Below are 113438 nucleotides of genomic sequence, written 5' to 3'. Positions count from 1 at the left end.
AGTACGTCACGACGCCGCTGCACGAGACGCTCCAAGAGCTCCTGGTGACCAACCAGTCCCCCGTGTACGTCGTGCACTTCACCCAGGCGTCCGCGCTGGAACGCGCCCAGGCGCTGACCAGCATCAACGTCTGCACGAAGGAAGAGAAGGACAAGATCAAGGAGCTGATCGGGCACTTCCGGTTCAGCTCCGGCTTCGGCAAGACGCTGCAGCGGTTGATCATGCACGGGATCGGTGTGCACCACGCCGGCATGCTGCCGAAGTACCGGCGGTTGGTCGAGCAGTTGGCGCAGGCCGGTCTGCTGAAGGTCATCTGCGGCACGGACACGCTCGGCGTCGGCATCAACGTGCCGATCCGCACGGTGGTGCTGACCGCGCTGAGCAAGTACGACGGACGCCGGCAGCGGATCCTGAAGGCGCGGGAGTTCCACCAGATCGCCGGCCGCGCAGGGCGGGCGGGGTACGACACTTCCGGCACCGTCGTCGTCGAGGCGCCGGATCACGTGATCGAGAACGTCCGGGCGATGTCGAAGGCCGGTGACGACCCGAAGAAGCAGCGCCGGGTGCAGAAGAAGAAGCCGCCGGAGGGGTTCGTCACCTGGGGCGAGGACACCTTCGACCGGCTGGTCGCGGCCGACCCCGAACCGCTGCAGTCGAAGATGCGGGTCAGCCACGCGATGCTGCTGAACGTGATCGCCCGCGACGGCGACGCTTTTGCGAGCATGCGGCATCTGCTGCAGGACAACCACGAGGACTCCCGGTCGCAGATCCGGCTGATCCGGCGGGCGATCCAGATCTACCGCACGCTGCTCACCGCGGGTGTGGTCGAGCGGCTGGACGAGCCCGACGAGTTCGGCCGGACGCTGCGGCTGACGGTCGACCTGCAGAAGGACTTCTCGCTGAACCAGCCGTTGTCCACCTTCGCGCTGGCTGCGCTCGACCTGCTGGACCCGGAAGAGCCGACGTACGCGCTGGACGTGGTGTCGGTGGTGGAGGCGACGCTGGAGGATCCGCGCGCGATCCTGATGGCGCAGCTGCACCACGCCAAGGGCGAGGCCGTGCAGGGGATGAAGGCCGACGGGATCGAGTACGAGGAGCGGATGGAGCTGCTCGAGGAGATCAGCTGGCCGAAGCCGCTGGAAGAGTTGCTCGAGGCAACGTTGGAGATCTACCGGCAGACCCATCCGTGGATCGCCGAGGCCGGGTTGTCGCCGAAGTCCGTCGTCCGGGACATGTTCGAGCGGGCGATGACGTTCGGCGAGTTCATCCAGTACTACGGCCTGGCGCGCTCCGAGGGCATCGTGCTGCGCTACCTCAGCGACGCGTTCAAGGCGCTGCGGCAGACCGTGCCGCCGGACAAGGCGAACGAGGACCTGACCGACCTGATCGAGTGGCTCGGCGAGGTCGTCCGGCAGACCGACTCCAGCCTGCTCGACGAGTGGGAGGAGCTGACCAACCCCGGCGACCCCGAGGTCGTCGTCGCGGTACCGCTCGGCCCGCGCCGGATCACCTTGAACAGCAGGGCTTTCCGGGTCCTGGTCCGCAACGCGATGTTCCGCCGGGTCGAGCTCGTCTCACTGCACCGCTGGGCCGAGCTGGGCCAGCTGGACACCGACTCCGGCTGGGACGCCGGCCGCTGGGCCGAAGCCGGTACGGCGTACTACGCCGAACACGACTCACTCCCCACCGGCCCCGCCGCCCGCGGCCCGGCCCTCTTCATGGTCGAGGAACACCCCGGCTACTGGGAGGTCCAGCAGATCATCGACGACCCCGAAGGCAACCACGACTGGCGCATCAACGCCACCATCGACCTGAAAGCCTCCGACGAAGCCGGCGACCTGGTCCTGGAAATGGTCTCCTTCAAGCCGCTGTAGCTAGAAGGAGTCGACCGTCAGACTGCTCTGGAGCTGATTGGTCGCCTGAGCGATCCGGTGACCGGTACCGGCGGGTGTGCGCTGCCCGCCGGGCCGGAGCTCCACCTTCAGCACGATGGTCTGCCACTCAGCCCAGGTGATGGCGCCACCACCCGTGGGCGTTGCCGGACAGATCAGCCCGGTGGCGGTGTCCACATTCATCTCGCTGGTGTCCAAAGCCGTCGCGGTCGGGCAACTCTTCCGAGCACCGGCCAGTTCGCTCTGTGCATCAACCACGTCGGTTACCCGGTGCGCGCTGATCGTCAGATAGGCATCGCCTTGCCCGACGTAGCGGCAGCTCACTGGCATCGCGGCAGAGGACAGGTCCTCGGTCGACTTGGGGGCTCCCCCAAGAGCGAGGTGGACCTGCTTGTCGGTGAGCAGATGGCAGGCGTCCGGCTTGCCGCCGGACGGCGGCGGTGCTGCTGTCGGCTTCAGGAGCGAGCAGCCTGCCAGGGCAGCCGTTGCGGCCAGCAGCACGGTCGCTTTGGCTACGGCCACTCGACGTCGACCTCGACGGCGGCTTCGTAGTCGACGCCGGGGACGTCGAAGCCGTAGAGGCGACGGATCTCCTCGTAGAACCAGACGGTGTCTGCCAGGTCTGCGATGTTTTCCTGGGTGACGGCGTTCCACTGCTGCTTCACGGCGGCTTGGACGTCGTCGGTGAGTTCCCAGCGGTCGAGGCGGATGCGGCCTTCGGGGTCGAGGTCGAGGGGCTTCTCGCCGGTCAGCTGGTCCCAGAGGGCGATCGACTGCTGGATGGGGGTTTGCAGGGCGTCGCCGAGGACTCGGTGGAGGAGGCTGACGTAGAGGCCGATGCCGGGGATGGCGGAGGAGGCCTGGGTGACGGCGGCGCCGTTGACCGACGTACGAGCTTCTACGCCGTCGCGCTGGCGCAACTCGCTTGCGGTCTCTTCCAGGTGGGCCTTGGCGGCGCCGATCGAGCCCTGGCGGTAGATCGGGCCGGTGAGCTCGGAGCCGATGTAGGTCAGGGCGACGGTGGTGAAGCCGTCCTTGAGCAACTTGCGGTCTTCCAGGGCGTCGACCCAGCGGGCCCAGTCCTCGCCGCCCATAACGGCGACGGTGGCGGCGACCTCGTCGTCGGTGGCGACCTCGATGTCGACCTCCTGCAGGACCGGCAGGCCCTCGTCGTACCCGAGGCTCTTGGTCTGCGCGGGCTGACCGATCGCCTTGATCGCCGACTGGTACGTCGTCTCGGTGCGCGGGTCGACCCGGCGCGGGGCAGCGACGCTGTAGATCAGGTAGTCGACTCCCCCGAACTTCTCCTGCAGCAGGTCGAGCACATCGCTCTTGGTGGTGTCGGCAAACGCGTCGGCGTTGACGAAGTGGAAGGTGCTGCCGACGCTCTCGGCGTACGCGGCGGTGGCGGCGGTCCGGTACCACCCCGCACTCCCCGTACGCCGGGCCGGCGCCTTCTCGAAGGAGATGCCGACCCCGTCGATCCCGTACCGCGCGAGCCCGGCGATCGTCGCCGCCAGCCCGTACCCCGAGCTGGAGCCGATCACGAGCGCGACCGGACGCCGCTCTGGCTTGCGTGCCTCGACCTGCTCGGTCAGCCCCTTGACGAGCTGCTCGCAGCCCACCGGGTGCGAGTCGAGAAAGAGGAATCCACGGCCGACGGGCTTGATCACGCGGTCAGTCATGCGACCGACCCTAAGGCATCTAGTTCCAGTAGAGCTCTGCGTCGTCCGGCTCCACAGTGACATCAGCGCCGAGGCGGCGCAGATTGCCCGCGAAGTCCGTGTAGCCGCGGTGCACATGGTGCGCGGCTGAGACCAATGTCTCGCCCTCCGCCGCCAGGCCCGCGATCACCAGCGCGGCACCCGCGCGGATGTCGCTGGCCACCACCGGAGCACCGGACAGCCGCGGCACACCCCGGACGACGGCGTGGTGGCCGTCGGTCTGGATCTGGGCGCCGAGCCGGGTCAGCTCCTGGGCGAAGGTGAAGCGGCCCTCGAAGAGGTTCTCGGTGACCATCGCGGCGCCGTCGCTGAGCGCGTTCATCGCGATCACGAACGCCTGCAGGTCGGTCGCGAACCCCGGGTAGGGCAGCGTGACGACGTCGACCGGCTTCGGCCGGTCGTTCATCACCACCCGGAAGCCCGGGTTCAGCACGGTGATCTGGGCGCCGGCCTTGTGCAGCTTGTCCAGCGGCAGCTCGAGGTGCTCGGCGTGACCGTTCGAGACGGTGATGTCGCCCTTGGTGATGGCGGCCGCGAACGCCCAGCTGCCGGCCACGATCCGGTCCGGCACGGTGACGTGGTCGACCGGCTTCAGCAGCCCGTCCACCCCGGTCACCTCGATCCGGGACGACCCGGCGCCCTCGATCTGGGCGCCCATCTCGACCAGCAACGCGGCGATGTCCTGGATCTCCGGCTCGCGGGCCGCGTTCTCGATCACCGTGGTGCCCTTGGCCAGCACCGCGGCCATCATGATCGTCTCGGTCGCGCCGACGCTCGGGAAGTCCAGCCAGACCTCGGCGCCGTGCAGCCCCTGCGGCGCCTCGGCGATCACGAAACCGTGCTCGATGTGCACCTTCGCGCCCATCGACTCCAGCCCGGCAACGTGCATGTTCAGCCCGCGGGAGCCGATGTTGTCACCACCCGGCAGCGCGACCTCCGCGCGGCCGCAGCGCCCGAGCAGCGGCCCGAGCACCGAGATCGAGGCGCGCAGCTTGCGCACCAGCTCGTAGTCGCACTGGTAGCCGATCTCCGCCGGTACGGCGATGGTCGCGCTCGCGCCGTCCGCGTCGACCGTCACCGAGCAACCCAACCGGTCCAGCAGTTGGGCCATGAAGGTGACGTCGAGAATGTCCGGCACCTGCCGCAACGTCGTCGTGCCCTCTGCCAGTAGTGCCGCTGCCATCAGCTTCAGCACGCTGTTCTTCGCGCCTGCCACCTCGACGCTGCCCTCGAGCCGTGCCTCACCTGCGATCCGAAACCGTTCCACCTGAGGAGGGTATCGGCTCGCCGTCGCAGCCTTGCGTAGAGTGCCGTGACATGGCTGTGAACTTGACGCGGATCTATACCCGGACCGGTGACGCCGGCGAGACCCGCCTGGGCGACATGAGCAAGGCCTCGAAGACCGATCCGCGGGTGGCGGCGTACGGCGACGTCGACGAGGCCAACTCCGCGATCGGCGTCGCGATCGCGGCCGGACACCTGAACAGCAACCTGGTGATGCTGCTGACCAGGATCCAGAACGACCTGTTCGACGTCGGCGCGGACCTGTGCAACCCGATCACGCCGGACCCGGAGTACCCGCCGCTGCGGATCACCCAGGACTACATCGACCGGCTCGAAGGCTGGTGCGACGAGTACAACAACCGCCTCACCAAGCTGCGCTCGTTCATCCTCCCGGGCGGTACGCCGGGTGCGGCCTACCTCAACGTCGCCCGCACCGTCACCCGCCGGGCCGAGCGAGCTGCCTGGGCCGCCGTCGAGTCCCACGGCCCCACGGTCAACCTGCTCGCCATCACCTACCTGAACCGGCTCTCCGACCTGCTGTTCATCCTCGGCCGGGTCGCCAACCTCTCCTCCGGCGGCGACGTCCTCTGGGTCCCCGGTGGAGACCGCGACCCTAAGTGATCCGCCAGCTCATCGGCATGGTGAGCACACCGGTCGGCGGGAGCCCCAGAGCCGCGTAGATGGTGCTGGTGAGCCCGTCAGCGCTCCAGGCCTTCGCTGTGGCCGCCAGGTCCTCAGTGGACTCCGGCGGGCGCAGGCGATCCAGCAGGTTCCGGTGCGGTGCCGCAGTGAGCGTGATGTTGTCCCGGTCGAGCCCGGCCCGGTCACAAGCGACCTGTACGGCGTGCTCGAAGCCACCCAACTCGTCGACCAGCTTGCGCTCGTGAGCGTCGGCGCCGGTCCAGACCCGACCGCGGGCCAGGGCCTCCAGGTCCGCCACCGGTAGACCGCGATCCAGAGCCGCCTTGCCGACGAAGTCGTCGTAGATGCGATCCAGCGTCTCTTCCAGGCGCTCCCACTGCTCAGTGGTGAACTCCTCCTGGGCGGAATACATCCGGGCGTTCTGCCCCTCGGAGACAGCCTGCTGGGTGATACCGAGCCGGCCGAGAGCATCGCGGACGACGCCCTTGCCGGAGAAGACGCCGATGGAGCCGGTGATGGTGCCTGGTTGCGCCACGATCACGTCGGCCGGCATGGCCACGAAGTACCCGCCGGATGCGGCGACGCTGCCCATGGAGGCGATCACTGGCCTGCCGGTGGCTCGCAGCCGCAGTACCTCGTGGCGGATGGCGTCAGAGGCGACGTACGAGCCGCCGGGGCTGTCGACGCGCAGTACGACGGCTTGAACCTTGTCGTCGTCGGCTACCGCCCGCAGAGCGGCTCCGATGGTGTCCGAGCCGGAGCCAGGGCCGCCGATCGGACCGCCGCCGGAGTTACGGCCGACGCTGATGCCTCCATTGACCCGGATGACGGCGACCACAGGCTTCTGCGGCCACGGGAGATTGGTACGGACCTCCTGGAGAGTCCTGGGACCGCGGCGGATGTAGCGCTCGGCCAGCAGCGGGGTGTTCTCCCCCAGCCGCTTGTCCAGCGCGTCGTACACGTCCGAGCGGTAGCCGAGCTGGTCGACCAGCCCCGCCTCGCGACCGGCCTCCGCCGATAGCGGCGCATCGTCGACGAGCCCACGCACCTTCGCGGGCTCCAGCCGACGGCGTACTGCGATGCCCTCGACGATCTGCTCGTACGCCGACTCGGCCAGCCGGGACGCCATCTCCCGGGCCGGGCCGGACATCTCCTTCTCGGTGAAGGTCTCGACCGCCGACTTGTACTCCCGGCGCTTGCCGAACTGCGGAATCACGCCTGCCTTGTCCAGCGCACCCTTGACGAAGGTCGCCTGGATGCTCACCCCGGTGATCGCCAGGTCACCCGACGGCTGCACCCAGATCTCGTCGAACGCCGTCGCCAGGTAGTACGGCACCGTGCCGCCGCCCACCTCGCCGAACGACTCGGTCCAGGCGACAGCGCCCTTCCCCGACGCCCGGAAGTCGGCCACGGCCTCCCGCAGGTCCTGCACCTGGGACAGTGACAGCCCGGTCCCGCCCAGATGAGCGACCAGCCCGACCACCTGGTCGTCCTTCGCGCCTTTGCGCAGCGCCCGCACCAGCTCGCGCATGGTCGGCAGGTGCCGCGCCCGGAAGGCGGCCAACGGCGACTCGGGCGAGGTCTCGAGGACCCCACGCGTCAGATCCAGTTCCAGCAGAATGCCCGTCATAGGTCGACTTTAGACAGACCGCTCAACTGAACAGACCGCGGATGTCGTCCGGGCTCAGGCCCGCGCCGAACGCGTTGCCCTCGTCCATCACGCTGGCGAACAGGGCCGCCTTACGCTCCTTGAGCTCCATCACCTTCTGCTCGATGGTGTCCTTCGCGATCAACCGGTAGACCATCACCGCGCGGTGCTGCCCGATCCGGTGGATCCGGTCCACCGCCTGCGCCTCGGTGGCCGGGTTCCACCACGGGTCGAGCAGGAAGCAGTAGTCCGCCTCGGTCAGGTTGAGGCCGACACCGCCGGCCTTGAGGCTGATCAGGAACAGCGGCGCGGCGCCGTCCTTGAACTTCTTCAGCACGGCCGGCCGGTCGCGGGTGCTGCCGTCGAGGTAGCAGTACTCGATGCCCTCCGCGTCCAGCCGCTGCCGGACCCGATCGAGGAAACCGGTGAACTGGCTGAAGACCAGCGCCCGGTGCCCACTGCCCAGGATGTCGGGGATCTGCTCCAGCAGGGCGTCGATCTTCGCGCTGGGCAGGCCGTCGTAGGCCTCGTCGACCAGCCCGGCGTGCAGGCTCAGCTGCCGCAGGATGGTGAGCGACCGGAAGATCGTGAACCGGTTCTTGTCGAAGTCCTCGACCAGGCCGAGGATCTTCTGCCGTTCGCGCTGCAGGTGGGTCTGGTAGACCTTGCGATGCCGAGGAGAGAGTTCCACCTCGATCACCTGCTCCAGCTTGGCCGGCAGGTCGGCGGCCACCTGCTCCTTGGTCCGGCGCTTGACCAGCGGCTTGATCCGGCGGCGCAGCTGGGTCAGCCGCTCGAAGTCGCCCTGCTTCTCGATCGGGCGGGCGTAGTACTGGTCGAAGTGGAGCGGGCTGGGGAACAACCCCGGTGAGGTGATCGACAGCAGCGACCAGAGCTCCATCAGGTTGTTCTCCATCGGCGTCCCGGTGATCGCCAGCTTGAACGGCGCGGGCAGCCGCCGGCAGCACTGGTAGACCTTGGACTGGTGGTTCTTGGTGACCTGGGCCTCGTCGAGCACCAGCCCGCCCCACGACCGGTCGGCGTACGCGTCGATGTCCAGCCGGAACAGCGTGTACGACGTGACCACCACGTCGGCGTCGCCGATCACCTCGGCGAGGGTCTGGTCGCGGCGGCGCAGGGTGTCGGCGATCGCCACCGTCTTGAGTCCCGGAGCGAACCGTCCCGCCTCGGCCGGCCAGTTCGACACCACGCTGGTGGGCGCGACGATCAGGAACGGCGCGATCCCGGGATCGGTCTCCTTGGCGTGCGCGATCAGCGCCAGGGTCTGCAGCGTCTTGCCGAGGCCCATGTCGTCGGCCAGGATCCCGCCGAGCCCGAACTTCCAGAGGTAGGCGAGCCAGCGGAAGCCCTCGACCTGGTACGGCCGCAGCGAGGCGTCGATCGTCGCCGGGACCTCGGTCTGGTCTGCGGTCTCGACGGATCGCAGCGCGGTCAGCTGTTGCTGCCAGGCGTCGGCTTGCTCGCCGACCACGCCGAGCGCCTCGAGTTCGTCCCAGAGGCCGACCTGGAAGCGGCTGATCTTCAGGCTCTCGGTGGGCAGGTCCTGGAGGGCTCTTGCCTCCTCGATCAGATTCCGCAGCGCCTGAAGCTCGGGCTTCTGCAGACTGAAGTAGGCACCGCTCGTCATCAGCACGGACGACTTGCCGGCCGTCAGCGCCCGGAACACGTTGACGAACGGGAGCCGCTGTCCTTCGACCCGGATGGTGATGCCGAGGTCGAACCAGTCCATCTCGCCGGCCTCGGCCGAGGTGGAGAGCTCGATGGTCAGCGAGTCGCCGACCTCGCGGTACTCCGCCGGCGTACCGGTCACTTCGACGTCGACCCGGGGCTCCGCGGCCAGTTGGGGCAGCAGTTCGGTGCTGAAGCGCACGGTGTCGAAGCCTGTGAGCGAGGAGGTCGGCTCGTCGCGCAGGTCGAGGCCGGCCAGGATCTCGCGTTCCTGCTCCAGATCGCGATAGACCTCGCCACCGGACTCCGGTCCCAGCGGCACCCGCAGCTGCGAGTCGTCGACCTGGTAGACCCAGCTCCAGCTGAGGTCCAGCGCGTGGTCGTCGCCGTAGGTGGCCTGCAGGCTCAGCTCCGGGCCGGAGATCGACGGTGGAGTGAACGACTCGTCGGACGAGATGACCGTGGCCACCTGCCGCAGCTTCGGGTAGTACTCCGCGCGGAAGCGGGCGCTGTCGGCCGTCGGGATCCGCAGCTCCTGCCCGGCCAAGGCGACCTGCTGAAGCTCCGGCGGGACCGGCCGGGTGAACTTGGCCAGCTTGAAGCGCAGGTCGTCGATCTCCGCGGAAGGCTTCAGCTCCGCTCGATCCATCCACACGACTCCGTGCCCCTCGGCGCCGATGAACTCGACCGGTACGACGTCCTGCGGGCCGTCGGCGATCCGGATGACCGGGCGGACCAGCAGGGACCGGGAGGCCTCGACGGTGGTGACGTCCAGGCAGAACTCGGCGACGCCGTACGGATCGAGATCGCCGGCCCGTTTCTTGCTGTAGACGAGCCGTACGCCGACGGCCAGCGCCTGGTCGAGCAGCGGCCAGAGTTGCCGGCTGTCGAAGGCGGACAGCTCGAGGGTCTTGTCGTCGCCGTACTGGCTCGATCTGCCTCTGCGCGAGGTGTACGACGCGTACAGCTCCTGCAGGGCCTGCGAGTGCGCCTTGACCAGTTCGCCGTACGGGTTGTCGAGGCCAGCCCAGGTCAGGTTGCCGCGGATCCAGCCGTTCTTGCCCTGTTTCATCACCCGGGCGATGAGCACCGGTTCGGCCGAGCCCGACCTGTGCCTGCTGGAGTACTGCGCTGGAATCACCAGGCTCAGCTCGATCGCGAGCGGCGCGGAGCCCGCTCGGTCGGCGACGCCAGGTGTCCCTCCACCGACCAGAGAGCTCAGCGAGGTCTCCCAGCCAGGCGCTCGGACGACCGGGGCAGCCGGCTCCGTGTCAGCAGCCGCCGTGACGACAGCCAGGTCCGACTCCTCAGCGGAGGAGAGAATGGCTTGCAAGGCCAGCGCGGCGACGTGCTTGCAGTCGAGGCCGACGGGGCAACTGCACTCACCGTCGAGATAGCTCGCTTGGCCGTCGTCGTCGAGCGAGACGAAGACAGCGACTTCGTACAGGCTCTCCAGCTGTCCGCGGACCCGGCCGCGCAGTGCGGTCGCCGCCGAGTCCCACCAGACCGAGCGGACCGCTCCGCTGTGGGTGTAGCCGAGGCCTCGGGCGTAGGCCGCCATCCCGACGGCGTTCTTGACCTCGAGGGCTGTCAGACCGGCCAGACTTACCGAAGGCACCCTTACAGATAGGTTTGGGTGCTGGGCGGCGCGGATTCCATCCAGGCCAGGACGCCGGTCAGGGCCTCCTCGGTCATCGCGAAGTGGACCGTGCGGTCCCTCAGCTCGGCATCGACGATGACGTGGCCGGCGTAGGTGACCAGCGGCTCGTTGCCCATCGGCCGGCGGGTGGTGACACCCTCGAGCTGCCGCCGGTTCACGATCAGCTTCGGCCACCAGGCCAGGCTGAAGACCCGGAACCACTGCAGGTCGTCGCCGACGTACCGCGCCAGGCCGAGGGCCCAGCCGCGGCCGTGATCCTTCTCAGCGAGTTGCAGGCTGCAATCGAACGTGCCGCCGTCCCTGGAGATCCAGCGACGACGGCACGCGAAAGCGATGATCAGCAGTACGGCAGCAAGGCAACAGACCCCGACCAATTCGAGGACTGTCCTCATAAGTTGCCAACCTCATTCCTGGCGCCCTCGCTGTGGTGACGCCATCCCCGAACCGTACCGACCGTAACTCTTTTCAATTATTGCAGGTGGGTTCAGGACGCCTTCTCGGCGGCCCTCACCCTGGCCTCGGCAAGCCGGACCTGCTCCTGCTCGTCCTCGCTGTCGGTCCCGGTCGACAGGGCCTGGTCGAGCGCCCGCTTCGCCTCTTCGAGGTCGATGTCGTGCCCCATCTCGGCGTTCTCCGCCAGGATCGAGACCCGGTTGTTCGCCACCGAGATGAAGCCGTCCGGCGCGGCGGCGACGAAGTACTCGTCGTCGAGCGTCCGCACCTGGACGGTGCCACCCTGCAGCAGACCCAGCAGCGGGGCATGGCCCGGGAGGATACCGATGTCGCCATCGGTGGTGCGGGCGATGACGATCTTCGCCTGCCCCTCCCAGACCACCCGCTCGGCCGCGACCAGCGCGACCTCGAGGTGACTGCCGGTGTCGTCGGCCATCAGAGTTCCTTCTGGAGCTCAGCCCAACGCCGCTCGACGTCGTCGAGCGAACCGACGTTGAAGAAGGCCTGCTCGGCGATGTGGTCGCACTCGCCCTCGGTGATCTTCTTGAACGACTCGATGGTGTCCTTCAGCGGCACCGTCGAACCCGGCGTGTTGGTGAACTTCTCCGCCATGTAGGTGTTCTGCGAGAGGAACTGCTCGATCCGGCGCGCGCGGGCGACGGTGATCTTGTCCTCTTCGGAGAGCTCGTCGACACCCAGGATGGCGATGATGTCCTGCAGTTCCTTGTTCTTCTGCAGGATCTGCTTCACCCGGACGGCCACGTCGTAGTGCTCCTGGCCGATGTACTGCGGGTCGAGGATCCGCGACGTGGAGGTCAGCGGGTCGACGGCCGGGTACAGACCACGCGAAGCGATCACGCGCGACAGCTCGGTGGTCGCGTCCAGGTGCGCGAAGGTGGTGGCCGGCGCCGGGTCGGTGTAGTCGTCGGCCGGCACGTAGATCGCCTGCATCGAGGTGATCGAGTGACCACGCGTCGAGGTGATCCGCTCCTGCAGAACACCCATCTCGTCGGCCAGGTTCGGCTGGTAACCCACCGCGGACGGCATCCGGCCGAGCAGCGTGGAGACCTCGGAACCGGCCTGGGTGAACCGGAAGATGTTGTCGATGAACAGCAGCACGTCCTGGCCGGCGACGTCGCGGAAGTACTCCGCCATCGTCAGCGCCGACAGCGCCACCCGCAGCCGGGTGCCCGGCGGCTCGTCCATCTGACCGAAGACCAGCGCGGTGTCCTTGAACACGCCCGCGTCTTCCATCTCGTGGATCAGGTCGTTGCCCTCACGGGTACGCTCACCGACCCCGGCGAACACCGAGGTGCCACCGAAGTTGTGGGCGATCCGGTAGATCATCTCCTGGATCATCACGGTCTTGCCGACACCCGCACCGCCGAACAGGCCGATCTTGCCGCCCTGCACGTACGGGGTGAGCAGGTCCAGCACCTTGATGCCGGTCTCCAGCATCTCGGTCTTGGACTCGAGCTGGTCGAAGGCCGGCGCCTTGCGGTGGATCGGCCAGCGCTCGGTGATCTCGAACTCGGACTCATCCTGGCTCAGGCACTTGCCCGTGACGGACCAGACCCGGCCCTTGGTGACGTCGCCGACCGGCACGGAGATGGCCGCACCGGTGTCGCGCACCTCGGTACCGCGGACCAGGCCGTCGGTGGGCTTCATCGAGATCGCCCGGACGATGTTGTCGCCGACGTGCAGCGCAACCTCGAGGGTGATCGTCGCGGTGACGTCGGCCAAGGTGATGTCCACCTCGAGCGCGTTGTAGATCTCGGGCATCGCGTCCGCGGGGAACTCGATGTCCACGACCGGGCCGATGACCCGGGCGACGCGACCAACGGCGCCTGCCGCGCCGCTGTTGTCTTTCTCGGTAACCGTGGCAGTCATCTCTCTCACTCGCTCCCGGCGTTGGCATCGGCCAGCGCGTTCGCGCCACCGACGATCTCGCTGATTTCCTGGGTAATGGCCGACTGCCGCACCTGGTTGTACTCGCGGGTCAGTCGTTCGATCAGATCCTGCGCGTTGTCCGTCGCGGACTTCATCGCCCGCTGCCGGCTGGCCAGCTCGGAGGCCGCCGCCTGCAGCATGCAGTAGTGGATCCGGCTCGCGACGTACTTCGGCAGCAGCCCGTCGAGCACGTCCTCGGCGGACGGCTCGAACTCGTACAGCGGCAGCACGTCCTCGGCGGCCGGCGCCTCCTCGCCCTCGACGACCTCCAACGGCAGCAGCCGGATGACGTCCGGGCGCTGGGTCAGCATCGACACGAACCGGGTGAAGACGATGTGGATCTCGTCCACGCCGCCCTCGTCGGTCGGGGTCAGGAAGGCCTCGATCAGCGCGTCGGCGATCTCCCGGGCCCGGGCGAACGACGGCGCGTCGGAGTCGCCGCTCCACTGCTGCGCGACCTCGCGCTGGCGGAACGTGTAGTACGCGATGCCCTTCCGTCCGCTCAGGAACGGCACGATCTCCTTCTCGTCCTCGCGGAGCAGCTGGTTCAGCCGCTCTCCTTCGCGAATCACGGACGAGGAGTACGCGCCGGCCTGGCCACGGTCGGAGGTGATCAGGAGCACCGCGGCCCGCCTGGGGTTCGGCTTCTCCGTGGTCAGCGGGTGGTCGACGTTCGAGAACGTCGCCACCGCCGACACTGCTCGGGTGAGCTCACGCGCGTACGGACCGGCCGCCTTGGCGCGTTGCTGCGCCTTGACGATCCGGGACGCCGCGATGAGCTCCATCGCACGGGTGAGCTTCTTGATCGTGGAGACGGAGCTCCGCCGATCCTTCAGCTCACGTTGGGTTGCGGGCATGGGCGATCAGCCCCGCTTCTGCTTGGTGATCTGCTCCTGCTCGACGTCCTCGGAGTCCATCGCCTTCGCCTCTTCCTTGCCGGCCAGCAGCTGGCCGTCGGAGGTCTGGAAGGTCGGCTTGAACTTCGCCAGCGCGTCGGTGACCGCGTCGGCCGACTCGTCCTCGAACTTGCCCGACTCGCGGACGGCGTCCAGCACGTTGCTCTCGCGGCGCAGGAACTCGAGGAACTCACGCTCGAACCGGAGTACGTCGTTGACCGGCACGTCGTCGAACTTGCCGGTGGTGCCGGCCCAGATCGAGACGGTCTGGTCCTCGACCGGGTACGGCGAGTACTGCGGCTGACGCAGCAGCTCGACCAGCCGCTGACCGCGGTCCAGCTGACGGCGCGAGGTGGCGTCGAGGTCGGAGGCGAACATCGCGAACGCCTCCATCGCGCGGAACTGCGCTAGGTCCAGCTTCAGCGTGCCGGAGACCTTCTTCATACCCTTGACCTGCGCGGCGCCGCCGACTCGCGACACCGAGATACCGACGTCGATGGCCGGCCGGATGTTCGCGTTGAACAGGTCCGACTGGAGGAAGATCTGGCCGTCGGTGATCGAGATGACGTTGGTCGGGATGAAGGCCGAGACGTCGTTGGCCTTGGTCTCGATCACCGGCAGGCCGGTCATCGAGCCCGCGCCGAGCTCGTCGCTCAGCTTCGCGCAGCGCTCGAGCAGGCGGCTGTGCAGGTAGAAGACGTCACCCGGGTAGGCCTCACGGCCCGGCGGGCGGCGCAGCAGCAGCGACATCGAGCGGTAGGCCTCGGCCTGCTTGGTCAGGTCGTCGAAGACGATCAGGACGTGCTTGCCCTGGTACATCCAGTGCTGACCGATGGCCGAGCCGGTGTACGGCGCGACGTACTTGAAGCCGGCCGCGTCGGACGCCGGGGAGGCGACGATGGTGGTGTACTCCATCGCGCCGGCCTCTTCGAGCGCGCCGCGGACGGCGGCGATCGTCGAGCCCTTCTGGCCGATCGCCACGTAGATGCAGCGAACCTGCTTCTTCGGGTCGCCGGACTCCCAGTTGGCCTTCTGGTTGATGATCGTGTCGATCGCGATCGCGGTCTTGCCGGTCTTGCGGTCGCCGATGATCAGCTGACGCTGGCCCCGGCCGACCGGGATCATCCCGTCGATCGCCTTGATACCGGTCTGCAGCGGCTCGCGGACCTCCTGGCGGTCCATCACGCCGGCCGCCTGCAGCTCCAGCGCGCGGGTGCCCTCGAGGCCGGTGATCTCACCGAGGCCGTCGATCGGCTTGCCCAGCGGGTCGACGACGCGACCCAGGTAACCCTCGCCGACCGGGACCGAGAGGACCGTGCCGGTCCGGCGGACCTGCTGGCCCTCCTCGATGCCACCGAACTCGCCGAGCACGACGACGCCGATGTTGCGGACGTCGAGGTTCAGTGCGATGCCCTGGGTGCCGTCCTCGAAGACGAGCAGCTCGTTCGTCATCACCGAGGGCAGACCCTCGACGTGCGCGATGCCGTCACCGGCGTCGATGACGGTACCGACCTCGTCGCGGGCCGCCTCGTCCGGCTCGTAGTTGCGGACGAACTGATCCAGGGCGTCCCGGATCTCCTCCGGCCTGATCGTGAGCTCAGCCATTATCTTCCGTCCCTGCTTCCTTGACCTTCTGGCCTGGTGATGGCTCTAGAGGCTTCGGTAACCAACACTGGCCACTAGCTCCGTAAATATTGTCGTTAGGGTCAGCCCGCGATGCGCCGTTGCGCCTCGTCGAGCCGGGCCGCGATGGTTCCGTCGATCACTTCGTCACCGATGTCCACCCGGACGCCGCCGACGACCTTGGGGTCGACGATCACGTTCAGCTGGATGTCGCGGCCGTACTGCCGGCCGAGCACCGCGGCGAGCCTGCCGCGCTCCGCCTCGGACAGATCGGCGGCCACCCGGACGGTCGCGATACTGGCGTTGCGCCGGGCCGCGGCAGCAACCTGGTAGGACCGCATCGAGCCCGCGAAGTTGCGGCCCCGGCCGTCCACCGCCCGCTCGGCCAGCCGCACGGTGGCGGGATCGGCCTTGCCCTGCAGCAGTCCGTGGATCAGTTCCTGCCGGGCCGCGATCGGGATGTTGCGGTCGCTGAGCTTGTCGTTCAGCTCCCGCTCGGCGGTCACCACCCGGTCGAGCCGGAACAGCTCGTCCTCCAGCTCGTCCAGCCGGCGCTGGCCGTCGGCGTACGCGACGTCGGCGTCGACGCTCAACTGGTCGAGCGCGTCGGCCAGGTCACGACCGCCGACCCACCGGCCGGCTACCGCGATGGCCAGCAACTCCGACGCCTGGGCGGAGATCTTGCCACTGAAGAGCTGGTCGGCCAGGTTGGTCTTGGTCGCCGACGGACGGGCCGGGTCGGTCAGAGCCCGCCGCAGCGAACCGTTGCTGTCCAGCAGCTTGGCGACCGAGAACAACTCGGCCCCCAGCTGCTCGGTGACGGCGACACCCGCCAGGGCCTCCTGGGCCCGGGCGAGTGACTCCCTCGATGCGCCGCGCATCAGCCGTCCGTTCCAACTGCCTGGCGAGCCGACTCCGACGCTTCCAGGTCCGCCAGGAAGCGCTCGACGGTGCGACGCTGACGCGCCTCGTCCTCGAGCGATTCGCCGACGATGCGACCGGCCAGCGTGGTCGCCATGGTGCCGACCTCGCTACGCAGCGAGGTGACGGCCTGGGCGCGCTCGGCGTCGATCTGGGTCCGGGCGTGCGTCACGATGCGCTCGGCCTCGGCGTTGGCCTGCTCGCGCATCTCCGCGATGATGAGCGCACCCTGCTCGCGCGCGTCCTCGCGGATCTTCGCAGCTTCCTGCCGGGCTTCGGCCAGCTGCGCGTTGTACTTGTCGAGCGCCGCCTTCGCCTCGGCCTGGGCCTGCTTGGCCTCGTTCATCCCGCCTTCGATCGCCGCGGTCCGATCGGCATAAGCCTTTTCGAACTTCGGTACGACGATCTTGGCGAAGGCGATGGCCAGCAGGATCAGGAAGACGAAGCCGAAGATGATCTCGGCGGTGTGCGGCAGCAGCGGGCTGGGCTCTTCTCCAGCGGCCTCGCTGAGCGGTAGCACGATCGTCAACATGTCTGAGTCCTGTCAGTCAAGGAGAAAGTGGGTCAGCTTGCCTTGAACACGAAGGCCAGAGCGATACCGATGATCGCCAGAACCTCGGTGACGCCGAAGCCGATCCAAGCGATCGACTGCAGCTTGCCCTGTGCCTCGGGCTGACGCGCGGTGCCGTTGATGACGGCGGCGAAGATCAGACCGACACCGACGCCCGGGCCGATCGCGGCGAGGCCATAGCCCAGAACTGCGATGTTGCCGGCAATCTCGAGTGCCATTTCAGTGTGTTCCTTTCGGTACGGATAGAGGAGCTATCCGGGTTTCCGTTGTTACGGGTCTGGTTACTGCGGGGTGGTGCTGATCAGTGCTCGTCGGCGATGGCGCTGCCGATGTACTGCGCCGTCAGGACGACGAAGATGTAGGCCTGGATGCACTGCACGAACAGCTCCAGCCCGGCGATCGCCAAGCCCATCAGGAAAGTCAGGATGCCGACGCCGCCCAGCGCGATGCTGCCGGACTCGAAGACCATGTACTCGCCGCCGAGCACGAACACCAGCAGCAGGATGTGGCCCGCGAACATGTTGGCGAACAACCGCAGGCTCAGCGAGATCGGCCGGACCAGGATGTTCGAGATGAACTCGATCGGGATCATCAGCGGCATCAGCCAGCCGGGAACGCCCGCGGGCATCGTCTGGTGCTTGAAGTAGCCCCAGAGTCCCTTGCGCTTGATCCCGACCGCGTTGTAGATGACCCAGCTCATGATCGCGGCCACGTACGCCCAGCCGATGTGGCTGAAGGTCGGGAACTGGATCAACGGGATCGAGGCGGCCACGTTGTTGAACAGGATGAAGAAGAACAGGCCGCACAGGTACGGCACGAACTTCATGAAGTCGTGGCTGCCGATCGCGTCCCGGGCGATCGAGTTGCGGACGAAGTTGTAACCGAGCTCGCCGGCGAACTGGAGCTTGCTCGGCACGATCGCGGCCTTCCGCGACGCGCCCCAGAAGAACCAGACGATCAGGACCACCGAGAGCGCGGCCACCAGGACCGGCTTGGTGAACCACTCGACGCCGTGAAAGATCGGAGTGGTATCGAAGCTTTGTGGACCGGGTGGGATGAACTCGGTCGAAACGCCGGCGCTCACCGGGTCTCCTCTCGCGTCGTGCTCAAGTCGTTCGCCATATGGCTGAGGGCAGGGCGGCTCTGGGCAAGGCGGTCAACAACGTCAGACCTGGCAGGGCTCAGGAACGCCCGTACCGGTAGTGCAGCATCAAGATCGTGAGGCCGGCACCGATGACGATGCCCACCGGAAGCAGAAACTGGGTGCCCAGCCAGCGATCCAACCCGAAGCCGATTCCCCCGTAGATGAGGACTCCGCCGATCAAGTAGGACAGGACCCGCCAGCCATCGCCGGAGTTGTTCGGCGTCGGCTTCGGATCCTGATGCTGGCTCATTGGCACCCGAAAGGTACCAGCCCGCGACACGCCGGGTCACATCGGCCTGAGCGGAGCGCCCAGTGCCGTTCACCACACCGGTGGTCACAGCTTGGAAACGGCTCTCCGGGGCTTCACGCAGGGTGCTCATGCGGAGACCTCCTTGTCGAGGTCGTAGATCGGCACCCGCAGTCGCGACCAGGCCCAGATCTCGCCGGCCATCCAGCCCATCACGACCACCAGCGCGCTGAGTCCGAGCGCGGTCAGGTTGACGTTGCGCTCCAGGGTCTCGGAGCTGAGCGCGAGGGCGAGCAGACCGCCGAAGACCGCGATCCGGCCGGTGTAGGACGACATCGCGACCGCGAGCTGCATGGTCGGGGAGGTGTGCCGGGACAGGTGCAGAGCGACCAGTCCGGCGCCGGAGAAGACGACCACCATCAGCAGACCGAGCAACGCGCCCCACAGGCCCTTGAGACCGGCCGCGACAGTCGCGACGGCGGCAGCGTTCACACCGACGACGACAGCGGCGACCAACGCGCCGCGCAACATCGCGAGCGCCGGGTGCTTGGTGGCTTGGCCGGCTTCTTTCGGGCTGCTTACTTGGGGAGCCATCTGGTGGTTCCGTCCTGCTGGCGACCGGGATTGTTGCCCGCGGTCGTCGGGTGGGCGGGGTCAGGGGTGAAGCTGTTGGTTGCTGGTGCTTGTGAAAACTAGCACAAAGTCTGTCGGCTCAGCAAAACGAGCGTCCCTGCCGCTGTACACGAACACCCTAGCGGTAGGCCAGAAGGCCAACTGGTCTGGTCCCCGTCAGGCCCGCTTCAGACCTTCGAGAGGGTCCCTCGACTGCGTCGGGGCAGGCCGGTGGTGAGCACGATGGCGGTGAGGGTGACGGCCAGCACCAGCAGGGCGGTCCACCACTTGAGCTGCAGGCCGAGGACCACCACGCCGAACGCGATCAGGAAGGTCCACAGGTACATCAGCAGGACCGCGCGGCGGTGCGAGTGGCCGCGTTGCATCAGCCGGTGGTGCAGGTGCAGCTTGTCGGCCGCGAACGGCGAGCGGCCGGCCTTGGTACGGCGTACGTAGGCCATCGTCAGGTCGAGCGCCGGGATCGCCAGCACCGCGATCGGCAGGATCAGCGGGAGCAGCGCGGGCAGCAGACTCGAGCCGCCGACCTCGTACGGGACGGCGTTGGGATCCATCTGGCCGGTCAGGCTGATCGTCGACGCGGCCAGCATCAACCCGATCAGCAGGGCACCGGAGTCCCCCATGAAAACCCTTGCTGGGAAGAAGTTGTGCGGCAGGAAGCCCAGACAGGCGCCGGCCAGCGCGACCGTGATCAGCGTCGAGGTGGTGGCCCGGTCGAGGTTCTGCTCGACATTCAGCAGGTACGAGTAGGTGAAGAAGGCGCCGGCCCCGATCGCGGTGACGCCGGCGGCGAGACCGTCCAGGCCGTCGACGAAGTTCACCGCGTTGGTGGAGACGAGCAGGATGCCTGCGGTCAGTACGGCGAGCTGGGCGGGCGGCGGCGAGAAGATGCCGCCGGGCAGCGGGAGCCAGTACAACTGGATGCCCTGGACAACCATCACGCCGACCGCCAGCACCTGGCCGGCCAGCTTGGTGATCGCGTCCAGTTCGTACAGGTCGTCGATCACGCCGACCGCGCAGATCACCACGCCGCCGACCAGGATCGCGCGGGCGTCGTGGGCGACCTGCAGGCTGTCGCCGAGGAACGGCAGGGTGGAGGCGACCGCGAAACCGGCGATCAGGCCGGCCAGGATCGAGACGCCGCCGAAGTACGGGATCGGGATCTTGTGCACGTCCCGGGTGCGGACCTTGGCGACGGCGCCGTAGCGCAGGGCGATCTGCCGGGCCACACCGGTCAGCAGGAAGGTCGTGGCCATCGCCACGAACAGGACCAGCAGATACTCGCGCACTAGTCCGCAGGCCTCACATCGGGCGCTTTGTCTTCTGCCTTCTCGTCTGCTGCTTTTTCGTCTGCTGCTTTTTCGGCTTCGAGCTGTTCTTCCGCGGCCGGCTCGTCGTCCGGCTCGTCGTCCGTGGTGGCCTCGGGGACGATCTCGCGGATCTGCTGCACCGACAGCGCGCCGATCCGGACGATGTGCGGGAAGTCGCCGGTCAGGTCGACGATCGTCGACGGCTCGCCGCCGTCCACCGCACCACCGTCGAGGTAGACGGCCACGGTGTCGAGCAGCTGCTCCTCGGCGTCGTACACGTCCAGCGCCGCCGGTTGGCCACTCAGGTTGGCCGAGCTGACCGCCAGCGGTCCGGTCCGGGACAGCAGTTCGCGGGTGTTCTCGTGGTCCGGCACCCGCAGCGCGACCGTGCCCTGGGTGTCCCCCAGGTCCCACATCAGCGATCCCTGCGCATGGCAGATCACCGTCAGCGGTCCGGGCCAGAACGCCTCGCACAGCTTCCGGCCGGCATCCGGTACGTCGGTCGCCAGCGCGTCCAGCGACTCGACCACCGAGATCAGCACCGGCGGCGGCATGTCGCGGCCCCGGCCCTTGGCGTCCAGTAGCCGTTGCACCGCGTCGGCCTTGAAGGCGTCCGCCGCGATCCCGTAGACCGTGTCGGTCGGCAGCACGACCAGGTCGCCCGCCTCGATCGCATCCACGGCCGCGCGGTAGGCCGGTGCCAGTTCGTCACCAGTGAAGTCAAAGCGCTCGCTCACGGGGTGCATCGTGCCACTCGCGGGGCTCCGGACTCCACTTGGGTTCACCCAGCGCATTCCTGACAGTCGATTGTCAGCTTCCCGGCACGGTACCGGCGGGCGTGCATAAGATCCCGGCCATGACTGTGACGCGTGAGTTCCTGGCCGGCCTGCCGAAGGCCGAACTGCATGTCCACCACGTCGGATCGGCCTCGCCGCGGATCGTCGCCGAGCTCGCCGCCCGGCACCCCGGCACCCGGGTGCCGACCGACGCCGCCGCGCTCGCGGAGTACTTCGTCTTCACCGACTTCGCCAAGTTCATCGAGATCTACCTGTCCGTGGTCGACCTGATCAGCACCCCCGAGGACGTCCGGCTGCTGACCTACGAGGTGGCCCGCGAGATGGCCGGCCAGAACATCCGGTACTCCGAGCTCACCGTCACGCCGTACACCTCGGTGCTGCGCGGGATCGCCCCGGAGGCGTTCTGCGAGGCGATCGAGGACGCCCGGACCGCGGCCGAGAAGGAGTTCGGCGTCGTACTGCGCTGGATCTTCGACATCCCCGGCGAGTCCGGCCTGCCCGCGGCCGCCGAGACGCTCAGGATCGCCACCGAGATCCGCCCCGACGGTCTGGTCGGCTTCGGCCTCGGCGGCCCGGAGATCGGCGTACCGCGCCCGCAGTTCGCCCCGTACTTCGACGCCGCCCGCGCCGCCGGCCTGCACAGCGTCCCGCACGCGGGTGAGACCACCGGCCCGGAGACCATCTGGGACTCGCTGCGCGTCCTCAAGGCCGAGCGGATCGGCCATGGCACCTCAGCCCTGCAGGACCCAGCCCTGGTCGACTACCTGCGCGAGCACCGGATCCCGCTCGAGGTCAGCCCGACCTCCAACCTCGCCACCCGCGTGGTCGCGTCGTACGACGAACACCCGCTCCGCGGCATGGTCGAGGCCGGCCTGGTGGTCACCATCAACTCCGACGACCCGCCGATGTTCGGCACCGACCTGGTCAGCGAGTACGCCGTCGCCGCCAACCTGCTCGACCTGGACAACCAGGGCGCGGCCGACCTGGCCCGCACCGCCGTCCAGGTCTCCTTCGCCGACGAGTCCACCAAGACCGCCCTGCTCACCGAGATCGACGAGTACGTCGCCAAGTCCTGACACAGCCTGACACGCCCCGGCGTGGGTTTGTCGGTGCAGCGTGGTTGTCTGGTGCGGTGCGTAAGACGGTTGTGGTGCTGACGAGCTTGCTCCTACTGGTGGCGGCGGGCTGCAGCGACGGCAAGGCCGATGCGGGGGCCACGCCGTCGCTCAAGGCGGTGCCGAAGCCGTCGGCGTCCAGCTCGGTGCCCACTCCCCCGGCTGACGGTGATCTGCCGCGGGGTGGGCGGCAGCTGTTCCCGAAGTACCAGCTGGTTGGGTACGTCGGGCTGCCGGGCTCGCCGGCGCTCGGGCCGCTCGACAAGGACCTGGATGCCAAGGCAGCCAAGCTGGAGGCGCTCTCCAAGTCCTATGCGGTCGGCCGGACGCCGCTGCCGGTGATGGAGCTCATCGTGGTAGTTGCGAACGGGCACGCGGGCAAGGACGGGAAGTACCGCAGCCGGATCTCCGACGAGAAGATCGAGAGCTATCTGAAGGTCGCGCGGGAGCACAAGATGCTGCTGCTGCTCGACGTTCAGCCTGGCCGGGCGAAGATTCTCGACGAGGTGAAGCGGCTGGAGCGGTGGCTGAAGGAGCCTGATGTCGGGCTCGCCTACGACCCGGAGTGGGCCGTGGGGCCGAATCAGGTGCCTGGCAAGGTGTTCGGGCACACCAGTGGCGCCGAGCTGGACAGCATCGCGGCGTACCTGGCGGGGCTGGTGAAGCAGAACGACCTGCCGGAGAAGGCGTTCGTCTTCCACCAACTGTCGGCGCGGATCGTCAGCAACGAGGCGGCGCTCAAGCAGCACCTGGGCGTGGTCGTGATCAAGTCGGTCGACGGCATCGGCAGCCGCAAGGCGAAGGAATCGACCTGGGGCAAGCTCACCCCGAAGCTGGCGACCGGCGTGCACGCGGGCTTCAAGCTCTTCTACCAGGAAGACACCCGGCACGGCCCGCTGATGACGCCGGCCCAGGTGATGGCGCTCAAGCCCCGGCCGGAGTTCGTCGTCTACGAGTGAGTCAGACCCGGCGGCCGGTGGCGAAGCGGTGCCGGCCGGCCAGGTCGAGCTGATCGCGGACCTCGGTGAACAGGCCGGTCGAGGCGAAGACAGCAGGCGCCGACTCCCCCTGGACATCGGCGTGCTCGCAGCCGAACCAGCCGCCGGGCTTCAGTAACCGGCCAGCTGTGGCGGCGACGACCTTGATCTCGTCCAGACCGTCATCGCCTGACCAAAGGGCCAGTGCAGGATCGTGGTCACGTACCTCGGCAGTGACGGATTCCCACGCGGTCAAAGGGATGTACGGCGGGTTGGAGATCACCGCATCGACCCGGCCGTCCAGTTCGGGCAGGCAGCCGTCGATGTCGCCCTCGTGCAGCGTGGCGCCGGTCCCGGCCAGGTTTTGCCGGGCCCAGACACACGCCTCGGCCGACAGCTCGACCGCGTGCACAGTGCTGTCGGGGCGCTCGGTGGCGACCGCTCCGGCGATCGCGCCGGACCCGCTGCACAGGTCGACCACCAGTGGGTTCTCGACGTCGGCGATCCGGTCCAGGATCCAGCCGACTAGCACCTCGGTCTCAGGGCGCGGGACGAACACCCCCGGTCCGACGACCAGGTCGCGGTAGCGGAAGGCCGCAGTACCGGTCAGGTGTTGCAGTGGCTCGCGCTGGGCCCGTCTGGCCAGCAGTGCAGCGTACTGTGCCTCCTGGTCGGCTGTGGGCTTCACCATGCCCAGCTGCATCCGGCGTACGCCGGTGACGTGGGCGAGCAGCTCAGCCGCGTCGTAGTCGGGTGATGCGACACCTGCCTCGGCCAGCTGGGCAGTGGCCTCGGAGAGGAGAGTGCGGACGCTCACTGGCCTTCGACGGCCTCTAGACGAGCGGTGAGGTCCGCGTCGGTCAGTGCCTGGATCACGGTGGCGAGGTCGCCGTTGAGCACCTGGTCCAGGTTGTGCGCCTTGTAGCCGACCCGGTGGTCGGAGAAGCGGTTCTCCGGGAAGTTGTAGGTGCGGACGCGCTCGGACCGGTCGACCGTGCGGATCTGCAGCCGGCGGGCGTCGGAGGCCTCCTGGTTGGCCGCCTCCTGGGCCGCTGCGAGCAGCCGGGAGCGCAGTACGCGCATGGCCTGCTCGCGGTTCTGCAGCTGGGACTTCTCGTTCTGCATCGAGACCACGATGCCGGTCGGGACGTGCGTGATCCGGACCGCCGAGTCGGTCGTGTTGACGCTCTGACCGCCCGGGCCGGACGAGCGGAAGACATCGATCCGCAGGTCGTTCTGGTCGATCTCGACGTCCACGTCCTCGGCCTCGGGCAGCACCAGGACGCCGGCCGCGCTGGTGTGGATCCGGCCCTGCGACTCGGTCACCGGCACCCGCTGGACCCGGTGCACGCCGCCCTCGAACTTCAGCTTCGCGTACGGCGCCTCGCCGGGTTCGGGCGTGCCCTTCGCCTTCACCGCGACGGTGATCGACTTGTAGCCGCCCAGGTCGGACTCGGCCGAGTCGAGCACCTCGGTCTTCCAGTTCTGCGACTCGGCGTACTTCAGGTACATCTTCAGCAGGTCGCCGGCGAACAGCGCGGACTCGTCGCCGCCCTCACCGGCCTTGATCTCGAGGATCGCGTCCTTGTCGTCGCTGGGGTCGCGCGGCACCAGCAGCACCTGCAGCTTCTCGGCCAGCTCCTCGCGGCGACGCTCGAGCTTGGTCGCCTCCTCGGCGAAGCTCGGGTCCTCGTGGGCCAGCTCCTTGGCCGCCTCGATGTCGTCGGCGGTCTGCAGCCACTCGGCATAGGTGCGGACCACCGGGGCCAGCGCGGCGTACCGCTTGCCGACCTGCCGGGCCACCGCCTGGTCGGAGTGCAGCTCGGGATCCGACATCCGCCGCTCGAGCTCGGCGTACTCCGCCTTCAGCGTCTGTACCGCTTCGAACATGTCCGCACTCCTCTCGGTCGCCAACAAGCACCGGCCCGCGCAAGGGGGGTGCGGGTGGCGAAGCCCCCGCTCGCGGCGAAGCCGCACAACATGGGAAAGCGAGGTGGCCTGCGCTGTCCGCAGGCACACCTCGCCCAGAGCTTTCGCAGCTACTTCTTCGCGTACCGCTTCTCGAAGCGGGCGACGCGGCCACCGGTGTCAAGGATCTTCTGCTTGCCGGTGTAGAACGGGTGGCACTGCGAGCAGACGTCGGAGTGGATGGAGCCACTCTCGGCGGTCGAGTGCGTCTCGAACGAGGCACCACAGGCACAGGTCACCTTGGTCGCCACATAGTTCGGGTGGATGTCGCTCTTCATGGGTCTCCTCAGGTAAGGCGCTCCGGGTCGTCCGCCAGGTGCGAACGTGAACCGGAACCAACAGACAAGTTTGCCATCACAGGCCCCAACCTGACGAATCGCCCCGGTATTCCGGGGCGATCCGCGGTCAGGCAGGCAGGTACCGCGTCAGCTGCCGTCGTCGGTACTGCGGCCGTTGCTGCCACCCGTGGACGGAGTGGTCTTGTTGACCTGGAGCAGGAACTCGATGTTCGACTTGCTCTCCTTGAGCTTGCCGATCAGCAGCTCCAGCGCCGCCTGGCCGTCCAGCGCGGACAGCACCCGGCGGAGCTTCCAGACCACCGCGGTCTCGTCCTTGGACATCAGCAGCTCTTCGCGGCGGGTACCGGAGGCGACCACGTCGATGGCCGGGAAGATCCGGCGGTCGGCGAACTCGCGGCGCAGCCGCAGCTCCATGTTGCCGGTGCCCTTGAACTCCTCGAAGATGACCTCGTCCATCTTGGAGCCGGTCTCGATCAGCGCCGTCGCCAGGATGGTCAGCGAGCCGCCGTCCTCGATGTTGCGGGCCGCGCCGAAGAACCGCTTCGGCGGGTACAGCGCCGAGGAGTCGACACCACCGGACAGGATCCGGCCGCTGGCCGGGGCCGCGATGTTGTACGCCCGGCCGAGGCGGGTGATCGAGTCGAGCAGGACGACCACGTCGTGACCGAGCTCGACCAGCCGCTTGGCCCGCTCGATCGCCAGCTCCGCGACCGTGGTGTGGTCGTCGGCCGGCCGGTCGAAGGTGGAGGCGATGACCTCGCCCTTGACCGTGCGCTGCATGTCGGTGACCTCTTCGGGCCGCTCGTCCACCAGCACCACCATCAGGTGCACTTCGGGGTTGTTCGTGGTGATCGCGTTCGCCAGCGCCTGCAGCACCATCGTCTTGCCGGCCTTCGGCGGCGAGACGATCAGGCCGCGCTGGCCCTTGCCGATCGGGCTGACGATGTCGACGATCCGGGTGGTCAGGATGCCCGGTTCGGTCTCCAGCCGGAGCCGCTCGGTCGCGTACAGCGGGGTCAGCTTGTTGAAGTCCTGCCGCTGCTTGGCGACCTCCGGGTCCGACCCGTTCACGGTGTCGATCCGGACCAGCGGGTTGAACTTCTCCTTGCGCTCGCCGTCCGACGGCTGCTTCACCGCGCCGGTGATCGCGTCACCCTTGCGCAGGCCGTAGCGCTTCACCATCGACAGCGCGACGTACACGTCGTTCGGGCCCGGCAGGTAGCCGCTGGTCCGGACGAACGCGTAGTTGTCGAGCACGTCGAGGATGCCCGCGGCCGGGACCAGGACGTCGTCCTCGCTGATCGTCGGCTCCGGCTCGAAGCGGTCGTTACGGCCGCGGCTGCGCTGGTTGTCCCGCGCGCCCCGGTCGTTGCGCTCGCCACCGCGGTCGTTGCGGTCGTTGCGCTCGTTCGTGGGGCGGTCGCCGGTACCGCGCTCACGGTCGCGACCCCGGCGGCGACGGCGACGGCCCTCGCCCTCCTCGCCCCGGTCGGCCTGGTTCTGCCGGTCGCGGTTGGCGTCGCGGGTGTTGTCGCGGCCGCCGTCCCGGTTGGCGTCCCGGTCGGCGCGGTTCTGGCCGCCGTCCCGGTTCTGCTGACCGTCGCGGCCGCTGTCCCGGTTGGTGTCGCGGTTGCCGTCACGCTGGCTGTCGCCACGGTTCTGCTGGCTGTCGCGAGCCTCGGCGTCGCGGGCCTGGCTGTCACGCGCGTCACGGGCCTGGCCATCACGAGCCTGGCTGTCACGGGCGTCGCGCCCCTGACCGTCACCGGCCTGGCCGTCCCGGGCGTCACGCGCCTGGCCGTCACGGGCCTGGCCGTCGCGGCTGTCGCGCTGGTTATCGCGGGCCTGGCTGTCCCGGCCGTCACGCTGGCTGTCGCGGCTACGGCTGCGAGTGCCGGCGCTCCGCTCGGCCCGGTTCTCGCCGCGGTCCGAGGTCTCGGTCGCGCTCTGGGCGGACTCGGCCGGGGCCGACTCACGAGCCTCCGGCGCCTGGACGGCGGCCTCGGCCGCCGCGCTGCCGTTCTGCGCCGTCGTGCTCTGCGCAGCAGTGTTCTGGGGCGCGGTGTCCGCGCTGGTCTGCGCCGGCTCCGCAACGTTCTGGGTGGCGGCGGCGCGGGTCCGGCGACTGCCGGTGCGCTGCGGCGCGTCCTGCGCGGGAGCCGCGGCCTTGGCGGCCGGTGCCTTGGCGGCCACGGGCTCCGCGGCGGCCTCGTCCAGGGTCGGCTGGCTCGACCGCGAACGGGAACCGCCCCCGGAGCCGCTGCTCGCCTGGTTGGCCTTGATCGCCTCGATCAGCTGGCCCTTGCGCAGCGCGCCGGTGCCCTTGATGCCAAGCGTCCCGGCGAGCTGCTTGAGCTCGGGGAGCAGCAAACCTTCGAGGCCGCCTCCGGTCTTGCGGCGCCGCGTCCCGGCCGTGGCCGACGCGTCGGTGCCCGGGGCCGAGGTACCGGCTCCGTCGGAGGCTTCAACAGTTTCTGTCACGTGAGGTCCTTCCCACACGGATGGACGATGTCCTGAAGGCTCATCGCCCGGAATCATCTCCCGCGACCGACGAAACGGCGACGCGGGGTATAGAGAGGCGGCTCTCGCTGAATCTGGGTTCCCCCGGAAATGTCCGGCGCAGGCGGCGCAAGTATTTCGCTGGGAGAGCGCCACGTACACCTGGGTGCCGGGACCTTGGCCCGATGCGGCGAGAGTTCGCCGATCACCTGGAGGGGATCGGGTGAGACCGAGACTAGCACCACAACGGGTCAGTCTGCTGCCTCAAGGTGCTCAACGCGTGTCCGCGACCGTTCATTCCCGCCCTCGGCGAGCAGTTGTTCTGCATCCGCCGACCAGACCTGTACGCCCAGTGGATCGATCCCGAGCTGGTAGCGATGCCACCCGTCAGGGGCCTCCGGCAAGAGGTCCGGCCCGTCGGACGGGCCGCCCAGCACCAGCACGGTCGGTCCCGCGCCGCTCACCACGGCGGCCAGACCACTCCCCCGCAGCTTGTGCACAAGGGCAAGGCTCTCCGGCATGGCCGGCTCGCGGTACTCCTGGTGCAGCCAGTCCTCGGTCGCCGTCATCAGCAACTCGGGCCGCGACGTCAACGCTGCAACGAGCAACGCGGCCCGCCCGGCGTTCGCCGCCGCATCCCCATGCGGTACTGCGCCGGGCAGCAACCCGCGAGCCTCTTTGGTCAGCACCCGGGTCGCCGGGACGTACGCGTCCACCGACATCTCGGCCACCGGCTCCAACCGGATCGCCCGGCCGGTCTCGCCTTCGGTCCACGCGATCGTGAAACCGCCCAGCGCGCTCGCGGCCACGTTGTCGGGGTGACCCTCGATCTCATTCGCCAACTCGACGACGTGCTCGCGATCGAGCGGCACCCCCGCCAGCCCGTACGCCGCTGCGATGCCGCCGACGATCGCGGCCGACGACGAACCCAGCCCGCGACCATGCGGAATCCTGTTCTCGCAGCGCAGCGTGAAGCCGGGCACCGAGGCACCCAGCGACTCCAGCCCGGCCCGGATCGAGCGCACCACCAGATGCGTCTCGTCCATCGCGACCTCGCCCTCGCCGGGCCCGGTCACCTCGACGGTGACCCCGGAACCACCGGGGGTCACCGTCAGTTCGTCGTACCGGGTCAGGGCCAGACCGAGCGCGTCGAAGCCGGGGCCCAGATTCGCGCTGGTGGCCGGGACCCGGACGCGGACCGGTCCACCCGTCGCCGGCGTCAACTCACACCAGCCCGGCGACGCGGGCCACCGCGTCGGTGTCGGCCGGGGTCACCGGCGACTCCGCGACAGTCGCGTAGGACAGAGCGGTGTCGATGTCCTTGAGGCCGTGACCCGTCACCGTGATCACGATGGTCGAGCCGCCGTCCAGCCGGCCCGCGGCCTTGGTGGCCAGCAGTCCGGCCACGCCGGCCGCCGAAGCGGGCTCGACGAAGACGCCTTCACGCGCCGCCAGATCGCGTTGCGCGGACAGGATCTGGTCGTCGCTGACGGCCTCGATCCGGCCGCCCGACTCGTCCCGCGCGGCCTCGGCCAGCGTCCAGGACGCCGGGTTGCCGACCCGGATCGCGGTCGCCTGGGTGTCCGGCTTCTCGACGATCCGCCCGGTCACCAGCGGCGCCGCGCCTTCGGCCTGGAAGCCCCACATCTGCGGGGATTTCGAGGAGATCCTGTCCTGCTCGTACTCCCGGTAGCCCTTCCAGTACGCCGCGATGTTGCCCGCGTTGCCGACCGGCAGCACGTGCAGGTCAGGGGCGTCGCCGAGCGCGTCGACGACCTCGAACGCCGCGGTCTTCTGGCCTTCCAGCCGGACCGGGTTGACCGAGTTCACCAGCGCGACCGGGTAGTGCTTGCCCAGCTCACGCACGATCCGCAGGCAGTCGTCGAAGCCGCCGTCGATCGAGACCAGTTTCGCGCCGTGCACGATCGCCTGGGCCAGCTTGCCCTTCGCGATCCGGCCGGCCGGGATCAGCACCAGTGGCAACATCCCCGCCCGGACGGCGTACGCCGCGGCCGAGGCCGAGGTGTTCCCGGTCGAGGCGCAGACGACGGCCTTGTCACCGGCCTGCGCGGCCAGCGAGATCGCCATCGTCATGCCCCGGTCCTTGAACGAACCGGTCGGGTTGTTGCCCTCGACCTTGAGCCAGACCTCGCAGCCGGTCTGCTCGCTCAGCCATTGGGCGGCCACCAGCGGCGTACCGCCTTCGCCGAGCGTGACCACCGGAGTGTCCGTCGAGACCGGCAGCCGGTCGCGGTATTCCTCGATCACGCCTCGCCACTGATGTGGCCGCTGCTGCGCCATTTTCTAGTCTCCTTCGACCCGCATCACACTGCTGACCTCACGGACGATGTCCATGTCGCGCAGGGCTTCCACGGTCGCGGAGAGTGCGGCGTCGGTGGCGGTATGGGTGACGACGACGAGCTGCGCCTCCCCGCCCCGGCCCTCCTGGCGGACGGTCTGGATCGACACGCCGTGCTCGGAGAACGCCTGGGCCACCGCCGCCAGCACGCCGGCCTTGTCGGCCACGTCCAGCGACACGTGATAGCGAGTCCGGGTCGCTCCCATCGGACGGGCGGCCCGCTGGGTGTACGACGACTCGCCGACCCCCGGCACGCCCTTGAGCCGGTTGCGCGCGGCGGATACCAGATCCCCGAGGACAGCGCTGGCCGTCGGGGCACCGCCGGCCCCCCGACCATAGAACATCAGCTGGCCGGCCGCTTTGGATTCCACGAAGACGGCGTTGAACGCGTCCCGGACCGAGGCCAGCGGATGGCTCAGCGGGATCATCGCCGGGTAGACCCGGGCGCTGACCGAGTCGTTGGCCTCGTCCAGTTCGCAGATCGCCAGGAACTTCACCACGCAGCCCATCTCGCGGGCCGAGGCGATGTCGGTCGCGGAGACCTCGGTGATGCCCTCGCGGTGCACGTCGGAGATCGAGACCCGGGTGTGGAAGGCCAGGCTGGCCAGCAGCGCCGCCTTGGCCGCGGCGTCGAAGCCCTCGATGTCGGCGGTCGGGTCGGCCTCGGCGTACCCGAGCGCCTGGGCCTCCTCCAGCGCCTCGTCGAAGCCGGCGCCGGTGGAGTCCATCTTGTCCAGGATGTAGTTCGTGGTGCCGTTGACGATGCCCATCACCCGGGTCACGTCGTCACCGGCCAGCGACTCGCGCAGCGGCCGCAGGATCGGGATCGCCCCGGCCACGGCGGCCTCGAAGTACAGGTCGCGCTCGTACTTCTCGGCGGCGGCGAACAGGGTCGGGCCGTCCTCGGCCAGCAGCGCCTTGTTGGCCGTGACGACCGAGGCGCCGTGCTCGAGCGCGGTCAGGATCAGACTGCGGGCCGGCTCGATCCCGCCGATCACCTCGATCACCAGGTCCAGGTCGTCGCGCGCGACCAGCGCCTGCGCGTCGGTGGTGATCAGCGCGGGGTCGACCGCGATGTCACGGGCCCGGCCGCCCCGGCGGACGGCGATGCCGGCGATCTCCAAGGGAGCGCCGACCCGGGCGGCCAGGTCGTCGGCCCGCTCGGTCAGGATCCGGACCACCTCGGTGCCGACGACGCCGCAGCCCAGCAGCGCCACCTTCAAGGGTTTGGCTGACGAGTTCACTCGGCCCCCATGTCCAGTGCAAGCATGTCGTCCTCGGTCTCGCGACGGACCACGACCCGGGTCTGTCCGTCCTTGACCGCGATCACCGGTGGCCGCGGTACGTGGTTGTAGTTGCTCGCCATCGAGCGGCAGTAGGCGCCGGTGCCCGGTACGGCGACGAGGTCGCCGGGGGTGACGTCGGCGGGCAGGAACTCGTCCTTGACCACGATGTCGCCGGACTCGCAGTGCTTGCCGACCACCCGGGCCAGCGTCGGGGTGGAGTCGGCGTACCGGCTGGCGAGCGTGCAGGAGTAGTCCGCGTCGTACAGCGCGGTGCGGATGTTGTCGCTCATCCCGCCGTCGACGGAGACGTAGGTGCGCTGCGCGCCCGCGTCGAGCGCGACCTCCTTGACCGTGCCGACGGTGTAGACCGTGCAGACCGCCGGGCCGACGATCGCGCGGCCGGGCTCGATCGAGAGCCGCGGCGCCTCGACGCTGTACGCGCGGCACTCGTGCTCGATGATCTTGCCCATCTCGGTGGCCAGCTGCGCGGGGTCGGCCGGGTCGTCCTGGGTGGTGTAGGCGATGCCGAAACCACCGCCCAGGTCGAGCTCCGGCATGTCGGCGCCGAGCTCCTCGGAAACCCTTGCGTGCAAGGCGATCAGCCGCTTGGCGGCCAGCTCGAACCCGGACGTGTCGAAGATCTGCGAGCCGATGTGCGAATGCAGGCCGAGCAGCTCCAGCTCGGCCGCTTCGTTGACCCGGGCAACGGCTTCGAAGGCCGCGCCGGAGGTGATCGAGAAGCCGAACTTCTGGTCCTCGTGCGCGGTCGCGATGTACTCGTGGGTGTGTGCCTCGACGCCCGCGGTGACCCGGACCATCACCGGCGCCACCACCCCGCGCTCGGCGGCCAGCTCGATCAGCCGGGAGATCTCGTACTGCGAGTCGACGATGATCCGGCCGACCCCCGCGTCGAGCGCCCGGGCCAGCTCCGCCACCGACTTGTTGTTGCCGTGGAAACCGAGCCGCTTCGGATCGGCTCCGGCCCGCAGCGCGACAGCCAGTTCGCCGCCGGAGCAGATGTCGAGGTTGAGCCCCTCCTCCATCACCCAGCGGACCACTGTCGTGCAGAGGAACGCCTTGCCCGCGTAGTAAACGTCGGAGTCCTTGAAGGCGACCTTGAACGCGCGCGCCCGGGCGCGGAAGTCGTCCTCGTCCAGCACGTACGCCGGACTGCCGTGCTCGGCGACCAGGTCGCGCAGGTCGACGCCGCCGACCTCGAGCGCGCCTTCGGCGTTCTTCTTCGCCGTGTTCGACCAGAGCGCGGTGACCAGGTCGTTGGGGTCACGCGGCGCGCGCAACCACGGTGGTGCCTTGTGCCCGATGTCGGCGTGCAGCGTGCCCGCCTCGTGCGCCCTCACATCCGCTCCGGAGCGGAGACGCCGAGCAGGTCCAACCCGTTGGCGAGCACGGTCTTGGTGGCGCCGACCAGCGTCAGGCGGGCCTTGTGCACCGGTTCGGTCTCCTCGTCGCCCCGCGGGAGCACCCGGCAGACGTCGTAGAACTTGTGGAACGCCGCGGCGGTGTCCTCCAGGTAGCGGGCGACCCGGTGCGGCTCGCGCAGCTCGGCGGAGGTGGCGACCACCCGCGGGAAGTCGGCGAGTGCGCGGAGCAGGTCGCCCTCCTTCTCGTGACTGAGCAGGCCGGGCTCGAACTCGTCCAGCTTGATCCCGAGCTCGTCGGCGTTGCGCAGGATCGAGGCCAGCCGGGCGTGCGCGTACTGCACGTAGTACACCGGGTTCTCGCTGACCTGGCGGGTCATCTCCTCGATGTCCAGCGTCAGCGGGGAGTCGACCGGGTAGCGGCACAGCGTGTAGCGCAGCGGGTCGACGCCGCTCTCCTCGACCAGCTCGGCCAGCGTGACGATGGTGCCGGCCCGCTTGGACAGCTTCATCTCCTCGCCGTTCTTGAGGATCTTGACGAGCTGGCCGATCAGGATCTCGATGTTGTGCTCGGGGTCGTCGCCGGCACAGGCCGCGATCGCCTTCAGCCGGTTCACGTAACCGTGGTGGTCGGCGCCGAGCAGGTAGATGCAGACCTCGAAACTGCGCTCGCGCTTGTTCACGTAGTACGCGGCGTCGGAGGCGAAGTAGGTCGGATCACCGTTGGTCCGGATCAGCACCCGGTCCTTGTCGTCGGTGAAGTCGGTGGTGCGCATCCAGAGCGCGTCGTCCGCGTCGTACAGGTGGCCCTGCGCGCGGAGCTTCTCGATCGCGTGGCCGACGCCGTCCTGCTCGTGCAGGCTGCGCTCGGAGGTCCAGACGTCGAACTCGGTCCGGAAGTGCGCCAGCTGGTCCTGCTGGTCCTTGAGCTGGCGGACGTAGCCGGCCTCGCGGAACGCGACCAGCTGCTCGGCCTCGGGCAGCTCCTTGATCCCGGGCTCCTCGGCGACGATCCGGGCGGCGAGATCGTTGATGTACTCACCGTGGTAGCCGTCCTCCGGCACCGGTACGCCGTGCGCGGCGGCCTGCAGCGAGGCGCCGAACTTCTCCATCTGGGCGCCGCGGTCGTTCACGTAGAACTCGCGGGTCACTTTGGCGCCGGCCGCGATCAGCACCCGGGCCAGCGCGTCGCCGACGGCGGCCCAGCGGGTGTGGCCCAGATGCAGCGGGCCGGTCGGGTTGGCGGAGATGAACTCCAGGTTGATCGGCTGGCCCTTGAGCGAGTCGGTCGACCCGTACGCCGCGCCGGCCTCGAGGATCTGCGCCGCGATCTTGCCCTGCGCGTCGGCGGCGACCCGAATATTGATGAAGCCGGGACCGGCGATCTCGACCGCGGTGATGGCGTCGTCGTCCTGCAGCTTGGCGGCCAGCAGCTCGGCCAGCTTGCGCGGGTTGCCGAGGCTGGAGCGCTTGCCCAGCTGCATCGCGATGTTGGTCGCGTAGTCACCGTGCTCGGGGTTCTTGGGCCGCTCCACCTTCAGCTCGGCAGGCAGGCCACCCTCGACCGTGATCGTCCCGTCACCGACGAGCGCGGTCAGGGCCAACAGAATCTTCTCAGCGAGCTGTTCCGGAGTCACCGGCCCAGCCTAATGGCCAGCCGCCCAAACCCTTGACTCAGTATCCACAGCCCGGTACGGCGCCGCTCGGAGGCGGCCGGCTCAGGCGGGGCTGAGGCGCAGGATGGCGGTTTTGCCGGCCACCGCGACGGTGGTCACCTTCAGGTTGTTGAGGATGTAACTGCCGCCGGGCTTCTGGGCGCTGGTGCTGATACTGCAGCAGCCGCCCTTGGCGCCGTAGGCGACGGAGCCGTCGCTGACCCGGTTGATGACGAGCACGTTCGTGAAGCCGAGCAGGCTGGCTTTGACCGGTAGCCGGGTGCCGGTGCGGACGGCGACCTCGCAGCGGCCGTCGGAGCAGGACTTGTAGTTGGTGCCGTTGGCAGCGGTGGGGGCCGGCTTGGCGGGCGTCGGCTTCGCCGGCGGCGGGGTGGCAGACGGCAGTGCGGGCGGGGGCGTCGCGGTGGCGGTTGTGCCGGGCGTGCTGGCGGGCGTGCTGGCGCTGATGCTCGGCGGCGTCTCGCTGGCGCCGGTGCTCGGCGGCGCTTCGCTCTCGCTCGTGCTCCCGCTCGCGCTGGGAGCGGACTTCGGCTGGTCTTCGCCGCCGCCGCAGGCGGCCAGCGTCGGCGACAGGGCCAGCGCTGCGATGACAGTCAACACAGTGAGCTTGCTGTTCATCACCTCAGCCAAGCGTTTACGGCGGAGTACCGACGCAGCCTGCCCGGTTCCTGCCACCAAGGACTCAGTGCTTGGCGTCGACGTGGATCAGGCTCTCGCGCGGGAGTTTGGTGTCCCAGGCGGCCGGTTCGCCGTTCACCCGGACGGTCAGCGAGCCGCAGGCGTCGGCCAGGCAGCGGGCGTCGTACCGGACTCCCCAGAGGGTGAAGAACTGGTTCAAGGTGGGACGTTCGGCCTTCGTCTTCGCCTCCACGAACACCACCCCGTCGGTGCCGTGGGTGTGGATCGCCGCCTGCTCGGCGCGGACCCGGTCGACGCCGATGTCCGCCGGGATCTGCACCGGTTTGCCGTCGACGCTGACCAGCAACTGCACCGAGTACGGCGCCGGCCCGCTGAAGTCGAGCGGCAACCGCTCGAACCCCGCCTTGTCGACGTACGAGACCGCGTCGCGCGGCGCGTCCCACGGCGGCGGGCCGGTCCGGATCTCGGCCGGCCCCGGCTCCGCGGGGCCGACCTGGCAGCCGCTCAGCAAGGGCACCAGGCTCAGCGCCACGGCGACCACCAGACCCGCTCTCATGGGGAGCAGGGTTTCATGCCACCCGCGTCAGCGCTCCGACGGCATCAGCAACCACAGCGCGATGTAGAGCAGGATCTGCGGGCCGGGCAGCAGGCAGCTGACCACGAAGATCAGCCGGACCGTGTTCGGCGACATGTTGAACCGGCGCGCGAGTCCCGCACAGACACCACCGAACCAGCGACCGCTGGACGGACGGACCAAAGAGCTAGCCATGAGTCGTTTTCCTTTCAGTGCTTGGACTTACGACCACTATGACGCCTGCCGGCACACCGGAGATCCCGCCGCGCGGAAGCACCAGGGACAGGTCAGGGTCTCCCCCGTGCAAACCCCGCCCGAAATCCCTGCTAAAGTTCTGCTCGTTCCTGAGCCCCCGTAGCTCAGGGGATAGAGCACCGCCCTCCGGAGGCGGGTGCGCAGGTTCGAATCCTGCCGGGGGCGCGCGATCGATCTGGGCGGTTCATTCTCGCGGAAACGTGAGGCTGAATCGCCCACCGTCATGTATGGGGGTTCGACAGGCGCCATGGCCGAGATCCACGGGGACTGCGACCAGCGGTTCAACGCAGTGCGGGAGGCTCTGGCTGTCTGTCTCGACGGGCAGGACGTTGGTGCCTCTGTCGCTGTGTTTGTCGGGGATGAGCCGGTAGTTGATCTGTGGGGCGGGTACGCCGACGCGCAGCGCACCCGGCCGTGGGAGCGGGACACGATCACCTGTGTCTGGTCGACCACCAAGACGATGGCCGCGTTGTGTGCCCTGATCCTCGCCGACCGTGGCGTGCTCGACCTGGATGCGCCGGTGGCGCGGTACTGGCCCGAGTTCGGTGCCGCGGGCAAGGAAAAGGTGCTGGTGCGGCAGGTGCTCGGGCACACCTCGGGACTGTCAACCTGGGTTGAGCCGTTGCGGACCGAGCAGCTCTACGACTGGTCGCTGATGACGGAGCTGCTGGCCGCGCAGGAGCTGCGGTCGGAGCCGGGCACTGTGGGTGCGTACCACTCGATGACTCAGGGGTATCTGCTCGGCGAGGTGGTCCGCCGCATCACGGGCCGCGGTCTCGGGGTCTTCTTCGCCGAGGAGGTCGCCGGGCCGCTCGGGGCCGACTTCCACCTGGGGCTGCCCGCTGAGCACGATCATCGGGTGGCGCCGATCATTCCGGCGCTGACTCGCGCGCCCAACTACATCCCGCACGGTGAGGCCAATCCGCCGATGCCGGCCGAGGTCGCCAACACGAAGGCCTGGCGGCGGGCGGACATTCCGTCGGCGAGCGGCTTCGGCAACGCGCGATCCATCGCGGCGGTCCAGTCGGTGCTGGCCAACGGCGGCCAGGCGCGAGGCGTGCGGTTGCTGTCGGAGGCCGGCTGCCGGCGAGTGCTGGACGAGCAGTTCTTCGGCGACGACGAGGTACTACGCCGTAAGGTCCGCTACGGGATGGGCTACAGCCTGATGCAGGACAGCATCTGCACCTGGGGCGGCTGGGGCGGCTCACTCGTCCTGGTCGACCTGAAGCAACGCCTGACCGTCGCCTACGCGATGAACCAGATGCTGGAAGAAGGTCCCTTCGGCGACGAACGAGGACTGAGCCTCGTGATGGCCGCCTATGCAGGCTTGTCGTAACACGGCGCGCCTACACTGAGGGCGTTGCCGGCCGGTCGTCGCCAGGAGGACTCAGAATGACCGATTCCCGTACTCAGACGATCGCCTACCCGGCGCCTGGTTCGCGGCCTTCGCGGCGTGATCCGGAGCCGTTGGCGCCGCATGTGATCGTGTTGTTCGGGGCGACCGGCGACCTGGCCAAGCGCAAGCTGCTGCCGGGGCTGGCCTACCTGCAGCAGAACCGGTTCGCTCCCGACGTACGGATCATCGGGACGGCGATGGAGGAGCTGACCACCGACGAGTTCCGGGCCCGGGCACGGCTCGCGGTGGACACCTACGGCACGCACAAGATCACCGAGGAGGAGTGGGCGCAGTTCTCCGACCGGCTGGTCTACGTCTCGACCAAGGAGGGCCCGGACGCGCTCGCGGCCGCGGTGAAGACGGCCGAGGTCGTGCTCGGGCCGGACGTGCGCCGGCTGCACTACCTGTCGGTGCCGCCGAAGGCCGCCCGCTCGGTGATCCAGATGCTGCGCGACGCCGACCTGGTCGACCGGGCCCGGGTGGTGATGGAGAAGCCGTTCGGCGACGACCTGGAGTCGGCGATCGAGCTGAACGACTTCGTGCACGAGACCTTCGACGAGTCGCAGATCTTCCGGATCGACCACTTCCTCGGCAAGGAGGCGGCGCAGAACATCCTCGCCTTCCGGTTCGCCAACGGGCTGTTCGAGCCGATCTGGAACCGCAACTTCATCGACCACATCCAGATCGACATCCCCGAGTCGCTCGGCCTGGACCAGCGCGCCACCTTCTACGAGCCGACCGGCGCGTTCAAGGACATGGTGGTCACGCACGTCCTGCAGGTGCTGGCGTTCGTGGCGATGGAGCCGCCGACCGCGCTGGAGCCGCGGGCCATCTCGGAGGAGAAGAACAAGGTCTTCCGGTCGATGCTGATGATCCAGCCGACCGACGTGGTCCGCGGCCAGTACGGCGGCTACCGCGGCGAGGAGGGCGTCGCCCGCGACTCCGACACCGAGACCTTCATCGCGATGAAGGTCGGGATCGACAACTGGCGCTGGGCCGGGGTGCCGTTCTACCTGCGCACCGGCAAGAAGATGGCCGAGGGGATGCGGATCATCTCGATCGCCTTCAAGGAGGCGCCGAAGACGATGTTCCCGGCCGGCTCCGGGGTCGGCTCGCAGGGCCCGGACCACCTGACCTTCGACCTGGCCGACTCGTCCCGGGTCTCGCTGTCCTTCTACGGCAAGCGCCCCGGCCCGGGGATGCGGCTGGAGAAGTTGTCGATGCAGTTCTCGACCCAGGAGACGGCGACGGCGGGCGACGTACTGGAGGCCTACGAGCGGCTGATCCTGGACGCGATGCGCGGTGACCACACGTTGTTCACCACCGCCGAGGGCATCGAGTCACTCTGGGAGAACTCCACCCTGCTCCTGGAGGACCCGCCGCCGGTCAAGACCTATGCCCCCGGCACCTGGGGACCGAACGCGATCCACCAGCTGATCGCGCCGCACGCCTGGCGTCTCCCGTTCGAGCGCGAGTGGCGCGAGGGCAAGCCCGGCGCCGAGGAGTAGTGCTCAGGCGTCTGGGTGCAGGTTCAGCTGCGCCCAGTCGTCGAAGCTGGTGAGCGAGATCCCGAGCTCCCTCGCGTACTCCGGACGCGCGGGCATGCCCGTCACGTTCAGGCGCTCGTGCGAGGCGCCCATCTCCGGCATCCCGGCGGCGAGCGCCTGCTCCTCGTTCAGGTCCGGCGCCGAGAGTTGCGCGCCCAGCGCCCGGGACAACACCTCGGCGATCTCCGTCATCGACAGGTAGTCGCTGGCCAGTTCCAGCTCGACCTGATGGAACCTCTCCGGTGCGGTGAAGGCCGCGGCGGCTGCCGCGCCGATGTCGTCCACCGCGACCAAGGACACCTTCGTCTCTGGATTCAGGACGCTCACCAGGCCGCCCTCGATGCCGCGCGGGAAGAGGAACCGGACGGAGGGGAAGAAGTTCTCCATGAAGAAGCCGGGCTTGAGCAGGGTCCAGTGCTGGAAGCCGGCCTCCCGGACCAGGTCCTGGATCGCGGCCTTGGCGGTCATGGTCGGTTCCGCCGACGCCCAGCGGCCTTCGGCCCAGCCAGGCTCCTGAGTGTGCTGACCGGCCCCGGTGACCGAGGTGTGCACGAACTGCCGGACACCGGCCGCCTGCGCGGCCTCGACCAGATTGGTGCCTTGGGCAACCTCTCCGGCGTGGTCGAAGCCCTCGCCGGTGAACGCGGGCATCTGCACGGAGAAGACGGCGCGAGCGCCCTTGGCTGCTGCGATCACGGAATCGCGGTCGAGCAGGTCGCCCGTGACCAACTCCGCGCCTAGCGCCTCGACGGCTTTGGCGCGGTCGGTGGACGGGTCGCGCACCAGCGCGCGGACCGGAACGCCTGCCGCCAGCAGGGCTCGCGCGGTGGCGCCGCCTTGCTTGCCGGTGGCACCGGTGACCAGGACAAGGGTGGATTCCGTAGCCTTGCTGCTCCTCAGGGTACTAAACGGCGGGGCCCGCCGCTTCTCTTCCGCTACGATATGGCGGGGCCCACCACTTAGCAAGCCCGGATCGGAGAGGATGACGTCATGCCCGACCAGCAACGTGCCGATGCCCGGCGCAACTACGCGCGCATCCTCGAGGTGGCCGCCGACGAGGTGGCCGTCCACGGTGCCGCGGCCTCGCTGGAACAAATAGCCCGTACTGCGGGAGTCGGCTCAGCCACCGTTCGCCGGCACTTCCCCACTCGCCGCGTACTGCTGGAGGCGGTCTCCAAGTCGCGGATCGAGGCGCTGTGCGACCGCGCCCACGACCTGACCGGCAAGGGCGACAGCCGAGACGCGCTGCTGGAGTGGCTGCAGGCCGTCGTCGACTACTCGGTCTCCTCCCGTGGCCTGGCCGCAGCGCTGGGCTATGACAGCGAGGTGGCGGCCGACCCGATCCACGGCAACAGCTGCGCGGCCGCGATGGAAGACGCCGGCAACCCGCTGCTGCAGCGCGCAGTACAGGATGGGGCGGTGGCGGCCGACGTCACCATCGCCGAACTGATCACGCTGATCGTCGGCATCATCCTGGCCACCGAGAACTACCCCGACCCCGAGGCCGAAGCCACTCGCCTCTTCCAGCTGGCCATCGCCGGAATCAGCCCGATCGCTCGAGAAGGAAGCCGATGACGTTCACCTGGAAGCCCGACCTGCTCGGCGACGACTACCAGCAGCACACCATTGCCCTCGGCATCGATCCGGACGGGCAGGGCGAGGTCGAGGCGACCCTGGTACGCCGTACCGCGCCGAGCGAGCCCCGCCGCGTGGTGCTCTACGTGCACGGGTTCGCCGACTACTTCTTCCAGACCGAGCTGGCCGACTTCTTCACCGATCGCGGCTCGGCCTTCTATGCGGTCGACCTGCGCAAATGCGGCCGCGCCCGCCGCCCCGGTCAGACCGCTCACTACGTCTCCGACCTGGCCTTCTACGACAACGAGCTCGACCGGAGCCTCGACCTCGTCGCCGCCGAACACCCGGGCCTGCCGATCACGGTTGTCGCCCACTCGACGGGCGGGCTGATCGTGCCGCTCTGGCTGGATCGACGCCGCCGCAACGGGCAGACCAGCGCCATCGACGCGCTGGTGCTCAACAGTCCCTGGCTCGACCAGCAAGGCAGTGCGATGCTCCGCGGTCCGATCACCTGGGCGCTGGTCCCGCTCTCCCGCGTCATCCCGCAGCGCGTGTTGCCGGCTCCGCCCGGCGCGTACGGAAGCTCGATTCACGTCACCGGCACCGGTGAGTGGGACTTCGACACGACCTTGAAGCCGATCAAGGGTTTCCCGGTCACCGTCGGCTGGCTGAACGCCGTCCGCCGGGCTCACCGCAAGGTCCACCAGGGCATCGAGGTCGGCGTGCCGACGCTCGTCCTGCACTCCGAGAGGACCCACTTCTCGCGCACGTACATCGACGCCATCGACCGCGCGGACACTGTCCTGGACGTCCAGCAGATCGCCCGCTGGGCGCCGCGGCTCGGGGCGCACACCACCGTCGTGGTGATTCCTGACGCGCGCCACGACGTGTTTCTCAGTCAGGCCGGGCCCAAGGCCACGGCGTACCGCGCGGTCACCTCATGGCTGGACGGGGTCCACTAGGCGCGATCTCCCGGTGGGTGAGTGGAAAGGGTGAAGGTGGAGCGGCCGAAGCTCCGGCCGTTGATCTGCAGCTCCAGCGCGTGCTCGCCGGCGTAGTACCGGCGGGTGGAGATCGGCTTGAACGAGTGCAGTTTGGCGATCGTCGCCGACTCCCCCGGCGCGAGCGTCCGGGTGGTCAGCTTGAAGACCTTCGGCGCGAGCGTGCCGTTCGCCTTCACGTGGTGGACCACGTAGTCGATTGCCAAGCGCAACGATTCGGCACCCTGGTTGTGCGCGCTGAACTCGAACGCCAGCGACTCCCCCACCGCCACCGCCGGTACTGCGATCAGCGGCCCGTCGACCACGAGTCCGATGGGCGGCTGAAACCCCAGCAAAGCAAGGGCTCCTGGGTCCGCGGCTTTGATCAAGGTACGAAGCGCGTGCCGCACGAGGCGCTCGGTGGTCGGCGCAGGTGAGGCCAGCCAGTCGCCCGCGATCGCGACGGCCAGGGCCGGGTCGAGGCGGCTGAGGTCGTTCAGGTGATTGGCGACAGAGCGTCGTACGTACTCCGATTCGTCGCGCCGCAGCGCTTCGAGGATCGGCCGCGTCACGTCCGGCCGCTCGATCAGGCCGGGGACGCGTTTCGCCCACGGCAGCCGCGCCCGGGTGCCTTCGCTCGCGAGGCGGCGCACGTGCTCGTCAGGATGATCGGTCCACTGGGTGACCACCGCGAGGGTTCGGTCCAGATCTGCCGTCAGGAAAGTGCGCAGCGCGAACTCCCCGGTCAACCGCGAGGTCAGCTCCGACAGCAGTTCCAGCCCAGCCTCGAACTCCCCCGCCTCAGTGGCCCGTACTGCGACCGCCTCGGTGACCGGCCAGATCATCCAGCCCGTGAAATGAGGGTCGTCGAGCGCGGCGCGGAAGACCTTCTCGATCGGCGCGTACCCAGGTGGCAGGTCGGCGAGCAAGGCGTCACGGACGAGTCGCCCACGCTCGCTGAATGCCAGGCCGGCCAAGTGCTCGGGTGCCGCTTTGACGGCAGTGAGCTCCAGCGAGGGGGCGACCGCGCCCAGGCAGGTGCCCAGCGCAACCACGGACGCGGTACTGAGCATTTCTTCCGCAGTGGGCACGGTGACCTCTCGACGACGAAGTTACTTTCAAATTAGCAGTCACCGGCCGGACGGCCAACCACAGGCCCCCACTACCCTCGGCGCCATGAGGGAAATGAAGGTGATCGGGGTCGGCGCCGGCAATCCGGATCACGTCACGATCCAGGCCGTGAAGGCACTGAACCAGGTCGACGTGTTCTTCGTGCTCGACAAGGGCGAGGTCAAGCAGCAACTGGTCGACGTACGGTCGGAGATCCTGCGCGAGCACGCCGGCGAGCGCGAGTACCGGGTCGTCTTCGGGCAGGATCCCGAACGGGACCGCCGCAGCGACGCGTACGTCGAGTCGGTGGACGACTGGCGCCGGCGGCGGGCGGACGTCTGCGCGGACCTGATCGCCGCCGAACTCCAGGACGGCCAGGTCGGGGCCTTCCTGGTCTGGGGCGACCCGTCGCTCTACGACTCCACGCTGGCGATCCTGGACGACATCCTCGCCCGCGGCGAGCTGACCTTCGAGATCGAGGTGATCCCGGGGATCAGCAGCGTCTCCGCGCTCGCGGCCCGGCACCGGATCGGCCTCAACCAGGTCGGCCGGCCGGTCCAGATCACCACCGGCCGGCGGCTGGCGAAGAGCTGGCCGGACCAGGTCGACGACGTGGTGGTGATGCTCGACGCGCAGACCGCCTTCACCGAGCACACCGATCAGAAGGCCGACATCTACTGGGGCGCCTACCTGGGCACACCGGACGAGATGCTGATCGCCGGACCGCTGGCGGAGGTGGCCGAGGAGATCGTCGAACGGCGTGCGGAAGCGCGTCGGCGCAAGGGCTGGATCATGGATACCTATTTAATGCGCCGCGTACCGACAGAATTACCAAAGGATCTTTAGGAAGTCCAGAGCGGGCGCTCTTCTCCTCGCCGGACCAGCGGTTCTAGCCTGACCGAGCCACTCGTCCACCGCCCCCACATGACCCCGGCGCCGTCCCTACGTGCCCTGGTCAGGACAGAGGAGTCCCGCCATGAGGATCCCCCGTTTCGCGCGCGCTCTACCGGTCCTCGCGGCCGCCGGAGTGCTGCTCTCCCTGCTGGTCACCGCCCCCGCCGACGCCCGGGTCGACACCCCGGCCACGACCACCGCCACCCTGGCCTGCAACTATCCCAACTGGGTGGCCGGCGGCAACTACGTCACCGGCAACATCGTCAAGTACACCAACGGCCAGTACTACATCGCCGAGCACGACAACCCGGGCTACGACCCGATCATCAGCACCTGGTTCTGGGACCCGTTCACCTGTAGCGGCGGTGGGGATCCCGCACCGGCCTGCAACTACCCGAACTGGGTCGCCGGCGCCAACTACGTGACCGGCAACATCGTGAAGTACAACGGCGCGTACTACATCGCCGAACACGACAACCCGGGCTACGACCCGACCGTCAGCACCTGGTTCTGGGACCCGTACACCTGCAACGGCGGCGGTACTCCGCCGGCCGGCAGCTTCCCGGTGAGCGAGTCGCAGTTCAACTCGATGTTCCCGGGCCGGAACTCGTTCTACACCTACGCCGGCCTGGTCAGCGCCGCCGCGGCCTTCCCGGGCTTCACCACCACCGGTGACGACGCCATGAAGAAGCGCGAAGCCGCCGCCTTCCTGGCCAACGTGAACCACGAGACCGGCGGGCTGGTCTACATCAAGGAGATCAACGAGGCCGTCTACGGGAACTACTGCCACCCGGAGCTCCCGTACGGCTGCCCGGCCGGTCAGCGCGCGTACTACGGCCGCGGTCCGCTGCAGCTGAGCCACAACTTCAACTACAAGGCCGCCGGTGACTACCTCGGCATCGACCTGCTCGGAAACCCCTACCAGGTCGAGCAGAACGCGACCGTCTCGTGGAAGGCCAGCCTCTGGTACTGGAACACCCAGAGCGGTCCGGGCACGATGACGCCGCACAACGCGATCGTCAACGGCGCCGGCTTCGGTGAGACGATCCGCAGCATCAACGGATCGATCGAGTGCAACGGCGGCAACCCCGGCCAGGTCCAGGCCCGGGTCGATGCCTACCAGCGCTTCACCCAGACCCTGGGCGTCGCGCCGGGCAACAACCTCTACTGCTGAGGGTTAGACCAAAGGTGTAGAGGAACTAGCCGGGCGGCCGAAGCCGGTCCAGTAGGACCTGGCCGAGGCTGCAAGGCATGAAGACAAATCTCCGTAAGACCGTCCGGCTGGCAGCGGCGCTCGCGCTGCTGCCGGCCGGACTCCTTGTCAACAAAGCGACTGCGGCCGAGCCGGACGTAGTACGCACCGACGCCGGACTCCTGCGGGGGCACACCACCGACACCAGCAAGGTCTTCAACGGCATCCCGTACGCCGCTCCGCCGGTGCAGGCGCTGCGCTGGAAGTCACCGCAACCCGTGAAGCCCTGGGCAGGAGTCCGGGACGCAACGAACCTCTCCAGCGCTTGCCCACAACAGGACAACCCCGAAGCACCCGGCGGCTCCACCAACGAGGACTGCCTCTACCTGAACGTCACCACGCCCAAGCAGCAGTCGGCCAAGCCCCGCGCCGTCATCGTGTGGATCCCCGGCGGCGGCTTCTTCTCCGGCGCCGGGAACAGCTACGAGGCGTCGAAGCTGGCTGCCCGCGGCGATGTGGTCGTGGTGACGGTCAACTACCGGCTGGGGATCTTCGGCTTCTTCGGATACCCCGGGCTGCCCGGCTCCGGCACTTACGGCATCCAGGACCAGCAAGCAGCGCTTCGCTGGGTCCAGCGGAACGCCCGGGCCTTCGGCGGCGACCCGCGCAACGTCACTGTGGCAGGCGAATCAGCAGGCGGTATGAGTGTGTGCGCACAGCTCACCTCACCGACCGCTACTGGCCTGTTCGCGAAGGCGGTCATGCAGAGCGGCTCCTGCGCTTTCAACTGGCCGCGCAGCAGCCAGTACCCGGGACAGGCGGCTGACTCGCCGTGGGTCTCGCAGAGCGCTGTGCAGCGGACCGGCAAGGAGTGGGCTGCTGGCAAGCAATTGCAGTGCAAACCGGGTCAGCAGACTTTGGAGTGCCTGCGCGCGACTGATCCAGCAGTACTGGTTGCGGACACGTTGCAGTTCACCCAGCCGGCGTACGGCGGTACCGCGGTGTTGCCGTTGAACCCGGCTAAGGCGATGAAGGCTGGGCTGTTCCACCGGGTGCCTATGCTGTCGGGGAACAACCACGACGAGGCATCGGCCTGGTTGAGCGCATTCAACGGTGGCGTGCTCACGGATGCGGACTACCCGCGACTGGTGACCGACATGGTCGGCGCCAAGGACGCCCGGAAGGTACTGCGTGAGTACCCACTCGCGCAGTACGGGACTGCGGCGGCTGCTTGGACTGCGGTGACGACGGATCGGGTCTGGTCGTGCACGCAGGTCGCCAATGATCAGCAGGCGGCTCGGAAGGTGCCTGTGTACGCGTACGAGTTCGCGGACAAGCACTCGCCGCTGGCTCAACCGGGACAAGGCGCTGCGCATGCGGTGGAGTTGCCGTACCTGTTCAGCCTTGGTGGGTACGAGTTCCCGTTGACTGCGACACAGCAGCGGCTGTCGGAGCAGATGATCGACTACTGGACGGCGTTCGCCCGTACCGGCGACCCCAACGGTGTCGGGCGACCCCATTGGGCACCGGCCGGCAGAGGTGAAGTCAGAGGGCTCTCACTGGCGCCGAGTGACCAGGGAGGCATCAAGCGGGTCAACCTGAGCAGCGAACACCACTGCTCCTTCTGGGCCGGCCTCTAACGGTCCCTACGCGCTCTTCTTGCTGAACCACGCAACGATCTTGGTGTCGAACGCGGTCAGGATCAGCAGCAGGAGCGCGTAGAACCGCACCCCGGGCACGAACGCGGCGAGCAGGAAGGCCACCGTGGTGAGGCCGGTGAAGCCGCAGGCGCCGATCACCTCGTTGCGGGTGACCGGGTTCGACTCCTGCTCGAGCTCCTTGTGGTTGCGGATCAGCAGCGTCAGTCCCAGCTGGCAGATGCTCAGGGCAAGCAACGTGCCGATGTAGACCCCGGCGGTGAACCGCGTGCTCGGGTAGGTGCCGACGATCTCGGTCGGGAACGGCAGCACCACGATGCAGAGCAGCCAGAGCATGTTCAGCTGGATCAGCCGGGTGTTGTAGGCCTTCACGTGCTCGAAGATCGAGTGGTGGATCAGCCAGAACCGGGAGATCACCACGAAGCTCAGCAGGAAGCCGTAGATCTGCGGCTCGTGCTCGGTGATCACCGCCCGGGCGTCCAGGCCCTCGCTCTGCGACTCGGTGACCACCTCGACCAGCGGCAGGATCAGCAGCGTGACGGCGATCGCCACCACCGCGTCGGTGAACAGCACCAGCCGGTCGGGATTTCTCGTCATGCTCACGGCCGACCACGGTAGCGCAGCAACAGCGCGGTACCGACGACCAGTGCCGCGAGGACAAAGGCCGACGCGGCAACGAACGCCACGCTGTACCCGTCGCGCAACGCGGCGACCGGATCTGCCCCGGCCGAGACCTGTACTGCGGTGCGCGACGCGGCCAGGGTCGCCAGTACCGCAGTACCGACTGCTGCTCCGGCTTGCTGGGCCGTGTTGTTGAGGCCGGATGTCAGGCCGGCATCAGTCGGCTCCGCACCGGACATGGCGAGCATGATCGCTGCCGGGATCGCCACACCGGTCCCGGCACCGACCAGGAGGAGTGGGGTGACGACATTGGTCAGGTAGGAGCCGTGGACCGGCGCCTGGCTCATCAGCAGGAGCGCTGCGAGGAGGGCGGCGAGTCCGGCCAGCAGGATCGGGCGACTGCCGAAGTGGGCGATCAGGCGCGGCCCGAGGAACAGGGACATCACTGCGCCGAGGATCGGTGCGGGGAGGAAGGCCAGGCCGGTCTGAAGGGAGTCGAAGCCCAGTACTCGTTGCAGGTAGAGGGCGGTCATGAACTGGAAGCCGAAGCCTGCGGCGAACAGCAGGACGACGACCAGGTTGGACAGAGTCACTTGGGAATTGCGGAAGATGTGCAGGGACAGCAGGGGCTGGGTGGCGCGGGCTTGGCGTAGTACGAAGCCTGCAAGGAGTACTAGCGAGACAGCGGCCAGCAGGAGGGTTCGGGGCAGGGCTGCGGTCGGCTCGGCGGTCTGGACGATCGTGTAGACGGCCAGTGAGAGGCCAGCGGTCACCAGGACTGCGCCCAGGACGTCAGCGCCTTTGCTGAGGCCGAGACCAGGTTGGGTCCGCAGAAGCCGCAGCGCGAGCACCAGCGAGACCACGCCGATCGGGACGTTGATCAGGAACGACCAGTGCCAGCCGACGGTCTGGGTGATCACACCGCCGAGGATGAGCCCGATCGAGGCGCCGCTGGCCGACGTGAAGCCGTAGACGCCCATCGCTCGCGCCTGGTCGCCCGGCGCCGGGTAGAGGCCGACGATCATGCCGAGGATCACTGCGGACGCCAGGGCGCCGCCGACGCCTTGCAGGAAGCGACCGGCGAGCAGCAGCTCGGAGGTGGTCGCGAGGCCGCAGAGCAGGGAGGCCGCTGTGAAAACAGCCAGGCCGGCGACGAAGACCCGCTTGCTGCCGATCAGGTCGCCGATCCGGCCGGCCAGCAGGAGCAGGCCGGCGAAGGCGATCAGGTAGGAGTTCATCACCCAGGCGAGGCCGGCCTGCGAGAAGCCGAGGTCGCTCTGGATGGTCGGCAGCGCGACCGTCACGACGGTCCCGTCGAGGATGATCATCAGCTGCATGACGCAGAGCACGGCGAGCGCTCGGGCTCGGGGCGGCGCGGTCGTGGTGGTCATCGGGCGTCTCCTTGTCGCCGGCGGGCAGGACAAGAGAGACGTTAGCAGATAGTTTTGTAGTAGACGATCTTTTAGCGGATCATAAGCGCTGCCGTGCACGGCGTACCGGCTGGGCTTCGACGGGGGTGGCCAGGTGGCCACCGACAAGCTCGGCGAGTGCGTCGGCGAAGGGCTTGCGCTGCGAGGCGGCGAGGGCGGCCAGTGCTTCACCGTGCACGCGGTCGACGATCCGCTGCCCCTCCGCGGCCGCCTCGGCGCCATGTGGCGTGACGGCGATGATCCGCGCCCGGCGGTCGGTCTGCGACGGCTTGCGCTCGGCGAAACCGGCCTTCTCCAAGGCGTCCACGGTGCCGACCATGGTGGTCTTGTCGAGATAGGCGAGCTCGGCCAGCTGGATCTGGGTCCGCTCACCCTCGAGCGCGTAGAGCAGTACGCACTGCATCCGCGGGGTCAGTCCGACCTCGGCGAGGGCCGCGGTCAGCTGGGTCTCCAGCACGTGACCGGCATGCTTGAGCAGCCCGGTCAGGTCCGGCACGGTACGTAACGGAGTCTCGGCCATACCGATCATCCTAGCCAGGATCATCTACTTCCGGATGATCCTGTGGACCTGGCTGTCAGCTGTGATGTGCTAAACAGGCGGTAACCAAAGGGGCCGATCGTGGACCAGTTAACTCTCGGCGTCGTCGGCCGTTCTCGCAAGGAGAACGAGCACCGGCTGCCGATCCATCCGCACCATTTCGAGCGTATCGACGAGGATCTGCAACAGCGGATCTACCTGGAGTCCGGGTACGGCGAACAGTTCGGGATCTCCGACGCCGAGCTGTCCCGGTCCGTAGCCGGCGTCCTCGACCGGGAACAGCTGATCGCCAGGACCGACGTCGTACTGCTGCCCAAGCCGCAACCCGAGGACCTGGCCGAGCTGCGCTCCGGCCAGGTGCTCTGGGGCTGGCCGCACTGCGTCCAGGACGACAAGGTGACCCAGCTCGCGATCGACCGCGACCTCACCCTGATCGCCTTCGAGGCGATGAACCACTGGACCGAGGACGGCCGGTTCAACCTGCACGTCTTCCACAAGAACAACGAGCTGGCCGGCTACTGCTCGGTGCTGCACGCGCTGGAGATGATCGGCTCGACCGGCGACTACGGCCGCAAGCTGAACGCCGCCGTGATCGGCTTCGGCGCCACCGCCCGCGGCGCGGTGACCGCGCTGTCGGCGCACGGGATCCACGACGTCGACATCCTGACCGGCCGCGGCGTCACCGCGGTCAGCTCACCGATCCACTCGGCCCGGATGATCCAGTTCGACCACGACGACGCGGACGACGACAGCTCCGGCCCGCGCCGCAGCTACGCGCTGACCGATCCCGGCCGGGTGCCGCTGGCCGATTTCCTGGCCGAGCACGACATCGTCGTGAACTGCGTGCTGCAGGACCCGGACGCGCCGCTGACCTTCCTGATCGAGGAGGACCTGGCCCAGTTCGCGCCGGGCAGCCTGATCGTCGACGTCTCCTGCGACCTGGGGATGGGGTTCAGCTGGGCCCGGCCGACCACCTTCGCCGAGCCCACCTTCACGGTCGGTCACAACGTCACGTACTACGGCGTCGACCACACCCCGTCGTACCTGTGGAACTCGGCCACCTGGGAGATCAGCGAGGCCCTGCTGCCCTACCTGCGGACCGTGCTCGACGGCCCGGAGGCCTGGCACGCCGACACCACGATCCAGCGCGCCATCGAGATCGAGGGCGGCCGGATCCGCAACCCCGGCATCCTGTCGTTCCAGAACCGCTCCCCCGAGCACCCGCACCAGCACCTCTGACCCGTACTGCGTCGCGCAGCGGCTGACCGGTCGGCCGCGCCGCGGCTGACCGGTCGCCGGACCGGTCGGCCGGGGGCGGATTCCCGCCGGGAAGTAGCATCACGGCCGTGGGGCCTCGTGAAAGAACTGTGCCGGACCGCTGTCCGGGCGTGCTGGCCGTGCACGAGGCCGCCGACGGCGGACTGGCACGGGTGCGGCTGCCCGGCGGGGTGCTGAGCCCTTCGCAGCTGCGGGTGCTGGTCGGTGCGGCGGTGGAGCTCGGTGATGGTCACCTGGAGCTCACTTCGCGGGCCAATGTGCAGCTCAGGGCGCTGAAGGCTGGGGCGCCGGTGGAGTTGTCGGATCGGTTGTATGCGGCTGGGTTGTTGCCGTCGCTCAGTCATGAGCGGGTGCGGAACATCTTGGCGTCGCCGCTGTCGGGGCTTGATGGGGTTGGCCGGTGTGATGTGCTGCCGGTGGCTCGTGAGCTGGACGAGTTGTTGTGTGCGCGGGCGGGGTTGGCTGAGTTGCCGGGGCGGTTCTTGTTTGCGCTGGATGACGGGCGTGGGGATCTGGCGTCGGTCGAGGCTGATGTTGCGGTGCGGATGGTTGACGGGGCGAGTGGGGAGTTGGTGCTCGCGGGGGTTGCTACTGGGGTTGTGGTGGCGGTTGAGCGGGTGGCTGAGGTGATGGTTGCTCTGGCTGAGGCGTTCTTGGTTGAGCGTGGTGATGCTTGGCGGCTTGGGGAGCTGTCGGATGGTCCGCGGCTGGTGCTGGAGCGGGTGGAGTCGGCAGGTCAGACGCAGTTGTGGTCGGCAGGGCGCGGGGTAGGTGGTGACGCCTCGGGTGCGGGTGGGACGGTGGGGGCCGGGCCGGCGGAGGCTGGTGTTTTTAGAAGACGGGACGGCGGGGCCGGGTTGGTTGCGGGGGTTCCGTTGGGGGTGCTTGAGGCTGAGCAGGCTCTGGCGCTCGCGGAGGTTGGTGAGGAGCTGCGGGTTACCCCTTGGCGCAGCGTGGTTGTGGGGCGGGTGGACGATGTCGACGGTGCTGTGCGGCGACTGACCAGGCTTGGGCTGGTGCTGGAGGCGGGGTCGCCGTGGAACGGGGTGACCTCGTGTGCGGGGCGGCCGGGATGTGCGAAGGCGCTGGCCGACGTGCGCGGAGATGCGCGGCGCGTAGTACCGGGGTGGGGCGCTGGGCGGCGGATGGTGCACTGGTCCGGGTGTGAGCGGCGGTGCGGGCGGCCTGGTGGGGAGTTCGTGGATGTGCTGGCGCTGGCGGAGGGCGGCTACTCGGTGGACGGGGTCGCGATGGACGTTGACGAAGTGAGGGCGGCACAGTGAGTGAGCAGTACGAGTACGTGACGGATGGCGCCGAGATCTATCGCCGGTCGTTCGCGACGATTCGCGGTGAGGCTGCGCTCGACGGGCTGCCTGGTGACGTCGCGCAGGTCGCGGTGCGGATGATCCACGCCTGCGGGATGACCGATCTGGTGCAGGATCTCGCCTGGTCCCCCGGTGTGGTGAAGGCCGCCCGGACTGCGCTGCAGGCGGGTGCGCCGATCCTGTGTGACGCGGCGATGGTCGCGGCCGGGGTGACCCGCAAGCGGCTGCCGGCGGACAACGAGGTCGTCTGCACGCTGAGCGATCCGTCGGTGCCTGAGCTGGCCAAGCAACTGGGTACGACGCGGAGCGCCGCAGCGCTCGATCTGTGGACCGATCAGCTGGCCGGATCGGTGGTTGCTATCGGCAACGCTCCGACCGCGTTGTTCCGGCTGCTCGAGCTGATCCGCGACGGCGCGCCGCGGCCTGCCGCGGTACTGGGGATTCCGGTCGGGTTCATCGGCGCCGCGGAGTCCAAGGAGGCACTGGCCGGCAACGACCTGGGGCTGGAGTACCTGGTCGTGCGGGGCCGACGGGGTGGCAGCGCGATCACGGCTGCCGCCATCAACGCGATCGCGAGCGAGGACGAATGACCGGACGGCTCTGGGGGGTCGGGCTCGGCCCGGGCGACCCCGAACTCGTGACCGTGAAGGCGGCCCGGCTGATCGGCGAGGCGGACGTCGTCGCGTACCACGCGGCCCGGCACGGCCGCAGCATCGCGCGGTCGGTGGCAGCGCCGTACCTGCGGGAGGGGCAGCTCGAGGAGCTGCTCCGCTATCCGCTGACCACGGAGACCACTGATCATCCGGGTGGCTACCAGGGCGCGATGGACGACTTCTACGCCGAGTGCGCTGCCCGGCTGGCCGCGCATCTCGATGCCGGCCGCAATGTCGTCGTACTGGCCGAGGGCGATCCGTTGTTCTACGGCTCCTACATGCACATGCACAAGCGGCTGACCGATCGCTACGACTGTGAGGTCGTGCCAGGCGTGACCTCGGTGAGCGCGGCTGCTGCTGTGCTCGGTCGGCCGCTGTGCGAGCGCGACGAGATCCTGACCATCCTGCCGGGCACGCTGCCGCCCGACGTACTGGCTGAGCGGCTGCGCACCACGGATGCGGCGGCGGTGATGAAGCTGGGGAGGACCTTCACCGGAGTACGGGAGGCATTTGAGCAGTCGGGCCGGGCCGAAGAGGCCTGGTACGTCGAGCGGGCGACCACGGACGCCCAGCGCACTGCCCCGCTCAAGGACGTCGACCCGGACACCGTGCCGTACTTCTCTCTCGCGCTGCTCCCCAGCCCGATCAACAACCCGCTGCCCGCTGCTGAGCGCATCAAGACCACCGAGGGCTCAGTAACGGTTGTAGGCCTCGGGCCGGCCGGACCCGAGTGGATGACGCCACAGGTCCGCGCTGCGATCGCCGAGGCCGACGACCTGATCGGCTACGGCCCGTACGTCGACCGGCTGCCCGACCGGGCGCGGCAACGCAAGCACGCATCCGACAACAAGGTGGAGTCCGAGCGCGCCGCCTTCGCCCTCGACCTGGCCCGCAAGGGTTCGCGGGTCGTCGTGGTCTCGTCCGGCGACCCGGGCGTCTTCGCGATGGCGAGCGCGGTCACCGAGGTCGCCGCCGAACCGGAGTACGCCGATATCGCTGTCACCGTGCTGCCGGGGATGACCGCGGCGCAGGCCGTCGCCAGCCGCGTGGGTGCGCCGCTGGGCCACGACTACTGCGTGCTGTCGCTGTCGGACCGGCTCAAGCCGTGGGAGGTGATCGCTGCCCGGCTGACGGCCGCAGCGGCCGCCGACCTCGCTATCGCGATCTACAACCCGGCCTCCAAGTCCCGCACCTGGCAGGTCGGCGCCACCCGTGACCTCCTGCTCGAGCACCGCGCTCCGACCACCCCGGTGGTGATCGGGCGCGACGTGGGCGGCCTGAACGAGTCCATCACCGTCACCACGCTGGCCGAGCTGGACCCGGCGCAGGTTGACATGCGCTGCCTGTTGCTGATCGGCTCGTCGCAGACCCGGACGGCCGACCGTGACGGCGGGCAGTTGGTGTTCACTCCGCGCCGCTACCCGCAGAACCCGGTTAATTCCTCCCCAGACCTGGCATGAGTCGGACGCCTCGCGGGTAGGGCCCCGGCCGCAGGGCGGACTCGTGAGGAGAACTGCAGTGGAGCACACCAGCACCATTCCCAAGCTCGAGGCCGACTCGACGACCCAGCGGTACGAGGAGGCGCGGGCGGCCGCGCACCGGGCGATGACCAGCGTCACGCTGGTGCCCGACCAGCCGCAGCCGGCCACGGACCCCGACCGCTTGTCCTACCGGGGCTTCAAGTTCGGCGCCGCGTTCTTCGGCTGGCTGATCATGGGCTCGATGGTGGTGCTGCTCAGCGCGCTGGTGGTCGGGATCATGGTCGGGACCGCCCTGGTGCTGGGCTACGACCGGCTCGACGTCGAGCGAGAGGCTGGTACCGCGGCGATCACCGGCGCGGTCATCGTCGTGGTGCTGCTGTCGCTGGCGTTCTACACCGGCGGGTACGTGGCCGGCCGGCTGGCCCGGTTCGACGGCGCCCGGCAGGGGTTCGGCGTCTGGATGATCACCTTCCTGCTGCTCGTCGTCGCCTCCTCGGCCGGCGCGTTCCTGAACAGCCAGTACGACCTGACCGGCCGGGTCGACCGCCCCGAGGTCGCGATCAGCAACGACAGCCTGCTGACCGGCGGGCTGATCACCGCCGCCGCGCTGCTGATGCTCCCGCTGCTGTTCTCCCTGCTCGGCGGCCGGACCGGCCAGCGCTACCACGAGAAGATCGACGCTCTGCTCTGAGACGAATACGGGCGGGTACCAGGCTGGCACGACGGGGCTGTCGCAGCGTGAGGAGACGGCGAAATGGTTCAGCAGTACCGGGACGACCCTGACACCCAGCAGTCCACCAGCACTGGTCCGGCCAAGCAGTTCACCGAGGACACCACGACGCTGGAGCGCACGCCGGCCGCGCACCGCGCCGATGTGAAGACCTCCACGGCGGCCGAGGTCAATCCGGTGTTCCGGGGCTTCAAGTCCGGCGCCGCGTTCTTCGGCTGGCTGATCGCGATCGGCCTGACCGTGCTGCTGACCGGAGTGCTCAGCGCGATCGCCGCGGCGGTCGACTACGCGATCACCATCGACCGCTCGATGGCCGAGGAGAACGCCGGCACCATCGGCCTGGTCTCCGGCATCCTGCTGGTGCTGATGATGGCGGTCGCCTACTACAACGGCGGGTACGTCGCCGGCCGGCTGGCCCGTTTCGACGGTGCCCGGCAAGGCCTGGGCGTCTGGGCGATCGGCCTGGTCGTGACGCTGGTCGTCGCCGGGATCGGCGCGCTCGCGGGCTCGCAGTACGACGTACTGGATCGGGTCGACCTGCCGTCCATCCCGATCGCCGACGAGGACCTGACCACGGGCAGCCTGATTCTGGGCGCCGCGGTGCTGGTGGTCAGCCTGCTGGCCGCGGTGATCGGCGGCAAGGCCGGGCAGCGCTACCACAAGCGGATCGACAACAGCTGGGAGTAAATCCGGTCGGCCCGGCTGTTGCACCTGGTGTGAAGAAGACCCAGGTGGTGGTGATCGGAGCCGGCCAGGCCGGACTCTCGGCGGCGTACCACCTGGTCCGAATGGGCTTCAGCCGGTACGACGGAGTCGTGGTGCTCGACCGCAACCCGGCTCCCGGCGGCGCCTGGCAGCATCGCTGGAACTCGCTGACCATGCACGACGTGCACGGGATCGCGAACCTGCCTGGCGTCGCAGTACCGGAGAGCTCGGACGACGAGCGGGCCAACGAGTTTGTGCCGCGGTACTTCGCGGACTACGAGGCGCGGTTCGAGCTGCCGGTGGTGCGGCCGGTGATCGTGGAGAGTGTGCGCCGCTCCGGTGAGATTTTCGAACTCACGACGGATCACGAGAGCTACCAGGCCGAGGCGATCGTCAATGCGACCGGCACCTGGAACCGCCCGTTCGTGCCTTGGTATCCCGGGATCGAGACGTTCAAGGGCCGGCAGTTGCACACTTCGGACTACGACGGCGCCGAGAAGTTCGCGGGTCAGCACGTGCTGGTGGTCGGTGGCGGCGCTTCCGCTGTCCAGTTGCTCGCCGAGATCTCGGAGTACGCCGAGACGACCTGGGCGACGCGGCGGCCGCCGGAGTGGCGCAAACCGGGTGAGGAGTTCGGACCGGAGATCGGGCGGCAGATCATCGCCAAGGTGGAGGAGCGGGTCCGGGCCGGGCTGCCGCCGAAGAGCGTGGTCGCGGTGACGGGTCTGCAGCTGCGGGAGCAGGAGCAGGCGGCGTACCGGAAGGGTGTTTACACGCGGCTGCCGATGTTCCAGCGGATCACGCCTGACGGGGTCGAGTGGGCCGACGGGCGGGCCGAGAGGTTCGACGCGATCCTGTGGGCGACCGGGTTCCGCGCCGACCTGGCGCACCTCGCGCAGTTGCACCTGCGCGAGCCTTCCGGCGGGATCCGGATGGACGGCACTCACACGGTGCTGGAGCCCCGCGTGCACCTGGTCGGCTACGGCCCCTCAGCCAGCACGATCGGCGGTAACCGGGCCGGCTTCGCCGCCGCCCGGCAGCTCCGCGACCTGCTGCAGCCCGTCGCTGTCTGACCTGGCCCGGCGGACCACGACCGGGATGAAGGCGCCGGCCAGCAGGAAGATAGTGGCCGTGAGCAACCATCCTGGCCAGCCCCAGCTGACCGCGACGACGGTGAGCACGAACGGCGCGATCAGGTCGCCGAGCTGATGACCCATCGCGTAGGCGCCCTGGTACTGGCCCTGCGCTCCGGCCGGCGCCAGTTCGAAGCTGATTCCCCAGCCGCCCGCCGACTGCAGCATCTCCCCCAGCACGTGCACGATCGCGGCCAGCACCAGCAAGGCGATCGTCACCGCGCCTGACGTCACGTCGGTCACCGCCAGTACCGCGCAGGCGAGCGCGAGCAGCAGCCCGGCGCGACGGCCGGCCTGAGCGGCGCCGGCCAGGTGTTCGGTGCCTCGGGCAACCCTGATCTGCAGCAGGATCACCGCGATCGCGTTCGTCACCAGCAACACCGAGATCAGCCAGGTCGGGGCGTCGGTCGCGGTCGCCACCCAGAGCGGGATGGCGATCTGGGCCATCGCGTTGTGCATGCTGAGCAGGCCGTCGAGGCCGACGAAGACCAGGAACGGCCGGTCCCTCAGCGCGGTGAGCCCTGACGGACCCGTTGCCCTGGGCACCGGTGGGAGTTTCGGCATGCCCCAACGGACCAGCGCGGCCGTGACCAGGTACGTCGCCGCGTTGGCGAGCAGCGCGATCACGTAGACCTCGCGGCGGTCGACGGCGAGCACGATCCCGGCCAGGCCCATCCCGACGCCCATCCCGATGTTCGTCGTCACCCGCAGGATCGCCCGGGTCCGGACCCGCTGGTCGGCCGGCGCCAGGCCGGCGATCAGCGCGCCCTTCGCGCCGCGCTGGCCGGAGTCAGCGATCGCTGTGACCGCCGCGACCGCGACGTACAGGGGGAAGGAGCGGACCTGGGTCAGCGCGGTCATCGTGACGGCCTGAAGCAACAGGAACACGACGTACGCGCGGTTGGGGCCGAGCCGGTCGGCGACGACGCCCAGCGGTGTGCTGACGATCAGGCCGACCAGCCCGGCGATGGTCAGGCCGACCCCGACGTGGGCCACCGACAGGCCGGCGATACGGGTCAGGTACAGCGCGCCGACGGCGGCGTACACGCCGTTGCCGAACGTGTTGACCAGGGTCGCGGCGATCAGCCGGCGGACCTCCGGCGGGAGGGAGGAGCTCATGGCTGCCAGCCAACCTCCCGGCCGGGCGATCGGTCGTTGGATTGACGGATCTCGTCAGCGCATCACGAGGTCGAGCAGATCTGTGCCGATACTGCGGAAGGCCTCTTCGTCCAGTCGGTAGGCGACGAATCTGCCCTGTCGCTCGGCCGTCACCAGGCCGGCCCTGGTCAGCGCGCGCAGGTGCCGGGTGACCTGCGTCGGGTGGAGATTCCAGAGCGCCGCGATCTCCCCTGCAGTCCGGGACTCGCTCGCGACGGCCCGGCAGACCTGCAACCGGTCGGCCACAGCGAGGGCCTCCAGCCGCTGCCGAATCGCCTGTGCAGTCGGTACTACGGCCTGCCCGCGACCACCTGCCGGGTAGATGACGGTCAGCGGCTCCCCGGGGACCTCACCGAGGAACAGGTGTGGCGCGATGAAGTTGCTCGGCACCAGCAGCAGCGAGCGCTGCGCCAAGTCGATCCGCTTGTTCTGGATCTTCTGCACGACCAGGCTGTCCGGATCCCTGACCTCGACCGAGCCGTCCAGCCCGCGCAGCATCACGCTTAGCCCGTCCCGCACGGCCAGATCCCGGTCCTGCCGGCCGCGGGCCGCCAACTGGTCGCGCGACGCCGCCCAGATCTCTCCGAACCAGTTCTGCCAGCACGCGTCGAGGAGATCCAGGAACCTCCCGACCGGCTCGGCCGGGTCGGTCAGCAGCGACTCGACCAGCTCGGCGATTGGGCGGCCGCGGCTCAAAGCCCAGCGGCGTACGGCGTCCGGGTCGGTGCTGCGGCTGCCCAACGGCTGGCCACGCAGCGGGCGGACCAGCTCGGCGGCGAGGTCCTCCGGTGGGCGGGAGCGCAATGCGGCGAGCTCGTCGGCGAAGGACGGCAGGCCGGTGGCCGGGCTGGTCGCGAAGAAGCGGGCCCGGACCGCGCGCACCGTCCAGGTCCAGGTGGCCAACTCGTCCCGCAGTACTGCGGGCATCGCGGCGCGGGTCTGCGCGGCCCAGTCGGTGCGGTCGTGGTGGCGCGGCTCGGCGAGGACGTGCAGGGCACAGCCGAGCTCGATCAGCGGTGAGGCGACGTGGCGGATCCGCTCGGGGTCGAGCCGGCTCACCCCGGCCAGGATCGTCGGCAACTGATCAGCCGCGAAGCCGGAAGAGCAGCTCGGTCTCCCAGGTGCTCATGTCCGGCTGGTCGATCGGGTCGGACTTGTAGACCTCGAGCCGGCTGCCCCACTTGCTGCCGTCGGTGTCCCACTCCAGCCCTTCGGCCTCGGCCCAGGCCAGCAGTTCGCCGGTCACCCGCTCCAGCTCGTCGGGGTGACCGATGTGGGTGACGCTGACGTAGCGGCCGGCCGGCAGCACGCCGCCGACGATCTCGCCCTCACCGTGCTGGCGCTGCTCGACCGGGAGGCCGATCTCCAGCACCAGACCGTTGTCCATGTCGACCACGTCGTACTTGAAGAACACGTCCCCGACCGGGTCGATGGTGCGGGCCGCGAGCCAGCTGAACAGCTCCGGCGTCCGGCCGGCGAACTCGCCGATCTCGGTCATCGCGACCTTGCCGCGCAGCGCGACGTACGGCTGGGCCGCACGCTCGACGATCGTCGGTTCCATCCTCGCTCCTCTGGTTGGTGGGCTACCGGCCATCCTGCCTGAAGGTGGTTCCTGAGCATTGCAGGACGTCGATGGAAGGCGTGTACTGCAAATGACTAGGGGGCTGGTTGGCATGAGGCGCGTGCTGGTGCTGTTGCTGTGTGTCGGGTTCGGTCTGGGGATGACGGAGCCGGCGGCAGCCGAACCGGCTACGCCCGTGGGATATCCGGCCAGTGCGACGGCGACCAGGTACACCGGGCTGGCCCTCGACGCCTGTACTGCGCCGACGGTGGCGCAGATGTCGGCTTGGTTGGCATCGCCGTACCGGGCTGTGGGGATCTACATCGGCGGGGTGAACCGTGGCTGCGCACAGCCGCAGTTGACGGCCAGCTGGGTGAGCAGCGTGACGCGGATGGGGTGGCGGCTCATCCCTGTCTACATGGGCTATCAGGCGCCCTGCACTACACGTCCCAACGCGGTGAAGATGACAGTGCCGTCTGCCGCGACCCAGGGGACGGCACAGGCAGCAGATGCGGTCGCGAAGGCCGCAGCACTCGGGCTCCTGCCGGGCAGCGCGATCTACGGCGACATGGAGCACTACACCGTGTCCGACGCGACCTGCCGAGCGACAGTACTGCGGTACTTGTCCTCCTGGACGAAGGAACTGCATCGCCGGGGCTACCTCTCGGCGGTGTACGCCCACCAGGACTCCGGCGCTCGCCACCTGGCAGAGGTCTACAACTCAACCGCCTATGCCCGCCCGGACGCACTCTGGATCGCCCGCTGGGACCTGAGCTCGACACTGACCGGCTGGCCGCTGATCTCCAACCGCTACTGGTCTGCCGGCCAGCGCGCGAAGCAGTACCGAGGCGACCACGACGAGACGCACGGCGGCGTCACCCTCAACATCGACAACGACCGCTTCGACGCCCCCGTCGCGTCCGTTTGGTACACCTACACGCTACGAACCTCGGTCCACACCTACAGCGGCCCGTCCACCGCCTACCCGATCAGAGCGACGCTGGCGCAGAACTCAGGCATCCGAATCGTCTGCCAGACCTACGGCCCGAAGATCGGCACCACCACCGTCTGGAACAAGCTGATCGACGGCACCTACGTCACCGACTACTACGCCCGCACCCCCAACAAGACTGGCTACAGCCCACCGATCCCCGGCTGCAGCTACCCGTACCAGACAACAACCGACAACCTGTCCAGACGCCGCGGCCCCGGTACGGCGTACTCCGCCTACCCAAGCCCGCTACCCATCGGCTCCCTCGCCTGGATCACCTGCCAACGAGCCGGCACCACAGTCGGTACTACCCCAGTCTGGAACCGACTGACCGACAGCAGCTGGGTCACCGACTACTACGTCGCCAACCCGAGCAACACCACCTACAGCGCCCCCATCCGCCGCTGCTGACCAGCTACTGCGCCCAGGGTGGTTGCACCGTTGAACCGTCGGCCATCGTGCCGGTGAAGCCTGCGGTGATCGCGACGTACAGCTCGGCGTCGGTTTCGCCGAGGTTGCTGAGCTGGATCTCTTCGCCCGCGGGCACCACGGCCGCGTCGCCCGGGCCTAGCTTCTCGCCGTTCGGGGTGAGCTGGACAGTGCCGGACAGGACCATGAAGATCTCGTCGCGGTCGAGGGTGTGGGCTGCATCGCTGCGCAGACCCGCCTCGACCCGCAAACGCCAGGTGCACAAGCCTTTCGAGCCTCGGCTGGGCGCGGCGAGGCCGGTGAAGTGCACACCAGGTAGCTGAAACTGCGGCGCGTCGGCCGCGCGGATGATCGCCATCGGATCCCCCTGCGAGATAGACAAGCTGACTTGTCTATCATGGGAGCCATGGCAGCGAATGGCAAGCCGGATTTCGGCATTCTCCTGGTGCTCGCGGAGCAGCAGTTCGTCCGTGAGCTGCGGGCGACGACCGCGGCGCAGGGCTTCGACGACCAAGGGCGCTCCGACGGCTTCGTACTGCGAACGCTCGGCGCGGCGCCCGCCACCGTCGGCGCGCTGGCGGAGCGGCTCGACATCACCAAGCAGGGTGCGGCCCAGATCGTCGACGACATGGAGCGCCGCGGGTACGTCGAGCGCCGCCCGGATCCCACCGACGGCAGAGCGCGGCTGATCCAGCTGTCAGAGCGCGGCCAGGCAGCGCTGGCCGCCGCGAGGCGTTTCCACCAGGCTTATGAGCGCAGGCTGCGCAAGACCTACGGCGACGCCGCGGTCGACGCAGTACGGGCTGTCCTCGCCTCGATGGCCGGCGAGGACAGCACCACGGATCCGCACTTCAGAGCGTTGATGTTCTAGCGAGCTCTTACGGCTCGTCGACCACCGAGGCGTAGGCGATCACGCCGCGGCGGATCTGGTCGGTGACCTGGCGAGCCGTATGGCGCAGCGGGGTCGGGCCGGCCGCGTCAGCGACCTGCTCGGTCAGGTCGATGAGCTGCTTGACCCAGCGGACGAAGTCGCCGGCGGCCAGGTCGGACTCGTAGAGCACCTCGGCCAGTGAGGCACCCGACGCCCAGCGGTAGGCGGCCCAGCAGAAGCCGAGGTCCATCGAGCGCAGGAAGTCGACCCGCATGTCCCGCTCGAGCGCCGACAGCTCGCGCCAGATCAGGCCCATCCGGTCGAGCGCCTCGCGGACCTCGCCGCGCGGCAGCCGGGGTGACGACGGCTCGTCCTTGGAGCGCGACTCGTAGACCAGCGCAGCCAGCGCGGCCGCCAGCTCCGGTACCTCGAGGTCGTCGAACACCCCGACCCGCAGGCACTCCGCCGCGACCAGGTCGAGCTCGGTGTAGATCCGCGACAGCCGGTCGCCGGCCTCGGTGGTCTTGTCGCCGTCCAGGTAGTGCAGCGCGTCGAGCACCTGGCAGACCCGGTCGAACTGGCGGGCGATCGTGTTCGTCCGCTGGTCGATCTTGCGCTGGGTGTCGCGGTTCTCCCGGTCCAGCCGGAAGTACCGCTCGGCCCAGCGGGCGTGGTCCTCGCGATCCGCGCAGCCGTGGCAGGGGTGCGCGCGCAGCTCGGCGCGCATCTGCTGCAGCTCCGGGTCGTCGGCGTGCGTGACGACGTCGCCGCTGCGGCTGCGCGACGACGGCGGACCGTCCTCGCCGATCATGTCGGTGCGGCCCCGCAGTACGTGGGCGAGCTCGCGCCGCTGCTGCGGGTTGCGCGGGTTGAACTTCTTCGGCACCCGCAGTGAGCTGATCGCCGCCACCGGGGTCGGGAAGTCGATCATCGACAGCTTGCGCACCTGCCGGTCGAGGGTCAGCACGGTCGGCCGCGGCCCCTCGCGCTCCGACCTGACCCCGGCGTCGAGCACCAGCGCCCAGCCCGCGCTGCGGCCGGCCGGGATCCGGATGATGTCGCCGATCCGCAGCTTCTCCAGCGACTCCTGCGCCTCGACCCGGCGGTCCAGCTTGCGCGCCTTCGAGCCCGACGACTCCCGGTCGCCGATCCGGCGGCGCAGCGCGGCGTACTCGAGGAAGTCGCCGAGGTGGCAGTTGATGGAGTCCTTGTAGCCCTCCAGCGCCTCGGTGTTGCGCTGCACCTGCCGGGCCAGCCCGACCACGGCCTGGTCGGACTGGAACTGCGCGAACGACAGCTCCAGCATGTCCCGGGCCCGGCTGCGGCCGACCTGGCGGACCAGGTTGACCGCCATGTTGTACGACGGGGAGAACGACGAGCGGAGCGGATAGGTCCGGGTCGAGGCAAGGCCGGCCACGGCACGCGGCTCGAAGCCCGGCTGCCAGAGCACCACCGCGTGTCCCTCGACGTCGATGCCGCGACGACCGGCGCGACCGGTCAGCTGGGTGTACTCCCCCGGCGTGATGTCGACGTGCGCCTCGCCGTTCCACTTGCCCAGCTTCTCCAGCACCACCGTGCGGGCCGGCATGTTGATGCCGAGGGCAAGCGTCTCGGTGGCGAAGACGACCTTGATCAGGCCGCGCGCGAACAGCTCCTCGACGACCTCCTTGAAGGCCGCCAGCATGCCCGCGTGGTGGGCCGCGATGCCACGGCTGAGCGCCTCGGCGAAGTCGTGGTAGCCGAGCACGCCGAGATCCTCGTCGGGCAGGTCGGCCGTGCGCTCAGCCAGCACCCGCTTGATCTCGTCGCGCTCACTCGGCTTGGTCAGCCGCAGGCCCGACCGCAGGCACTGCAGCATCGCGTCCTCGCAGCCCTTGCGGGAGAAGATGAAGTAGATCGCCGGCAGCAGCGCCCCGGCATCCAGCTCCTCGACCACATCGGACCGGTACGGCGTGAAGTTCGACCGGGGCGGCCGGGCCTTCGGCATGTCCCGGCGGCGGCGCGGCTTGCGCGAGTCGTCGCGGTGGATCCGGCTGTCGTCGCGAGCCAGCTTGACCAGCGCCGGGTTGACCAGGTCCTTGAGGTCCGGCCCGGCGGCTCCCGCCTTCGCCGGGTTGCCCGACTTCGGCTTCGGCGAACTCTGTGGCCCGTACTGCGCTACGCCGCCGGCCCGCGCGGTCGGCGCCTCGCCCGCGAACAGGTCGTGCAGCCGTTTGCCGACCATCACGTGCTGGAACAGCGGCACCGGCCGCTTCTCCTCCAGCACCACCACGGTGTTGCCGCGGACCGTCTCCAGCCAGTCGCCGAACTCCTCGGCGTTGCTCACCGTCGCCGACAGCGAGACCACCGAGACCGACTCCGGCAGGTGGATGATCACTTCCTCCCAGACCGCGCCACGGGCCCGGTCGGCGAGGTAGTGCACCTCGTCCATCACCACGTAGGACAGGCCGAGCAGTGTCTGCGACCTGGCGTAGAGCATGTTGCGCAGCACCTCGGTCGTCATCACGACGACCGGGGCCTCGGAGTTGATCGAGTTGTCACCGGTCAGCAGGCCGACGTTGTCCGCGCCGTACCGGCGGACCAGGTCGCCGTACTTCTGGTTGCTCAGCGCCTTGATCGGGGTGGTGTAGAAGCACTTCTGCCCCCGCTGCAGGGCCAGGTGCACCGCGAACTCGCCGACCAGCGTCTTGCCCGACCCGGTCGGGGCCGCGACCAGGACCTGGTGGCCGTCCTCCAGCGCCGCGCACGCCCGCAGCTGGAACTCGTCCAGCTGGAAGTCGTAGAGCGAACGGAACTCCTTGACCGCGGGATGCTCCTGGTCCGAGCGGAAAACGGCGTACTTCTCGGACGGGGTGCTCATGGGCCCCAATCTATGCGACGCCACCCCCAGAACCACGTCAGGTCCATCCGGGGCGGCTCACGAAGAAGCCCCCGCGGCCCGGGGACACTCGGGCTGCGGGGGCTGTCATCGACCGGTCAGGGCGGTCGATGTGCTCTGTCGGTCGCGGTCAGTCGATCCGGAACGAGTCGCCGTAGACCTTCCAGCTCAGCGGCGTGTTCAGGTTCAGGTTGCCGTTGCGCAGGAAGACCCGCTGGGCGGTGTCGACCCGGCTGGTCTCGCTGTGCGCGTCCTCCTGCTTCATCGCCCAGACCCGGGCATCCAGGAAGGCGTTCAGCCAGGTGGTCTCGTTCCCGCCCTGGGCCGGCGGCTTGGCCTTGGTCAGCGCGCGCTTGCGGATGTTGCGGAAGCTGGTGGAGTCGTTGCCGTCGCCGTGCATCACGATCGCGTCGTAGTACGTGAACTGGCCGAGGACGCCGACGCCGTCGGCCTTGCCCTGGCTGACCGACGGGTTGAAGTAGACCCGGTCCCGCTCGTCGTTCTGGGCGGTCTTGAAGACGCTGTCGTTGGCGGCGGTCTTCCAGTCCCTGGTGAAGTTCGGGTCCAGTCCGGCGTGCGAGTCGGAGCCGTCGACGTTGCGCAGCGCCGGCAGGTACTTGGCCAGCACGTTGCCCGGCTTGCGCTGGGTGTACAGCTCGACCAGCTCGAGCATGTCGTGGGTGCCGGAGCAGAAGCCGATGATGCCGCCGGTGTAGCCGCGGCCGTCGTCGATGTCCTCGATGTACTTGTACTGCGCCTTCCAGTCCAGCGAGGAGTTCTCCGCGCTGGAGACGAGCTTCATCGCGATCTCCTTCTTCACCGGGTCGTCCAGCCCGATCGCGGCGGGCGCCGGGACCGCGGTCGCGGACGGCGCCGCGGCGCCGTCCTGGTAGGGGCGGAACGGCGAGGCGTTCGCGGTCGCCGGGGCGGCGGCGACGGCGAGTCCGAGCAGGATGCCGGCCAGCTTGCGGCCGGTGTGCGTGGGGCGGTTCGGCACGGTGACTCCTTCGAGGGGCGTCGAGTTCATCTGTTAGGAAGCTTTCCTATCAGACAAACAGCCGTCACGAACAGAGATCAGGGAAATTCGTTGTGTTAAGAGATCAGGCGAAGACGGTCAGCGCGCCGGGCGCGATGCCGATCTCGACCGGCAGCGGGCCGAGGATCTCGCCGTCGGCGTACGCTGTGACGCCGGCCGACTCGAGCCGGACCGAGCGGCCGCGCAGCGTGTGCACCGCCGGGTGGCCGACGTGACTGCCCTTGGCCAGTTTGGGGAACATCTGCAGCAGGGTCAGCCGGGAGACCGGCTTGATCACCGTGATGTCGAGCAGCCCGTCGTCGATCTCGGCGCCGGCGCAGATCTGCAGCCCGCCGCCGTACGTCGGGCCGGTGCCGACCGCGACCAGCATGGCGTCGGTCTCGAGCGGCTCACCGTCGACGGTGACGACGTACGAGAGCGGCTGGAAGGTGCGCAGCTCGGCGAACGTGGCCAGCGTGTAGCGGGCGTTGCCCTTCGGCCAGTTCATCGCGTTGGCGCGCTTGTTCACCAGCGAGTCGAAGCCGCCGGCCACCACGGTGGTGATGTACCGGTCGTTGGCCGTGGCCAGGTCGATCGCCTTGGTCCGGCCGTTGACGATCAGCGCGGCCGCGGCCTTCGGATCCTTCAGCGGTACGCCGATGCCGCGGGCGAAGTCGTTGCCGGTCCCGGCCGGGATGACGCCGAACGCCATCCCCGACTTCGCCAGCACCTGCGCGCCGAGGTGGATGGTGCCGTCACCGCCGACCAGCGCGACCGCGTCGGCGCCGGAGGCGATCACCTCGGCGGCGATCCGGCCGACGTCCTCGGCGCAGGTGGTGGTGAACTCGTCGACGGTCAGGCCGCCGGCCTCCAGCTCGGCCCGGACCACCGGCGCGACCCGGGCGCCCAGGCCGCGGCCGCTGGTGGGATTGACCACCAGCGCGATCTTGCGGGCCATCAGTCCGCCAGCAGTTCTTCGGCCTTGCGGCGCTTGCGCCGGTCGTTCAGCTTGGCGATGATCTCGGCCGCGAAGAACAGCAGACACATCGGCACGGCCAGGAACATCAGCGAGAACGGGTCGCCGGACGGGGTCGCCACCGCGCCGAAGACGAAGATCGACAAGATGATGTACGGCCGGAACTTGGACAGCGCCGAGGCCGGCACGATGCCCAGGATGTTCAGCAGCACCACCACCAGTGGCAGCAGGAACGCGATCCCGAACACCAGCATCGTGCGCAGCACGAAGTCCAGGTACTCCGGCAGCGTGATCAGGTTCTGGGCGAAGTCCGGGGTGAAGCCGATCAGGATCTCGATGCCCTTGGGGAGCGTCCAGTAGGCGACCCACAGGCCGGCGGCGAACAGCGGAGTGGCGATCCCGGCGAACAGGAACGCCCACTTCTTCTCGCTGCGGTGCAGACCGGGCGCGATGAACGCCCACAGCTCGTACAGCCAGACCGGGCTGGCCAGGATCAGGCCGAAGACCAGCGAGATCTTGATCTGGAAGGTGAACGGCGAGGTGACCGAGTTGAAGGTCAGCTCGGGCCGCTTGCCGCCGTTCTTGCTCGCCAGCAGCTCGGCCACACCGCGGTCGAACGGCCGCTTCAGGAACTCGAGCGCCTGGTCGTAGAACAGGTAGCCCAGCACCGACATCAGCACGATCGCCAGCACCGAGATGAGCAGCCGGTTGCGCAGCTCCGCGATGTGCTCGCGGAGCGTCATCCGCCCCTCTTCGTCTTTCGGGCGACGCTCTTTCCGTCGTCCGAACCTCACCATCGTCACAGGTGGTGCGCGCGGCTCAGTTGGCCGTGTGCGTCGGCGGCAGGCCGTCGCCCGGCGCCTGGCCGTTCACCTGGTTCGGCTGCTGCACCGGCTGCTGGCTCGGGGCCTGCACCGGCGGGTGGACCTGCTGGGTCGGCGCCTGGGTGCCCTCGGTCAGCTCGCCGTCCTTCTTCCGGCTCGGGCCGACCTCTTCTTCCCAGATCTTCTTCGACTTGCCGAGCTGCTTCACCAGCGCGGGCAGCTTGGCCGACCCGAACAGCAGCACCACGATCGCGAGAATGACGAGCCACTCCGCGCCCTGGGGCATTCCGAGTTCCGGAACCATGACGAACTCCCTACCGACTTCTACTCGTGGCTCAAACCGTGAGCGCCGATACTACGCCCGGATCCGTGCGTCCTCGGCGGCCCGTGCGGACCTGGCCTCCGACTGCGCGTCCTCGAGCTTGGACTGGGCGGCACCCAACTCACGCGTCAGTGCCTTGGCCTGGCGCCAGATCCTCCGGGCGAGCAGCGCGAGGACCAGAAGCCACACCGCCACCACGCCGAGGAAGAGCAGGAACCAGTACATGACCCGAGCCTATCCGGTTCCCGGTGATGGCCCCGCGTCGCCGTCGGTCGGCGCGGACAACGGTGTCGGAACGTGATGGTAAGAACAGGGGAAGCACAGACCTCAGGGGGACGCGGGATGGAACGGATTTCGGTCGGCGAGCGGCGTGCCCGGCTCGGGCTGCGGCACCGGTTGGCGCCCTCGGCGCAGGCGGCGGACCCGGTCGAGGCAGCCACCTCGCTGGTGGTGCTGCACGGCACCGACCCGGCGACCGTGCACCTGTCGATCGCGGCCCGGGTGCCGGGCAGCGAGGTCGCGGGCACCGAGCGAGCCCTGTACGACGACCGCACGCTGATCCGGATGCTCGGCATGCGGCGGACGGTGTTCGTGGTGCCGACCGCCTTCGCCCCGGTCGTCCAGGCCGCCTGCACCGACGACATCGCGGTCAAGCAGCGGAAGCTGCTGGTGAAACACCTGGCCGAGGCGGGGATCGCGGCCGACGCCGAGGAGTGCGCCAAGTGGCTGCAGGCGGTCGAGGAGTCGACGGCGACCGCGCTGGCGCTGCGCGGGTCGGCGACGGCCCAGGAGTTGTCAGCAGACGAGCCACGGCTGCGCAGCCGGTTGGCCATGTCGCCGGACAAGTCGTACGGCGCGCAGCCGTATGTGACCAGTCGAGTTCTCTTCCAGCTCTCGGCCGACGGCCGAATCGTCCGGGGCCGGCCACTCGGCACCTGGCTGAGTGCCCAGCACCAGTGGTCACCGGTGGAGAACTGGCTGCCCGGCGGCCTCGGCCACAAGCTGCCGGCCGACGAGGCCCGGGCGAAGCTGGCACGCGCGTGGCTGGGTTCGTTCGGACCCGGGACGGTGACGGACCTGCAGTGGTGGAGCGGGTGGACGCTCGGGCAGACCCGGAAGGCGCTGGCCGCGGTCGACGCAGTACAGGTTGCGCTGGAGGGGGCGGTCGGCTACGTGCTGCCTGGGGATGAGGGGCCGGTTGCCGCGCCTGAGCCGTGGGTGGCGTTCCTGCCGGCGCTGGATCCGACGGCGATGGGCTGGAAGGAGCGCGACTGGTATCTGGGCGAGCACAAGGCGCGGCTGTTCGACACCACCGGCAACATCGGGCCGACGGTCTGGGCCGACGGGCGGATCGTCGGCGGCTGGGGACAGCCGGAGTCGGGCGATGTCCGCTACCAGTTGCTGGACGACGTGGGCAGCGAGGTCGAGGCCGCGATCGAGGCTGAGGCAGGCCGCTGGACCAGCTGGCTGGCCGGCGTCCGGATCACGCCGCGCGGGCGCCGGGCCTCCCCGCTGGAGCTGCAGCTCTCCCGAGGTTGATCTAGGGCAGGACGTCGTCGTACGCCGAGAGGGCCTCGCGGGCCGTCTCGGCGATCTGCTTGCCCAGGTCCTGCGGGTCCAGGACCGTCGCGGTGCCGCCCAGCCGGAGGATCAGGCGTTGCAGCCAAGCGGTGTCGGCGACGCGAAGCTTGACGACCAAGGAGTTGCCGGGGACCTCCTCGACCGACTCCATCGGATAGTACTCGGCCACCCAGCGCGCCGGCGGCTCCAGCTTGACCGTGGCCAGCAGGTCGCGCTCCGACGGCTGGAACATCCCGTTGGACAGATCCCGCGGAGTCGCCTCCGGCGGCGGCTCGCTCGGCAGGTCGAGGAGCTTCGCGGCAGCGATCCGGTCCAGCCGGAACAGCCGGACGTCCTCTGCCAGGCGGCACCACGCCTCCAGGTAGCTGCGGCCGTCGGAGACCACCAGGCGCATCGGGTCGACGTCCCGCTCGGTCGTCTCGTCGCGCGACGGTACGTCGTACGTCAGGTGCATCCGCTGCTTCCCGGCCAGCGCGCGGTTCACCAGGCCGGCGATCTCCGGCGCGGCAGGCTCGACGTGGACATGAGCGGCCGAGCCTTCGATGGCGGCGGCACCCTCCCCCGCGGCCTTCTCCAGCTTGGCGATCGCTCGGTCGACGGCATCGCGGTCGTGGCCGGCCGTCACCTCGCGGAGCGTGCGCAGCGCGGTCAACAGGGCGAGCGCCTCGTCGGCGGCCAGCCGCAGCGGGCGGGCCAGGTAGTCGGCGTTGTTGAGGTGGATCACCCCATCGCCCTCGGCCGCGTCGATGTCGATCTCGATCAGATCGCCCATCTGCGCGCCGGGCAGACCGCAGAACCACAGCACCTTCAGGTCGGCGATGATCTGCTTCGGCCGGACGCCGAACTCGGCGGCCACGTCGTCGACCCGCGCGCCGTCGTTCTCGCGCAGGTAGGGCACCAGGGCGAGCAGTCGCTGCACCTGGTCACGGGCATTGCTCATGCGGAGACCCCCGCGATCGTCCGCAGCCGGCGCAGTACGCCGTCCAGGACGTCACCCGGGCCGACCACCACCGCATCCGGCCCGTACGACGCGATCTCCTCGGCGAGCACCTCGGAGTCGGCGTACGGGACGTGCAGCAGGTCCCAGCCCTCCTCGTCGTACGGCTCGATCGCGTTGGAGCGGCGGCGCAGGCTCACGCACGACCCCGTGCGGGCCCGGACCTTCGCCTCGGAGGTCGGCCGCGGCGGCGCGAGCTCGCTGACCAGGGAGCGGATGTCGGTGCCCTCGGGCACGGTGAACGCGTTCGGCTGGCCGACCGTCCTGACGTTGCCGCCGATCCGGGACAGCCGGAACATCCTGGTCGCCTCGCGGTCGCGGTCACGGCCTACGACGTACCAGCGGCCGTGCCAGGAGACGATCCCCCACGGCTCCAGCGTGCGGGTGGTCGAGGCCGAACCGCCACTACGGGTGTGCTCGAACCGGACCGCGGTGCGGCTGACCACGGCCGACCACATCGGGTCGAAGGCCGGCTCGGAGGCGCCGACGTGCGGCTCGATCGCGCTCAGCGCGGACTGGTCGGTCTGGATCCCGGCGGCCTTCAGCTTGAGCACGGCCGAGGTGGTCGCCTCGGCCAGGCTGGCGTGCTGCCAGACCCGTGCGGCGACGCCCAGGACGGCGGCCTCGTCGGGCTCCAGGTGGACCTCGGGCAATTCGAAGACATCGCGCCGGATCCGGTAACCGACGTCATCGGAGAAGAACTTGTCGATGGTGCCCATCTCGATCGGGATGCCCAGGTCGCGCAACTCGTCCTTGTCGCGCTCGAACATCTTCTCGAAGGCGTCGTCGGTCTGCCCGGCGTACCCCTCGACGACCTCGCGGATCCGCTCCTTGGTCACGTAGGTGCGCGCGACCAGCAGGCAGATCACCAAATTGAGCAGTCGCTCACTCTTCCGCGCCGACACCCGACCACCTTACGGGGTGATCGGTGCCACAGCCCGCGTTCCGCGCCGAACATCTGTTCGGACCTATTAGGGTCTGGGGGGTGATGCGGTGGCGTGAAGGACATGTGAGTGAGCTCGGGCGGAGCTGGGCCGGTGCGCAGGAGCTGACGGTGACCGTTGGTGAGCGTGCTGTGCGGGCGCTGGCCTATCCGGATCTCGTCGGCTCGCCAGTGGTCGGTGACAGGGTGCTGCTGAACGTGGGCGCCCTGGACCGCGGCCTGGGGACAGGCGGCTACGCACTGGTCGTGGCGATCCCTGACAGGCTGCCCGAGGACCCCCCGGAGACCGGGCACCTGGTCAAGGCTCGCTACACGCCGCTGCAGTCGATGGTGCTCGGTGCGGATGAGCAGGACTCGCCGGACCACGCAGTACTGCGTGATGCCGACGACCTCTTCGGTACGCCGGTAGTGGTGGCTGATCTGCACTCGGCGCTTCCCGCAGTACTGGCTGGGGTATTCGAGGCCCGGCCGGGGACTCGGGTCGTCTACGTGATGACGGATGGCGGGGCGTTGCCGCTGGCGTTCTCGCGGACTGTCTCGGCACTGCGGGACGCCAACTGGCTTGGCGGAACAGTGACGGTCGGGCAGGCGTACGGCGGCGACCGCGAGGCTGTCACGGTCCATACCGGGTTGTTGACCGCAGTGCATGTGCTGGCGGCCGAGGTGGTCGTGCTGACGCAGGGGCCGGGCAATCTGGGCACCGGTACGCGTTGGGGCTTCTCCGGCGTCCAGTCGGGTGAGGCGGTCAATGCGGTCGGCACGCTCCGCGGACGGGCTGTGGCCTCGCTCCGGATCTCGGAGGCCGACCCGCGACCCCGTCATCGGGGCATCTCGCACCACAGCCTCACGGCGTACGGGCGGGTGGCGCTGCAGCCAGCCGACGTCGTCGTACCGGATCTTGCCGGTGAATTCGGCGATGCCGTCCGGGACGCCGCCGAACCGCTCAAGGCGCGGCATCGCGTAGTACGGGTGGGGGTCGACGGCCTGTACGACGCCCTGGCGGCTGCCCCGGTCAAGCTGTCGACCATGGGCCGTGACCTGGACGCCGACCGCGCGTACTTCGAGGCAGCTGCCGCAGCGGGTCGCCACGCGGCCAGGCTGGTGGACGTACCACCACCGGGGTCGGGGTCTCAGTACTCCTGAATCGGGCGGCCGCGGCGCTCACAGTGGAACCATGGCAACCACGCAGCGCAACCTCTCGATCCACGACATCGCCCGGCGCGAACCACCGGTCCCGGTCCGGGCAGCGACTGCCGCGTGGTTCCTGGCGATCGGCGCAGGCATCGCCGAGTCGGTGGTCGCTGTCATCGGCGCGATCGGCGACCCTGCTACGTCCTGGCCTGCTCTGGTCGCCCAGCTGGCCTTCCGGGCCGTCATCTACGGCGGCCTGTTCGTCGTGGTCGACAAGTACTTCCGGCTCGGCCGCAACTGGTCCAGGCACCTGCTGGCCATTCTGCTCGGCGTGATCGGCCTGGTAACACTGCTGGTCGGACCGTTCGAGTGGCTGCGCACCGACGGCGACTTCGGCGCGGTGCAGCTCAGCGCAGGCTTCGTCGCGTTCACAGTGATCCGCACGATCCACGTGATGGCGGTGATCACCGGGGTCGTTCTGATGTACCAGCCGGAGTCCAACCGCTGGTTCCGGCGCTGATCAGAAGCAGCCCAAAAGCAGCAGGGCCGCTGCCCGGAGGCAACGGCCCTGCTGTCAGTGCTGGAGTGCGGTGACTACTGCTGCTTCGCGGCCGGGAACGAGTTCAGGACGTCGATGACCGCGAACGCGTTGGTCACCTTGCCCTTGGCGTCCTTGGCCCCCGGCAGCTCGACCAGGACGCGGCTGCCGACCGGCATCCCCGCCAGGCCGTCCAGCGCGCCGGACTCACCCTTCGGGCCCGGGCCGACCTGGAGCTTGTCGGTCGGCGACCCCGGCTGGGCCGGAGCCTGCTGCGAGGCCGGCTGGGCGTCCCAGGTGCTGGCCTGCTTCTTGCCGGTGTAGTCGAAGACCACGTAGCGGCCGACGATCTGGTCGCCCTTCGCGATCGGCTTGCCCTTGCCGGTGGCCAGGATGACGGGCTTGCCCGGCTTGGCCGGGGCCTTGGTGCCGGCCGGCACGGTGACCTTCGGCTCCGCGTTCAGCTCGCCGGTGACCTTGAACGGCGTCGCGGCGGACGCGACCGGGTCGGCGTCGAGCTTGGTGGTGTTCGAGCTGCTGCCGAACAGGTCGACGACGAAGATCAGCGTGTCGTCCTTGGTGATACCGGCCTGCTCGTTGCCGCCGGCCGGGCCGTAGCCCTTGTCCGCGGGGATCGAGAGGATCACGCGGCTGCCGACCTTCTTGCCGACCAGCGCCTCGTCCCAGCCCTTGATGACGCCGCCGATCCCGATCGGGAACGACGACGGCGCGCCGCGGTCGTAGGAGTTGTCGAACACCTTGCCGTCACGCCAGATCTGGCCCAGGTAGTTGGCGGTCAGGTAGTCGCCCTTCTTGACCTCCGGACCGTCGCCTTCCTTCACCACCTCGGTCAGCAGAGCCTTGTCCGGCTCCCCGTCCTTGTGGGTCACGGTCGGCTTCTTACCGAACTCCTCGGTCGCCTTGACCCCGATCTTGCCGAAGTCGCCCCCGGCTTTGGAATCATCGGAGCCGCAGGCGGCCAGGGAGGTCCCCAGCGCCACTACAGCGACCAGACTCAACAGCTTGCGCACGAACGAGCACCTCGAAATCTCACGGCTGGGCTCCGGCCGATGGCGGGCCCGCCTGGATATACGGCCAGATGAACTCGCCCACCCTAGCCTGCGGGCCCAAGCCGACGACCGGCCACCTCAGTCACCGTTCGGTCACGTCACGCAGCGTCGCAGCAGTAACCCCCGGTACGCCGTACCGGGGGTTACTGGCAGGTGTCACATGCTGGCGATGAGCTTCTCGACCCGCTCGTCGTGGGACTTGAACGGGTCCTTGCACAGCACCGTGCGCTGGGCCTGGTCGTTCAGCTTCAGGTGCACCCAGTCGACGGTGAAGTCGCGGCGGCGCTCCTGGGCCTTCTTGATGAACTCGCCGCGCAGCCGGGCCCGGGTGGTCTGCGGCGGCACCGACTTGGCCTCGAAGACCCGCAGGTCGTCGACGACGCGGGTGACCGCGCCCTTGCGCTCGAGCAGGTAGTAGAGCCCGCGCGGGCGGTGGATGTCGTGGTACGCCAGGTCGAGCTGGGCCACCCGCGGACTGGCCAGGCCGAGGTTGTTCTGCTGGCGGTAGCGCTCGATCAGCCGGTACTTGATCACCCAGTCGATCTCGCGCTCGATCCCGGACAGGTCGCCGGACTCGATCGCCTTCAGGCAGCGCTCCCACAGGTTCAGCGCGCGCTCCACCGCCGGGGTGCCGAGCTCGCGGCGGTCGACGAAGTCGCGGGCCTTGTTCAGGTACTCGCCCTGGATGTCCAGCGCGCTGGCCTCGCGGCCGTTGGCCAGCCGGACCTCGCGCTTGCCGGTCATGTCGTGGCTGATCTCGCGGATCGCCCGGATCGGGTTGTCCAGGGTCAGGTCGCGCATCACGATGCCGGCCTCGATCATCCGCAGGACCAGATCGGTGCTGGCCACCTTGAGCAGCATCGTGGTCTCGGACATGTTCGAGTCGCCGACGATCACGTGCAGGCGGCGGAACCGCTCGGCGTCGGCGTGCGGCTCGTCGCGGGTGTTGATGATCGGCCGGGACCGGGTCGTCGCGCTGGAGACGCCCTCCCAGATGTGCTCGGCCCGCTGGCTCACGGAGTACACCGCGCCCCGGGGCGTCTGCAGCACCTTGCCGGCGCCGCAGATCAGCTGCCGGGTGACCAGGAACGGGATCAGCACGTCGGCGAGCTTGGCGAAGTCGCCGTGCCGGCTGACCAGGTAGTTCTCGTGGCAGCCGTAGGAGTTGCCGGCCGAGTCGGTGTTGTTCTTGAACAGGTAGACGTCGCCGAAGATGCCCTCGTCGTGCAGCCTCTTCTGCGCGTCGACGAGCAGTCCTTCGAGGATCCGCTCGCCCGCCTTGTCGTGTGCGATCAGGTCGGTGACCGAATCGCACTCGCCGGTCGCGTACTCCGGATGGGAGCCCACGTCGAGGTAGAGCCGGGCCCCGTTGCGGAGGAAGACGTTGCTGCTCCGCCCCCAGGACACGACGCGCCGAAACAAGTACCGGGCCACCTCATCGGGGGTCAGTCGGCGCTGACCGCGAAAAGTGCAGGTGACTCCGTACTCGTTCTCCAGGCCGAAGATTCGCCGGTTCACATCACCCACCCTACGACCCTGCTCCGACAATCGGGACGAGTCTCAGGCGCGCCGTCACCGCTTCGTTGCCCGGCAACATTTCCGGTCCTTGCCGCATCAAGCACAGAGAGTGGCGTTGTGACGGTCCGGCAGTGACTACTGAGGGGGATGCGATGAGCAGAAGGCGGAGTACGGTCGCGGGGTTGCTGGGGGGTGTGTTGCTGGCGGCATCGTTCGCCGTAGTACCGGCGAGTGCTGCGAGTGCGGCGAATCCGTGTGGGCTTGCGGTGGGTTCGGTGACAGCAGGCGGCGATCACCGTCTGCAAGGAGTCACGGCCGGTACGCCGCCTACGGCCGGCACTGCGGTGGTCGGCCCGAAAGACCTGTATCCGGACGGTGCCGCGCGACTGCCCAGCTCACTCGGCTTCGAACCGGTCGTGCCGGTCGGCGTCCAGCGATCGGGGCTGGTGGTGATCGGCCCACGGATGTACTACACGGGCTACACCACCGACGGCAACGGCGAGATCGTGCCGGGCTCGAACGCGTTGAGTCTGGTCGGAGGCGGCTGGACGCAGTACCACCGGTACTTCGAGCGCAGCACCTATGCGGACATCAGCTTCAGCCGGCAGCACACCTACGCCCTGGTGGACGACGTGATCGCGCGCTGGACGGTCACCAAGGACGGCTGGCGGTACTACACGACGTTCCCCGGATTCACCTCGGTGAAGACGATGACGCTGATCAGCCAGACCCGCACGTACGACACGTTCCTGGCGACCACCAACGGCGGCGCGCTCTACACGATCCGGGTGTCGACCGGGGGCACGGCGCCGGTGGTGAAGAAGGTCCGGGCATCGACCTGGCAGGGCTTCGACGCGCTGATCGCCGAGAGGTGCGGAGTACAGGGCACGTTGCTGCTGGGGATCGACAAGGACACCCAGAGCGGCTACCTGTACGCCGTGGGGCACGCCAACGGCACCGCCACGGTAATTCAGGGACTCGGGAAGGTGCCCGCTACCTTCGCCGAGTCCAACTACTTCCGCTACTTCCTCGACACCCCCGAAGCCGGGCACCTGTTCGGGGAGTGAGCCTCAGAGGTCGACGAGGTCGAGGAGCTGGCCGAGCTCCTTGCTGTCGAGTTCGCGCAGCTCGCCGGTGTGCAGGTTGCCTCGGCGGACCGGGCCGATCGCGGTCCGGGTGAGGCGCTTGACCGGGTGGTTGATCGCGTCGAACATCCGGCGGACGATCCGGTTCCGGCCTTCGTGCAGGGTGATCTGGACCAGCGTGCGGCCCTTGATGCTGGACATCTCGCGCACCGTGTCGGCCTGGGCCGGACCGTCCTCGAGGGTGACGCCGTCGGTCAGCCGCCGCAGGGTGCCCGTCTTGACGTTTCCCTCGACCTCGGCGACGTACGTCTTGGACACCTCGTACGACGGGTGCGCGAGCCGGTGCGCGAACTCACCGTGGTTGGTGAGCAGCAGCAGCCCCTCGGTGTCGGTGTCGAGCCGGCCGATGTGGAACAGCCGCTCCGAGCGATCCTGCACGTAGTCGGCGACACACGGCCGGCCCTGCGGGTCGGACATCGTGGTGACGACACCGCGCGGCTTGTTCAGCACGATGTAGACGTGCGCGGTCACCGGCGGGATCCGCTCGCCGTCGACCCGGATCACCGACACGGCCGGATCGACCCGGGTGCCGAACTCGGTGATCACCTTGCCGTCGACCTCGACCCGGCCCTGCCCGATCATCTCCTCGGCGGTCCGCCGGCTGGCCACGCCTGCCTGCGCCAGCGCCTTCTGCAGCCGAATCCCGGATTCCTCTTCAGCCACGTGTAGCACTCTCATCCGTCTCACCACGGGCGAGACCGTCGTCGGCCTCATCCCCGCTCAGTTCTTCGCTGTCTTCTTCTTCGTCCTCTTCTACCACCGGTGCGGCCGGCGGCGCCAAGTCGTTCTCGATCGGTCCCGCGTCCTCCTCGGCAGAAGCCGTCTCCTGCTCGGCACCAGCAGTCGCCTGCGCGGCCAGCTCCTCTTCCATGTCGTCCATCTCCGGAAGGTAGGGAGCCAGCTCAGGCAGATCGTCCAGCGACTGCATCCCCATCCGCTCGAGGAAGTACGACGTGGTCCGGTACAGCGTCGACTGCGACTCGGTGTCGGGCCCGGCTTCCTCGAGCAACCCGCGGGTAATCAACGTCCGCATCACGCCGTCGACGTTCACGCCACGGATGGCGGAGACCCGCGCGCGGCTGACCGGCTGCTTGTAGGCGACCACCGCGAGCGTCTCCAGCGCCGCCTGGGTGAGCCGCGACTGCTGACCGTCGAGCACGAAGCGTTCGACGTACAGGGCGGTGTCCTCGCGGGTGTAGTACCGCCAGCCGCCGCCGACCTCCCGCAGGTCGAACCCACGCCCCTGCTCGGTGTACTCCGCCGACAACTCCGCCAGCCCCGCCGTGACGTCCGCGATCGCCCGCCCCACGGTGCGCGCCAGCATCAGCACCGGCAACGGCTCGTCGGAGACCATCAGGATCGCTTCCAGCGCCCGCCGCATGGTGACGTCGTCGATGGCGTCCTCCGCCACCACGACATCCTCCTCCAGCAACGCCGCGACATCCCCCTCAACCGGCACCCCCTCGGCGACCTCAGCTTCAGCAGTGTCCGCGGCTTCAGCAGTGTCAGCGGTTTCTGTGCTGCTGACCGACTCCAAGGCATCAGCGGTGGCGGCCTCGGACTGCGCTTGCAGGTCGGGGGTCTGGTTCTCGGTCACTGCTCCACCGTCTCGTGCTCTTCCGGCCCGGTCTCGGGCTCGGGGTCTGACTCGGTCAGGACTTCGCCGGCCTCCAGGAAGTCCGGCTCGTCCGGGACCACCGGGGCCTCGCCCTCACCGTCGGCCGGCACCGCCACCTCGTCGAACTCGTCCCCCACCGCGATCTCGCCGTCGTCGGTCCCGGTCCACCGCACCGTCAACTCCCCCAGCGGCGTCTCCTGCTCGAACGTCACCGCCGCCTCCCGGAACAACTCCAGCAGCGCCAGGAACCGGCACACCGTCGTCACCGTGTCCGGCGAGTCCGCCACCAGCAACCGGAACGTCGTACTGCGCTGCCGCCGCAACCGGTCGATGATCACCGTGGCCTGCTCCCGCACCGTGACCGCCGGCGCGTGCAGGTGCGCCAGCGAGACACCCTCCGGTACGACGTCCTTCTTCGGCGCCAGCGCCCGCGCGGCCAGCTTCGCCAGCCCGGCCGGGTCGACACCGAGCAGCACCTCGGGCAGCAGATCCGCGAACCGCGGCTCCATCCCGACCGACCGCGGGAAGCGCTTCGCCTCCTCGGCCATCCGGACCTGCATCAACGCCGCGATCTGCTTGAACGCGCGGTACTGCAGCAGTCGCGCGAACAGCAGGTCCCGCGCCTCCAGCAGCGCCAGGTCCTCGGCGTCCTCGACATCGCCCGACGGCAGCAACCGGGCCGCCTTGAGATCCAGCAGCGTCGCCGCGATCAGCAGGAACTCCGACGTCTGGTCCAGGTCCCACTCGGAGCCGAGCGCCTTGATGTAGGCGATGAACTCGTCGGTGATCACCGACAGCGCGATCTCGGTGATGTCCAGCTTGTGCTTGCTGATCAGCTGCAGCAGCAGGTCGAACGGGCCCTCGAAGTTGACCAGGTGGACGTTGAAGCCCTTGCTCTCGGCCACCACCGGCGACTCCGGGTCGTGCACCCCGGGCAGCTCGATCGGCGGCTCCGAGGGTTCCGCCGCGGCTCCCGCGGCGGCCTCGGGAGCCAGGGCGTCACTCATCGCCCGGTCACTCCGGCGCCGCGGCCCGCAGGCGCTGCACCAGCACCGAGTCGGGTCCGTGGTCGACGAAATCGGCCAGCAGCACGTCGATCGCCTCCCGGACGATCCGGCCGCGATCGGCCGTCAGGCCGTGCTCGGCGCGCAGCGCGAGCCGAGTCTGTTCGAGTCCGAGCAGCTCTTCCTCCGTCACGTACACGGTGATCTTCGTGTCGTGCCGGATCCGTCCACTGGACTTGCGGTCCTCGACGACGACCGTACGGGCCCGTCCGTTCGAACCGGGGCGGTCGTCGGCCAGCGACGAACCGTCAGTGGTGGTGCGCTTCTCGGGTCTGGTCTGCTTGGGTGCCGCACCCCCGAACAGCTCGCTGGCACCTGGCAGGCTTACCCGGCGGGACAACGCGCGAGCACCTCCTTGGCAAGGTCGCGGTACTGGGTAGCCGCTGATGAGGACGGCGCGTACGTCGTGATCGGCTCGCCGACGACCGTGGTCTCGGGGAACTTGACGGTACGCCGGATGACAGTGTGGAAGACCCGCTCGTCGAAGGCCTGGACGACCCGGTCGAGCACCTCCCGGGCGTGCGTGGTGCGGCCGTCGAACATGGTGCCGAGGATGCCGACGATCTCCAGCTTCGGGTTCAGCCGGTCCTGCACCTTGCCGATCGTGTCGGTCAGCATCGCCAGGCCGCGGAGCGCGAAGAACTCGCACTCCAGCGGGACCACGATCCCGTTCGACGCGGTCAGCGCGTTCACGGTGAGCAGGCCCAGCGACGGCGCGCAGTCGATCAGGATCACGTCGTACAGCGGGATGATCGGCTCGAGCACGCGCGACAGCGTGTACTCCCGGGCGACCTCCTGGACCAGCTGCACCTCGGCCGCGGACAGGTCGATGTTGGCCGGCAGCAGGTCGAGGTTCGGCACCTTGGTGGCCTGGATCACCTCGTCCGGGGTGATGTCGCGCTGCATCAGCAGGTTGTAGACGGAGATCTCCAGGTCGTGCGGCTGGACGCCGAGACCGATGGAGGCCGAGCCCTGCGGGTCGAAGTCGATCAGCAGCACCTTGCGCCCGGTCTCGGCGATCGCGGCGCCCAGGTTGATGGTCGTCGTGGTCTTGCCGACGCCACCCTTCTGGTTGCACATGGCGATCACCTGCGCGGGACCGCGCCGGGTCGGCGGCAGGACGTCCGGCAGGTAGGGCAAGGGCCGTCCGGTCGGCCCGATCTTGCCCGTCGCACCGTTCGGGTCATTCACAGGGTGCATGTCCTCCGCGGTGAGCTTGGCCGTCGGCCGGGGCATCTCCGCATAGTTGCTGGGTGGGGTGACGGTCCGGGGCGGAACCGGGGGCGTCGGTGCTGGTGCCTCGACAGGTGGTGCCTCGGCCGCTGTCTCGGCGGGTACTGCGGGGGGCGTGGCGGGCGCCGGGTCGGGAGTCGACGACATCGGTTCCGTCGACGACGACAGGTACTGGGGGCCCGGGAATGTCGACTCGTTCATGACTCGTCAAACCTCTCAACCGATACGGGCGATCCCAGCGACTGTAAGCGTGCATTCAAGCACTCTCAACCAGCCACTCCGCAGTGGGGTCTCACGTACTTCCGGACACAGCCGAACACCCCGCCAGAGTGACCGACCGTGACGGAATGATCGCACACCGCTGCGGATTTCCGCACATCGGACCCGCCGAGGGGCCGAGGTCAGCTCTTCTGCCGGTCCACCAGGCTGTTGTAGGTGGAGAACCAGGCCAGGAACCCCCACACCAGTACGGCGAGAGCCCAGCCCGGCAGCGCGTGCCCGAAGATCGCGACCGCCACTGTGGCCAGCAGGCTCGGCAGCAGCCAGCCGAGGTACCACTTGAGCGGCGCCTTGCCTGCCAGCCCGGCGAAGAGACTGGTGAGCAGGTAGAGCGCCAGCCCACCGAACAGGAACCACCGGTCCTTGGTGTGCAGGTGCTCGGCCGCCTCGGGGATCAGCGATCCGAAGCCGGCCGCGATCGCCACGATCGCGGCGGTGACACCCAGATGGGCAGGGATCGACTGCCACGGCTCCAGCGGCGCAGTGGTTCGCGGAGCCGGGCTGAAGCCGTACAGCGTGGTCAGCTGCCACAGCGAGACCAGGACGAGGAAGGCGGCGAGCGAAGCCCCGATCACTGGCCGGGTCCAGGGCTCCTCGCCGTTCGCGGCGACCATCTGTGCCAGCGCCTCGCCCAGCACGATGATCACGAACAGTCCCAGCCGCTCGTCCAGGTGTCCGCGCTGCACCTGCGCCACGGACAGGTACGTCGTCGGCTGGGTCTGCAATTGGTCCGGGGAGAGCCCCCGCTCGATCAGCCGGGCCAGGTGCCGCTCCTGCCGCCGGTCCTGGTCCTCCTGGCGCCTGCGGAAGCGCTTGGTGATCTCCTCGATGCTCCGCGGACTCCGGGCGCCCAGCATCGAGAAGCCGATGTCAACGACGATCGCCACGCCCCACAGCCAGTAGGCGACAGTGTGCGGGACGAAGAGCGAGGCCACCCACGGCGCGGCCGAGACGCTCTGCGTGGCCGGCCAGAAGGCGATCACCTGACCGTCCCGGGCCGCGGACCTCGACGCGATCACCCGGCAGACCAGGAACGCGACCACGAACGCAGTGGTCCGCCCCTCGAGCTCGTCGTGCTCGCCAGGCAACAGCTCCGGCCACACCCCCGGCACTGTCGCCGCCATCACGGCGATGCCGAGCATGGTTCGCAGTACTGCGCGCCGCCGGGTCCGCTCGCCGGCGACGTTCGCGTAGATGCTGGTGGTCGTCCAGACACTCCAGATCGCGTAGTACATCGCGGCGCATGCGGCGACCTGCCCGATCGTCTCCGCGCCGTGCAACCGGTGCGAGATCTGCGCGGCGGCGGCGACCACCGTCAGATCGAAGAACAGTTCCAGCCAGCTCGCATGCCGCTCTTCGGGTGTCTTCTCGTCTGCCACGGCCCCAAGTTAAGAGGAAGACAGCGCCCTGGGGTGGGAGGTCGCGTAGACCTCGCGAAGTTTGTCGACCGTCACCAGGGTGTAGACCTGCGTCGTGGTGACGGAGGCGTGCCCCAGGAGCTCCTGCACGACCCGTACGTCGGCGCCGCCGTCCAGCAGGTGCGTGGCGAACGAGTGGCGCAGCGTGTGCGGGGAGATCTCCTTGTGGATCCCGGCCCGCTCCGCTGCGCGGCGTAGTACGGTCCAGGCGCTTTGGCGGGACAGGCGACCGCCACGGGCGTTCAGGAAGAGCGCATGTGACCCACGACCCCGCTGCACGAGGTCCGGCCGCCCACGCACCTGGTACGCCGACAGCGCCTCGCGGGCATAGGAGCCGACCGGTACGACGCGCTCCTTGTGACCCTTGCCGCGCAGCAGCACCGCGCCGGCTTCCAGGTCGACCTCATCCACATCCAGCCCGACAGCCTCCGAGATGCGCGCACCGGTCCCGTAGAGGAACTCCAGCAGCGCAGCATCCCGAGTAGCCAGTACTGCGGGCTCCGCCTCCGCCCCGGCCGCTGCAGCGAGGATCCGGGTCACCTCGTCGACCGACAGGGCCTTCGGCAGCCGTTTCGGCGGCGCAGGTGGCTTCACCGACGTCGCCGGGTCGATAGCGGTCAGCCCCTCGCGCAGGAGGAACTTGTGGAACCCACGGACCGCCACCACGGTCCGGCCCGCACTGGAGGCGGTCAGCGGCGGGTGGTCGGCGTCCCCCTCGCGCAAGCGCATCAGGAAGTCGCCGATGACGGCCTCGGAGATCCTCCCGAGACTGTCGATGTCCACCGCCGCCAGGTAGCCGTCGTACCGGCGCAGGTCCCGCCGGTAGGACGCCAGGGTGTTGGCGGCCAGCCCGCGCTCGACCGTCAGATGGTCGAGGTACGAGCTGACCGCCCGGGTGATCTCCCGGCTCAGACCAGCACCTCGTCGAGCTTCAGCTGGTCGAGACCGTGCGCCTCCGCGACCGGGCCGTAGGTGACGTGGCCGGCGTGCGTGTTCAGGCCCAGCGCGAGCGGGTGGTCCTGCTTCAGCGCCTCGCGCCAGCCCAGGTTCGCCAGGTCGACGGCGTACGGCAGCGTCACGTTGGTGAGCGCGTACGTCGAGGTGTTCGGCACCGCGCCCGGCATGTTCGCGACGCAGTAGAACAGCGAGTTGTGCACCTTGTAGACCGGGTCGGCGTGGGTGGTCGGCTTCGAGTCCTCGAAGCAGCCGCCCTGGTCGATCGCGATGTCGACCAGCACGCTGCCCGGCTTCATCTGGGCGACCAGGTCGTTGCTGACCAGCTTCGGCGCCTTCGCGCCGGTGACCAGCACCGCGCCGATCACGAGGTCGGCCTGGAGCACCGCCTTCTCGATCTCGAACGCGTTCGACGCGACCGTGCGCAGGTGACCCTGGTAGGTGGTGTCCGCGTCCCGCAGCCGGGCGATGTTGCGGTCGAACAGCTGCACCTCGGCCTGCATGCCGAGCGCGATCGCCGCCGCGTTCATCCCCGCGACACCGGCGCCGATGATGACGACCCGGGCCGCGTGCACGCCGGAGACACCACCCATCAGGACGCCGCGGCCGCCGCCGTTGGCCATCAGGTGGTAGGAGCCGGCCTGCGGCGCCAGCCGGCCCGCGACCTCGCTCATCGGGGCCAGCAGCGGCAGCGAGCCGTCCGGCAGCTGAACCGTCTCGTAGGCGATCGCGGTGATCCCCGAGTCGACCAGCGCGGTGGTGGTCTCGCGGCTGGCGGCCAGGTGCAGGTAGGTGAACAGCACCTGGTCCTTGCGCATCCGGTGGTACTCCTCGGCCACCGGCTCCTTGACCTTCAGCACCAGCTCGGCGTCGGCCCAGACGTCGTCGGCGGTGGGGACGATCCGGGCGCCCGCCGCGACGAACTCCTCATCGGGCAGCAGCGAGCCGGAGCCGGCCCCCTGCTGGATCAGAACCTCGTGACCGTTGCGCACGAACTCGTGCACGCCGGCCGGGGTGATCGCCACCCGGTACTCGTGGTTCTTGACTTCCTTCGGTACTCCGACCTTCACAACTTGCCCTTCTTCCGTATCCAGGTGACGACTCGGAGGCTTGCGTTTCCGCGTCGCAGCGGCGCACATCGATGTGCTCCGCGGCCCGGGCGTTTCGAGGGGTTGGGAACGCCAGGTCGCTGCCGAGTGTACGACCGCCGGGTTCATACCACCCGACGGGTTGGTCTTGTCGGACGCCGACGCGCAGAAATGCCGCGTGGCAGTCCTATTAATCTTTACCGATCTCTTTCGCAGCAGGGTTTTGGTCACCCGTTCAGCTACTTTCCAGTACCCATCCGACGGCCTTTCAGCCGTCTCAGCCAGTGGTTGCGGGAGCAACGATCGTTGAGTGCCGGCCGGGCGTCGGCGATGCTGGCAACTGCCATCGTTGCCAGGTGAGGCCCCAGGCTGGAATGGTGGTGCTTCCGCCCGCTGTTGCCGTTGTTGTGACGTATCGACGAGAGGAGCACGACGTGGCGGTCGATCTGGGACGTTTCGGGATCTGGCACCAGGCCGAGCAGTGGGGTCCCGAGCTTGCCGCGGGGGTCGAGCAGGCGGGCTACGGCACGCTCTGGCTCGGGGGTTCCCCGACCGAGGACCTGCGGGACGCGGAGGTGCTGCTCGCCTCGACCACCACCGCGGTGGTCGGCACCAGCATCGTGAACATGTGGAAGGCCGACCCGGCGGTGCTGGCGGAGTCGTACCAGCGGCTCGAGTCCGAGCAGCCCGGCCGGTTCGTGCTGGGGGTCGGGATCGGGCACCCCGAGCACACCGGCGAGTACAAGTCGCCGTACGAGACGATCGTCGACTACCTGGACGCGCTCGACGACGGCAAGGTGCCGGTGGACCGCCGGATGCTGGCGGCCCTCGGCCCGCGGGTGCTGAAGCTGTCGGCCGAGCGGACCGGCGGCGCGTTGCCGTACCTGACGGTCCCCGAGCACACCCGGCAGGCGCGCGAGACGCTCGGCGCCGGAGTGCTGCTGGCGCCGGAGCAGAAGGTGGTGCTGGAGACCGACGCCGAGATCGCCCGGGCGATCGGCCGGGACTACCTGGCGACCTACCTGAAGCTCACCAACTACACCAGCAACCTGAAGCGGCTCGGCTACACCGACGACGACTTCGCGGCCGGTGGCAGCGACGAGCTGGTCGACGCGCTGGTGCTGCACGGGACCGCGGTGCAGATCGCCGCGGGTCTTCAGGAGCACCTTGACGCCGGCGCCGACCAGGTCGTCATCCAGCAGCTGGGCAAGGAAGGCCCCGACCTGCTGCCCGGCTACGAGGCGCTGGCCATGGTGCTGATCAGCGCAAGGTGAAGTCGGCGAAGTCGAAGCCCGGGGAGACGATGCAGGACACCAGTACCGGCTGATCCCCTGTCGGCCGAGCAGCTTGCCAAGCACCCGCCGGTACTACGGCCTGCGGGTGCTGGCCTGCCTTCACATCCGGCCCCAACGTGATGGCCTGCGACTCCCCCGGGTCGTCACCGGTGCCGCCGAGCTCCAGCGTCAGCGGGCCGCCGCTGTGCCACAACCAGATCTCCGCCGACCGCACCCGATGCCAGCGCGACTCCTCCCCTGGCGCCAGCAGGAAGTAGATGGCCGTCGCACTGGCCCGCTCCCCGTCGTACCCGTCGGGCTGGAAGGACACCTCCGACCGCCAGGTCTCCCGGAACCAGCCGCCCTCCGGGTGCTGCTCCAGGTCCAACTCCACTGCCAGTTCCGGCCGCTGCTCAGTCGCCACCTCCAGACCGTAGCCTTCTGCGCATGAGCGACGTCGAGAGGCCCAGCGAGTACCACCGCCGACTCCCGTACGGCGAACGCGTAGCGGCTGACCCAGTGCTGGGCGGGCCGTTCTTCCCGTTCGAGGGCGATCTCCAGGTAGTCCCCCTGGCCGAGCCCGTCCTGCCTGAGCCGCCCCGCGCCGGCGAGCCCGGCGGGACGTCCTGCCACACCTGCACCGACCCGGAGGGCTACGCCATCTGGGGAGACGACCAGTGGATCCTCAAAGCGGGCCTCGAGCCCACCGGCCTGCAGATGATCGCCCTGCTCGTCCCCCGCGAGCACTACCGGCTGGACAACCTGCCGCCCGAACTGACCGCCACACTCGGTCCGATGATCCAGCGGACCGCAGGTGCGATCCGCCGGATCCCCGGTGTCGGCAGGACTCACTTCAACCGCTGGGGGGACGGCAGCGAGCACTTCCACGTCTGGTTCCTGGCCCGGCCGCTCGGCATGATGCAGCTTCGCGGCTCGATGATCGCCACCTGGGCCGACCTGCTGCCGCCGGTGCCGGACGAGGAGTTTGCAGTCAACGCCCGCACGGTGGCCGCCGCCCTCGCCGAGGTCTCCGGGACCCCACTCGGTCGAGGCGTCTAGATGTGGCGCTGGGTCCAGCGCGCCAGCAGTGGGTAGAAGGTCGGCGCTGTCCGGTGGAGATTGAGGACGTGGCCGGTGCTGGGGACAGCTATCGCTTGCAGGTCGGCCGTCGGGGCGTAGTACGGGCGTTCGCCGGCGAGTAGAGCGGCCGAACTGGAGCAGTCGGACGCGCCTGGGCCGCAGATCAACCGGTCGTACTGCCCGACCACGACCAGGACCGGCACCTTGATCCTGCGGTTGAGCTCGACCGACCCGAACTCGGGGTCGCTCGAGAAGACATCGGGCTCCGGGTTGGCCTCGTCACGCCTGAGGACAGCCCGGTCGGTGGTCGGACCGTAGTAGAACCAACCGAGCCGCGCCCCGGGACGCAGTACGCCGTATCCGTCGTCGAGCCCTCGCCCCGCCAGCAACGGATGCTGCGACGCGGTGACGTAGTCCGCCCCGAGTTGCTCGAACGCCGGCCAGTTGGGCGTGCTCGACTCACCGGTCAGGATCAGCCCGTCGACGTCGTCCGGGTAGTGCACCGCGATCATCCGCGAGACCGTCGACCCCAGTGAGTTCCCGACCAGCACGACTCGCTGGTGCCGGAACCTCCGTAGTACCTGGTGAATCGTGAAGACCTGGCTGTCCGGCGCGAAGCTGCTGCTCGGCGGCGCCGAGCTCCGCCCGGTGCCGATCCGGTCCAGCGCGAACGTCGTGTACCCCGCGCGGTTCATCGCCTCGACATAGGACGACCCCCAACTCCAGTAGTTCCGGTCGTAACCGCCGCCGGGAATCAGCACCTGGACCACGCCGCGATCCCGGCCCCGCGGCCGGCACAGGGTCCCCGAGATCTTCGCGTCCACCGGTCGTCCCGCGCTCATCGCCACCGGGATCTCCACTGTCCGGCACCCCGCTCCGGAGGCCACCGCCGTTCCGGGCACCAGCCCGAGAACCAGCCCCATCACCGTCACGCCGACTACCAACCACTTCCTGCGCTGCATCGAACCCCTCTCGAGAATTGAACTGAGTACACTGTACCCGGTTTCAAGCATCTCACCCTCCGGGGTTGCCAAGTCGCAGATCGTCGGCTATTTATTGCTGACAACGATGTCACGCCGCCCGTGAATCGACGTCGAAGGTGGGGAACCCCTTGAAGAAGTCCGCCCTGCGCCGCCGCGCGTCCGTAGTACTGGCTGGGTCTCTGATCGCAGCCGTGTCGCTGACAACCTCAGCACTTGCCGGGCCCAGTCCGGCGCCACCTGGTCCAGGTAGGAAGCCACAGCCGACCACTGCCACACCAGACACCACGCCGCCTGGCCTGCGCGCTCCCCTGGCTGTCGGGACGTCGCGGATCGCCAGTAGCTCCGTGGACCCGACAGAGCATGTCGACCCGCTCATCGGCACGTCCAACCTAGGCAATGTCTTCCCCGGAGCGGTGGAGCCGTTCGGGATGTTCTCCTTCAGCCCGGAGACGAGCAGGGGGAACGCCTACCGCACGGCAGCGCCCGGCGGATACCTGTACGGCGCCAACAAGATCCGCGGCTTCAGCCTGACCCACATGTCGGGCACCGGCTGCGCAGGCGGCTCCGGCGACATCCCGATCTTCCCGTACGCCGGTGAGGTCACCACCTCTCCCCAGGCGGACGCCAAGGACGCCACCTACGCCAGCACGTTCTCCCACGCCAACGAGGTCGCCAAGCCCGGCTACTACAAGGTCGGACTCGACTCAGGCATCACCACCGAGCTTGCGGCCAGCACCCGGACCGGCTCGGCCCGGTTCGCCTTCCCGGCCGACAAGCCGTCCTCACTGCTCTTCCGCACCTCGAACTCCGAGGTGGGCAGCAGCGACGCCCAGATCGCGATCGACCCGGCCACCCGGACCATCACCGGCTCGGTGACCGCCGGCAACTTCTGCGGCTACCTGGCCTCGGTCGGGCAGCGCAGCTACTACACGCTGCACTTCGTGGCCGAGTTCGACCAGCCCTTCGCCAAGACGGGCACCTGGAAGGACACCACCGTCACCCCGGGCAGCACCACCGCCCAGGGCGGTACGACGTACGGGCCGGACGGCTGGATGCCCGCCAACAAGGGCTCCGGCGGCTACGTCGGTTTCGACGCCAAGACGGTCAACATGCGGATCGGCATCTCCTATGTCAGCAAGGAGAACGCCCAGGCCAACCTGAAGGCCGAGAACCCGGCCGGTACCTCGCTGGAGAAGACAGCGGCCGCAGCGAAGCAGGCCTGGCGTGACCAGCTCGACAAGATCGAGGTGACCGGCGGGACGACCGCTGCGCGCACCACCTTCTACACCGCGCTCTACCACGCGCTGCTGCACCCGAATGTCTTCAGCGACGTCAACGGCGAGTACTGGGGCTTCGACCAGAAGAAGCACTTCGTGAAGGCACCACAGGAGGCGCAGTACGCGACCTTTTCGGGCTGGGACGTCTACCGGTCGCAGGTCCAGCTGCTGACGCTGCTGGAACCCCGCAAGGCTGGGGACATCGCTCAGTCGCTGCTGAACCAGGCCGACCAGAACGGCGGCATCTGGGACCGCTGGACGCACGCCTCCGGCAGTACCGCGGTGATGACCGGCGACCCGGCCGCACCCGCGGTGGCAGGCATCTACGCCTTCGGTGGCACCAACTTCGACGCCCGCGCCGCCCTGAAGTCGCTGGTGAAGGCCGCGACCGTGCCGACGGCCAAGGACCTCAGCTCCGCGGGCAAGCCGGTGATGTCGATCGGTCAGCGTCCGTCGCTCGACAAGTACCTCGCGCTGCACTACATCCCGACCAAGTCGAACGCCTGGGGTGGCGCCGTCGAGACGCTCGAGGACACCACCGCGGACTTCGCGATCGCGCAACTGGCGTTGAAGACCAACAACAGCCCGACGTACGACAAGTTCCTCAAGCGGTCGCAGTACTGGCAGAACGTGTTCAACCCGGAGAACGGCGGCTACATCCAGAACCGTGACGAGAACGGCGCCTGGCCGGGTTTCGAGCCGGCCACCGGTGACGGGTTCGCCGAGGGCAGCAGTGCGCAGTACACGTGGATGATCCCGCACAACCGCGCCGGACTCTTCGACGCGATGGGCGGCACCGAGAAGGTCAACGAGCGGCTGGACGCGTTCTTCAAGGACCCGAGCGGCAACTGGGCCCTGACCGGGGCCGGCGCGCTGCACGCCGAGATGGACAACGAGCCGTCGATCAACACCCCGTGGATCTACAACTACAGCGGCCAGCCGTGGAAGGCGCAGGAGACCCTGCGGCAGGCGATGAACCAGCTGTGGAACACCACCACCGGTGGTATCCCCGGCAACGACGACCTGGGCGCCATGTCGTCCTGGTTCGTGTGGACCGCGCTCGGCCTGTACCCCGAGGTGCCGAGCCGGGCGGACCTGCAGGTCGCCGCCCCGCTGTTCCCGAAGGCAGTGATCCACCGCGAGCGCGGCAAGTCGATCGAGATCAACGCGCCCGAGGCACCCGCGCAGTACGTGCAGAGTCTGAAGGTCGACGGCCAGGTCTCGACCAAGCCGTGGCTGGACGAGGACTTCGTCAAGCACGGCGGCAAGCTCGACTTCGTCCTGGGCGCTACCCCCAACAAGGCGTGGGGTGCCGGGCCGAATGACACCCCGCGGTCGTGGCGGACCGGGGAGATCCCGTTCCAGACCTCTACCGACACCAGTCGGGTAGTAGTCGCTCCGGGGACCACTAGCGCTCCGGTAGCCATCAAGGCGCATCGCCTCAGCGGCAAGGCCACCAGCGTCAAGTACACGGTGACTGCGCCTGCAGGACTCACCGCCTCTCCGGCAAGTGGCACCTTCACGGTGGACTCGACCACTGGCGTCGGCAGTGCACCAGTGACCATCACTGCAGCCCCCGGTACGCCGGACGGCCGCTACTCGGTCACTGTGGCGCTACAAGCAGCAGATGGCACGGCCCTGCCCCGCTTGGGATTCACCGTGGTCGTGGGCGAGCCGAACTCCTTCTCCGTACTCCGTGAAGGTGTTGCCGCTTCTGACGACCCGGGCGACCACAACGAGGCCGACTACGACGGTGGTGGCGTCAGCTACTCCCGTCAGGCGCTGGCCGCCGAGGGGCTCGCTCCCGGCGCCACCGTCACCAAGCAGGGCTTGACGTTCACCTGGCCCGCAGTACCGATCGGTGATCCCGACAACGTGCCTGCGGACGGGCAACTGCTCAACCTGAACCTCCCGGCCGGCGCGACCAAGCTGTCCTTCGTCGGCAGCGCGGTGAACGGCAACCAGCAGACCACCGCGACGTTGACGTACTCCGACGGCAGCACCGGCCCGGTCGACCTGTCCTTCAGCGACTGGACCCTGGGCGGAGGCGGCGACACCGTGCACTACGGCAACCTGGTCGTCGCCACCACGCCGTACCGCAACGAGGCGGGCGGCGGCAGGGACAACGTCACCACGCACATCTTCGCGACCGCGCCCTTCACCTTCCCGGCGGGCAAGACACCGGTTAGCGTGACGCTGCCGAAGAACCGCGACCTGCGGATCTTCACGCTGGCCACCGGCTGATCCCGAACGCCCCAGAAGGAGACCTCGATGAGAGCAACCAGTGTCATCGCCTGCGCGGCGCTGACCGTCGCAGGGCTGCTGTCCACCACCGGTACTGCGCTCGCTCAGCCCACCGCAGCTCCGCCAACCACCACCAACGGCCCGTGCGGCTATGTCGCCACCCCCGACGACCCGTCGCCGCGGCCGGTGTCGTTGCCGCCGGACCCGGCCAAGACGCCGTCCAAGGGCATCGTCAAGGTGCTGCTCGCCACCAACCAGGGCCCGATGCTGCTGTCGCTGGACCGGGCCAAGGCGCCCTGCACGGTGCAGAGCTTCCTGCACCTGGCCAAGAGCCGCTTCTACGACTTCACCACCTGCCACCGGCTGACCCTCTACGACACCCTCAAGGTGCTGCAGTGCGGCGACCCGACCGGCACCGGTGAGCGCGGCCCCGGCTACTCCTACAAGGACGAGCTCCCGACCGACCTGCCGAACTGGCCCGGCGACACCACCGGCACCCGCAAGGTCTACGCCCGCGGCACGCTGGCGATGGCCAACGCCGGCCCGGCCACCAACGGCAGCCAGTTCTTCCTGGTCTTCGGCGACTCCCGCCTGCGCCCCGACTACACCGTCTTCGGCTCAGTGGACCGCCTCGGCCTCAAGGCCATCGACCGAGTCGCCGCAGCCGGCGTCAAGCCCGCCGAAGGCGACCCGGTCCCCGCGGTGGACGGCCCGCCCAACCGCAAGACCGACATCCTGCTGGCGCTCAAACTGAGCTTCTGAGCATGACGTGAACAGCCGCCGGGACCCACCAGTCCCGGCGGCTGTTGCGTGGTGCCGGTCAGCTACGGCTTGGTGAGGCCGGTGATCGACAGGGTGGGCGTCAAGGACCAGAGGAAGTCCTCGGCGTCGAAGAGCTGGCCGGCGGGAGCGACGCCGGTGGAGTGGGTGTGGCCGCTCAGGATGCGCTGGACTGCCTCTACAACCAGCGGTGCCGTGATGGCGTAGATGTCCTGACCAGTGGCTGATACGCGGCGCTCGACGCCTCCACTGCGGACCACTACGTCCACTACGAAGGTCTGGTCGGAGCGGCCTTCGCTATCGACCGCTACCGGTGCCGGGGTGTCCTCGTTGGACAGGTCCCTGGCGGCTTCTACCGCCATGTAGGTGCGGACCTCGCCGACCTGCAGGTGGCTGGGGATGGTGACTACGTCTGCCATGGTGAACTCCGCGATCACGTCTCGTCGGCCCAGCGGCTCGGGGAAGTCCCAGCCCTGCTGTACCGGCTGGTCGTCATGGTGCTGCAGTTCGCCGTCCCTGAACCGCAGGCGGCGGCCGGCTCGGCGCTCGTGGGACACCTGGCCCGCAGTACGGGTGCCTGGGGTTGGGTGCCAACTGGTGAGGCCGTAGGCGATGTGCGCCTCGTCGGCGCTGGTCCAGTCGCCCATGGCTGCCGTGACGAGCAGGTCGCCCAGGCCGCCGTAGAAAGCCATCGCCGGTACTACGGCAACACCCGCTGCGCGAGCGGCTCCGGCGTAGTCGGCGAACGTGGCGATATTCGCCTCGATCTCGGCCGCGACATCGACGTACGGGATGCCTGCACGGAGAGCGGCCTCCACCACCGGGCCTGCCGTTATTGCGAAGGGCCCGGCCGCGTTGATGACCGCAGCCGCGCCGGCCAGCGCCAGATCCAAGGCCGCCGGGTTGTCGACCGAGGCGGTTCGGACGGTGACCTCGTCCCATTCCTTCGCCAGTTTCTCCAGGCCCGCCGCGTCCCGGCCGGACAGGATCGGGGCGAACCCGCGCTTGATGAGCTCGGCGACGATGAAGCGGCCGGTGTGCCCGGTCGCGCCGTAGACGACTACTGCCTTCGCTGTCTGCATGTGTCCACTGTGGCGCGAAACGGACACTCGTCGTGAGAGTCCGAAACGACAGCATGCGTACACTTTCGGACATGCACACCATCGCGCTGGCAGCCGTCGGGAAGCTGCTGCACTTCGAGCTGGGCGTGGCCTACGAGATCTTCCGGACGCCGCCCGAGGAGCTCGCCCGCGACGACTGGTACGACGTACTGCTGTGTGGCCCGGGCCCGGTGGAGGTAGGCCCGTTCACCCTCGACCCGGAGTACGGGCTGGAGCGGATCGTCACGGCAGACACTGTGCTCGTGCCTGCGTGTGCCGACGTCGATGTGCCGCCGCCACCGGAGCTGGTCGACGCCATCCGCGCCGCCCACGCCGCTGGCGCCCGGATCGCGTCGCTCTGCACGGGAGCCTTCGCACTAGGCGCTGCCGGCCTGCTGGACGGCAGGCGCGCCACCACCCACTGGGCGCACACAGACGAGCTCACTACTCGCCACCCCGAGACCACCGTCGACCCTGACGTGCTCTACACGGACAACGGCAGCGTGCTCACCGCAGCCGGCAAGGCGGCGGCAGTCGATCTCTGCATCCACCTGATCCACCTGGACCACGGCGCGATCATCGCCAACACGGTCGCCCGCCGCCTCGTCATGCCGCCCCACCGGCCCGGCGGCCAGGCGCAGTACGTCGCCACCCCGATGCACGCCGCCGGCGATCACCAACTAGCCGGCCTGCTCGCCTGGGCCCAGTCACGACTCGACGAGCCGCTCACAGTCACCGACCTCGCCCGGCAGGCCAACATGAGCCCCCGCAACCTCGGCCGCCAGTTCCGCGCGGTCACCGGCCAGACCCCGCTCCAGTGGCTCCTCACCCAACGCGTACGCCGAGCCCAGGAGCTCTTGGAGTCCACCCCCAACAGCATCGAGTCAGTAGCCGTCGCCACCGGCATGGGCACCGCCACCACCCTCCGCCGCCAGTTCAAGCGCGTAGTTGGCGTCCCCCCAGACTCCTACCGCCGCGCCTTCCGCACGCCGGCCTGAGGTAGAGCACGAATTACTCATGTGCGGCCGCGCGCGAGCGGCAATCCTTTCGACCCGCTGAGTTCATTTCACGGGAAGAGAGAGCCCCCAATGCGCCGTACCACCGGAGCAGCCCTGCTGGCCGCGCTGGCAGTCGTCACCACCGCCTGCGGTGCCACAGAATCGCCGCAGGTCGCCCCAGCCCCGACGCCGTCACCGTCACCGATGTCGGCAACCACCCCTGGCACCACAAGCACCACCCCGAAGCCCGTGCAGGGCACCGTCTCGATCACGCCGATCCTGTCCGGCCGCACCCTCTCCCTGAAAGTGAACTTCGGAGGCAGCGTCCTGACACCGAAGGACCGCGAGACCCACCAGGACTGGACCGCGCCCGACTACCGCGGTCTCTGGCTCGGCGACAACTACACCTTCGGCGACGGCCCGGACCAAGGCGGCACCGACCCTGGCCAGGCGTACTGCGAAGGCGCCACCAAGCGCAGGACCGGCAACCAGACGGTCACCCTCCCCGCCATCCACCAGTACGCCCAACCAGGCACCTACACGCTCACCTACACCACCAAGTACTGCGGCCGCACCGGCGAGATCGAGCTCAAGAAACACATCCAGGTAGAGGTCTCGTGAAGCGTGCTCTGAGTCAGTCTTTGGCTGGCCAGGGCGAGTCGGCGGGGCGGAGGTTGTCGAAGCCTGGGCCGTTGAGGGCTGCCCAGGCGGCGAGTGCGCCCATCACGAGGATGGGGTTGTGGAGGTCGCCGGCCAGGACCGCGCCGACGACGTCGACCAAGGGAGCCCAGACGGTCTCCATGTCGGCTTCCTCGTGTAGGCGGTCGTAGGTCTCGGCGGCCTCCGACAGGTCCCGGGCCAGGAAGATGCGGACGGCCTCGTTGGTGAGGCCGGGTGAGGTGAACGCATCCACCAGCACCCGCCAGTCGGCTGCCTTGGTGGCAGCCTCCTCCCACAGCTCACGCTCGGCGCCCAGCTGATACGCCTCGCCCTGTACGTCGAGCAGCCCGGCGGGCGGCTCCAGCAGGCGGTGGCCCACCGGATGCCTGTACTGGCGGACCAGCAGCATCCGGTTGTCCTGGTCGAGCGCGACCACCCCGACAGCGCCGGGGTGCACCACGATGTCGCGCGTGAACGTCTCGCCACCATCGGGCGGGACGATCGAGTCGCGGCGGACCGAGATCACCCGGCCGGTCGAGTGCACGACCTCGGACGACGCGACGTCCCACGACTCCGCGGAGTCGGCCAGCCCGGCGCCGAAGCGGAGTACCGGGTGGTCGGTCATCGTGCCTTCGCCGTCTCGACCTTGGCGTCGGCCTTCACCGCGTCGGCGTTCACCGCATCGGCCTTCGCTGCATCAGGCTTGACCGCGTCAGCCTTCTTGGCGGCCGACTTCGTGCCCGGCTTGGTCAGGTCGCCGACCGGCAGCCGCGACTCGCGCTGGCGGGTCAGGGCGGCGCTGATCAGCCCGGAGAACAGCGGGTGCGGCTTGGTCGGCCGCGAGCGCAGCTCCGGGTGCGCCTGGGTGGCGACGAAGTACGGGTGCAGCGAGCGGTCCAGCTCGATGAACTCGACCAGCTCGTTGTCCGGCGACGTACCGGAGAACACCAGACCGGCCGTCTCCAGCTTGTCGCGGTAGGCGTTGTTGACCTCGTAGCGGTGGCGGTGCCGCTCCTCGACCGACGCCGCGCCGTACAGGCCGCGGACGATCGAGCCCTCGGCCAGGTTCGCCGGGTAGAGGCCGAGCCGCATCGTTCCACCGAGGTCACCGGTGCCGTCGACGATGTGCTTCTGCTCCTCCATCGTCGCCACCACCGGCTGGGCCGCGTCGGGGTCGAACTCGCTGGAGTTCGCCTCGACCAGACCGGCCAGGTCGCGGGCGACCTCGATCACCATGCACTGCAGGCCGAGGCACAGCCCGAGGATCGGGATGCCGGTCTCGCGGGCGTACCGGATCGCGCCGATCTTGCCCTCGATCCCGCGGACGCCGAAGCCGCCCGGGATGCAGATCGCGTCCACGTCGCCGAGCAGCCGCTGGGCCGCCTCGGGGGTGGCGCACTCGTCGGAGGCGATCCAGCGCAGGTTGACCTTGGCGTCGTTGTCGAAGCCGCCGGCCCGCAGCGCTTCCGCGACCGACAGGTACGCGTCGGGCAGGTCGATGTACTTGCCGACCAGCGCCACCGTGATCTGGTCGGCCGGGTGGTGCACGACCTTCAGCAGCTCGTCCCAGCGGGTCCAGTCGACATCGCGGAACGGCAGGTTGAGGCGCCGGACCACGAACGCGTCCAGGCCCTCGCCGTGCAGCACCTTCGGGATGTCGTAGATGCTCGGCGCGTCCGGCGCGGCCACCACGGCCTCGACGTCGACGTCGCACATCAGCGAGATCTTGCGCTTGACGCCGTCCGGGATCGGCCGGTCGGCGCGGCAGACGATGGCGTCCGGCTGGATGCCGATCGAGCGCAGCGCGGCGACCGAGTGCTGGGTCGGCTTGGTCTTCAGCTCACCGGCCGGCGCCATGTAGGGCACCAGCGAGATGTGCAGGAAGAAGACGTTGTCGCGGCCGACGTCGTGCCGGACCTGGCGGGCGGCCTCGAGGAACGGCAGCGACTCGATGTCGCCGACGGTGCCGCCGATCTCGTGCAGGACGACGTCGACGTCGGCGCCGGCCATCGCCAGCATCCGGTCCTTGATCTCGTTGGTGATGTGCGGGATCACCTGGACGGTGTCGCCCAGGTACTCGCCGCGGCGTTCCTTCGCGATCACCGACGAGTAGACCTGGCCGGTGGTGACGTTGGCGACCTGGGACAGGTCCCGGTCGAGGAAACGCTCGTAGTGCCCGATGTCCAGGTCGGTCTCGGCGCCGTCGTTGGTGACGAACACCTCGCCGTGCTGGAACGGGTTCATGGTGCCGGGATCCACATTGAGGTACGGATCCAGCTTCTGCATGGTCACCCGGATGCCGCGCGCCGTCAGCAGACTGCCGAGGCTTGACGCCGTCAGCCCCTTGCCGAGACTGGAGGCCACGCCACCGGTGACGAATACGTGCTTGGTCTGCTGCCCGAACGAAGCTCTGTCCACGGGCTTTAAGGCTACCTCTTGTCAACCAGTGGTCGCGACGAGACCCGCGTAGATGTGCAGCAGATTCTTTGCGACTTCGTCTTCGTCCGGCCATCCGGCGGCCAACTTCACGCCTGTTGTCCGCATAGCGGCCGCTTTCTCCGGATCAGAAAAAACTTCCAGTACTCCGGCCGCCAGGCCTGTCGCGTCGCCCTCAGCGGCCAGTACCGCGCTGTCCTCGACCAGTTCCGGAATGCCGCCGACCCTCGTCGCCACCACCGGTACGCCGGCCTGCACCGCCTCCTGCAGCACCAGCGCCCGCGCCTCCCAGTGCGAGGTCAGCAGGAACACATCAGCCGCTCCCAGCAGATCTGCCACGTCGCTGCGATGCCCCAGCAGCCGTACAGGCAGGCCCTCGGCGTCGATTCGCGCCTGCAGGTTGTCCTTGAGCGGCCCATCCCCCACGACGGCGAACACCACGTCAGGCTGCTCGGCAGCAACCGCGGCCGCCACGGACAGCAGAGTCGGGTAGTCCTTCTGCGGGGCCAGTCGACCCACTGAGAGCACCAGCGGCCTCTCCCCCACCCCTAACGCCTCCCGCACCTCAGCGGACGGCGTACGGGTTTCTGGCAACGCAGGAGCCGCTACCGGCGCCAACTGGACCTTGCGAGCGCCCAGCGACTTGGCGAGCTCCACGAGATCACTAGACGCCCCTAGAGTCAGGTCGGCTCCCCGAGCGACCAGCCGTTGCCCCAGCCGCATGACGAGACCACGCGGCCCAGTAGTCAGTACTGCGTTGTGCCACGTCACCACGAGCGGCCTGAGCTGCGCCCGGTCGCGCAGCGCCGTAGTACCGGCTCGGTAGCCGTGGGCGTGGATCACGTCGCACCCACGCAACCCGACAGCTTGTCCGACGACAGTGGCGTCACCGAAGTCGAAGTGGTCCGCAGTACCGGGTGGGGCGCAGACGACGACCTCATGCCCCGCCTCGAGGAACCGCGGCACCAGCGAAGCGACGTGCTGCCCGATCCCGCCCCGGGACTCCGCCAGCAGCAAGCCGATCTTCATGACTTCTCCTCCACAACAGTTGGGGCACCCCGGCGCAGCAGCGCGCGGGCATCCGGGCGGTCCAGGCCGATCGCGACCAGGGCGTAGACGATCACCACGGCCAGGCCGGACAGTATCGAGAACACCAACGCACTGCCCCAGCCACCGCCGTCAGCAGGCAGCGCAACCAGCCACCCGGCACCCCCAGCCAGTACTGCGCCGACAAGCGCGGCAAGCGTCGCGCGGCTCAGCCCAGTCAAGACACCTGTGCCTGCTAGCCGCCGCAAGACCACAAGCAGCGCACCAGTCCCGCCGACCATGCCGACCGACATCGCCGCGGCCAGACCGCCTACTGCATCCAGGCCGTCCCAGCGCAGGGTCAGCAAGACACCTGCCACAGCAACGGCCAACCAGGCAGCGCCTGTCACTAGTGCGACCTGTCGACTCGCATGACGTGCGTAGAGGACTCGGCCGACATGCATCAACAACCCGAAGGCGATGATCGCCGGGGCGAACGCCACCAGTCCATTGGCCAGTGACGAAGCCTGGGCGGCCTGCACCCGGCCGTCGTTGTAGGCGAAGATCCGCGCCACTGGGATCGCCGTACCGACCAGCAGCGCTGCTCCCGCGCCGCCGGCCAGCATCACCGCGCGGGTGGAGGTCGCGGCGTACAGGTCGAAGGCTGCGAGGTCGCGCGACTCGTAAGCCGCAGCTAGTCGGGGGAAGACGGCAGTGGTGATCGGCACCGCCAGTACGGCGTACGGGAGTAGGTAGATCGCGTTGGCCCACGTGTAGACGGCGATGCTGCCTGCGGCGCCACGGTGGTTGGCCAGGTAGGTGGTGACGACGAAGGCGAGTTGCTGCGCGACCAGTACTGCGAGGCCTGCCGCAGCGAGCTTGCGTAGTACGGGCCCTACGCCTGGGTCCAGCCGGAGAGTCGGCTTGATCGGCAAGCGCAGTAAGAGCATCGGCACCAGCACTGTGAGCGCCAACGCGAAGACGCCTGCCGTAGTGCCCCAGGCAAGGAGATCGGCAGCTCCCCGCGATGCCTGGTCAGCAGCAGGAGCCGCAGCCGCAAAGACGAAGTAGGTCGCGACCACTACCAGGCTGGAGATCAGCGGAGCGACAGCACCGGCGGCGAATCGCTTGTGCGACTGCAGCACGGCAGTGGCGACCACAGCGATCGCGTAGCCGAAGACCTGCGGCACGAAGATCAGCAGCATCCGGGTCGCCGTGTTGCCGGAGCCGGCGCACTCGGGACCCGCGTCGAGCATCGCGTTCGTGTACCGCGAGGCGAAAAGCCAAGCCAGCAAGGCGAATGGAGTCAGCAGGACCAGCGACCAGGTCAGCAACGCGCCGATGATCCGGCCCTGCGCCGCCCGATCACCACGCGCCACCGGCCCGGCCAGCACCGGGATGACCGCACCGGCGAGTGCGCCACCGACGACGATCTCGAAGACGACGTTCGGCAGCTGATTGGCCGTCGCGTAGGCATCAGCCAGACACCCGGCGCCGACCGTCTTCGAGAAGACCAGCCAGCGGCCGAAGCCGACCACCCGCGCGAGAACGGTCACGCCGGCCACCAGCAACGCGGCCCGGGCAATCCGCCCACCCACGCTCACCGGGGCCGTCGGCCCCACTGGTCGATCTTGTCCAGCACCGGGGTGTTCGCGATCACCTTGGTGAAGCTGACCTTCTCGCTGGCCAGGTTGAGCGCGACCACCGCACCCAGCGCGAGCACCTTCAACGGCCGCGGCAGCGAAGACGCCAGCGCAGTACCGGTGATGGCGCCGAGGCCGTTGGCTCCGCAGTCACCGAGCATCGAGCGCTCGCCGAGGTCCGCCGGAGCAGCAGCAACTGCCGCGCCGACCACTGCGGCAGCTGGGCCACCGGCGACCAGAGCGACCGGCGTACTGACTGCTGCGATGCCCTTCAGGGCACGGCCCGGTCGCAGGTCGAGCAGGTTCGCGAGGTTGGCGGTACCGGCGATCAAGGCGCCGTCGGCAACGATCTCGACGGCGGCGCCGAAGCCCTTGGAACGCCGCGGCAGCAGCGCCGCCGCAGCCAGGCCGGCCGCGCCGACACCGAGGATCTTGACGGCGCCGCTGGTCACTTCACCACGACGCAACGCGGTCAGGTGACCGCGGAATCCCTTGGTATCGGTCGCTCCGGCCAGATCGTCGTACGCACCGACTGCCCCGGAGACCGATCCCGCCAACAGCGCAGCAGCCTTCACTCGGCTGTCCGAACGACTGGCGGCGACACCGGCCAGCGCGCCGAGCACCGCGATCGGGCCCTCCAGCAACGTGACCGTCTCGCCCCGGTGGTTGGTGCGCTCGAACGGCGCCCGGCTCTCCTTCGGCAGTTTCGCCGCGGCCCGCTCCAGCCCGGCCGTCGCGGCAGCACCGATCACCGCACCCAGCAAACCCATCTCAGTTGTTGCCCTTCACCTGATCGGCCGACGGCGCGACACCGTTCTTGGCGTCCACCCCGCCGTACTGGCCGGCCTTGCCACTGGCCTGCTCGACCAGCGCGAACACGACCGTCATCTGCCCGCTCGGGATGTTCGCGACATCTACCGAGGACAACGCCTTGGTCGCGTCGGAGTCACCACGCAGCGACTTCAGCAGGCCGCCGTTCTGGGCCGACTCCGGTACTCCGGCGACCACCACGCCCGCGCTGGCCGCATCCAGACCTTCGGCGAAGTCCACCGCGTCGTTGTACGACGAGTTGTCCGGGGCCGGTGTCGGCGGCTTGGCCGCGACGACGACGATCAGGCTGCCCCGGTCCTTCGGGTTCGGCTTCAGCGAGATCAGCTTCGCGCTGGTCAGCCCGCTGACGATCTTGTTCGACTCGGTGTCGAGCGGCTTGGCCTCTTCCTTGGCCGCCACCCCGCGGGCCAGGATCATCCCGGCGCGCTGGTAGGTGTTGCTCTCGGCCGGGAACTGCAGGTCGCTGGTGACCAGGTCGTTGACCAGCGGCTCGACCAGCTGCCGCTGTCCCGGGTCGAACAGCTTGCTGTCCAGCGCGACCTTGGTGGTGATCTGGGCCCCGGCCTTCTCCAGCGCCTCCTGGATCGAGTCGGTCAGCTCGCCGGCCGCGCTCGGCATGGTGACCAGCACGACCCGCTTGCCGGTCAGCTTGCCGTCGGTCAGGCCGGCGGTCACCTTGGCGACGTAGTCGTCGCGGTACTTGTCCAGCGCCTTGGCCTGGATCAGCTGCTCACGCTGGGCCTCGACGGTGGCCCGGTCCTTGTCGGCCTGGGCCTGGACGATGTCGCTGCCGGCGCCCTTCAGCGGCCCGGCGCCCAGCACCACACCGGCGCCGAGGGCGAAGAAGATCGCCACGATGGAGACGATGTGATAGCGAAAGTCGATCACGTGAACAGCTCCCGGATCCAGTAGACGAAGTCGTTCCAGCGCGCCCGCAGGATCGACCAGAGCACGTCGTCGGCGCCGATGGCGGCCATGGCCACGCCGAGCGCGAACAGGCCGGCCGCGATCAGCGCGACCACCTGGTAGGTCGAGACCCGGCTGCGGTAGAGCCGGCCGACGCCCTTGGCGTCCACCAGCTTCGCACCGACCCGCAGCCGGGTGATGAAGGTGCTCGCCATCCCGGAGCGCCCCTTGTCGAGGAACTCCACCAGCGAGTTGTGGGTGCCGACCGCGACGATCAGCGAGGCACCCTTCGAATCGGCCAGCAGCATCGCGACGTCCTCGCTGGTGCCGGCCGCCGGGAACTCGATCGACTCGACCCCGAGCCGCTCCATCCGCTCCGACCCCGGCGCATGTCCGCTGCGGTACGCGTGCACGACGATCTCAGCGCCGCACCTGAGCGTCTCGTCCTTGACCGAGTCCATGTCGCCGACGATCAGGTCGGGGACGTAGCCGTTCTCCACCAGCGCGTCGGCGCCGCCGTCGACACCGATCAGCACCGGCCGGTACTCGCGGATGTACGGCCGCAGCGCGACCAGGTCCTCGCGGTAGTCGTAACCGCGGACCACGATCAGCACGTGTTTGCCGTCCATCGGCGTGTGCACCGCCGGTACGCCGATGCCGTCCAGCAGCAGGTCGCGCTCCTGGCGCAAGTACTCCAAGGTGTTCGCGGTGAAGGCCTCGAGCTGGGTCGACAGGCCCGCGCGGGCGTCGTCCATCAACTGCGCGACGCTCTCGCTGTCCTGCATGACGCCCTTGGCGACGACCTCCTCACCGCGGTACAGGATGCCGTCGTGCAGCCGGACCCGCTCGCCCTCGTGCAGCACCGAGAAGACCTCGCGGCCGATCCCGTCGACCAGCGGGATGCCCGCCTCGACCAGGATCTCGGGGCCGAGGTTCGGATAGCGGCCGCTGATCGAGTCGGCGACGTTGACCACCGCCGAGACCTTGCAGTCCACCAGCGCCTCGGCGCTGACCCGGTCCAGGTCGACATGGTCGATCACCGCGATCTCGCCCGGCTTGAGCCGTTTGGTGAGATTCTTGGTACGCCGATCGAGCCGGACCACCCCGGCGATCCCGGGCAGTTCAGGTGGGCGTGCTTTGCGCAGACTGGGCAGCTTCATCGCTTACTCATCCTGCCATGTCAAGAGCCTTCCACCCGCCTTTTCCACGGGCACCCCGGTGACGCACTGTTAAATCATCCTTTTGAACCAGACTTTTTCTTCGGCTTCTTGTGCCGTTCCGCCGCCAAAGCCAGCAGCTCCTCGGCATGCGCCTGCGCGGCGTCGGAGTTCTCCAGCCCCGCCATCATCCGGCTGAGCTCCTTCAACCGGGCGTCGTCGTCCAGCGCCACCAGACCGCTGGTGGTGACCGAGCCGTCGTCGCTCTTCAGCACCACAGCGTGACGGTCCGCGAACGCCGCCACCTGCGGCAGGTGCGTCACCACGATCACCTGCGCCTTCTCGGCCAGCTTCGCCAGCCGCTTGCCGACCTCGACCGCCGCCCGGCCGCCGATCCCGGCGTCGATCTCGTCGAACACCAGCGTCGGCACCTTGTGCGTGTCCGACAGGATCACCTCGAGCGCCAGCATCACCCGCGAGAGTTCACCGCCGGAAGCGGCCTTCTGCAGCGGCCGCGCCGGGCTGCCCGGGTTCGCCGCGAAGCAGAACTCGGTCTCGTCCGCCCCGAACGGCCCCGGCGTGCTCTCGTGCACCTCCACCGTCAGGGTCGCGTGCGGCATCGCCAGCCCGCTCAACTCCTCCGACACCAGTACGCCGAGCCGCCCCGCCGCCTCGCGGCGCGCAGTACTGACCTGGCCGCCGAGATCCTTCAGCTGGGCCTTCAGCTCGGTCAGTTCGGCGGTGAGCTGCTCGACCCGCTCGTCGCTGCCTTCCAGCTCGGCCAGCCGCACCGCGGCGCGCTTCGACCACTCGAGTACTTCCTCGACCGTGCCCTCTTCGGCACCGTGCTTGCGGGCGAGCGCCGTCAGCAGCGCGCGGCGCTCACTCACCACGGCCAGCCGGGCCGGATCGGTGTCCACGTCAGCGGCGTACGACGAAAGCTCGCCGGCCAGGTCCGCCGCCAGATACCCGAGCTCACTCGCGCGATCGGCGAGCCCGGCCAGCACCGTGTCGTGCTCGCGCTCGCCGTCGAGCGCCTGCTTCGCCAGCGAGAGCAGCCCGAGCACGTCGCTCGGCCGGGTCGACTCCAGGTCCTCGGAGGCCAGCGCGTCGGCCGCCGTCGTGGCCGCAGTACGGAGTCCGTCCGCGTAGGCGAGTCGCTCCTCCTCCGCGGCGAGCTCGACGTCCTCACCCGGCAACGGCTCGGCCTTGGCGATCTCCTGCAGCCCGAAGCGCAGCAGATCCGCCTCGGCCAGCCGGTCGCGCTCGCGTGTCGTCAGCTCGGTCAGCTCGGCCTCGATCTCCCGATGCCGCCGGTACGCCGTCGTGTACTCCCCCAGTGGCACCAGCACCGGCTTGCCCGCGAACGTGTCGAGCGTCTCGCGCTGCTTGGCCGGCTGCAGCAACCGCCATTGGTCGGCCTGGCCGTGGATCGCGACCAGATCGCCGGACACCTCGGCCAGCACCGACACCGGCACCGAAGCGCCGCCCAGGAAGGCCCGCGACCGCCCCTCGGACGACAACTCCCGCGCGATCAGCAGCTCGTCGTCGTCCAGCTCGCCGCCACGATCCTCGGCCTGCTGCACGATCGACCGCGGCACGTTGCTCGCGCGCCCCTCGACCCGCGCGCGTCGGACGCCGTGCCGGACCAGGCCGCTGTCGGCCCGGCCACCCAGCAGCATGTTGACGCCGGTCACGACCATCGTCTTACCGGCGCCGGTCTCGCCGGTGACCGCGGTGAAGCCCGGATCGAGCTCCAGCGTGGCGTCCTCGATCACGCCCAGTCCGGTGATGCGGATCTCCGAGAGCATGGTCTAGATCTCCTCTTGTGAACTGCGGTCTAGCTCTGCGTCTGGGTTGCGGTCGCGCTCGGCGCGGCCGCGCCAGCCGAGCACCGGTAGATCGAACTTCGCCACCAGCCGGTCGGTGAAGGACGCCTCGTGCGCCCTGGCCAACCGGACCGGCGTCTTGCCGCGCCGGACCTGGATCACCGCTCCCGGCGGCACCTCGACCATCCGCCGGCCGTCGCACCACAGCACCCCGCGCCCGTGCCAGGCCGCGATCAGCTCGATCGACAGCTGCGACGTCGGCGCCACCACGATCGGGCGGGAGAACAACGCGTGCGCGCTGAGCGGAACCATCAGGATCGCCTCGACCTCGGGCCACACGATCGGTCCACCCGCCGAGAACGCGTACGCCGTACTGCCGGTGGGCGTCGCCACCACGACGCCGTCACACCCCCAGCGTGACAGTGGCCGGCCGTCGACCTCCACCATCACCTCGAGCATCTTCTCCCGGGCCGCCTTCTCCACGGATGCCTCGTTCAGCGCCCAGGTGTCGAAGATCAGCTCGTCGTCGTGCCAGACATCGACCGCGAGCGTCATCCGCTCCTCGACCGTGTAGCTGCGCTCGACCACGACGTCGACGATCTGCTCCAGGTCATCACGCTCGGCCTCGGCCAGGAATCCCACATGGCCGAGGTTCACGCCCAGCACCGGGGTGCCGTGCGGGCGGGCCAGCTCGGCGCCGCGCAGGATCGAGCCGTCGCCGCCGAGCACGATGATCAGCTCGACGTCCTGGGCCGCCTTCGCGGGATCGTCGGCGATCTCGACCGGCTCGAGCTTCATCGCCTCGAACTCTTCGGTCAGCAACCGGACCACCAGCCCGGCGTCGGTCAGCAACCGGTGCGCCACCCGCGCGACCTCGACGGCCAGGTCGCGGCCGGTGTGCGTCACCAGCAGCACGCGCCGGGGCTCGGACGCCTGGTCAACCACGGGGACCTGCCCTTCACTGACAGACTCGGTAGTCACTGCGGACCGCTCTCGATGGCGGTCCGGAGCATCGTCTCATCGAGCGGCGGGGCTGTACGGCGTATCCACAGGAAGTATTCGACATTTCCTGACGGACCTGGCAACGGACTGGCCGCGACACCGGCCACTCCCCAGCCCAGCGCCGCCGCCTTGGTCGCCACGCCACGGACCGCGTCGGCCCGCAGTACCGGATCGCGGACGACGCCGCCCTTGCCCAGCCGCTCCTTGCCGACCTCGAACTGCGGCTTCACCATCAGCATCAGCTCACCGTCGGGCTTGACCACGCCCAGCAGTGCGGGCAGCACGATCGTGAGCGAGATGAAACTGAGGTCGCTGACCACCAGATCGACCGGCTCACCACCGATGTCCTCGAGCGTGAGCGTGCGGACGTTGGTGCGGTCCATCACGGTGACGCGGTCGTCGGTCTGCAGCGCCCAGACGAGCTGGCCGTAGCCGACGTCGACGGCGATCACACTCGCCGCGCCGTTCCTGAGCAGCACATCGGTGAACCCGCCAGTCGACGCACCCGCGTCCAGACACCGGCGATCCTTCACCTGTACTTCGCTGAACGCCTCCAGCGCGCCGACCAGCTTGTGCGCACCCCGCGACGCGTACCCCGGATCGTCGGTCTCGGACGTGTCGACCAGAATCGCCGCATCCGCGCCCACCCCGGTGGCCGGCTTGGTCGCCACCGTGCCACCGATCTTCACCTTGCCCGCGAGCACCAGCTCACTGGCCTGCTCCCGCGACCGCGCCAGCCCACGCCGTACCAGCTCAGCATCCAGCCGGGAGCGCTTCACTCCTTTAGCCATGGACCCTCGCGGTCACTCAACCCCGGTCGCCATGGTCGGCGTCCGCCTCCACCAGAGCAGTCTGCAGCCGCTCGTGCAGGTCCGCATAAACCTCCGCGTGCTCGCCGATCGGCCGCTCCCGCAACTCGTCCAGCCGAGCCATCGTCTCCTCCACCAACGGATGCACCCCATCTTCCCGCTCACCCTCACCAGCCGGTACTACGGCAGCAGGCGCCGGCGCGGGCCGAGGAGCCATCGGAGCAGGAGTCGAAGGCGCCGGGCGAGCAGCCGCCGGGGCTGCCGGGCGCGGAAACGTCTGGCCAGGCGAAGGAACGGGCGGCCGCGGAGCGGCCGGAACAGGAGCTGCCACCGGCGCGGCAGGCGTCGGAGCTGCAGCGCGCTGGAACGACTCCGCGTCAGGCCGCCCATACGACTGCGGTGCAGGCACTGGTGCTGCAGCAGGTTCAACCTCGACCTCAGGCTCGAATGCCGGCTCAGGCGACTCTTCCCGCGCGGCCGGCTCGTCGTACTCCTCCGGCCCGTCGTCCACGAACGAATGCCGAACCGGCTCCTCGAGCGACGCCTCGAACGCCTGCTCGGTGTCCTCTTCCGGCTCCGGCTCCGGCGTCGGATCGCCGTACACGGTGAATCCAGCCAGCAACGGATCCGTGTGCGGCCGGCCCTGCAACGTCGGATTCACCCACGCGCTGGGCCGATCCGCGTCGTACGCCGACTCCGGACCGGGCTCCGCGTCGTAGTCGGGCTCAGAGCTCTCGTCGGGCTCGGGCGCGTGCCCCGGCTCGACGTCGGGGTCGACTGCCGGGGGGAACTGCTCGCCGGGGTAGTCGGTCACGTCACGCCTTCTTCGCCGGGGCCTTCTTGGCCGTCTTCTTGGCGGCGGACTTCTTCGCGGCAGCCTTCTTGACCGGCGGAGTCTTCACCGCGGCAGTCTTCGCCGCAGCAGCCTTCACCGGCGTGGCCTTCTTCGCCGGAGCCTTCTTCGCCACCGGCGCGGCCACCGGAGCAGCGGGCGCCGAAGCAGCAGCCGAAGCCGCCACCAGCGCGTCGTTCGCGTCCGCCAGCTCGCGCTCCAGCCCGTCGACCCGCCGGCTCAGCGCCGCGACCTCTTCGGACCGGACGAAGCCCAGCCGCGCCACCGCGCCCTCGACCTCGTTCGCCACGATCGCCTGCAGCAGCTGGCGGTTGCTCTTGCTGGTGGCAAGGATCTCCTCGGCCAGGTCGCTCACCTTGGTGGTGACGCCGGTCGTCAGCGCGTCTGCCCCGGTCTGCTGCAACAACGCCTTGGCGGCCTGCTGCGCCCGCTGCTTCGTCACCTCGGTCAGACCGTTCGCCAGCTGTACGTAGCCGCGCAATGCATCCATCACCATGAGAAACCTCCGTGTTGTCCTCTGCCCGACCCCACCGCCACGGTCAGGCATGACCTGCCAGCCACGGTATCGCGCCGACCCCGCAATACCAGCCCACCCATCCCGACATCAAGAGGGCTAGTTGCTCAGGCCCACCCGATGCAGCGCCTCGTCGATGGTGATCGACCCCAGCTCCGGCGCCGGCTTCGGCAACGGCCGCCGACCCCGGGAGGCGCCCTTCGCGCCCGTCTTCGCCACCGGCTTGGCCGGCGCGTCCACCGCCGCCCAGGTCGCCGACAGGATCGCCCGCAACCCGTCGTACGGCTTGCCCTCGCCCGTCACCGCGACCGCTCCGTCGACCACCGAAGCGGTCCAGCCCTCGCAAGTGTGCTTGTCGCCGTCGACCGTCACGCCCGGGTGCTTCTCCCGCAGCGCGCCCAGCCCGGCCCCGATGTACGTCGGCCGCTCGTTCTTCGGCGCCGCCGCCAGATCATGCGCGTCGTGGACGCCGGTCGCGACCCACAGACTCGCGATCCCCACGTTGTGCGCGCCGGCGATGTCGGAGTCCAGCCGATCCCCGATCATCAACGGGTTCTTGGCCTCGAGCCGCTCGATACTCGTCTCCAGCAACGGCGTCTCCGGCTTGCCCGCCACGATCGGATCCACCTCGACCGCGGCCCGCACCGCCTGCACCAGCGTCCCGTTCCCCGGCGCCTTGCCACCGGCCGTCGGGATCGTCAGATCAAGATTCGTCGCGTACCACTTCGCGCCTTCGTTGATCGCGTGCGCGCCGTCCGCGAGCATCACCCAGTTCACATCCGGGTGGAAGCCCTGGACCACGGCCACCGGGTGCGCGTCGCTGCTCCGGACCGGCCGCAGCTCATACTCCTCCAGCGCCGCGATCAGCCCTTCTCCACCGACCACCAGCACCGGCGAGCCCTTCGGGAACTCCTTCGCGATCAGCTTCGCGGCGGCCTGTGCCGAGGTGACCACGTCGTCGGCGATCACGTCGAGCCCGAATGACGCCAGATGCTCGGCGACCACGGAGGCCGGCCGGCTGGCGTTGTTGGTGATGTAGCCGATCCGCAGGCCCTCTTTGGCCGCCTTGCGCAGGTTTTCCGGCGCGTCCGGCACCGGATCAGGACCGACGTACACGACGCCGTCCAGGTCGAGCAGGGCGACGTCGTACCGGCCGGCGAGCGGTTCGTCACAAGCCGACAGTGGAGCGGGCGATTCCTGTGCCTTGGTCATGCTTCCCCCCGTACGATGCCGCCCATGTCAGAAGCCTCCGCCAGCGTGTTGCGGCTCGAGCCGCTGCAGGCGTGGCGATTCGTCGCGGGCAAGGTGAGCGCCCTCGGCGCGGTGACGTCGCCGCCGTACGACGTACTGGAACCCGCCATCGTCCGGCGGCTGACTGACTCTGATCTCCACAACATGGTGAGGCTCATCCTTCCACGCGATCCCGACCTCGGTCCCGGCCGGTACGACGAGCCCGCGCGCAGGCTGGCCGACTGGCAGCACCAGGGGGTGGTGATCCAGGACCGCAGTCCCGCGCTTTACGTGTACGAGCAGCAGTTCCAGGGCGCCGTGCTGTGCGGGCTGGTCGGTTCGCTCGCGCTGGATCCGGCCCGCCGGGTGGTGCTGCCGCACGAGGACGTGATGCCGCACTGGGTCGACGACCGGTTCGAGCTGATGGAGGCCACCGACGCCGATCTGGAGCCGATCCTGCTCGCCTACAACGGTGGCCGGGTGGCCGGCGACGCGGTGGACGAAGCCCGCGCGGGTACGCCGTGGCTGGTCGCCGACACCGAGAACGGCGCCCATCACCGGATCTGGCGGATCGACGACCCGGAGCTGCTCACCAAGATCGCCGAGGAGCTGGCGACCCACGAGGCCCTGATCGCCGACGGCCACCACCGCTACGCGGCGTACCTGGAACGCAACCGGCGTGAACCCGACCGCCACGGGACGGAGGTCGGCCTGGCGATGCTGGTCGACAACGACCGGCACCCGCTGACCCTGGACCCGATCCACCGCGTCGTACCGGGGCTCACCCTGGAGGTGGTGTCGTCCCGTACTCCGAGTGGCTGGCAGGTGCTGCCCGGCCGGGTGGAAGGTGTGCCGGATCGCATTGCGATCACCGACGGGACCTCCTGGGTGACACTGCAGTCCACAGAGGGCCAGGTGACTCCCACTGTCGCGCTGCTGCACCGGGAGCTGCTGCCGGCGTGGGGCGTTCCTGCCGACGAGATCACCTTCCACCACGCGCTGACGGACGCAGTAGCCCTCGCAGGCCCCCAGCAGGCCGCAGTGGAGCTTGTAGCGCCCCGGATGGACCAGGTGCTGCACTCGGCGCTGCGCGGCGTCGTACTGCCGCAGAAGGCAACCTCGTTCGGTCCCAAGCCACGGGTAGGTCTGCTGTTCCGAATGCTCAGCTAGGCGCGGTGGTACTGGCTGAGGAACTCCTCCCGGAGTGGCTTCCGCGCAGCCCGGTGCCGCTCGGTCAGCCGGCCCAGCGTGAAGGACAGCTCCGAATCGCTCTGCGCAGCCGCCTCTTTGGCCAGCGCGGTCAACGCATCAGCAGCCGCGCAGTGATCCTGGTGCTGCCCCAGCAACTCCTGGAACCGCGCAGCCTGTACTGCGGTCTCTCGCGCCTCGTCGCCGAGCACGGAGGCCGTCGTGTCAGCGGCGTACCGGAGTCTTTTGGCCAGCAACCGCACCTCATGCCAGTCGTCATCCGGTGTCCACGGCTTCAACTGGTCGGCCGACTCGTCGAACTTCTGCCGCGCGGACGCCAGCAGCTTCGGCAGCAACTCGGCGCAGGTCTTCTTCGCCTTGTCGTTCAGCCCGGGCGACGCGGCCACGGCCTCCAGATCGTCCACCAGTAAGGCGGTTCGCTCCCCCAGCACGATCTCGGCCGAGCGAGCACCAGCACGCTCCAAGTCGACCGTGAGCGTGCCGAGAATCGTCGCCACGTGGTCGGGCTCGTCCTCACTGGTCACGCCGTCGCGCACCAACTCGGCGATCACCTCGAGGTCGCGAGCCTCGCCACAACTGTTGGCCAGCCAGGCGAGCTCGTCGCGCAGCTCGTTGCTCCAGTCACCCGCCAGCACCTTGCGGAACAGCTTGAGATCGCTGCGCAGCCGCCGGCAGGACACCCGCACCTGGTGGATCGCGTCGTCGTCGCCGCGCTCCACCATCCCCACCGCCTTGGTCAGCCGCCGGGCGCCCTTGCCGATCGCCTTGCCGACCAGCTCACCCACCAGCAGTTCCCCACCAGCACCTGCCTCCGCTGTCATCGCCCCATTCTCGTTGCTCCCCGACCGCCTCGCCCCGCCACGCCGGACAAACGAACGGCCCGGGCGAGCAGCAGATTTCTCCACCACCCACCCGGGCCGTTCAGCAGCTTTCAGAAAGCCGGATCAGTCCTTCGGCTTCTCGCCATCCACACCGTCGTCGACCTTGCCGTCAACGTCCTCATCCTCAACGTCAACCTCATCGGCGTCGGGGTCGGCGTCGTCCGAGTCATCGGCGTCGTCATCGGCGTCGTCATCCGACTCATCACCATCGTCCGAGTCAGCGTCTTCCGCCAACTCGTCGTCATCGTCGGAGTCACCTTCGTCCGACTCGTCATCGTCGTCGTCCGACTCGTCGTCGTCCGACTCGTCGTCGGTCTCGACCTCATCCTCGTCCGTGTCGGCCTCGTCGCCGATCACCTCGATGACGACCTCGTCCTCTTCGTCGTCCAGATCAGTGAAGGTGAGCCCCTCGAGCTCCGCCGCCCGCTCGGCCGCACCAGTGGAACCATCCTGGTCAGCCCCAGCCGCCCGGTGGAACCACACCAGCGCGTCCTCGGTCCGCCCAGCCTCAGCCAGCGCATCGGCGTACGCGTACCGCAGCCGCGGCAACCACTCCGCCCGCGTCCGCTTCGTCAGCTCAGGGATCTCCAGCGTCTGGATCGCCGCCGACGTCTGCCCCATGTCGCGCCGGGCACCGGCCGCCACGATCAGCATCTCGATCTGAGAACCCTCTTCGAGATCGATGACCTGCTTCTCCCGCGACAGCTCCAGCGCCTTCTCCGGCCGGCCGAGCGCACGCTCGCAGTCAGCCATCGCCGGCAGCACCTCATGGTTACCCGTCATCCGCCGGACAGCGCGGAACTCGGTCAGCGCCTCGGCGTAGTGCTCGGACAGGTACGCCGTGATCGCCACAGCCTCCCGTACCCCGCCCAGGCGCGCAGCGAGCCGCCGCGCCGTCTTGGCGTGCGCGTAGGCCAGCTCCGGGTCGTCCTCGAGGAACTGTCCGGAAGCAACCAGGTGCTGCGCGACCAGGTCGGCCAGGGTGCGCGGCAACGACCGAAGCTCGGCCTTCGCCCCACGATCCAGCTCCGCACCGGTGATCCCGGGCGGAATGACCGGGTCGTCCTTGCGCGGACCAACGCGCTCTTCGCCCTCACGCTCGAACCGGCCGCCGCGCTCGCGATCGTTCCGCCCACGACCACCACGCTCTTCCCGGCGGGGTCCGGACCGGTCATCCCGACGCGGCCCACGCTCGTCCCGCTGCGGCGCAGCGCCCTGGTATCCGGTCCGCTCGTCCCGACGCGGCACAGACCCCGTGCGGTCATCGCTGCGCGGACCAGTCCGCGCACCACCCTTGAACCCGGTCGGCCGCCCATCCCGAGGCGGCGCAGACCGAGGCCCACTCGAGAACCCACCACTACGCGGCGCCCCGCGGTCATCCCGACGAGGAGCACTACGGTCATCACGACGCGGCGCACCACGATCGTCACGCCCAGCACCACCACGGTCATCCCGGCTGTACCCACCACGCTCATCGCGGCCAGCACCCCGCTCATCCCGACGCGGAGCGCCCCGGTCATCCCGGTTGTACCCGCCACGGTCATCCCGCGAAGGCGCACTGCGGTCATCCCGACGGGGCGCACCACGATCGTCCCGGTTGTACCCGCCACGGTCATCCCGCTGCGGCGCACTACGCGGCGCACCACGGTCATCGCGGTTGTAGCCACCACGCTCGTCGCGCGACGGCGCACTACGGTCATCCCGGCGAGGCGCGCTGCTGTAACCACCGCGGTCATCGCGGTTGTAGCCACCACGATCATCACGCTGGGGTGCACTGCGGTCGTCGCGACGCGGCGCACTGCTGTAGCCGCCACGATCGTCGCGGTTGTACCCACCACGCTCGTCGCGCCGCGGGGCACTGCGTTCGTCTCTGTTGTAACCGCCACGATCGTCACGAGGCGCACCACGGTTGTCCCCACGCGGAGCGGAGCGACCGTCGGACCCTAGTCCCGAACGGCTGTCGCGGTTGTACCCACCGCGGTCATCACGGGGCGGCCCACTGCGGTCATCACGGTTGTAACTACCCCGGTCATCACGACGCGAGCCACGGTCATCGCCACGGTCCGGCAGCTGTCCACGGAACGGATCCCGTCCCGGATCGCCCTTGTCGTCCCAGCGCGTGTTCCGCTTGGCCGCCGGCTTGTCGTCCCGACGCGGCCCACGGTCATCCCGCGAACTCGGCTTACCAGGACCACCAGAGGAACCACCAGTACGCGGAGCTCCGCTGCGCCCGTCACCAGACGCACTCCAAGAGCTGCCGCCACGCGCACCACCAGAGGAACCGCCACGAGACCCACCAGAGGAGCTACCTCCACGGGGTCCACCGGACGAACCTCCACGGGGACCGCCAGAGCTGCCACCACGGGGAGCACCGGAGCCACCACGAGGGGCACCCGAAGAACTGCCGCCTCGAGAACCGCCGGAGCTGGATCCACCAGAACTCGACCCGCCAGAGCGGGGACCTCCCGTGTTTCCGGACCGTCCGCCGCCGGCACGACCCGATCCGCCGGTGGAACCACGGCCAGAGCGATCGCCCGGGCCAGAGCGGGGGTTGCGAGGTGGCGTAGCCACGGTGACTCCTATCGGTCGTACGAGGGAAAACGGCGCTCAGACAAAACTACAGCGCCAAAAGTACAGGCACATACATTAAGGGCCACCCAGTGGATGGGTGGCCCTTAACAGTGTGAATGTCCGGCGACGTCCTACTCTCCCACGACCTACCGGTCGCAGTACCATCGGCGCTGTCAGGCTTAACTTCCAG

At 69.0% G+C, this 113438-nt stretch carries 106 protein-coding genes and 1 tRNA gene (1 of these 107 running past the window's edge); 32 read left to right on the top strand and 75 right to left on the bottom strand.

All coding sequences use genetic code 11. The features are described 5' to 3' along the window. A protein-coding gene (locus tag AB0P21_RS34900) for a DUF3516 domain-containing protein (protein WP_363702547.1) crosses the window boundary here: on the top strand, nucleotides 1-1874 show its 3' portion. 628 nt of this gene lie to the left of the window's left edge; the window shows 1874 of its 2502 coding nt (coding positions 629-2502); its start codon lies off the left edge, out of view; its stop codon occupies nucleotides 1872-1874. On the opposite strand, the gene AB0P21_RS34895 is transcribed toward AB0P21_RS34900, so the two are convergent. Genes AB0P21_RS34895 through murA form a run of 3 tightly spaced genes read right to left on the bottom strand, consistent with a single transcriptional unit; the run spans nucleotide 1875 to nucleotide 4883 of the window. Next, entirely contained in the window at nucleotides 1875-2414 is a 540-nt protein-coding gene (locus AB0P21_RS34895; protein WP_363702545.1) for a hypothetical protein, read from the bottom strand. After that, on the bottom strand, nucleotides 2405-3577 hold the full coding sequence (fabV, locus tag AB0P21_RS34890) for an enoyl-[acyl-carrier-protein] reductase FabV (RefSeq protein WP_363702543.1): 1173 nt from the start codon (nucleotides 3575-3577) through the stop codon (nucleotides 2405-2407). The genes AB0P21_RS34895 and fabV overlap by 10 nt, the downstream gene beginning before the upstream one ends. A gap of 19 nt (nucleotides 3578-3596) precedes the next feature. Continuing rightward, a complete protein-coding gene (murA, locus tag AB0P21_RS34885; protein WP_363702541.1) occupies nucleotides 3597-4883 on the bottom strand; it encodes a UDP-N-acetylglucosamine 1-carboxyvinyltransferase in 1287 nt (428 codons plus the stop codon). Nucleotides 4884-4933: 50 nt separating this feature from the next. Here murA and AB0P21_RS34880 point away from each other — a divergent pair, with 50 nt between their 5' ends. Continuing rightward, nucleotides 4934-5521, top strand: a complete 588-nt coding sequence (locus tag AB0P21_RS34880; protein WP_363702539.1) for a cob(I)yrinic acid a,c-diamide adenosyltransferase — start codon at nucleotides 4934-4936, stop codon at nucleotides 5519-5521. On the opposite strand, the gene sppA is transcribed toward AB0P21_RS34880, so the two are convergent. The 15 genes from sppA to AB0P21_RS34805 form a co-directional block, all read right to left on the bottom strand. After that, nucleotides 5514-7172 (bottom strand): signal peptide peptidase SppA, encoded by a 1659-nt coding sequence (sppA, locus tag AB0P21_RS34875; protein ID WP_363702537.1) that lies wholly within the window; start codon nucleotides 7170-7172, stop codon nucleotides 5514-5516. The two genes, AB0P21_RS34880 and sppA, sit on opposite strands and share 8 nt — an antisense overlap. Nucleotides 7173-7194: 22 nt before the next feature. Beyond that, a complete protein-coding gene (locus AB0P21_RS34870) occupies nucleotides 7195-10497 on the bottom strand; it encodes an SNF2-related protein (RefSeq protein WP_363702535.1) in 3303 nt (1100 codons plus the stop codon). Between the two features lie 2 nt (nucleotides 10498-10499). Next, a complete protein-coding gene (locus AB0P21_RS34865; protein WP_363702533.1) occupies nucleotides 10500-10931 on the bottom strand; it encodes a DUF2550 domain-containing protein in 432 nt (143 codons plus the stop codon). A gap of 92 nt (nucleotides 10932-11023) precedes the next feature. After that, entirely contained in the window at nucleotides 11024-11428 is a 405-nt protein-coding gene (locus AB0P21_RS34860; RefSeq protein WP_363702531.1) for a F0F1 ATP synthase subunit epsilon, read from the bottom strand. Further along, nucleotides 11428-12882, bottom strand: coding sequence for a F0F1 ATP synthase subunit beta (gene atpD / locus AB0P21_RS34855; protein ID WP_363702529.1), 1455 nt, complete (start codon nucleotides 12880-12882; stop codon nucleotides 11428-11430). The genes AB0P21_RS34860 and atpD overlap by 1 nt, the downstream gene beginning before the upstream one ends. Before the next feature lie 5 nt (nucleotides 12883-12887). Further along, entirely contained in the window at nucleotides 12888-13799 is a 912-nt protein-coding gene (locus tag AB0P21_RS34850; protein WP_363702527.1) for a F0F1 ATP synthase subunit gamma, read from the bottom strand. 6 nt (nucleotides 13800-13805) lie between these two features. After that, nucleotides 13806-15443: a F0F1 ATP synthase subunit alpha gene (atpA, locus tag AB0P21_RS34845; protein ID WP_363702525.1), complete on the bottom strand. Its 1638-nt coding sequence runs from the start codon at nucleotides 15441-15443 to the stop codon at nucleotides 13806-13808. A gap of 101 nt (nucleotides 15444-15544) precedes the next feature. Next, nucleotides 15545-16342 (bottom strand): F0F1 ATP synthase subunit delta, encoded by a 798-nt coding sequence (locus AB0P21_RS34840; RefSeq protein ID WP_363702523.1) that lies wholly within the window; start codon nucleotides 16340-16342, stop codon nucleotides 15545-15547. Continuing rightward, a complete protein-coding gene (locus tag AB0P21_RS34835) occupies nucleotides 16342-16914 on the bottom strand; it encodes a F0F1 ATP synthase subunit B (RefSeq protein WP_363702522.1) in 573 nt (190 codons plus the stop codon). The genes AB0P21_RS34840 and AB0P21_RS34835 overlap by 1 nt, the downstream gene beginning before the upstream one ends. A gap of 32 nt (nucleotides 16915-16946) precedes the next feature. Next, on the bottom strand, nucleotides 16947-17171 hold the full coding sequence (gene atpE, locus AB0P21_RS34830; RefSeq protein WP_363702520.1) for an ATP synthase F0 subunit C: 225 nt from the start codon (nucleotides 17169-17171) through the stop codon (nucleotides 16947-16949). 83 nt (nucleotides 17172-17254) lie between these two features. Then, nucleotides 17255-18037 carry a F0F1 ATP synthase subunit A gene (atpB, locus tag AB0P21_RS34825; protein ID WP_363702518.1) on the bottom strand — a complete coding sequence of 261 codons (783 nt, stop codon included), beginning with the start codon at nucleotides 18035-18037 and terminating at the stop codon, nucleotides 17255-17257. Nucleotides 18038-18134: 97 nt separating this feature from the next. Beyond that, complete coding sequence (locus AB0P21_RS34820; RefSeq protein WP_363702517.1) at nucleotides 18135-18347, bottom strand: hypothetical protein; 213 nt, start codon at nucleotides 18345-18347, stop codon at nucleotides 18135-18137. 126 nt (nucleotides 18348-18473) lie between these two features. Next, entirely contained in the window at nucleotides 18474-18938 is a 465-nt protein-coding gene (locus tag AB0P21_RS34815) for a hypothetical protein (protein ID WP_363702515.1), read from the bottom strand. A 206-nt stretch (nucleotides 18939-19144) separates the two neighbouring features. Then, nucleotides 19145-20263 (bottom strand): MraY family glycosyltransferase, encoded by a 1119-nt coding sequence (locus tag AB0P21_RS34810; RefSeq protein WP_363702513.1) that lies wholly within the window; start codon nucleotides 20261-20263, stop codon nucleotides 19145-19147. Beyond that, nucleotides 20263-21030, bottom strand: a complete 768-nt coding sequence (locus tag AB0P21_RS34805) for an L-threonylcarbamoyladenylate synthase (protein ID WP_363702511.1) — start codon at nucleotides 21028-21030, stop codon at nucleotides 20263-20265. Before AB0P21_RS34805 ends, AB0P21_RS34810 begins: the two co-directional genes overlap by 1 nt. Nucleotides 21031-21140: 110 nt before the next feature. Between AB0P21_RS34805 and AB0P21_RS34800 the strand changes: the two genes are divergently transcribed. Together AB0P21_RS34800 and AB0P21_RS34795 are read left to right on the top strand one after the other, a co-directional pair. Next, nucleotides 21141-22157 (top strand): adenosine deaminase, encoded by a 1017-nt coding sequence (locus AB0P21_RS34800; RefSeq protein WP_363702509.1) that lies wholly within the window; start codon nucleotides 21141-21143, stop codon nucleotides 22155-22157. 56 nt (nucleotides 22158-22213) lie between these two features. Next, on the top strand, nucleotides 22214-23155 hold the full coding sequence (locus AB0P21_RS34795; RefSeq protein WP_363702507.1) for a hypothetical protein: 942 nt from the start codon (nucleotides 22214-22216) through the stop codon (nucleotides 23153-23155). Between the two features lies 1 nt (nucleotide 23156). Here the strand turns inward: AB0P21_RS34795 and prmC are convergent, their stop codons facing one another. The 12 genes from prmC to AB0P21_RS34735 form a co-directional block, all read right to left on the bottom strand. After that, nucleotides 23157-23990, bottom strand: a complete 834-nt coding sequence (gene prmC / locus AB0P21_RS34790; protein ID WP_363702505.1) for a peptide chain release factor N(5)-glutamine methyltransferase — start codon at nucleotides 23988-23990, stop codon at nucleotides 23157-23159. Next, a complete protein-coding gene (prfA, locus tag AB0P21_RS34785) occupies nucleotides 23987-25063 on the bottom strand; it encodes a peptide chain release factor 1 (protein ID WP_363702503.1) in 1077 nt (358 codons plus the stop codon). The genes prmC and prfA overlap by 4 nt, the downstream gene beginning before the upstream one ends. Before the next feature lie 149 nt (nucleotides 25064-25212). Next, nucleotides 25213-25419 (bottom strand): 50S ribosomal protein L31, encoded by a 207-nt coding sequence (gene rpmE, locus AB0P21_RS34780; protein WP_363702501.1) that lies wholly within the window; start codon nucleotides 25417-25419, stop codon nucleotides 25213-25215. 147 nt (nucleotides 25420-25566) lie between these two features. Then, entirely contained in the window at nucleotides 25567-27921 is a 2355-nt protein-coding gene (gene rho, locus AB0P21_RS34775; protein WP_363702499.1) for a transcription termination factor Rho, read from the bottom strand. 269 nt (nucleotides 27922-28190) lie between these two features. After that, the gene (thrB, locus tag AB0P21_RS34770) at nucleotides 28191-29162 is read right to left on the bottom strand and encodes a homoserine kinase (protein ID WP_363702497.1); all 972 of its coding nucleotides are present in this window, start codon (nucleotides 29160-29162) and stop codon (nucleotides 28191-28193) included. Nucleotide 29163: 1 nt separating this feature from the next. Further along, nucleotides 29164-30240, bottom strand: coding sequence for a threonine synthase (gene thrC / locus AB0P21_RS34765; protein WP_363702495.1), 1077 nt, complete (start codon nucleotides 30238-30240; stop codon nucleotides 29164-29166). A gap of 3 nt (nucleotides 30241-30243) precedes the next feature. After that, the gene (locus AB0P21_RS34760; protein WP_363702493.1) at nucleotides 30244-31542 is read right to left on the bottom strand and encodes a homoserine dehydrogenase; all 1299 of its coding nucleotides are present in this window, start codon (nucleotides 31540-31542) and stop codon (nucleotides 30244-30246) included. Then, entirely contained in the window at nucleotides 31539-32942 is a 1404-nt protein-coding gene (lysA, locus tag AB0P21_RS34755; RefSeq protein WP_363702491.1) for a diaminopimelate decarboxylase, read from the bottom strand. Before lysA ends, AB0P21_RS34760 begins: the two co-directional genes overlap by 4 nt. Further along, nucleotides 32939-34600: an arginine--tRNA ligase gene (gene argS / locus AB0P21_RS34750; protein WP_363702489.1), complete on the bottom strand. Its 1662-nt coding sequence runs from the start codon at nucleotides 34598-34600 to the stop codon at nucleotides 32939-32941. Before argS ends, lysA begins: the two co-directional genes overlap by 4 nt. Before the next feature lie 81 nt (nucleotides 34601-34681). Further along, a complete protein-coding gene (locus tag AB0P21_RS34745) occupies nucleotides 34682-35257 on the bottom strand; it encodes a hypothetical protein (RefSeq protein WP_363702487.1) in 576 nt (191 codons plus the stop codon). Between the two features lie 64 nt (nucleotides 35258-35321). Continuing rightward, nucleotides 35322-35834 carry a hypothetical protein gene (locus AB0P21_RS34740; RefSeq protein WP_363702485.1) on the bottom strand — a complete coding sequence of 171 codons (513 nt, stop codon included), beginning with the start codon at nucleotides 35832-35834 and terminating at the stop codon, nucleotides 35322-35324. Between the two features lie 27 nt (nucleotides 35835-35861). Beyond that, entirely contained in the window at nucleotides 35862-36047 is a 186-nt protein-coding gene (locus AB0P21_RS34735) for a PspC domain-containing protein (protein WP_363702483.1), read from the bottom strand. Nucleotides 36048-36200: 153 nt separating this feature from the next. On the opposite strand from AB0P21_RS34735, the gene AB0P21_RS34730 reads away from it, so the two are divergent. From AB0P21_RS34730 to zwf, 3 genes are all read left to right on the top strand, one after another. Next, nucleotides 36201-36272: transfer RNA gene (locus AB0P21_RS34730), tRNA-Arg, on the top strand. An 82-nt stretch (nucleotides 36273-36354) separates the two neighbouring features. Continuing rightward, nucleotides 36355-37443, top strand: coding sequence for a serine hydrolase domain-containing protein (locus tag AB0P21_RS34725; protein ID WP_363702481.1), 1089 nt, complete (start codon nucleotides 36355-36357; stop codon nucleotides 37441-37443). A 56-nt stretch (nucleotides 37444-37499) separates the two neighbouring features. After that, the gene (gene zwf, locus AB0P21_RS34720) at nucleotides 37500-39011 is read left to right on the top strand and encodes a glucose-6-phosphate dehydrogenase (protein WP_363702479.1); all 1512 of its coding nucleotides are present in this window, start codon (nucleotides 37500-37502) and stop codon (nucleotides 39009-39011) included. 3 nt (nucleotides 39012-39014) lie between these two features. Here zwf and AB0P21_RS34715 read toward each other — a convergent pair whose 3' ends face one another. After that, nucleotides 39015-39914 (bottom strand): NmrA/HSCARG family protein, encoded by a 900-nt coding sequence (locus AB0P21_RS34715; RefSeq protein WP_363703295.1) that lies wholly within the window; start codon nucleotides 39912-39914, stop codon nucleotides 39015-39017. 126 nt (nucleotides 39915-40040) lie between these two features. Between AB0P21_RS34715 and AB0P21_RS34710 the strand changes: the two genes are divergently transcribed. Both AB0P21_RS34710 and AB0P21_RS34705 read left to right on the top strand, forming a co-directional pair. Next, entirely contained in the window at nucleotides 40041-40625 is a 585-nt protein-coding gene (locus AB0P21_RS34710; protein ID WP_363702477.1) for a helix-turn-helix domain-containing protein, read from the top strand. Then, nucleotides 40622-41587, top strand: coding sequence for an alpha/beta hydrolase (locus AB0P21_RS34705; protein WP_363702475.1), 966 nt, complete (start codon nucleotides 40622-40624; stop codon nucleotides 41585-41587). Before AB0P21_RS34710 ends, AB0P21_RS34705 begins: the two co-directional genes overlap by 4 nt. Here the strand turns inward: AB0P21_RS34705 and AB0P21_RS34700 are convergent. Beyond that, complete coding sequence (locus AB0P21_RS34700) at nucleotides 41584-42696, bottom strand: DNA alkylation repair protein (RefSeq protein WP_363702473.1); 1113 nt, start codon at nucleotides 42694-42696, stop codon at nucleotides 41584-41586. The two genes, AB0P21_RS34705 and AB0P21_RS34700, sit on opposite strands and share 4 nt — an antisense overlap. Nucleotides 42697-42781: 85 nt before the next feature. On the opposite strand from AB0P21_RS34700, the gene cobF reads away from it, so the two are divergent. From cobF to AB0P21_RS34685, 3 genes are all read left to right on the top strand, one after another. Next, nucleotides 42782-43561: a precorrin-6A synthase (deacetylating) gene (cobF, locus tag AB0P21_RS34695; RefSeq protein WP_363702471.1), complete on the top strand. Its 780-nt coding sequence runs from the start codon at nucleotides 42782-42784 to the stop codon at nucleotides 43559-43561. A gap of 130 nt (nucleotides 43562-43691) precedes the next feature. Next, complete coding sequence (locus AB0P21_RS34690) at nucleotides 43692-44783, top strand: glycoside hydrolase family 19 protein (RefSeq protein WP_363702469.1); 1092 nt, start codon at nucleotides 43692-43694, stop codon at nucleotides 44781-44783. A 77-nt stretch (nucleotides 44784-44860) separates the two neighbouring features. Continuing rightward, the gene (locus AB0P21_RS34685; RefSeq protein WP_363702467.1) at nucleotides 44861-46441 is read left to right on the top strand and encodes a carboxylesterase family protein; all 1581 of its coding nucleotides are present in this window, start codon (nucleotides 44861-44863) and stop codon (nucleotides 46439-46441) included. 6 nt (nucleotides 46442-46447) lie between these two features. Here AB0P21_RS34685 and AB0P21_RS34680 read toward each other — a convergent pair whose 3' ends face one another. The 3 genes from AB0P21_RS34680 to AB0P21_RS34670 form a co-directional block, all read right to left on the bottom strand. After that, complete coding sequence (locus tag AB0P21_RS34680) at nucleotides 46448-47056, bottom strand: TMEM175 family protein (protein ID WP_363703293.1); 609 nt, start codon at nucleotides 47054-47056, stop codon at nucleotides 46448-46450. Between the two features lie 2 nt (nucleotides 47057-47058). After that, nucleotides 47059-48471 carry an MFS transporter gene (locus AB0P21_RS34675; RefSeq protein WP_363702465.1) on the bottom strand — a complete coding sequence of 471 codons (1413 nt, stop codon included), beginning with the start codon at nucleotides 48469-48471 and terminating at the stop codon, nucleotides 47059-47061. Between the two features lie 79 nt (nucleotides 48472-48550). Then, on the bottom strand, nucleotides 48551-49030 hold the full coding sequence (locus tag AB0P21_RS34670; RefSeq protein WP_363702463.1) for a MarR family transcriptional regulator: 480 nt from the start codon (nucleotides 49028-49030) through the stop codon (nucleotides 48551-48553). 99 nt (nucleotides 49031-49129) lie between these two features. On the opposite strand from AB0P21_RS34670, the gene AB0P21_RS34665 reads away from it, so the two are divergent. The 7 genes from AB0P21_RS34665 (at nucleotide 49130) to AB0P21_RS34635 (ending at nucleotide 56293) form a co-directional block, all read left to right on the top strand. Beyond that, nucleotides 49130-50287: a N(5)-(carboxyethyl)ornithine synthase gene (locus AB0P21_RS34665; protein WP_363702461.1), complete on the top strand. Its 1158-nt coding sequence runs from the start codon at nucleotides 49130-49132 to the stop codon at nucleotides 50285-50287. 107 nt (nucleotides 50288-50394) lie between these two features. Then, nucleotides 50395-51609: a precorrin-3B synthase gene (gene cobG, locus AB0P21_RS34660; protein WP_363702459.1), complete on the top strand. Its 1215-nt coding sequence runs from the start codon at nucleotides 50395-50397 to the stop codon at nucleotides 51607-51609. After that, a complete protein-coding gene (locus AB0P21_RS34655; protein ID WP_363702457.1) occupies nucleotides 51606-52241 on the top strand; it encodes a precorrin-8X methylmutase in 636 nt (211 codons plus the stop codon). The genes cobG and AB0P21_RS34655 overlap by 4 nt, the downstream gene beginning before the upstream one ends. Next, nucleotides 52238-53764 carry a precorrin-2 C(20)-methyltransferase gene (locus AB0P21_RS34650; protein WP_363702455.1) on the top strand — a complete coding sequence of 509 codons (1527 nt, stop codon included), beginning with the start codon at nucleotides 52238-52240 and terminating at the stop codon, nucleotides 53762-53764. Before AB0P21_RS34655 ends, AB0P21_RS34650 begins: the two co-directional genes overlap by 4 nt. 58 nt (nucleotides 53765-53822) lie before the next feature. Next, nucleotides 53823-54476 (top strand): hypothetical protein, encoded by a 654-nt coding sequence (locus AB0P21_RS34645; protein WP_363702453.1) that lies wholly within the window; start codon nucleotides 53823-53825, stop codon nucleotides 54474-54476. A gap of 63 nt (nucleotides 54477-54539) precedes the next feature. Next, on the top strand, nucleotides 54540-55202 hold the full coding sequence (locus tag AB0P21_RS34640; RefSeq protein ID WP_363702451.1) for a hypothetical protein: 663 nt from the start codon (nucleotides 54540-54542) through the stop codon (nucleotides 55200-55202). A gap of 29 nt (nucleotides 55203-55231) precedes the next feature. Then, nucleotides 55232-56293, top strand: coding sequence for an FAD-dependent oxidoreductase (locus AB0P21_RS34635; RefSeq protein WP_363702449.1), 1062 nt, complete (start codon nucleotides 55232-55234; stop codon nucleotides 56291-56293). Here AB0P21_RS34635 and AB0P21_RS34630 read toward each other — a convergent pair. Genes AB0P21_RS34630 through AB0P21_RS34620 form a run of 3 tightly spaced genes read right to left on the bottom strand, consistent with a single transcriptional unit; the run spans nucleotide 56210 to nucleotide 59072 of the window. Then, entirely contained in the window at nucleotides 56210-57472 is a 1263-nt protein-coding gene (locus tag AB0P21_RS34630) for an MFS transporter (protein ID WP_363702447.1), read from the bottom strand. The genes AB0P21_RS34635 and AB0P21_RS34630 overlap by 84 nt on opposite strands. A gap of 54 nt (nucleotides 57473-57526) precedes the next feature. After that, nucleotides 57527-58570, bottom strand: a complete 1044-nt coding sequence (locus tag AB0P21_RS34625; RefSeq protein WP_363702445.1) for a DUF5937 family protein — start codon at nucleotides 58568-58570, stop codon at nucleotides 57527-57529. A gap of 25 nt (nucleotides 58571-58595) precedes the next feature. Beyond that, nucleotides 58596-59072, bottom strand: a complete 477-nt coding sequence (locus AB0P21_RS34620) for a GyrI-like domain-containing protein (RefSeq protein ID WP_363702443.1) — start codon at nucleotides 59070-59072, stop codon at nucleotides 58596-58598. A gap of 112 nt (nucleotides 59073-59184) precedes the next feature. Between AB0P21_RS34620 and AB0P21_RS34615 the strand changes: the two genes are divergently transcribed. Continuing rightward, nucleotides 59185-60474, top strand: a complete 1290-nt coding sequence (locus tag AB0P21_RS34615; protein ID WP_363702441.1) for a glycoside hydrolase domain-containing protein — start codon at nucleotides 59185-59187, stop codon at nucleotides 60472-60474. A 4-nt stretch (nucleotides 60475-60478) separates the two neighbouring features. Here AB0P21_RS34615 and AB0P21_RS34610 read toward each other — a convergent pair whose 3' ends face one another. Beyond that, nucleotides 60479-60850: a cupin domain-containing protein gene (locus AB0P21_RS34610; RefSeq protein WP_363702439.1), complete on the bottom strand. Its 372-nt coding sequence runs from the start codon at nucleotides 60848-60850 to the stop codon at nucleotides 60479-60481. 48 nt (nucleotides 60851-60898) lie between these two features. On the opposite strand from AB0P21_RS34610, the gene AB0P21_RS34605 reads away from it, so the two are divergent. Beyond that, complete coding sequence (locus AB0P21_RS34605; protein WP_363702437.1) at nucleotides 60899-61363, top strand: MarR family transcriptional regulator; 465 nt, start codon at nucleotides 60899-60901, stop codon at nucleotides 61361-61363. A gap of 7 nt (nucleotides 61364-61370) precedes the next feature. Here AB0P21_RS34605 and AB0P21_RS34600 read toward each other — a convergent pair whose 3' ends face one another. The 6 genes from AB0P21_RS34600 to AB0P21_RS34575 all read right to left on the bottom strand — a co-directional run bounded on the left by AB0P21_RS34600 (nucleotide 61371) and on the right by AB0P21_RS34575 (nucleotide 67603). Beyond that, on the bottom strand, nucleotides 61371-64223 hold the full coding sequence (locus AB0P21_RS34600) for a DEAD/DEAH box helicase (protein ID WP_363702435.1): 2853 nt from the start codon (nucleotides 64221-64223) through the stop codon (nucleotides 61371-61373). Nucleotides 64224-64371: 148 nt separating this feature from the next. Then, nucleotides 64372-65268, bottom strand: a complete 897-nt coding sequence (locus AB0P21_RS34595; protein ID WP_363702433.1) for a chitosanase — start codon at nucleotides 65266-65268, stop codon at nucleotides 64372-64374. 73 nt (nucleotides 65269-65341) lie between these two features. Then, nucleotides 65342-66214: a YegS/Rv2252/BmrU family lipid kinase gene (locus tag AB0P21_RS34590; protein WP_363702431.1), complete on the bottom strand. Its 873-nt coding sequence runs from the start codon at nucleotides 66212-66214 to the stop codon at nucleotides 65342-65344. Continuing rightward, on the bottom strand, nucleotides 66214-66975 hold the full coding sequence (gene tatC / locus AB0P21_RS34585) for a twin-arginine translocase subunit TatC (protein ID WP_363702429.1): 762 nt from the start codon (nucleotides 66973-66975) through the stop codon (nucleotides 66214-66216). The genes AB0P21_RS34590 and tatC overlap by 1 nt, the downstream gene beginning before the upstream one ends. 76 nt (nucleotides 66976-67051) lie before the next feature. Next, complete coding sequence (locus AB0P21_RS34580; RefSeq protein ID WP_363702427.1) at nucleotides 67052-67360, bottom strand: twin-arginine translocase TatA/TatE family subunit; 309 nt, start codon at nucleotides 67358-67360, stop codon at nucleotides 67052-67054. A gap of 51 nt (nucleotides 67361-67411) precedes the next feature. Beyond that, complete coding sequence (locus AB0P21_RS34575) at nucleotides 67412-67603, bottom strand: hypothetical protein (protein ID WP_363702425.1); 192 nt, start codon at nucleotides 67601-67603, stop codon at nucleotides 67412-67414. Nucleotides 67604-67720: 117 nt separating this feature from the next. On the opposite strand from AB0P21_RS34575, the gene AB0P21_RS34570 reads away from it, so the two are divergent. Then, nucleotides 67721-68917, top strand: a complete 1197-nt coding sequence (locus AB0P21_RS34570) for a winged helix DNA-binding domain-containing protein (protein ID WP_363702423.1) — start codon at nucleotides 67721-67723, stop codon at nucleotides 68915-68917. Between the two features lies 1 nt (nucleotide 68918). On the opposite strand, the gene AB0P21_RS34565 is transcribed toward AB0P21_RS34570, so the two are convergent. Both AB0P21_RS34565 and AB0P21_RS34560 read right to left on the bottom strand, forming a co-directional pair. Further along, on the bottom strand, nucleotides 68919-69899 hold the full coding sequence (locus AB0P21_RS34565) for a WYL domain-containing protein (protein WP_363702421.1): 981 nt from the start codon (nucleotides 69897-69899) through the stop codon (nucleotides 68919-68921). Next, entirely contained in the window at nucleotides 69896-70861 is a 966-nt protein-coding gene (locus tag AB0P21_RS34560; protein ID WP_363702419.1) for a WYL domain-containing protein, read from the bottom strand. The genes AB0P21_RS34565 and AB0P21_RS34560 overlap by 4 nt, the downstream gene beginning before the upstream one ends. A gap of 104 nt (nucleotides 70862-70965) precedes the next feature. Between AB0P21_RS34560 and AB0P21_RS34555 the strand changes: the two genes are divergently transcribed. Together AB0P21_RS34555 and AB0P21_RS34550 are read left to right on the top strand one after the other, a co-directional pair. After that, nucleotides 70966-72042: a DUF3866 family protein gene (locus tag AB0P21_RS34555; protein WP_363702417.1), complete on the top strand. Its 1077-nt coding sequence runs from the start codon at nucleotides 70966-70968 to the stop codon at nucleotides 72040-72042. A gap of 31 nt (nucleotides 72043-72073) precedes the next feature. After that, nucleotides 72074-72550 carry a hypothetical protein gene (locus AB0P21_RS34550; RefSeq protein WP_363702415.1) on the top strand — a complete coding sequence of 159 codons (477 nt, stop codon included), beginning with the start codon at nucleotides 72074-72076 and terminating at the stop codon, nucleotides 72548-72550. Nucleotides 72551-72624: 74 nt separating this feature from the next. On the opposite strand, the gene AB0P21_RS34545 is transcribed toward AB0P21_RS34550, so the two are convergent. Then, nucleotides 72625-73599 carry an FKBP-type peptidyl-prolyl cis-trans isomerase gene (locus AB0P21_RS34545; RefSeq protein ID WP_363702413.1) on the bottom strand — a complete coding sequence of 325 codons (975 nt, stop codon included), beginning with the start codon at nucleotides 73597-73599 and terminating at the stop codon, nucleotides 72625-72627. A 195-nt stretch (nucleotides 73600-73794) separates the two neighbouring features. Continuing rightward, nucleotides 73795-75156: a Pup--protein ligase gene (gene pafA, locus AB0P21_RS34540; RefSeq protein ID WP_363702411.1), complete on the bottom strand. Its 1362-nt coding sequence runs from the start codon at nucleotides 75154-75156 to the stop codon at nucleotides 73795-73797. Between the two features lie 152 nt (nucleotides 75157-75308). Here pafA and AB0P21_RS34535 point away from each other — a divergent pair, with 152 nt between their 5' ends. Continuing rightward, complete coding sequence (locus tag AB0P21_RS34535; protein WP_363702409.1) at nucleotides 75309-76223, top strand: hypothetical protein; 915 nt, start codon at nucleotides 75309-75311, stop codon at nucleotides 76221-76223. Nucleotides 76224-76226: 3 nt separating this feature from the next. Here AB0P21_RS34535 and AB0P21_RS34530 read toward each other — a convergent pair whose 3' ends face one another. From AB0P21_RS34530 to ald, 8 genes are all read right to left on the bottom strand, one after another. Beyond that, complete coding sequence (locus AB0P21_RS34530; RefSeq protein ID WP_363702407.1) at nucleotides 76227-76979, bottom strand: pseudouridine synthase; 753 nt, start codon at nucleotides 76977-76979, stop codon at nucleotides 76227-76229. Then, a complete protein-coding gene (gene scpB / locus AB0P21_RS34525; protein ID WP_363702405.1) occupies nucleotides 76957-77898 on the bottom strand; it encodes an SMC-Scp complex subunit ScpB in 942 nt (313 codons plus the stop codon). Before scpB ends, AB0P21_RS34530 begins: the two co-directional genes overlap by 23 nt. Then, complete coding sequence (locus AB0P21_RS34520) at nucleotides 77895-78926, bottom strand: segregation/condensation protein A (protein ID WP_363702403.1); 1032 nt, start codon at nucleotides 78924-78926, stop codon at nucleotides 77895-77897. The genes scpB and AB0P21_RS34520 overlap by 4 nt, the downstream gene beginning before the upstream one ends. Before the next feature lie 7 nt (nucleotides 78927-78933). Next, complete coding sequence (locus AB0P21_RS34515; RefSeq protein WP_363702401.1) at nucleotides 78934-79323, bottom strand: hypothetical protein; 390 nt, start codon at nucleotides 79321-79323, stop codon at nucleotides 78934-78936. Next, complete coding sequence (locus AB0P21_RS34510) at nucleotides 79308-80183, bottom strand: ParA family protein (RefSeq protein ID WP_363703291.1); 876 nt, start codon at nucleotides 80181-80183, stop codon at nucleotides 79308-79310. Before AB0P21_RS34510 ends, AB0P21_RS34515 begins: the two co-directional genes overlap by 16 nt. 434 nt (nucleotides 80184-80617) lie before the next feature. Further along, complete coding sequence (locus AB0P21_RS34505) at nucleotides 80618-81874, bottom strand: low temperature requirement protein A (protein WP_363702399.1); 1257 nt, start codon at nucleotides 81872-81874, stop codon at nucleotides 80618-80620. Nucleotides 81875-81883: 9 nt separating this feature from the next. Continuing rightward, the gene (gene xerD, locus AB0P21_RS34500; RefSeq protein WP_363703289.1) at nucleotides 81884-82825 is read right to left on the bottom strand and encodes a site-specific tyrosine recombinase XerD; all 942 of its coding nucleotides are present in this window, start codon (nucleotides 82823-82825) and stop codon (nucleotides 81884-81886) included. Next, nucleotides 82822-83937, bottom strand: coding sequence for an alanine dehydrogenase (gene ald / locus AB0P21_RS34495; protein ID WP_363702397.1), 1116 nt, complete (start codon nucleotides 83935-83937; stop codon nucleotides 82822-82824). The genes xerD and ald overlap by 4 nt, the downstream gene beginning before the upstream one ends. 452 nt (nucleotides 83938-84389) lie before the next feature. Between ald and AB0P21_RS34490 the strand changes: the two genes are divergently transcribed. Further along, nucleotides 84390-85229: an LLM class F420-dependent oxidoreductase gene (locus AB0P21_RS34490; RefSeq protein ID WP_363702395.1), complete on the top strand. Its 840-nt coding sequence runs from the start codon at nucleotides 84390-84392 to the stop codon at nucleotides 85227-85229. On the opposite strand, the gene AB0P21_RS34485 is transcribed toward AB0P21_RS34490, so the two are convergent. Beyond that, the gene (locus AB0P21_RS34485) at nucleotides 85216-85653 is read right to left on the bottom strand and encodes a cupin domain-containing protein (protein WP_363702393.1); all 438 of its coding nucleotides are present in this window, start codon (nucleotides 85651-85653) and stop codon (nucleotides 85216-85218) included. The genes AB0P21_RS34490 and AB0P21_RS34485 overlap by 14 nt on opposite strands. A gap of 23 nt (nucleotides 85654-85676) precedes the next feature. On the opposite strand from AB0P21_RS34485, the gene AB0P21_RS34480 reads away from it, so the two are divergent. Continuing rightward, entirely contained in the window at nucleotides 85677-86288 is a 612-nt protein-coding gene (locus AB0P21_RS34480) for a hypothetical protein (RefSeq protein WP_363702391.1), read from the top strand. On the opposite strand, the gene AB0P21_RS34475 is transcribed toward AB0P21_RS34480, so the two are convergent. After that, complete coding sequence (locus tag AB0P21_RS34475; RefSeq protein WP_363702389.1) at nucleotides 86285-87271, bottom strand: alpha/beta hydrolase; 987 nt, start codon at nucleotides 87269-87271, stop codon at nucleotides 86285-86287. The genes AB0P21_RS34480 and AB0P21_RS34475 overlap by 4 nt on opposite strands. 137 nt (nucleotides 87272-87408) lie before the next feature. Between AB0P21_RS34475 and AB0P21_RS34470 the strand changes: the two genes are divergently transcribed. Together AB0P21_RS34470 and AB0P21_RS34465 are read left to right on the top strand one after the other, a co-directional pair. Further along, nucleotides 87409-90813, top strand: a complete 3405-nt coding sequence (locus AB0P21_RS34470; RefSeq protein ID WP_363702387.1) for a GH92 family glycosyl hydrolase — start codon at nucleotides 87409-87411, stop codon at nucleotides 90811-90813. Between the two features lie 27 nt (nucleotides 90814-90840). Continuing rightward, nucleotides 90841-91575 carry a peptidylprolyl isomerase gene (locus AB0P21_RS34465; RefSeq protein WP_363702385.1) on the top strand — a complete coding sequence of 245 codons (735 nt, stop codon included), beginning with the start codon at nucleotides 90841-90843 and terminating at the stop codon, nucleotides 91573-91575. 62 nt (nucleotides 91576-91637) lie between these two features. Here AB0P21_RS34465 and AB0P21_RS34460 read toward each other — a convergent pair whose 3' ends face one another. Next, nucleotides 91638-92675: a saccharopine dehydrogenase NADP-binding domain-containing protein gene (locus AB0P21_RS34460; protein WP_363702383.1), complete on the bottom strand. Its 1038-nt coding sequence runs from the start codon at nucleotides 92673-92675 to the stop codon at nucleotides 91638-91640. Nucleotides 92676-92746: 71 nt separating this feature from the next. On the opposite strand from AB0P21_RS34460, the gene AB0P21_RS34455 reads away from it, so the two are divergent. Both AB0P21_RS34455 and AB0P21_RS34450 read left to right on the top strand, forming a co-directional pair. Continuing rightward, a complete protein-coding gene (locus AB0P21_RS34455) occupies nucleotides 92747-93691 on the top strand; it encodes a helix-turn-helix domain-containing protein (protein ID WP_363702381.1) in 945 nt (314 codons plus the stop codon). Nucleotides 93692-93781: 90 nt separating this feature from the next. Then, nucleotides 93782-94312 (top strand): hypothetical protein, encoded by a 531-nt coding sequence (locus AB0P21_RS34450; RefSeq protein WP_363702379.1) that lies wholly within the window; start codon nucleotides 93782-93784, stop codon nucleotides 94310-94312. A gap of 13 nt (nucleotides 94313-94325) precedes the next feature. On the opposite strand, the gene AB0P21_RS34445 is transcribed toward AB0P21_RS34450, so the two are convergent. The 13 genes from AB0P21_RS34445 to AB0P21_RS34385 all read right to left on the bottom strand — a co-directional run bounded on the left by AB0P21_RS34445 (nucleotide 94326) and on the right by AB0P21_RS34385 (nucleotide 108569). Continuing rightward, nucleotides 94326-94976, bottom strand: a complete 651-nt coding sequence (locus AB0P21_RS34445; RefSeq protein ID WP_363702377.1) for an NUDIX hydrolase — start codon at nucleotides 94974-94976, stop codon at nucleotides 94326-94328. Then, nucleotides 94973-96769 carry a CTP synthase gene (locus tag AB0P21_RS34440; protein ID WP_363702375.1) on the bottom strand — a complete coding sequence of 599 codons (1797 nt, stop codon included), beginning with the start codon at nucleotides 96767-96769 and terminating at the stop codon, nucleotides 94973-94975. Before AB0P21_RS34440 ends, AB0P21_RS34445 begins: the two co-directional genes overlap by 4 nt. Before the next feature lie 21 nt (nucleotides 96770-96790). After that, complete coding sequence (locus AB0P21_RS34435) at nucleotides 96791-97816, bottom strand: glycosyltransferase family 4 protein (RefSeq protein ID WP_363702373.1); 1026 nt, start codon at nucleotides 97814-97816, stop codon at nucleotides 96791-96793. Continuing rightward, nucleotides 97813-99435, bottom strand: coding sequence for a lipid II flippase MurJ (locus tag AB0P21_RS34430; protein ID WP_363702371.1), 1623 nt, complete (start codon nucleotides 99433-99435; stop codon nucleotides 97813-97815). The genes AB0P21_RS34435 and AB0P21_RS34430 overlap by 4 nt, the downstream gene beginning before the upstream one ends. Next, nucleotides 99414-100226, bottom strand: coding sequence for a hypothetical protein (locus AB0P21_RS34425; RefSeq protein WP_363702370.1), 813 nt, complete (start codon nucleotides 100224-100226; stop codon nucleotides 99414-99416). The genes AB0P21_RS34430 and AB0P21_RS34425 overlap by 22 nt, the downstream gene beginning before the upstream one ends. Before the next feature lies 1 nt (nucleotide 100227). Then, complete coding sequence (locus AB0P21_RS34420; protein WP_363702368.1) at nucleotides 100228-101175, bottom strand: copper transporter; 948 nt, start codon at nucleotides 101173-101175, stop codon at nucleotides 100228-100230. Next, a complete protein-coding gene (gene steA, locus AB0P21_RS34415; protein ID WP_363702366.1) occupies nucleotides 101172-102353 on the bottom strand; it encodes a putative cytokinetic ring protein SteA in 1182 nt (393 codons plus the stop codon). The genes AB0P21_RS34420 and steA overlap by 4 nt, the downstream gene beginning before the upstream one ends. A gap of 74 nt (nucleotides 102354-102427) precedes the next feature. Next, nucleotides 102428-104161: a DNA repair protein RecN gene (gene recN / locus AB0P21_RS34410; RefSeq protein ID WP_363702364.1), complete on the bottom strand. Its 1734-nt coding sequence runs from the start codon at nucleotides 104159-104161 to the stop codon at nucleotides 102428-102430. A 3-nt stretch (nucleotides 104162-104164) separates the two neighbouring features. Beyond that, entirely contained in the window at nucleotides 104165-105124 is a 960-nt protein-coding gene (locus tag AB0P21_RS34405) for an NAD kinase (protein WP_363702362.1), read from the bottom strand. A 32-nt stretch (nucleotides 105125-105156) separates the two neighbouring features. Continuing rightward, nucleotides 105157-105972 carry a TlyA family RNA methyltransferase gene (locus AB0P21_RS34400; RefSeq protein WP_363702360.1) on the bottom strand — a complete coding sequence of 272 codons (816 nt, stop codon included), beginning with the start codon at nucleotides 105970-105972 and terminating at the stop codon, nucleotides 105157-105159. A 16-nt stretch (nucleotides 105973-105988) separates the two neighbouring features. Continuing rightward, nucleotides 105989-106804 (bottom strand): hypothetical protein, encoded by an 816-nt coding sequence (locus tag AB0P21_RS34395; RefSeq protein ID WP_363702358.1) that lies wholly within the window; start codon nucleotides 106802-106804, stop codon nucleotides 105989-105991. Between the two features lies 1 nt (nucleotide 106805). Continuing rightward, the gene (locus tag AB0P21_RS34390) at nucleotides 106806-107339 is read right to left on the bottom strand and encodes a phasin family protein (RefSeq protein ID WP_363702356.1); all 534 of its coding nucleotides are present in this window, start codon (nucleotides 107337-107339) and stop codon (nucleotides 106806-106808) included. Nucleotides 107340-107456: 117 nt separating this feature from the next. Beyond that, the gene (locus AB0P21_RS34385) at nucleotides 107457-108569 is read right to left on the bottom strand and encodes an HAD-IIA family hydrolase (RefSeq protein WP_363702354.1); all 1113 of its coding nucleotides are present in this window, start codon (nucleotides 108567-108569) and stop codon (nucleotides 107457-107459) included. A gap of 24 nt (nucleotides 108570-108593) precedes the next feature. Between AB0P21_RS34385 and AB0P21_RS34380 the strand changes: the two genes are divergently transcribed. Continuing rightward, complete coding sequence (locus tag AB0P21_RS34380; RefSeq protein WP_363702352.1) at nucleotides 108594-109757, top strand: DUF1015 domain-containing protein; 1164 nt, start codon at nucleotides 108594-108596, stop codon at nucleotides 109755-109757. Here the strand turns inward: AB0P21_RS34380 and AB0P21_RS34375 are convergent. After that, entirely contained in the window at nucleotides 109754-110617 is an 864-nt protein-coding gene (locus AB0P21_RS34375) for a CHAD domain-containing protein (RefSeq protein WP_363702350.1), read from the bottom strand. The two genes, AB0P21_RS34380 and AB0P21_RS34375, sit on opposite strands and share 4 nt — an antisense overlap. A 123-nt stretch (nucleotides 110618-110740) precedes the next feature. Beyond that, nucleotides 110741-111925: a hypothetical protein gene (locus AB0P21_RS34370; protein WP_363702348.1), complete on the bottom strand. Its 1185-nt coding sequence runs from the start codon at nucleotides 111923-111925 to the stop codon at nucleotides 110741-110743. Nucleotides 111926-113438 lie beyond the last annotated feature (1513 nt).

This window comes from Kribbella sp. NPDC056861 (genome assembly GCF_040687575.1).
GTDB lineage: Bacteria > Actinomycetota > Actinomycetes > Propionibacteriales > Kribbellaceae > Kribbella.
Note: the sequence above shows the minus strand (reverse complement) of the source record. Positions and strands in the feature narration are given on the sequence as shown.

Excerpts from the sequence above, each read along its gene's own strand:
- fabV (WP_363702543.1), bottom strand. The coding sequence starts at position 3,577 with ATGACTGACCGCGTGATCAAGCCCGTCGGCCGTGGATTCCTCTTTCTC.
- AB0P21_RS34880 (WP_363702539.1), top strand. The coding sequence starts at position 4,934 with ATGGCTGTGAACTTGACGCGGATCTATACCCGGACCGGTGACGCCGGC.
- sppA (WP_363702537.1), bottom strand. The coding sequence starts at position 7,172 with ATGACGGGCATTCTGCTGGAACTGGATCTGACGCGTGGGGTCCTCGAG.
- AB0P21_RS34865 (WP_363702533.1), bottom strand. The coding sequence starts at position 10,931 with ATGAGGACAGTCCTCGAATTGGTCGGGGTCTGTTGCCTTGCTGCCGTA.
- AB0P21_RS34860 (WP_363702531.1), bottom strand. The coding sequence starts at position 11,428 with ATGGCCGACGACACCGGCAGTCACCTCGAGGTCGCGCTGGTCGCGGCC.
- atpD (WP_363702529.1), bottom strand. The coding sequence starts at position 12,882 with ATGACTGCCACGGTTACCGAGAAAGACAACAGCGGCGCGGCAGGCGCC.
- AB0P21_RS34850 (WP_363702527.1), bottom strand. The coding sequence starts at position 13,799 with ATGCCCGCAACCCAACGTGAGCTGAAGGATCGGCGGAGCTCCGTCTCC.
- atpA (WP_363702525.1), bottom strand. The coding sequence starts at position 15,443 with ATGGCTGAGCTCACGATCAGGCCGGAGGAGATCCGGGACGCCCTGGAT.
- AB0P21_RS34840 (WP_363702523.1), bottom strand. The coding sequence starts at position 16,342 with ATGCGCGGCGCATCGAGGGAGTCACTCGCCCGGGCCCAGGAGGCCCTG.
- AB0P21_RS34835 (WP_363702522.1), bottom strand. The coding sequence starts at position 16,914 with ATGTTGACGATCGTGCTACCGCTCAGCGAGGCCGCTGGAGAAGAGCCC.
- atpE (WP_363702520.1), bottom strand. The coding sequence starts at position 17,171 with ATGGCACTCGAGATTGCCGGCAACATCGCAGTTCTGGGCTATGGCCTC.
- AB0P21_RS34820 (WP_363702517.1), bottom strand. The coding sequence starts at position 18,347 with ATGAGCCAGCATCAGGATCCGAAGCCGACGCCGAACAACTCCGGCGAT.
- AB0P21_RS34815 (WP_363702515.1), bottom strand. The coding sequence starts at position 18,938 with ATGGCTCCCCAAGTAAGCAGCCCGAAAGAAGCCGGCCAAGCCACCAAG.
- AB0P21_RS34805 (WP_363702511.1), bottom strand. The coding sequence starts at position 21,030 with ATGCACCCCGTGAGCGAGCGCTTTGACTTCACTGGTGACGAACTGGCA.
- AB0P21_RS34800 (WP_363702509.1), top strand. The coding sequence starts at position 21,141 with ATGACTGTGACGCGTGAGTTCCTGGCCGGCCTGCCGAAGGCCGAACTG.
- prfA (WP_363702503.1), bottom strand. The coding sequence starts at position 25,063 with ATGTTCGAAGCGGTACAGACGCTGAAGGCGGAGTACGCCGAGCTCGAG.
- rpmE (WP_363702501.1), bottom strand. The coding sequence starts at position 25,419 with ATGAAGAGCGACATCCACCCGAACTATGTGGCGACCAAGGTGACCTGT.
- thrC (WP_363702495.1), bottom strand. The coding sequence starts at position 30,240 with ATGGCGCAGCAGCGGCCACATCAGTGGCGAGGCGTGATCGAGGAATAC.
- AB0P21_RS34745 (WP_363702487.1), bottom strand. The coding sequence starts at position 35,257 with ATGAACAGCAAGCTCACTGTGTTGACTGTCATCGCAGCGCTGGCCCTG.
- AB0P21_RS34740 (WP_363702485.1), bottom strand. The coding sequence starts at position 35,834 with ATGAGAGCGGGTCTGGTGGTCGCCGTGGCGCTGAGCCTGGTGCCCTTG.
- AB0P21_RS34735 (WP_363702483.1), bottom strand. The coding sequence starts at position 36,047 with ATGGCTAGCTCTTTGGTCCGTCCGTCCAGCGGTCGCTGGTTCGGTGGT.
- AB0P21_RS34725 (WP_363702481.1), top strand. The coding sequence starts at position 36,355 with ATGGCCGAGATCCACGGGGACTGCGACCAGCGGTTCAACGCAGTGCGG.
- zwf (WP_363702479.1), top strand. The coding sequence starts at position 37,500 with ATGACCGATTCCCGTACTCAGACGATCGCCTACCCGGCGCCTGGTTCG.
- AB0P21_RS34710 (WP_363702477.1), top strand. The coding sequence starts at position 40,041 with ATGCCCGACCAGCAACGTGCCGATGCCCGGCGCAACTACGCGCGCATC.
- AB0P21_RS34705 (WP_363702475.1), top strand. The coding sequence starts at position 40,622 with ATGACGTTCACCTGGAAGCCCGACCTGCTCGGCGACGACTACCAGCAG.
- cobF (WP_363702471.1), top strand. The coding sequence starts at position 42,782 with ATGAGGGAAATGAAGGTGATCGGGGTCGGCGCCGGCAATCCGGATCAC.
- AB0P21_RS34690 (WP_363702469.1), top strand. The coding sequence starts at position 43,692 with ATGAGGATCCCCCGTTTCGCGCGCGCTCTACCGGTCCTCGCGGCCGCC.
- AB0P21_RS34685 (WP_363702467.1), top strand. The coding sequence starts at position 44,861 with ATGAAGACAAATCTCCGTAAGACCGTCCGGCTGGCAGCGGCGCTCGCG.
- AB0P21_RS34680 (WP_363703293.1), bottom strand. The coding sequence starts at position 47,056 with ATGACGAGAAATCCCGACCGGCTGGTGCTGTTCACCGACGCGGTGGTG.
- AB0P21_RS34675 (WP_363702465.1), bottom strand. The coding sequence starts at position 48,471 with ATGACCACCACGACCGCGCCGCCCCGAGCCCGAGCGCTCGCCGTGCTC.
- AB0P21_RS34670 (WP_363702463.1), bottom strand. The coding sequence starts at position 49,030 with ATGGCCGAGACTCCGTTACGTACCGTGCCGGACCTGACCGGGCTGCTC.
- AB0P21_RS34650 (WP_363702455.1), top strand. The coding sequence starts at position 52,238 with ATGACCGGACGGCTCTGGGGGGTCGGGCTCGGCCCGGGCGACCCCGAA.
- AB0P21_RS34640 (WP_363702451.1), top strand. The coding sequence starts at position 54,540 with ATGGTTCAGCAGTACCGGGACGACCCTGACACCCAGCAGTCCACCAGC.
- AB0P21_RS34630 (WP_363702447.1), bottom strand. The coding sequence starts at position 57,472 with ATGAGCTCCTCCCTCCCGCCGGAGGTCCGCCGGCTGATCGCCGCGACC.
- AB0P21_RS34620 (WP_363702443.1), bottom strand. The coding sequence starts at position 59,072 with ATGGAACCGACGATCGTCGAGCGTGCGGCCCAGCCGTACGTCGCGCTG.
- AB0P21_RS34615 (WP_363702441.1), top strand. The coding sequence starts at position 59,185 with ATGAGGCGCGTGCTGGTGCTGTTGCTGTGTGTCGGGTTCGGTCTGGGG.
- AB0P21_RS34610 (WP_363702439.1), bottom strand. The coding sequence starts at position 60,850 with ATGGCGATCATCCGCGCGGCCGACGCGCCGCAGTTTCAGCTACCTGGT.
- AB0P21_RS34605 (WP_363702437.1), top strand. The coding sequence starts at position 60,899 with ATGGCAGCGAATGGCAAGCCGGATTTCGGCATTCTCCTGGTGCTCGCG.
- AB0P21_RS34600 (WP_363702435.1), bottom strand. The coding sequence starts at position 64,223 with ATGAGCACCCCGTCCGAGAAGTACGCCGTTTTCCGCTCGGACCAGGAG.
- AB0P21_RS34595 (WP_363702433.1), bottom strand. The coding sequence starts at position 65,268 with ATGAACTCGACGCCCCTCGAAGGAGTCACCGTGCCGAACCGCCCCACG.
- AB0P21_RS34590 (WP_363702431.1), bottom strand. The coding sequence starts at position 66,214 with ATGGCCCGCAAGATCGCGCTGGTGGTCAATCCCACCAGCGGCCGCGGC.
- tatC (WP_363702429.1), bottom strand. The coding sequence starts at position 66,975 with ATGACGCTCCGCGAGCACATCGCGGAGCTGCGCAACCGGCTGCTCATC.
- AB0P21_RS34580 (WP_363702427.1), bottom strand. The coding sequence starts at position 67,360 with ATGGTTCCGGAACTCGGAATGCCCCAGGGCGCGGAGTGGCTCGTCATT.
- AB0P21_RS34575 (WP_363702425.1), bottom strand. The coding sequence starts at position 67,603 with ATGTACTGGTTCCTGCTCTTCCTCGGCGTGGTGGCGGTGTGGCTTCTG.
- AB0P21_RS34570 (WP_363702423.1), top strand. The coding sequence starts at position 67,721 with ATGGAACGGATTTCGGTCGGCGAGCGGCGTGCCCGGCTCGGGCTGCGG.
- AB0P21_RS34565 (WP_363702421.1), bottom strand. The coding sequence starts at position 69,899 with ATGAGCAATGCCCGTGACCAGGTGCAGCGACTGCTCGCCCTGGTGCCC.
- AB0P21_RS34550 (WP_363702415.1), top strand. The coding sequence starts at position 72,074 with ATGGCAACCACGCAGCGCAACCTCTCGATCCACGACATCGCCCGGCGC.
- AB0P21_RS34535 (WP_363702409.1), top strand. The coding sequence starts at position 75,309 with ATGAGCAGAAGGCGGAGTACGGTCGCGGGGTTGCTGGGGGGTGTGTTG.
- AB0P21_RS34530 (WP_363702407.1), bottom strand. The coding sequence starts at position 76,979 with ATGAGAGTGCTACACGTGGCTGAAGAGGAATCCGGGATTCGGCTGCAG.
- AB0P21_RS34520 (WP_363702403.1), bottom strand. The coding sequence starts at position 78,926 with ATGAGTGACGCCCTGGCTCCCGAGGCCGCCGCGGGAGCCGCGGCGGAA.
- AB0P21_RS34510 (WP_363703291.1), bottom strand. The coding sequence starts at position 80,183 with ATGCACCCTGTGAATGACCCGAACGGTGCGACGGGCAAGATCGGGCCG.
- AB0P21_RS34480 (WP_363702391.1), top strand. The coding sequence starts at position 85,677 with ATGAGCGACGTCGAGAGGCCCAGCGAGTACCACCGCCGACTCCCGTAC.
- AB0P21_RS34475 (WP_363702389.1), bottom strand. The coding sequence starts at position 87,271 with ATGCAGCGCAGGAAGTGGTTGGTAGTCGGCGTGACGGTGATGGGGCTG.
- AB0P21_RS34465 (WP_363702385.1), top strand. The coding sequence starts at position 90,841 with ATGAGAGCAACCAGTGTCATCGCCTGCGCGGCGCTGACCGTCGCAGGG.
- AB0P21_RS34460 (WP_363702383.1), bottom strand. The coding sequence starts at position 92,675 with ATGCAGACAGCGAAGGCAGTAGTCGTCTACGGCGCGACCGGGCACACC.
- AB0P21_RS34455 (WP_363702381.1), top strand. The coding sequence starts at position 92,747 with ATGCACACCATCGCGCTGGCAGCCGTCGGGAAGCTGCTGCACTTCGAG.
- AB0P21_RS34450 (WP_363702379.1), top strand. The coding sequence starts at position 93,782 with ATGCGCCGTACCACCGGAGCAGCCCTGCTGGCCGCGCTGGCAGTCGTC.
- AB0P21_RS34445 (WP_363702377.1), bottom strand. The coding sequence starts at position 94,976 with ATGACCGACCACCCGGTACTCCGCTTCGGCGCCGGGCTGGCCGACTCC.
- AB0P21_RS34435 (WP_363702373.1), bottom strand. The coding sequence starts at position 97,816 with ATGAAGATCGGCTTGCTGCTGGCGGAGTCCCGGGGCGGGATCGGGCAG.
- AB0P21_RS34425 (WP_363702370.1), bottom strand. The coding sequence starts at position 100,226 with ATGGGTTTGCTGGGTGCGGTGATCGGTGCTGCCGCGACGGCCGGGCTG.
- steA (WP_363702366.1), bottom strand. The coding sequence starts at position 102,353 with ATGAAGCTGCCCAGTCTGCGCAAAGCACGCCCACCTGAACTGCCCGGG.
- recN (WP_363702364.1), bottom strand. The coding sequence starts at position 104,161 with ATGCTCTCGGAGATCCGCATCACCGGACTGGGCGTGATCGAGGACGCC.
- AB0P21_RS34400 (WP_363702360.1), bottom strand. The coding sequence starts at position 105,972 with ATGGCTAAAGGAGTGAAGCGCTCCCGGCTGGATGCTGAGCTGGTACGG.
- AB0P21_RS34390 (WP_363702356.1), bottom strand. The coding sequence starts at position 107,339 with ATGGTGATGGATGCATTGCGCGGCTACGTACAGCTGGCGAACGGTCTG.
- AB0P21_RS34385 (WP_363702354.1), bottom strand. The coding sequence starts at position 108,569 with ATGACCAAGGCACAGGAATCGCCCGCTCCACTGTCGGCTTGTGACGAA.
- AB0P21_RS34380 (WP_363702352.1), top strand. The coding sequence starts at position 108,594 with ATGTCAGAAGCCTCCGCCAGCGTGTTGCGGCTCGAGCCGCTGCAGGCG.
- AB0P21_RS34375 (WP_363702350.1), bottom strand. The coding sequence starts at position 110,617 with ATGACAGCGGAGGCAGGTGCTGGTGGGGAACTGCTGGTGGGTGAGCTG.